We start from the raw sequence: 115,343 nt of genomic DNA, 5'->3' as shown, positions 1-115,343 counted from the left end.
CACTTCACTTCGCCGGTGCTCGGGTCGACGCCGACCTGGCCGGAGGTGTAGAGGCTGTCGAAGTCGTGGGGGTTGCCGTCCTTGGAGGTGCGCGCCCAGGTGTTCCACGGGCCAGGGTTGCCGGCGCCGACGATGATGGTATTGGTCTCGGCATCGAAGCTCGCACTCTGCCAGGGCGCGCCGCCGCCGTGGCTCCAGGCCTCGACCTTGCCGGTTTCGGTGGTCGGGTCATCCGGCCAGGACGGAGCCTTGACGTCGCCGGTCGGGGTGCTGTCCTTGCCGTTCAGGCGGCCCATGTGGCCTTCCACGAACGGGCGCATCCACACCTCTTCGCCGGTGTCCGGGTCGCGCGCATACAGCTGGCCGACCACGCCGAATTCATCGCCGGAGCTGCCGTGGATCAGCAGCACCTTGCCGCTGACCTTGTCTTTGATCAGCACCGGGGCGCCGGTCATGGTGTAGCCAGCGGCGTGGTCGCCGAACTTCTTGTTCCACACCACTTTGCCGGTGTTCTTGTCGAGGGCGATCAGGCGTGCATCGAGGGTGCCGAAGTAGATCTTGTCGCCGAAGATCGCCGCGCCCCGGTTGACCACGTCGCAGCACGGGCGAATGTTGTCGGGCAGGCGGTGGTTGTAGGTCCACAGGCGTTTGCCGGTCTTCGCATCGAGGGCGAACACCCGGGAATAGGAGCCGGTGACGTAGACCACGCCGTCGCTGACGATGGCCTGGGATTCCTGGCCACGCTGCTTCTCGTCGCCGAACGAATAAGACCAGGCCGGTGTGAGCTTGAACACGTTCTTGTCGTTGACCTGGGCCAGCGGACTCCAGCGCTGGGCGTTGGTGCCCATGCCGTATTGCAGCACGTCCTTGGTGGTCAGGTGGTCGTTGGCGATGTCTTCCCAGGTGACGTTGCGGGTCTGTTTGGCAGGCTCGGCGGCGGCGAAGCTGGCCGCACTCAAGGACAGGCTGCCGACCAGCAGGAAGGCCTGCACGGCAAGGCTCAGCGGCGAGAGGGCGGGTAGCGATCTTATTGTCATGGTTGCAGTTCCCAGTGGAGGTTATGGCCTGCACAGGGTGCGACGTGAACGCCGTGGCGAATACGGAAAAAGTCCCGGTGTTGCCGGGACAATTTCCCGAACCGCCTCTGATTTAGCAGTGCCCCACAAGGCCTGCTACCAACGGATGAGAACCCGCCCACCAAAGCAGCATACGGGTCCTGCCGGGTGCTTCCTAAGATGGTTGCCATAGCCTCTGCCAAGAGGTTTTGCGTGCACTCCCGAGGGAAAAAATAATGACAACAAAACGCAACGCCTTGATTACCGCCTGCCTGCTCGCCAGTGCAATCAGTAGTGGATCCGCCTGGGCTCACGGCAACGTGACGCCCACCGCCGTGGAAACCAAAGGCCTCACCCCGATCAAGGACGCCGGCGTGCCGCTGGACGCCGATGGCTGGGCCGCCACCAACCCCTATCGCACCACGCCCGAACATGACAAAGCGGTGGAGGTCGGTGCGTCGGCCTATAACCAGAACTGCGCGGCGTGCCATGGCCTGGAAGCCAAGTCCGGTGGCATCGCCCCCGACCTGCGCATGCTCGATGCCGGCGACGCCGGCGATGAATGGTTCGTGGAACGTGTGCGCCACGGCGCCGTGCGCGATGGCCGGGTGTACATGCCGAAAATGGCCGACTACCTCAGCCAGGAAGCCCTGTGGGCGGTGCGCACCTACCTCGACAGCGTGCACGTCGAGGAGTAAGCCATGGGCCTGCGCGGGTGGTGGCTGTGCTGTGTGCCGATGCTGGCCTGGGGCGCGCCCGTCGACCCGGTGCCCTCGGTGATGTGGGCCTACTATCACCAGCGCTTGCTCGACAATGCAGCGTTTGTGTTCGACGAGCGGGTGAAGCTCCTGGCGCCGCCGTTCGCCGAGGATGCGCGACAGGTGCCGCTGGAGATCGACGCCCGCGCCTTCAAGGGGGACGTGGTGAAGATCCTTGCCTGGGCCGAGCTGAACCCTCTGCCGCAGATCGTCGATTTCCAGCCGTTGGGGCCAGTACTGCCGTGGCTGTCGCTGCGGATTCGTATCGAACAGGCCACGCCGTTGCGTGCAGCGGTGCTCACCCGGGATGGCATGTGGCATGTCGGCTCGGCCCTGATCGATGCCGCCGGTGGCGGCTGCACCGCGCCCAGCGTGGTGCGCACCCAACCCGGCTGGGAAGAGCACCTGGGCGAAGTGCTCGGCGGCCGTTACCCGCGTGCCGAGTTCAGCCGCGTGAAACTGCAAGTTGCCCATCCGATGGATAACGGCATGATCAGCGGTATTCCCGAATTCTTTATCCACCAGGCCGAGCTGCGCGGCGCAGATAACCAACTGCTGGCACGCCTGGAACTGTTCCCCGCCGTCAGCGAAAACCCCAGCCTGGCCTTCGACATCGAAGGCCGCGAGCCCACGCGCCTGACCCTGCGCGACACCAGCGGCAACCAGTTCGAGGCGGCCATCCCATGAGCCTGCGCTGGATTGTGCTGTGGCTGCTGCTGTTCAGCCTGCCGGTGCTGGCGGACCTGGATTACGTCCTCAAACCTCGGTTGATCGCCGATAACACCTGGCTGCTGGAAGGCAGCACCGACAACTTCACCAGGGACAATGGCGGCAATATCGTCAATGTCGGGTTCATCGTCACCGAGCCCGGCGTGGTGGTGATCGACACCGGGCCGTCCAGGCGCTACGGCGAAGCCCTGCGCCAGGCCATCGCCCGTGTCACCGACAAACCGGTGATCCAGGTGCTGCTGACGCACCACCATCCCGACCACGCCCTGGGCAACCAAGCCTTCAGGGATGTACCGATTGGCGCCCTGGCCGGCACCAAGGATTTGCTGCATGAGCAGGGCGACAGCATGGCTGAGAACCTGTACCGCATGGTGGGTGACTGGATGCGCGGCACCGAAGTGGTGTTGCCCACCGAAGCCCTGCAAGCGGGGGTGAAAACCTTCGGCAGCCACGACCTGCAACTGCTGCACCTGCGCGGCCATACCGGCGCCGACCTGGCGATCCTCGACCGCAGGACCGGCGTGCTGTTTGCCGGCGACCTGGTGTTCTACCAGCGCGCACTCACCACGCCCCACTCACCGGGGCTGGCGATCTGGCTGGCGGATATCGCCACCCTGCAAGGCTTGCCCTGGACCCTGATCGTGCCCGGCCACGGCCCCATTGCGACCGACGCCAAACCCTTCGAACAGATGCGTGACTACCTCACCTGGCTCGATCAATTGCTACGCGACGGGGCAGCCCATGGCAGCGACATGCCCGAGCTGATCCGCAGCCCTATCCCCGAGCGATTCGCGGGCATCAACCTGAGCCGCTATGAACTGACCCGCAGCGTGACCCACCTGTACCCCCACTACGAACGCACCCAGATGCAGCCCATCAACACCCAACAATAAGCAGAGGCCTCACCATGATCTACGCCCAACCTGGCACCCCCGGCGCCATCGTCAGCTTCAAGCCGCGCTACGGCAACTACATCGGCGGTGAGTTCGTCGCGCCGCTCAAGGGTGAGTACTTCACCAATACCTCGCCGGTCACCGGTGAAGTCATCGCCGAGTTCCCGCGTTCCAGCGCCGCCGATGTCGATAAGGCCCTTGACGCCGCCCACGCCGCCGCCGATGCCTGGGGCAAGACCTCGGCCCAGGACCGCGCCCTGGTGCTGCTGAAAATCGCCGACCGTATCGAGCAGAACCTGGAAGTGCTGGCTGTGGCCGAGACCTGGGACAACGGCAAGGCCGTGCGCGAAACCCTCAACGCCGACGTGCCCCTGGCCGCTGACCATTTCCGCTACTTCGCCGGGTGCATCCGTGCCCAGGAAGGCGGGGCCGCCGAGATCAACGAGCACACAGCGGCTTATCATTTTCACGAACCATTGGGCGTGGTCGGGCAGATCATCCCGTGGAACTTCCCATTGCTGATGGCGGCGTGGAAACTCGCGCCGGCACTCGCCGCCGGTAACTGCATCGTGCTCAAGCCGGCCGAGCAGACGCCGTTGTCGATCATGGTGTTTGCCGAGCTGATCGGCGACCTGCTGCCGCCCGGCGTGCTGAACATCGTGCAAGGTTTTGGCCGCGAAGCCGGGGAGGCCCTGGCTACCAGCAAGCGCATCGCCAAGATCGCCTTTACCGGCTCCACCCCGGTGGGCGCGCACATCATGCACGCGGCGGCCGAGAACATCATCCCGTCCACCGTGGAGCTGGGCGGCAAGTCGCCGAACATCTTCTTCGAAGACATCATGAGCGCCGAGCCTGCGTTTATCGAAAAGGCGGCCGAAGGTCTGGTGCTGGCGTTCTTCAACCAGGGCGAAGTGTGCACCTGCCCCTCGCGGGCGCTGGTGCAGGAGTCGATCTACGAGCCGTTCATGGCCGAGGTGATGAAGAAGATCGTCAAGATCAAGCGCGGCAACCCGCTGGACACCGAGACTATGGTCGGCGCCCAGGCCTCGGAGCAGCAATACGACAAGATCCTGTCCTACCTCAAGATCGCCCAGGAAGAGGGCGCGGTGCTGCTCACCGGCGGCGCGGCCGAGCGCCTGGAAGGCGACCTGTCCAGCGGCTATTACATCCAACCGACCCTGCTCAAGGGCCACAACAAGATGCGTGTGTTCCAGGAGGAAATCTTCGGCCCGGTGGTGGGCGTGACCACCTTCAAGGACGAGGCCGAAGCCCTGGCGATTGCCAATGACAGCGAGTTCGGCCTGGGCGCCGGCCTGTGGACCCGCGACATCAACCGCGCCTACCGCATGGGCCGGGCGATCAAGGCGGGTCGGGTGTGGACCAACTGTTATCACCTGTACCCGGCGCATGCGGCGTTTGGCGGGTACAAAAAATCGGGCGTCGGGCGTGAAAACCACAAGATGATGTTGGATCACTACCAGCAGACCAAGAACCTGCTGGTGAGCTACGACATCAACCCGCTGGGCTTCTTCTGACCCTCTGATTGCAACGCGGTCCCCTGTGGGAGGGGGCTTGCCCCCGATAGCGGTGTGTCATTGACATAAATGTTGACTGACCCGCTGCCATCGGGGGCAAGCCCCCTCCCACATTTTGGCCTCTGTACATTCGCGACTAATGCAGTGCGCTTGATACTTCGAAAGTAGCATTCGCTGCCCCATCCCCCCATGCATTAATGACCCCACCGGAATTTTCCGGAACAACAAGAGGACTGCCCCCATGTGGACCAAACCTGCGTTTACCGACCTGCGTATCGGCTTCGAAGTGACCATGTACTTCGCCAGCCGTTGATCGCGGGAGCTGTCGGAAGGATGCCTCTTTGGTCTGATTGCATTCGCAGCCGGATCGGTTAGTGTGGAGCGCATTCTTCCAAAATAATAAAAACAGGCTTTCCAATGAGCCCAAATCTGAGCCTCCTGCGTAAATTCGTCTCGCCTGAAATCATCTTTGGAGCCGGTTGCCGGCACAACGTCGGTAACTACGCCAAGACCTTCGGCGCGCGCAAGGTGCTGGTGGTCAGCGACCCTGGCGTGATCGCCGCCGGTTGGGTGGCCGATGTGGAAGCCAGCCTGCAAGCCCTCGGCATCGACTACTGCCTGTACAGCGCCGTCTCGCCCAATCCGCGTGTCGAAGAAGTGATGACCGGCGCCGAGGTGTACCGCGAACACCACTGCGACGTGATCGTAGCCATCGGCGGCGGCAGCCCGATGGACTGCGGCAAGGCCATCGGCATCGTGGTGGCCCACGGGCGCAGCATTCTTGAGTTCGAGGGCGTCGACACCCTTCGCGTGCCCAGCCCGCCGCTGATCCTGATCCCCACCACCGCCGGCACCTCGGCGGATGTCTCGCAGTTCGTGATCATTTCCAACCAGCAGGAACGCATGAAGTTCTCTATCGTCAGCAAGGCGGTAGTGCCGGATGTGTCGCTGATCGACCCGGAAACCACGGCCAGCATGGACCCGTTCCTGTCCGCCTGCACCGGCATCGACGCATTGGTGCATGCTATCGAGGCGTTCGTTTCCACCGGCCACGGCCCACTCACCGACCCCCATGCGCTGGAGGCAATGCGCCTGATCAACGGCAACCTGGTGCAGATGATCGCCAACCCTACGGATATCGCCCTGCGCGAGAAGATCATGCTCGGCAGCATGCAGGCCGGGTTGGCGTTTTCCAACGCGATTCTCGGCGCAGTGCACGCCATGTCCCACAGCCTCGGCGGCTTCCTCGACCTGCCCCATGGGCTGTGCAACTCAGTGCTGGTGGAGCATGTGGTGGCGTTCAACTACAGCTCGGCGCCGGAGCGTTTCAAGGTGATTGCCGAGACGTTTGGCATCGACTGTCGCGGCCTCAATCACCGGCAGATCTGCGGGCGGCTGGTGGAGCATTTGATAGCGCTCAAGCGGGCCATCGGCTTCCACGAAACCCTGGGCCTGCATGGTGTGCGCGTGGCGGATATTCCGTTCCTGTCCCAGCATGCGATGGGGGATCCGTGCATCCTCACCAACCCGAGAGAGTCGAGCCAGCGTGACGTCGAGGTCGTCTATGGCGAAGCTCTCTGACGACCAGCAACGCGCACTCGCCGGGTTGCTGGGGCTGGGCGACCAGTCGGCGCGCAAGAGCCATTACCCGGAACTCACGGCGCGGCTGGATGAGCTGGAGGCTGAGCGCAAGCGCTATATCCGTCTCAATGACGAGTTGGAGCAGCGGGTCGCCGCACGCACCGACGAACTGTTGGAAGCCAACCACAACCTGCAACAGCAGATCGCCCAGCGCGAGCAGATCGAACAGGACCTGCGCGACGCCCGCGACGCCGCCCAGGCCGCCAACCGCAGCAAGGACAAATACCTCGCCGCCGCCAGCCACGACCTGTTGCAACCGCTGAATGCCGCACGCTTGTTGATCGCCACCTTGCGTGAACGGTCGTTGCCCAGCGTCGAGCAGGTGCTGGTGGAGCGCACGCACCAGGCGCTGGAGGGCGCCGAGGACTTGCTCACCGACTTGCTGGACATCTCGCGGCTCGACCAGGCGGCGGTCAAGCCAGATGTGGCGCTGTACCGCCTCGACGAATTGTTCGCGCCGCTGGTCTCGGAGTTCCAGTCGGTGGCCCAGGCGGCCGGGTTGAACCTGCGGGTGCACACCGGCTGCTATGCGATCAGCACCGACTTGCGATTGCTGACGCGGATTTTGCGTAACTTCCTCAGCAATGCCTGCCGCTATACCGACGAAGGTTGCATCCTGTTGGGCGCGCGCAAGCGGGGCGATTGCCTGCGCCTGGAGGTCTGGGACACCGGGCGCGGGATTGCGGAGGACCGGCTGGAGGCGATCTTCCTCGAGTTCAACCAGCTCGACGTCGGCCGCGCTGCGGACCGTAAAGGCGTTGGGCTGGGGCTGGCGATTGTCGAGCGGATCGCCGAGATCCTGGGTTACCCCATCGCCGTACGCTCGTGGCCGGGACGTGGCTCGATGTTCAGTATCGAGGTGCCGTTGAGCAACGAGATCCCTCTGCCGATCAGCCAATTGCCAGCCCAGCCGACCACCGGCAACCCGCTGCCGGGACGGCGTCTGCTGGTGATCGACAACGAGGTGAGCATCCTCGACAGCATGCGCGCGCTACTCGGGCAATGGGGCTGTGATGTGGTCACCGCCACCGACCAGGCCGGAGCGTTGCTGGCGTTGGAGGGCAGGGCGCCGGAACTGATCCTGGCCGATTATCACCTCGACCATGGGGTGGTGGGGTGTGCGGTGGTCAAGCACCTGCGTGAGCATTTCGAACTGAACATCCCGGCCGTGATCATTAGCGCCGACCGCACCGACCAGTGCCGTAGGGCGTTGCGCCGGTTGGAAGCGCCGTTGCTGAACAAGCCGGTCAAGCCCGGCAAGTTGCGGGCCGTGTTGAGCCAGTTGTTGGCCTAGGTCAACACGTCGCAGGTGCTTTTAGCCCATGCTCAAGGCCTGAGCTAGAGCCTTGGAGTGGCCCATGAGTGCGGCATCTTTCAAATTACCCCTGGGCCTGGTCGTCGCCGTGTTGGTGATGGCCGGGGTGCTGCTGTTGCCGGTGCCCGCCGACTTGCCGGTCGCCGGGCACCGCATGCTGGCGATCCTCGCGTTTGCCGTGGTGGTGTGGATCACTGAAGCGGTGTCCTATGAAGCCAGTGCGATCATGATCACGTCGCTGATGGCCTTTCTGCTGGGCACCGCGCCGTCGTTGCAGGACACCGCGCATGTGATCGGCACCAGCCCGGCGATCAGCATGGCGCTCACCGGGTTTTCCAACCCGGCGCTGGCGCTGGTGGCCGGGGCGCTGTTTATCGCAGCAGCCATGACCCACACCGGCCTGGACCGGCGTATCGCCTTGGTGACCCTTAGCCGGGTCGGCACCAGCACCCGGCGCATCCTGCTGGGGGCGATTGCGGTGACGGTGCTGCTCAGCCTCGTGGTACCCAGCGCCACGGCGCGCAGTGCCTGCGTGGTGCCGATCATGATGGGCGTGATCGCCGCGTTCGGCGTGGACAAACGCTCGAATATCGCCGCTGGCATCATGATCGTGGTGGCCCAGGGCACCAGCATCTGGAACGTCGGCATCCAGACCGCCGCCGCGCAGAACCTGCTCACCGTCGGTTTCATGGACAAGATGCTTGGCCAGCGCGTGTCGTGGATCGACTGGCTGATTGCCGGCGCGCCGTGGGCGTTGATCATGTCGGCGGTGTTGCTGTTCCTCGTGCTCAAGTTGCTGCCGCCGGAGACCGACAGCATCCCCGGCGGTAAAGAGGCGGTGGCGCAGTCGCTGGTGGAGATAGGGCCGATGACCGGCGCGCAGAAGCGCCTGTTGAGCGTTTCGGTGTTGCTGCTACTGGCCTGGGCCACGGAAGGGCGACTGCACAGTTTCGACACCACCTCGACCACCTACGCCGGCCTGGTGTTCCTGTTATTGCCGGGTATCGGCGTGATGACCTGGAAGGATGTGCAGTCGCGCATTCCGTGGGGAACGGTGATCGTGTTCGGGGTAGGCATCAGCTTGGGAACGGCGCTGCTGACCACCCAGGCCGGGCAATGGCTGGGCGCGCAAGTGGTGGCGCATACCGGGCTTGACCAGGTGGGGCCGCTGGGTGTGTTTGCGATTCTTGGTGCGTTCCTGATCCTGATCCACCTGGGCTTCGCCAGCGCCACCGCGTTGACCTCGGCGCTGTTGCCGATCCTGATCGCGGTGTTGCAGACCTTGCCGGGGGATTTCAGCCGGTTGGGCATGACCATGCTCCTGGGGTTTGTGATGAGCTACGGGTTTATCCTGCCGATCAATGCACCGCAGAACATGGTGTGCCTGGGGACCGGGACGTTCACGGCGCGGCAGTTCGCCAAGGTGGGGGTTCTGGTGACGCTGGTTGGCTACCTGTTGATGCTGGTATTCGCTGCGACCTACTGGAGTTGGCTCGGCTGGATCTGAATACACAGGACATCCCAGCGGGGCAGGGCGACAAGTCGACTTGCCCTCGTACATTTCAGGTTCTTCGCATCAATTATGCCCTCGACATGGCAAGATGAACTCCGCTCAGGTTTACTGTCTCTGAGTATGGGTTTACCTGAGTCATCGAATGAACAAATACACCCCCCACACCTGGGAGCCCCACGAGCGCCCGAGCCTGCCCGGTTCGCCGTCTACGCCGCTGCACCCGACGCACAAGCGTTGGCTGTTCGCGATGGTGGGCGTGCTGGTGGCGATTACCGGTGGGTTGGGAAACGCACTGGTCATCGCCAACCTGCAATACCTGCAAGGCGCACTCGGCGCGACCACCGCTGAAATGGCCTGGCTGCCCGCCGCCTATGTGATGACCAACGTGTGCATGAACCTGCTGCTGGTGAAGTTCCGCCAGCAGTTCGGGCTGCGTGCATTTACCGAGGTGTTCCTGGTGCTGTACGCCTTGGTGACTTTCGGCCACTTGTTCGTCAACGACCTCAGCTCGGCCATCGCGGTGCGCGCGGCCCATGGCATGGTGGGGGCGGCGCTGAGTTCGCTGGGTTTGTACTACATGATCCAGGCGTTCCCGGCCAAGTGGCGCTTGAAGTCCCTGGTGCTGGGGTTGGGTACGGCGCAGTTGGCGTTGCCACTGGCGCGCCTGTTCTCCGAAGACTTGCTGCAAATTGCTGAATGGCGCGGGTTGTATCTGTTTGAACTGGGCATGGCGCTGATCTGCCTGGGCTGCGTATTCCTGCTTAAACTCCCGCCCGGCGACCGCTTCAAGACCTTCGAGAAACTCGACTTCCTCACCTTCGCCATCCTTGCCACCGGTGTCGCCTTGCTCTGCGCCGTGCTGTCCCTGGGCCGCATCGACTGGTGGCTGGAAGCACCGTGGATCGGCATCGCCTCGGCCTGTTCCCTGGTGCTGATCATGGCCGGGCTGGCCATCGAGCATAACCGCGCCAACCCGATGCTGATGACCCGCTGGCTGGGCAGCGGCGTGATGATCCGCCTGGCGCTGGCAGTGATCCTGATCCGCATGGTGCTGTCCGAGCAGTCCACCGGCGCCGTAGGCTTCATGCAGATGTTGAACATGAGCTACCAGCAGATGCACACCCTGTACGTAGTGATGCTGGCCGGGGCGATTGCCGGGTTGGTGGTCAGTGCGTTGACCATCAACCCGGCCCATTTGCTGATGCCGCTGGTGATTTCCCTGGCACTGATGGCCACCGGGTCGGTGATGGACAGTTTTTCCAGCAACCTGACCCGGCCGCAGAACCTGTATGTCAGCCAGTTCCTGCTAGGCTTCGGCGGTACATTCTTCCTGGGGCCGACCATGGTGCTGGGCACCAGGAACGTGCTGGCCAACCCGCGCAACCTGGTGAGTTTCTCGGTGATGTTCGGTATCTGCCAGAACCTCGGCGGCCTGATTGGCGCGGCGTTGCTGGGCACGTTCCAGATCGTGCGCGAGAAGTACCACTCCAGCATGATCGTCGAGCATCTGACCCTGCTCGATCCGCGTGTGGCCGCGCGGGTATCGAGCGGCGGTTCGGCCTATGGCGGCATTGTCGCCGACCCCGAGTTGCGCAACCTCATGGGCATTCGCAGCCTGGCCACGGCGGCGACCCGCGAGGCGAACGTGATGGCCTACAACGATGTCTTCATGCTGATCGCGATCATCGCGATACTGACCATGATCTGGATCTTTATCCGCAGCCTGTGGCTGATGAGCACGACCAAAACAGCAGCCCCTCCCGTTCAACCCAGCGGCGCTTCTTCATGACCGAACCGACTTCCACCACCACGACCACCAACGCCATCGCCGCCACCCCGGAAGGCACCACGCCGCCCGGCGCCTCGGTCACCGAGCCACGTTCCCTGCGGGTGCGCATCGTCTCATCGCTGGGGTTTGCCGCGATTGCCATTGTCGGGGTGCTGATCGTGTTGTATGCCTGGCAGTTGCCGCCGTTCAGCAGCGCCGTGGAAACCACCGAGAACGCCCTGGTGCGTGGGCAGGTGACGATCATCGGCCCGCAACTGAGCGGCTATGTGTTCGAAGTGCCGGTGCAGGACTTCCAATACGTCAAGGCCGGTGACCTGCTGGTGCGCCTCGACGATCGCATCTACAAACAGCGCCTGGACCAGGCGCTGGCGCAACTGGCGGTGCAGAAGGCCTCGCTGGCGAATGTGGTGCAGCAGCGCAACAGCGCCGAAGCCACCATCAAGCTGCGCCAGGCAGCCTTGGTGGACAGCCAGGCACAAGCCCGCAAAAGCACGGCCGATTTGCGCCGCAATGAAGAACTGATCAGCGACGGCTCAGTGTCCAGGCGCGAGCTGGACGTGACCCGCGCCGCCAATGCACAGACCATCGCCGCCGTGGCCCAGGCCCAGGCCAGCCTGGAAATCGCACGACAGGACCTGCAAACAGTGATCGTCAACCGTGGCTCCCTGGAAGCTGCCGTAGCGAGTGCCGAGGCCGCGGTGGAGCTGGCGCGTATCGACCTGTCCAACACCCGCATCACTGCGCCGCGTGACGGTCAGTTGGGGCAGATTGGCGTGCGCCTGGGGGCCTACGTCAACTCCGGCGCGCAACTGATGGCGCTGGTGCCGCCGCAGCTGTGGGTGATTGCCAACATGAAGGAAACCCAGATGGACAACGTGCAGGTCGGCCAGCCGGTGACCTTCACGGTGGATGCCTTGAACCACCGCAAATTCCACGGCACGGTGCAGCATATTTCCCCGGCCACCGGTTCGGAGTTCAGCCTGTTGCAGGCGGACAACGCCACCGGCAACTTCGTGAAGATCGCCCAGCGCGTGCCGGTGCGGATCACCGTAGATCCGAACCAGGCCGAGAGCGAGCGGTTGCGGCCTGGGTTGTCGGTGGTCGTCAGTATCGACACTGCCGGGCGCCTGAAAAACGCTCCACCCTGACACAACACACATCAAAACTGTGGGAGGGGGCTTGCCCCCGATAGCGGTGTGTCAGCTACCCACTGTGTTACTGATTCACCGCCATCGGGGGCAAGCCCCCTCCCACATGTTGTATGTATTTGAGCTTGAAGTTGAGTTGTATCGACTGATTGTGTTCCAGCAGTTTCAGGCCCGGCCGTCCGGCCAGGTGATGGGCATTCACCGGATGGCTCACCGGTTCGATGCAGAAGAACCCCAGCCCCGGTGGGCAATACAGCAGGAAGTAGTCGGCGCCGGTGGCCTGGCATTCCAGCGTGTAGCCCAACTCTGGCTGCTCGATCAGGCAACGCCCGTCCCACTGGCAAAAGCCGTTGTCCACCAGGCCTTCCGGCAAGGTTTTCAACGTCTGGAAGTCCCAGGCGGCGGGTACCGGTGCCAACCCCGTGGGCAGTTTCGACGCATCACTCATCCACACCTGCGAGGCCTTGGCCTGCAACCGCGTTTGCGCTGTGCGCGGCAGGTAGGGATGCAATCCCAAGCCATGCCACGCGGGGTTATCCGCCAGATGGGTCACCCGCAACGTGATGCTCAGTTCACCGCCGCGCAAGCAGAACCGCTGCTCGGCGCGATAGGCGAACGGTGTGTCGCACAGCAGTTCCAGCACCACTTCGTCCGCCGACTGGCTGACCACCTGCCACGCCTGTTGCCAGGCCGACCCATGAATGGGCAGCGGGTCGGTCATGCTGTTCGGCGTGAGCGCCAGCCAGCCGTCGGGGTTATCGAACCCGCCTTGGGCGATCCGGTTGGACCAGGGTGCCAGCGGGTAACAGCCAAGTTTGCCCGGCAGGCCCGTATCCAGGGCCTGTTGGTCGCTGTGGCGCAACAACGGCTGGCCGCTGGCCCGCACGCGCCAGTTGACGATGCTTGCGCCCACGGCCGGGGCCAGGGTGAGGTGGGTCAGGTTGTCTTCCAGTTCGATCAGCATCACAGCACCACGCTTGGCAGCCACAACGACAGCGCCGGAATGTAGGTTACCGCCATCAGGATCAGGAACAGCACCCCATAGAACGGCAGCAGCGCTTTCACGGTCTTCTCGATGCTCACCTTGCCCACTGCGGCGCCCACGAACAACACCGCGCCCACCGGTGGGGTGATCAGGCCGATGCCGAGGTTGACCAGCATGATCATGCCGAAATGCACCGGGTCGACGCCCAGTCCGAGCACCACCGGCAGCAGGATCGGCGTGAGGATCAGGATCAGCGGCGCCATGTCCATCACCGTGCCGAGCAACAGCAGCATGATGTTGATGCACATCAGGATCACGTAGCGGTTGTCCGATAGGGTCAGGAACGCCGTGGTGATCTTCGCCGGGATCTGCATCAGGGTCATGATGTAGCCGAAGCTGGCGGCGAAGGCGATCAGGATCATCACGATGGAAATGGTGCGCACCGTGCGGTGCATCAGCTTGGGCAGCTCGCGCCATTTGTAGTCGCGGTAGATGAACATGGTCACGAAGAATGCCCACAGCACGGCAATCGCGGCCGATTCGGTGGCGGTGAAGATGCCCGAGAGGATGCCGCCGAGGATGATCACCATGGCCATCAGGCCCCAGAGGGCATCGGCGGCGATCTTCAGCGCCTGCTTCAGGGGAATGACTTCGCCCTTGGGGTAGTTGCGCTTTTTCGCAAAGATCAGGCACAGCACCATCAGGCAGGCGCTCATCAACAGGCCCGGCACCACGCCGGCCATGAACAGCGAGGCGATGGACACGGTGCCGCCGGCGGCCAGGGAGTAGAGCACCGAATTATGGCTGGGTGGCGTCAGCAACGCCTGCACCGAACCGCTGACGGTCACGGCGGTGGCAAATTCCCGTGGGTACCCACGGCGTTCCATTTCCGGGATCAGCACCGAGCCGACCGAGGCGGTATCGGCCACCGAGGAGCCGGAGATGGCGCCGAAAAACGTCGAGGCCATGATATTGACGAGGGACAGGCCGCCGCGCACAAAGCCCACCAGCACCCCGGCAAACGCCACCAGCCGACGTGACATGCCACCCTCGGCCATGATCGCTCCGGCTAGCACAAAGAACGGAATCGCCATCAGCGAAAACTTGTTCACGCCCCCGGCCACCTGAATCATCAGGGCCTGGAACGGGATGTCGATCCACCACGCGCCGATCAGTGCCGACATCCCCAGGGCGTAGGCCACTGGCATGCCCAGCAGGATCAAGGCGATAAAACTGCCCAACAGAATCAATGCATCCATTTCAGGCAGCCCCTTCGTTTTCTTCCACCAGGTCGAACCGCACCACGCGCCGCTGGCTCTGGTCGCCGAGCAGGAGTTTTTCCAGCACGAACACCAGGGTCAGCAGCCCGCCGATGGGGATTGGCATATAGGTGATGCCCACGCGCAGTGTGGGGATGGCGCTCATGAACTGGTTCCAGGTGGACAGGCACAACTTGGTGCCCCACACGGCCATGAACAGGCAGATCGTCGCCATCAACAGTTGCGCGACGATACCGGCGATCTGGCGTTGGCGTGGCGGCAGGCGGTCAGTCACCACCGCCACCGACATATGCGCACCCGCGCGGTAACTGGCGGCGGCGCCGACGAAGGTGAAGATCAGCATCAGCAGGATGGCGGTGGGTTCCGGCCAACTGGCGCCGGTGCCGAGGACGTAGCGGGCGAAGATGCCCCAGGGGATGATCAGCGCAACCCCCAGTACCGAAAGGCCGGCGACCCAGATACAGGTCATGTACAGGCGGTCGTTGATGCGCAGCAGTAAATTCTTCATGGCGTTCACCGTAACCGGGCGCGTCGATGCCGACCGCGCCGGGCCTTGCTAGAGAAGGAGGGCGTTACTGAACGGCGTCGATACGCTTGATGATATCGGCGTAAGCCGCGCCGTATTTGGCGCGCACCGGCGCGGTGGCGTCATAGAAGGGCTTTTTGTCGACGGTGATGAATTCCACGCCGGCGGCCTTGAGCTTGGTTTCACTGCTGGCGGACTTGGCGTCCCACAGCACGCGCTCGTCCGCCTGGGCGGCCTTGGCGGCTTTCTTCACCATGTCCTGCTGGGCGGGAGTGAGCTTGTTCCAGGTGATTTTCGACATCACGATGGGCTCGGGCAAGATCAGGTGTTCGGTGAGGGTGTAGTACTTTGCGTTCTGGAAGTGGTTGTGTTCGAGCAGGGTCGGCGGGTTGTTTTCCGCGCCGTCGATCACCCCGGTCTGCAGGGCGCTGAAGATCTCGCCGGTGTCCATGGCAATGCCGTTGGCCCCCATTTCATTGAAGGCCTCGATGAACAACGGGTTGCCTTGCACGCGGATCTTCATGCCCTTGAGGTCTTCGATCTTGCGCACCGGTTTCTTGGTGTAGAGGTTGCGCGTGCCACCGTCCATCCAGGCCAGGGCCACCAGGCCGAATTCCGAATCGGTGATCTTGGCGAGGATCTCATCGCCGATCTCGCCGTCGATGACCTTGCGCATGTGCGCCTGGTCACGGAACACGAACGGCAGGTTGAACACATTCACGTCCGGCACCACCGGGCCGACGATACCGAGGCTGACACGGGTCATCTGGACCGCGCCGACCTGGGCCTGTTCGACCACTTCTTTCTCGGAGCCCAGCACACCGCCGGGGAAGTACTTGAAGGTCAGTTCGCCATTGCTTTCCTTGGTCAGGGCCTTGCCCATGTTTTCTTCGGCGACGACGGTGGGGTAGCCGGCGGGGTGGATGTCGGCGAACTTGATTTCCAGGGCGTGTGCGGCGCTGGCGAGGGTCAAGCATGCAGCGGCGAGCAAGGTGCGTTTGAAGTCCATGGGGTGTCACTCCTGTCTTGTTATTGTTGTATTCAAGGCACAGCGATGCAGCTAGAGGGTGAACGTGGGCTCCGGCAATCCGACAACGCCGGGGTTGAGGGCGAACACGCCGCCGGACAGCGACTGGGGACTCTGGTCGTCACGGATCGAGGTGACGAACAGGGTGTCCAGGCGACTGCCGCCGAAGGCGCACATGGTGGGTTTCTTCACCGGTACGGTGAGGGAGCGGTCGAGGCGGCCGTCGGGGGTGAACCGGTGGATCAGGCCGGCGTCGTTGGCGCAGATCCAGTAGCAGCCGTCGGCGTCTACCGCCGCGCCGTCGGGGCGACCGAGGTAGTTGTGCATGTCCACGAAGACGCGGCGGTTGGAGGGCGTACCGGTGTCGGTGTCGTAGTCGAAGGCCCAGATCTGTTGCACCAAGGGGTGCGAGTCCGAGGCGTACATCGTACGGCCATCCGGGCTGAAGGCCAGACCGTTTAGGGTGATGAAACCGTCCAGTTGTGCATGGGGCGCGGCGCCGCAAGCGTAGCGGTAGAGGATGCCCTCGGCCGCATTCAAGCCCATGTTCAGCACCATGCTGCCGGCCCAGAAGCGGCCCTGGCGATCACAGCGACCGTCGTTCAGGCGCATGTCGGCGCGGGGGTGTTCGACACCGGCCAACGGCGTGGTGTCGAGGCTGCCATCGTTGTGCGGGGTCAGTTGGAAGAAGCCGGTTTCCATTCCCGCGACCCAGTTGCCGGCATTGGTGCGGGCGATACAGGCGAGCATCTGCGGGGCTTTCCAGGCGGCGAGATGGCCGGTGGCAGCACTCCAGCGTTGCAGGCCACCGTTGGGAATATCCACCCAGTACAGTGCGTTCTCCTCGGGCACCCACACCGGGCATTCGCCCACGGCGTTGCGGGCGTCGACGATCAATTCAGCGGTCATGGTCAGTCCCCGAATGGCCCGGCCGCGCAGAACGCGCCACCCTGGTAGACCTTGGCCGGGTCATCGGCGGCCACCGGTGGCTGGGTCTCGACCTGGGCGCGGAACACTTCCGAGCTGTCCTTGGGCGCAAAGCCCAGGTGCGCGGCGTAGCGGTTGTCCCACCAGGTGTCGAGGTTATCCGACATGCCGTACACCACGGTATGGCCGACGTTGGGCGTGTACAGCGCACGTTCCAGCAACTGTGTGAGGTCATCGAAACTCAGCCAGGTGTGCATCATCCGGCGGTTCTGCGGCTCCGGGAACGACGAGCCGATGCGGATGCTCACGGTCTCGATGCCATAGCGGTCGAAGTAGAAACTGGCCATGTCTTCGCCGTAGGACTTGGACAAGCCGTAGTAGCTGTCCGGGCGGCGCGGCGAGTGGGCGTCGAGCTGTTCACCCTGCTTGTAGAAGCCGATCACATGGTTGGAACTGGCGAAGATCACACGCTTCACGCCGTGGCGGCGGGCGGCTTCGTAGATATGGAAAATCCCGCAGATATTGGCGCCGAGCACTTCTTCGAACGAACGCTCAACCGAGACGCCGCCGAAGTGCAGGATGGCGTCGACGCCTTCCACCAGGTGGTGCACGGCTTGCTTGTCGGAAAGGTCGCAGGTCTGCACTTCTTCGGACGCGTCGACGGCCGGCGCCATGTTGGCGATGTCCGACAGGCGCAGCACGTTGGCATAGGGGCGCAGGCGTTCGCGCAGGACTTTGCCGAGGCCGCCGGCGGCACCGGTGAGCAGCAGGCGGTTGAATGGAACAGGCGTGGTTGTGGAAGTGGTCATGAGGGTTCCATTGTTGTTGTAGGTTGTCGTATGACTATATCGAAGTATCGTTAGGGATTCCCTGGGTTGTCAACGCTAATACAGGCGATGGGGTTTCAAATGCGGGATATGCATTGACTCGACGTCTGCGCCCGGCCGGCCCGAAACCTACAGCAGCGAAATCGGGTAGCTGATAAAGAGCCGGTTCTCGTCGAACTCGTTATTGCTGAAGTCCCGACGCATGGTCGAGTTGCGCCAGCGCACGTTCAAGTCCTTGAGTGCACCGCTCTGTACGGTGTAGGCCAACTCTGATTCGCGGCCCCATTCCTTGCCATCGGTGATCGCCCCGGTGTGCACGTTGCTGCCGCTGATGTAGCGGTTCATCAGGGTCAGCCCCGGAATGCCGAGCACCACGAAGTTGAAGTCATGGCGCACCTGCCAGGATTTCTCCTTGGCGTTGTCGTAGCTGGCGTTGTAGCTGTCGTTGGCCAGGGTGCCGCCACTGGTGCCATTGACCCGCATCCACACGCTGTCGCCGGTGAGTTTTTGCAGGCCTACATAGAAGGTGTTGCCGTTGTACCTGGCCGAGAGCAGGGCGAAAGCGGTCTTGTTGTCGAGGTCGCCGGCCAGCGCGCTGCCATCTTCCTTGCCGGTGAAAAAGCCGAGGTTGGCGCCCAGGGTCCAGTCGCCCACGGGTTGGCTGTGGGTCAGGTTGAAATACTGTTGCTGGTAGATGTCGGTGAGTTCGGCGTACCACACACCGACCTGGGTGCGTTTGTCGTTGAAGCTGTATTCGCCGCCACCGAAGTTGAAACGGTCGGAGGTGAACGCGGCCTTGCCGTTCATGAACATGTCTTCCATGCTCGCGTCGTTGCGCGGGCTGTTGCCGCGAAACTGGCCGCCGTAGAGGGTCAGGCCGGCGATCTCATTGGACGTGACCTGGCCGCCACGGAAGGTCTGGGGCAGGGAACGGCCATCGTCGGAGCGCAGGATCGGCAGCACTGGCATCCACTCGCCGACCTTCAATTCAGTCTTCGATAATTTGCTTTTCAGTGCTACGCCCAGGCGGCCGAAATTGTCGGCCGGGCGGCCATCGCTGTGGATCGGCAGCAACTGCGTACCGCCGGTGCCTTTACCGCCATCGAGCTTTTGCGAATACAGGCCCAGCACATCAATACCGAAGCCCACCGTGCCTGTGGTGTAGCCGGACTTGGCATCGAGGATGAAGTTCTGTGTCCACTCTTCGGCCTTGCCCTGAGGGTTGCTCGGGTTGGTGAAGTTGCGGTTGAAATAGGCGTTACGCAGGTTGAGCGTGGCTTTGGCGTCGTCAACGAAGCCTTCGGCATGGGCGTTGAGGGGAAGGGTGAAGGCCAGGCTGCCGAGACCGATAAAACCCAGGCGGACGGAGGAATTGCGGGCGAGTGAACTCACAGTGAAGCTCCCTTTCTTTTGTTGTTTTTATTATTTGTTATACGTTGTCGTACAACATTGGGTGCGATATTTGCGAGGTTTTCAGGCGCTGTCAAGTAGAAGTTATACGATGACCTGCCCGGTATGGAGGTTCAATGTAGGAGGGGGCTTGCCCCCGATGACGGTGTGTTTCAGTCAACCATGAGCATCGGCGGCAAGGTGCCCAGGAGGGAAACGGCGGCGACGGCGGCAATCCCCAGCACCCACTCCAGCTTCACGCTGGCCTTCAGGCTGCCCAGGCGTTCTTCACAGCGCTCGATACGCAGCCGGTTCAACAGCGCCAGGGCCAACATGCCCAGCACCAGCAGCACCTTGATCAACAGGATCAGGGCGAACCCGTTGAACAACGGTGTAGGCCACAGTTGCCCGGTGAGTACACGCACGTTGATCAAGCCAGTCACCAGCAAGCCGGCGACCAGGCCATAACCCACACCGCTGAACCGTCGCAGGATCGGCTCCAGCGCAACAGGCGGGGATTGGCGCAGGATCAACACCAGCAGCAGCAACCCGCCGAGCCAGGCACCGACACACACCAGGTGCACCACCTGATTGAGGATCAGCAACCTGCCGCTGAGTCCGTCCAGCATGGCGCCATGGCCGACCGGTGCCAGTGTCGCCAGCAGCAGTGCGATCACTGGCAGGCGCATCATCGGCCATGGTTTGACCAACACGATCACCAGCAGCAGGTTCAGCAACAGATGCCACACCCACACCTGGCCAAAGAAGGTCTTGCCCAGCACCAGCTGTACGGTGGCCGGCTGCAATGCCGCGTCCCAGCGGCCGGCCATGCTCGCGGTGATCAGCAACAGCCAGGCGAGACCGGAGCCCAGCCCCAGCCAGGCCAACCCCCGGGTGATCCGCTCAAGTTGCCGGTCCAGCGCCGGTTGCGGTGCAGCGCCGAGCAGCCAGGGCCTGAATGCGCAGGCCCCGAACATCAACAACACGACGCTGAAATGCAGGAAACGGCACAGCACCAGCAGGGTAGCCATGGGTTACTGGCCGACCTTGAAGCTGTATTCGCCGTTGCTCTTGTGGGTGTCGACCGAGACCGCGTTCCACACCACTTTGTAGGTACCGGCGGCCAACGGGGCGGCCGGGGTGACCACCAGCACTTTCTTGTCGGCGTCCGGCGTTTCCAGGCCCTTGATCGCGACTTCGGTGCCGTCCTTGCTCAGGGACACCTTGGTGAAGGTGGCTTCGACGCCTTCGCTGAAGGTCAGGCGCAGGTCCTTGGGCGCAGCGACGCTGCTGTCGGCCGCTGGCTCCGCACCCTTGAGGTGGGCATGGGCAAACGCTGCCGAGGCGCCGAGCAAGGAAGCGAGCAGGGCGAGGGTGGTGAGGCTTTTCTTGATCAACATTGTTCAATACCTTCGGGGTCAGGGAGTCGGTAGAGCCATGTGCAGCAAGGGAAAGGGCTTGCCTTCGCCATCCAGCGGCGAGCGCGCGACCTGGATAAAACCATAGTGCAGGTAGAACCCCACGGCTTGTGGGTTTTGTTCGTTTACATCGACGGTGAGCGTGTCGTGACGGGCACGGGCGTGGTCCAGCAACTGGCGGCCGATGCCCTGGCCACGACGCTCGGGGTCGATAAACAGCATCTCCACATTGTTCCCGCCGGTACCGATAAAACCGGCGATGCCTTGTTGATCTTCATACACCCACACTTCCAGGGCAGGCATCGGCAGGTAGGTGTCGCGTACCAGGGGCAGCAAACGTTGAATGTCATCCTCGGGGAGGAAGTCATGGGTGGCGCGCACCGAGCGTTCCCACAGTGCTCCCAGCACGGTGTCGTCGGTGGCCACACGAGGTCGAATAGTCATTGCAATGATCCTTCATGGGGACCGCGATCCTAACCAATCCGATTTCCGGGGGAAAGGTTCGCGTCAGAAGTTTCGCTATGGCCTGTCGCCCCGATCTAGAGCCGATGGTAGTCTTTAAGCCAAGTTGTTGTCAGGGAGCCCTTATGGGCAATCACAAGATCGGAATTCGTCGGGTCAACGTCGAAAAAATCCTGCTGGCCGCGGAGAAAATCTTCGCCGAAAAAGGCTACGGCAGCACCGCCATGGCCGACATCGCTGAAGAAGTGCAACTGCCGCGCTCCAACCTGCATTACTACTTCACCACCAAGAGCGAGCTCTACAGCGCCGTGCTGTTCGACCTGCTGGAAGTGTGGAAGCAGGACGCCCTGAGCTTCGAGACCTTCGATGACCCCCGGGTGGTGCTCAGCAGCTACATCCGCGCCAAGATGCAGCGCTCGCGCACGCGACCGTATGGTTCGAAAGTCTGGGCCAACGAAATCATCCACGGCGCGCCGACCTTGGGTGAGGCGCTGGATGAAAGCCTGTACGACTGGGCCAAGATGAAGGAAGCGAAAATTCGCCAATGGGTGGAGGACAAACGCATCTTGCCGGTGGAGCCATCGAGCCTGCTGTACATGATCTGGGCCTCGACCCAGCACTATGCGGACTTTGATCACCAGGTGAAAATCTTGAATGATCACCAGCCGTTGTCGGATATGCAGTTCGAGAAGGCGATCCAGACGGTGACCAGTGTGATTTTGCGGGGGATTGGGTTGGAGCCTTGATCTTTGTTGGGGCTGAGGGCCTCATCGGGGGCAAGCCCCCTCCCACACCTGACTGCATTTCACCTGAAAGAATGCGGTCGAATGTGGGAGGGGGCTTGCCCCCGATGCCGGTCTAAAGGCCTACACAGCCTCCCGGTAGGGATTCCTCGGATCCTGCGTCCAATTCAAAAACGGCTTGCCGGTGTCTATCGGTACCATCTCGATGCAATCGGCCACCGGACAGGTGATCTGGCATAGGTTGCAGCCCACGCACTCATCGTCGATCACCTCATATTTATGTGTGCCATCCGCCTGTTTCAGGCTGGCAATGGCCTGGTGCGAGGTGTCTTCGCAGGCGATATGGCAACGCCCGCAGCCAATGCAGGCGGCCTGATCGATCCTGGCGATCACCTGGTAGTTGATATCCAGGTACTTCCAATCCGTGGTGTTGCCCACCGCTCGCCCGGAGAACGCCTGCAGGCTGGTGTAACCCTGGCTGTCCATCCAGCGCGACAGCCCGTCCTTCATTTCCTCCACAATGCGAAACCCATGCAGCATTGCCGCCGTGCACACCTGCACCGCGCCGCAGCCCAGGGCGACGAACTCCGCCGCATCGCGCCAGTTGCCGATGCCGCCAATGCCGCAGATCGGCAGGCCTTGGGTCTGCGGGTCGCGGGCGATTTCGGCGACCATGTTCAGCGCAATCGGCTTCACCGCTGAACCGCAGTAACCGCCGTGGGTGCTTTGGGTGCCGACTACAGGCAGGGCAACCATGCGCTCCAGGTCCACACTGGTGATGGAGTTGATGGTGTTGATCAGTGACACCGCATCCGCACCGCCGCGGTACGCCGCCCGTGCCGCCACGCGGATATCGGTGATGTTCGGGGTGAGCTTGACGATCACTGGCAGCGAGCAGTACGTCTTGCACCAGCGCGTCACCTGTTCCACGTACTCCGGCACCTGGCCCACCGCCGCGCCCATGCCGCGTTCGGGCATGCCGTGGGGGCAGCCGAAGTTCAGCTCGATGCCGTCGCAACCCGTGGCTTCAACCAGCGGCAGGATGTTTTTCCAGGACTCTTCGACGCACGGCACCATCAGCGACACGATGAGTGCACGGTCGGGCCAGTCCTTTTTCACCTGGGTGATTTCCCGCAGGTTGATCTCCAGCGAGCGGTCGGTGATCAGCTCGATATTGTTGATGCCCAGCACTTCCCGGTTGGCGCCGTAGTGCGCCGAGTAGCGTGACGACACGTTGACCGCCGCCGGGTCTTCGCCCAGGGTTTTCCATACCACGCCGCCCCATCCGGCTTCGAAGGCGCGGACCACGTTGTAGGCTTTGTCGGTGGGCGGCGCGGAGGCCAGCCAGAATGGGTTGGGGGCCTTGATACCGGCGAACACTATCGAGAGATCGGCCATTACGCAGCCTCCACAGTCAGCATGAGTTGGGCGTGCATGGCTTCGGCGGCCAGCTTGCCGTGTTGCACCGCCTGCACGGTGAGGTCCTGGCCGAGGCTGACGCAATCGCCGCCGGCGTACACCCCGGGAATGCTGGTGCGCAGCTGTTCGTCGACGAAAATACGCTCGCCGACCCGGTGCAGTTGCTCGGCCAACGGGTCGTGCAGGGCCTCGTTATCGAAACCCTGGCCGATAGCTTTGAAGATTGCGTCGGCGGCCAGTTCGAAGGTTTCACCGGTGGGGTGCAGACGGCCGTTTTCCATACGCGTGCGCAGGAAGCGCATGCCACGCACGTGGCCCTGCTCGTCCAGCAGCACTTCCTCCGGCTGGGCCCACGTCAGCAGGCGTACCTGATTGGCCTTGGCGATATCCTGTTCGTGGTGGGTGGCGCCCATGTCCGCCAGGCCGCGACGGTACACCAGGTTCACATCGCGGGCGCCGAGGCGGGCCATTTGCACGGCCATGTCGACGGCGGTGTTGCCGGCGCCAAGCACGATGCAGCGATCGGCCAGGGGCAGTTGGGTGAGGTCGTCGGCCTGGCGTAGTTCGCGGATGTAGTCGGTGGCGGCGAGCAGGCCGGGCGCGTCCTCATTCGGCAAGCCGAGCTGTTTGCTGGCGGCAAGGCCGAGGCCGAGGAACACCGCATCGAAGTGCTGGTGCAGGTCGCTCAACGTCAGGTTGTCCCCCAGGCGCTGGCCGTGGCGAATCTCGATACCGCCGATCTGCAAGAGGAAATCCAGCTCCTTCTGCGCAAAGTCATCCACCAGTTTGTACTTGGCGATCCCGTATTCATTCAGGCCGCCGGCTTTTTCCCGGGCTTCGAAAATCACCACGTCGTGACCGTGCATGGCACTGCGATGGGCGCAAGACAGACCGGCAGGCCCGGCACCGACCACGGCAATCCGTTTGCCGGTAGGCGCGGCGCGGTGGAAGGGGTGTTCGCTGAAGTGCGCGTTGTCGATGGCGTAGCGTTGCAACAGGCCGATCAGCACCGGAGCGCATTCTTCGGCGTTGTTACGCACGCAGGCTTGCTGGCACAGGATTTCGGTGGGGCACACCCGCGCGCAACTGCCGCCGAGGATATTGGCCGAGAGAATCTTCTGCGCCGCGCCTTGCACGTTTTCGGTGTGGATGTTGCGGATGAACGACGGGATATCGATTTCGCTGGGGCACGCGTTCACGCAGGGCGCGTCGTAGCAATACAGGCAGCGCGAGGCTTCCAGTTGGGCCTGGCGGGAGTTGAGGGGCGGTGCCAGGTCGGTGAAATGGCTGGCGAGTGTCGGTCCATCCTCAACGGGATGGGGGAGATGGGTCAGGGACTGGATCACGGTGTTGGCCTCACGGTTATTGAGGTGCTGCCTCTGATGGGCATTGGTTTTTTTGTTGCTTGCACTGGCCTCATCGGGAGCAAGCCCCCTCCCACACTTGACCGCGTTGATCCTGTTGGAATGGGGTCAATGTGGGAGGGGGCTTGCCCCCGATAGCGGTCTCAGCGCTTCACAGCCACTGGCCTGGAATGCTCAGCCCGCTTGCTCAACTGCTCGAACACCGGCGGATACGCCGGCCGCTCCACATAACGCCCGGCCCCGCGCTCGGCGCGCAGATCGCCATCGGCCCAGACCAGCTTGCCCTGGCTGATGGTATGGCTGGGCACACCGCGCACGGTCTTGCCTTCGAAGATGTTGAAGTCGACCTGCTGGTGATGGGTCTTGGCGGAAATGGTCCGCGTGCCCTGTGGGTCCCACAGCACCAGATCGGCATCCGCACCCACGCGAATTGCACCTTTGCGCGGGTAGAGGTTGAAGATCTTCGCAGTGTTGGTGGAGGTCAGCGCCACGAACTCCTGCATCGACAGGCGCCCGGTGTTCACGCCTTCATCCCACAACAGCGCCATGCGGTCTTCGATACCGGCGGTGCCATTGGGGATCTTGCTGAAGTCGTCGCGCCCGGCGGCTTTTTGCTCGGCGCAGAAGCAGCAGTGGTCGGTGGCGGTGGTGTGCAGGTTGCCCGATTGCAGGCCGTGCCAAAGCGCGTCCTGGTGCCCGCGGGGTCGGAACGGCGGGCTCATCACGTAGCCGGCAGCGGTCTGCCAGTCGGGGTGTTGGTAGACGCTGTCGTCGAGCAACAGGTGCCCGGCGAGGACTTCACCGTAGACCGGCTGGCCTTTGGCACGGGCGTAGGTGATTTCGTCCAGCGCTTCTTTGGTGGACACATGCACCAGGTACAACGGCGTGCCGAGGGTCTCGGCGATGCGGATCGCCCGGCTGGCCGCTTCGCCTTCCACCTGCGACGGACGCGACAGCGGGTGCGCTTCCGGCCCGGTGATGCCCTGGGCCATCAGCTTGCGTTGCAGGTGATACACCAGCTCGCCGTTTTCCGCATGCACGGTGGGCACTGCGCCCAGCTCCAGGCAGCGCTCGAAGCTGGCGACCAGGGTGTCGTCCGCCGCCATGATCGCGTTCTTGTAGGCCATGAAGTGCTTGAAGCTGTTGATGCCGTGGTGGCTGACCAGCTCGGCCATTTCCTCGCGCACCTGCTCGCTCCACCAGGTGATCGCCACATGGAAGCCGTAATCGGAGGCGGACTTTTCCGCCCAGCCGCGCCATTGGTGAAAGGCTTCCAGCAAGGATTGCTGTGGGTTGGGAATGACGAAGTCGATGATCGACGTGGTGCCTCCCGCCAGGCCCGCCGCCGTACCGCTGAAAAAGTCTTCACTGGCCACGGTGCCCATGAAGGGCAATTGCATATGGGTGTGGGGGTCGATGCCGCCGGGCATCAGGTATTGGCCGCTGCCATCGAGTATTTCAGTGCTGGCGGGAATATCCAGGTTCGTACCAATAGCCCGGATCAGACCGCCTGCGCACAATACATCGGTGCGGTAACTTTCATCATGGGTAATAACGGTGGCGCCACGGATCAACAGCGACATGTCGAGTTCCTCACAGGCTTGACCGGCTTGTGCCAGTTCTAAGTGTTGTATTGCTGCTTGCCGATGGTCGGTTAATTCCTGTCATCGGTGACAGGAATAGAAACTAGCCCGAGTTTTTCGATTGGGCAAGAAGATTTTTTATAAGCATATATCGTTTTCAAACTATTGATTTTTAAGGATAAAAATCAATAATCACCAAAATGTAGCGACCTCTCACCATTTTGACGCACTTGACAGGTTCTTGAATTGAGCAACATTTCCTATTGCAAATCAGACGCTTGAGACATGCCTCTTGACGGGTAGGGGAAATAAAAATAATTGTGTTGCACCAGATTGAGTCCTGATGGTTCGGGCAACTTCCGCACTATTTAGCCTGAGTAAGGCGGCAAGTACCGAAGGCGCAATCGGAAAGCTGATAAACATCAGCACGTTATATAAGCGGTGAGGGTGCGGTAACGCTTGTCGGCACGGTTATTGAGTGCAGAGGCGGCTGGCCGGGCCCGTGATGTCATGTTGTTTACGAGGTACTCCGGCCGCCTGCACCCAACTGCAGGCGCGCAACAATAATTCGAAAAAACCGTGGAGCGGCCATGCAACAGAACAGATCGCAAGTCATTGAACGCAACGGCCTGTACGAACTCGACGCCGGCCCCGACGTCCTCGACAGCCCTCGCTACAACCACGACATGGCACCGACCAAGGTGCACGAACGCACCTGGAACAAGTGGCACATCACCGCGCTGTGGGTCGGTATGTCGATCTGCGTGCCCACGTATACGCTGGGTGGCGTGCTCACTGCGTACTTCGGGCTGTCGGTGGGCGAGGCGCTGATGGCGATCCTGCTCGCGAACATCGTGGTGCTGATTCCGCTGACCCTCAACGCCTTTGCGGGCACCAAGTACGGCATACCGTTTCCGGTGTTGTTGCGGTCGTCATTTGGCATCCTTGGTTCGAACGTGCCGTGTCTGATTCGGGCACTGGTGGCGTGCGGATGGTTCGGTATCCAGACGATGTTTGGCGGGTTGGCGATCCACCTGTTCCTGGGCTCGATCTTCGAGGGGTGGAAGTCCCTTGGCGGCACCGGCGAGGTGATCGGTTTCATGATTTTCTGGTGCCTGAACCTGTGGGTGGTGCTGCGTGGCGCCGAATCGATCAAGCGCCTGGAAACCTTGTCGGCACCGTTGCTGGTGGCGGTGGGCATCGGCCTGCTGGTGTGGGCGATGCCCAACGTGTCGATCAGCGAATTGATGGCGATCCCGCCCAAGCGTCCCGAGGGTGCGAGCCTGACCGGTTACTTCATGGCCGGGCTCACCGCGATGGTAGGGTTCTGGGCCACCTTGTCACTGAACATTCCCGATTTCAGCCGCTACGCCAAAAGCCAGAAGGACCAGATTCTCGGGCAGATTTTCGGCCTGCCGCTGACCATGTTCCTGTTCGCCGCCCTCGGCGTGATCATGACCGCCGCTTCGGTGAAACTGGTGGGCGTGAGCGTGTCCGATCCGGTGACACTGATCGGGCATATCCAGAGCCCGGTGTGGGTGGCCGTGGCCATGGCGCTGATCATCGTCGCCACCTTGTCCACCAACACCGCCGCGAACATTGTCTCGCCCACCAATGACTTCCAGAACATCGCGCCCAAGCTGATCAACCGCACCACGGCGGTGATCCTCACCGGGCTGGTCGGGCTGGCGTTGATGGCCCATGAGCTGCTGAAGAAACTCGGCCTGATCGTTTCCGAGGTGAGCCTGGAGACCGTCTACTCCAACTGGTTGCTCGGCTATTCCAGCCTGCTGGGGCCGATCGCCGGGATCATGGTGGTGGACTATTTCATCACCCGCAAACAGCAATTGGACCTGGCCGGCCTGTATCGCGATGACGTGTACCCGGCATGGAACTGGAGCGGTTTCATCGCCTTCGGCGTGCCGGTGGTGCTGACCTTGCTGTCGTTGGGCAGCGATGCGTTCAGCTGGTTCTACAGCTATGGCTGGTTTACCGGTTCGGCGCTGGGTGGGTTGTTGTATTACGGCCTGAATGCCAAGCGCGGGGCCACGCCGGTCACCGTCAATCCATAAGAAGAAATGTAGCCTGAGGAGATCCCCATGAACGCTGCCCTGGACGTTCTGCAATCCACCCATCAGCACATCAACCGCGACCGCCTGTGGCAATCGCTGATGGACCTGGCCAGGCTCGGCGCCACGCCCAAGGGGGGTGTGTGTCGCCTGGCCCTCACCGACCTCGACCGCAAGGCCCGCGATCTGTTCGTGCAGTGGTGCGAAGACGCCGGCTGCACCGTGACCGTCGACGGCATCGGCAATATCTTCGCCCGCCGCCCCGGACGCAACCCTGACCTGCCGCCGGTGATGACCGGCAGCCATATCGACACCCAGCCCACCGGCGGCAAGTTTGACGGTTGCTTTGGCGTGCTGGCAGGGGTGGAAGTGCTGCGGACGCTCAATGACCTCAAGTTGGAGACCGAGGCTCCGTTGGAAGTGGTAGTGTGGACCAACGAAGAAGGTTCGCGCTTCCCGCCCTGCATGATGGGCTCGGGGGTGTTTGCCGAGAAATTCACCCTGGCCGATACCTTGGCCAAGGTCGACGTGGATGGCGTCAGTGTGGGCGATGCGCTGAATGCGATTGGCTATGCGGGCTCGCGGCCGGTCAGCGGGCACAAGGTGGGAGCGTATTTCGAGGCGCATATCGAACAAGGGCCGATCCTTGAGGACGAGAAGAAGACGATTGGCGTGGTGCTCGGCGCCTTGGGGCAGAAGTGGTTCGACCTGAAACTGCGCGGCGTCGAGGCGCATGCGGGGCCGACGCCGATGCACCTGCGCAAGGATGCCCTGGTGGGCGCGGCGGCGGTGGTGGCGGCGGTGAATGCTGCCGCATTGGGGCACCAACCTCATGCATGTGGGACGGTAGGTTGCCTGCAGGCTTATCCGGGATCGCGCAACGTCATTCCCGGTGAAGTGCGCATGACCCTGGATTTTCGTCACCTGGAGCCGGCGCGCCTGGACTCGATGATCAGTGAGGTGCGCAAGGTCATTGAGGACACCTGCACCAAGCATGGGCTCAGTTTCGAGATGGAGCCCACCGCTGACTTCCCACCGCTGTATTTCGATCAGGGCTGCGTAGACGCGGTGCGCAATGCCGCCAATGGCCTGGGCTTGTCGAACATGGATATCGTCAGCGGGGCAGGGCACGACGCAATTTTCGTCGCCGAACTGGGCCCGGCGGGGATGATTTTCGTGCCGTGCGAGGGCGGCATCAGCCACAACGAAATCGAGAATGCCGCACCGGATGACCTGGCGGCGGGATGTGCGGTGTTGTTGCGCGCGATGGTTGCAGCGTCAGCCGCTATCGCCAGCGGCAAGCTGGCCGCCTGAAATGCGGTAAAAATGTGGGAGGGGCAATCCCCCTCCCACAATGAGTGTGTGTTCGGCTTCATATCCAGATTGCATCCCACAACGGGTAGTCGCCAATCTTCTCTACCAACCCTGCCCTCAATGGGTTAGCCACCACATACCTGGCCATTTTCACCAAGTCATCTTCCTTGCGCAGTGCCCGGTCGTGGAAGCTTTCCTGCCAGAGTCTTCCCTTGCGTCCGCTTAGGCCGTTGACGGACCGCGTGCTCTTGGATTTCACCTGCCGCATCAGGTCCGCCAACGAGCCTTTTTTCAACTCAATAAGCCAATGAAAGTGGTCAGGCATGATCACCCACGCCAGCGAGTTTGCGAGCCCTCGGTACTGAGCCAGGCGAAACTGCCAGACCACCAGTCGACCGAGGTGGAAGTCGCTGAATATCGGTAGGCGTTCGTGGGTGTTGGTGGTGATGAGGTAGATGCGGTTGGGTTCGCTGAAGCGTCCGATGCGCAGCCGATGTGAAGCGGGTAAATCTGCCATTCCCTGGCCCTCTCAAGGTGTGTTCAGAGAGGCTAGATCGGTGTGTAAAAGGCTGATTGGCCGGCCTTTGGCAGGATGTGTCTGGAAGAACGCCATCGGGGGCAAGCCCCCTCCCACATTGGTTCTGCGGCGTTCATACATTGTGTGTCTGGCACAGGAGCAGGGTGGAAGGGGGCTTGCCCCCGATTGCGGTAGTCAGTTGACAGTTATGTGACTGACCCACCTTATCAAGCACCCGGCTGCCAGCCACCGCCAAGCGCCGTCACCAACCCCACACTCGCCTGCAACTGCCGCGTCTGCACCGCCTGCAACGTGCGCTGCGCCTGTAACGCTGCCGTCTGCGCCGTCACCACATCCAGATAACTCACGGCCCCCGCCTGGTAGCTGTTCATCGCCAGCGCTTGGGTATGCTGCGCCGCATCCGTCGCTGCTTGCTCGTCCTGCGCCTCCTGTTGCAAATCCCGTAGTTGCGCCAGATTGTCTTCCACCTCGCGCACGGCCTTCAGCACCTGGCTGCGGTAGTGCGCCGATGCCTCTTCGAATTCGGCTTTGGCCTGGCGCTCGTTGGCGCTCAGGCGGCCCCCGTCAAAGATCGGCAGGTTCACCAGCGGCCCCAGCGCCCAGTAGCGATTACCGGCGGACAGCAGGTTGCCGACGCCCTGCGTCTGCCCGCCAATCAACCCGGTCAGGCTGAAATCCGGATACCACGCTGCCTTCGCTACGCCGATGTTGGCGTTGGCGGCAAACACCCGCCGTTCCGCCGCTGCAATATCCGGCCGACGTTGCAGGAGATGGCTTGGCAGCTGCGATGGAATGCCCGGCAGTGCAATCAATTGCGGGCTCGGCGGCACGGTGAACTGGCTGGCCGCCACGCCCACCAGTTCACCGATGGCATGCTCGGTCAGGTTGCGTTGCCCACGGACTTCATCCAACTGCGCCTTGGCTTCGGCCAGTTGATTCTGTGCACGCGTCAGGTCCAGCTCCGAGGCGATCTGACCCTCATACCGGCTGCGGGTCAGTTGCAGGGCCTGGCTGAAATCATCCAGCGAACGCTTGAGAATCCGCGCCTGTGCATCCAGCCCATTGAGCTGCACATACAGGCTCGCCAGTTGATGTTGCAAGCTCAGGCGCGCCACCGCCAGGTCGTCACCCGACGCTTGCGCCTGGGCGTCACCCGCCGCCACCTGGTTGCGGATTTTGCCCCACAGGTCCAGGTCGTAACTCAACGAAAACCCTGCGCTATTGCTGTTGTACACCGACGGCTGCGTGGTCCCGCGTAGCGGCCGTGAATCCGATTGGCGCTGGCGCAACGGCTGTGCGCTGGCGGTGATCTGCGGGAACAGCCCGGCATGCAGTTGGCTGGCGTACGCCTGGGACGCATCGAAGTGCGCCAGTGCCGCCGCCAGGTCCGGGTTGGCCTTGAGCAGTTGCTGTTGCAGGTCGTTCAGGCGCGGATCGTGGTAGAGCTTCCACCATTCGGGTGCCAATTGGTCGGACGGTTGCGCGCTGTGCCAGGGACCGTCGCTGGTCTGTTCGCGGTAGTGCGCAGGCAGGTCAATCGGCGGCACCTTGTAGGTGGGCGCCATCGAGCAACCCTGTAACGCCAGCAGCATCAGTGCAACGAGGGGCTTAAGCCTTGGGCGCATGCGTACCTCCAGCGGCGTCGGCCAGTTGCACCGGGTCGCCTTCGCGCAGGGCGTCGGGCGGGTTGTCGACCACGCGGTCGGCGGGTTTCAGGCCCTGGTCGATGACCAGGCGTTCACCGAGGTCGAGGCCGATATGGATGTCTTGCAAGTGCACATGATTCTGCGCATCCAGTACCGCCACTTGCGTGCCCTGGGCGCGGAAGATCAACGCGCTGGCCGGGATGCTCACGCCATGGGTGTCCGCCGGGATCGGCAGGGTCGCTTCGGCGTAATCGCCGGGCAGCAGCTCGCCGTTGGGGTTGTCGGCCACGAACTGCGCGAGCAGGGTGCCGGAGCGCCGGTCGATGGCAGTGGAGTCGCCGATCAGGCGCGCCTTGAAGTGCTCGCCAGGATGCTCGGGTACCGTCAGCTCGGCTTCAAGGCCGGGGTGGATGACCGCGGCGTAGTTCTGCGGCACCGGTACATACAGGCGCAGTTGGTGTGTGTCGGCGATGTTGAACAGCTCCGGGTCGCTGTCGGTGTCGGCCTTGATCAACTGGCCGATATCGGTATTACGTGCGGTGATGGTGCCGGCGAACGGCGCGCGGATAGTCTTGTAGCTTTCCAGTGCGATCAGCCTGGCGTAGTCGGCAGCGGCGGCCTCGGCGTTGGCTTTGGCGGCGGCGGCATTGGAAGTTTTCTCATCGGCTTCCTGGCGCGACACCGAGTGGCTCGCCAGCAAGTTCTGCCAGCGCGTGGCGGTGGTGGCGGCCAGGCGTGCGTTGGCCTGTTCCTGCACCAGGCGTGCGTGGGTCTGCGCCAGTTGTTGGTCGAGGTCGGGGCTGTCGATCTCGGCAAGGATTTGCCCGGCTTCGACCCGCGTCCCGATGTCGGCTTTCCAGTCCTTGAGGTAGCCGCTGACCCGCGCATGGATCGGTGCCTTGCTCCAGGCTTCCAGGTGCGCGGGCAGGCGCAGGGTATCGCCGGCCGCATTCTGCTGCGGTTGGAACACCATCACCTGCGGGATGGCGGCGGTCTCGGTCCAGGCCGTGACCGACTGTTCGTGCAAGGTACGGGCGTGCAGGCCGTTGGCGACCAACAGGGCGGCCAGGGTCAGGCCGCCGACACCCATGAGCATCAGACGCTTGCGCGAGGGTTTGTGATCAGACGACATGAGACGTTTCTCCAGCTGTAGCACGATTAGGGTGACGACCGTGGACCAGGCTGAAGACCACGGGTACAAACAACAGGGTGGCGGTGGTGGCGAGGATCAGGCCACCGATCACCGCGCGGCCGAGCGGGGCGTTCTGTTCTTCGGACATCGCCAGGGGCAACATGCCGATGATCATCGCCAGGGCGGTCATGCACACCGGACGAAAACGCGTGTAGCCGGCTTCCAGCGCCGCCTTCAATGCATCGCCATGTTCGGCCAGGCGTTCGCGGCAGAAACTCACCACCAGGATCGAGTTGGCGGTGGCGACGCCCATGCACAGGATCGCGCCGGTCAGTGCCGGCACCGACAAGGACGTGCCGCTGAGGAACAGCATCCACACGATCCCCGCCAGCGCCGCCGGCAAGGCGGTGATGATCACGAATGGGTCGACCCATGATTGGAAGTTGACCACGATCAGCAGGTAGATCAGCACCACCGCACCGAGCAGGCCAAAACTCAAGCCGCTGAACGCTTCATGCAGTGCATCGATCTGCCCATGCAGGCTGATCACCGCGCCTTTGGGGCGCATGGCGGCGGTGTCATCCAGCACTTTCTGCACGTCACGGGCCACGCCGCCGAGGTCGCGGCCTTGCACGTTGGCATACAGGTCCAGGGTCGGCTCGATGTTGTAGTGGGTCACCACCGCCGGGCTCTGCACGCGGGAGATGGTGGCTACACCGCCGAGGATCTGCGACTGGCCGTTAGCACCGGTCACCGGCAGGGCTTCCAGCGAGGGCAGGCTGTCGAGGCGGTATTGCGGGGTGGCCGCGACGATGGAATAGGACACACCGTTGGCCGGGTTGAGCCAGAAGGTCGGCGCCACCTGGGAACTGCCGGCGAGGGACGCCACCATGCTGTTGGTCACGTCGCGCTCGGTGATACCCAGGCCATTGGCGCGCAGGCGGTCGACGTTCACCTGCAGCGACGGGTAGCCGGTGGATTGCTGGATACGCAGGTCGGCGATGCCCGGTACGTTTCGCAGGCGTCGCTCAAGCTCCACTGCATAGGCGCGGTTTTCTTCATCACTGCGCCCGGAGATCTTCACGTCCAGCGGAGCCGGGGCGCCGAAGTTGAGAATCTGGCTGCTGATGTCCGCCGGCAGGAACGCAAACTGGCTGCCGGGGAAACTTTGCGGCAGGGCTTCACGCAGTTTTTTCACGTAATCGGCGGTGGGCGCATGGTCCTTTTTCAGGGTGACCTGTATATCGCCATCCTGCGGACCGATGGTGCCGCTGCTGCTGTAGGCCATGTCGATGCCGCTGAGCGGAATGCCGATGTTGTCGACGATGGTGTCCAACTCTTCGGCGGGGATGACTTCGCGGATCCGCGCTTCGATGCGGTCGAAGGCCGCAGCGCTTTCTTCGATACGTGTGCCCAGTGGCAAGCGTACGTGCAGGGCCAGGGCGCCGGCGTCGGTGGCCGGGAAAAAATCCTGGCCCAGGCTCGGCAGCAGCAGGAACGACGCCAGCACACAGACCAGGAAGCCGACGATAAAACGCTTGCGATTGCCCAGCGCCAAGGTCAGCAAGCCGTGGTAGGTGTCGCGGATATTCGAGAAGTGACGCTCGAAGCCCTGCTGGAAATTCAGCACTGATTGCAGCACGCGATTGCGCGGTTTCGGGTGCTGTTCACCCTCGTGGTGGTTGATGAATTCATCTTCCGGGTGATGCCCGGCGCCTGGCTCCGGGGTGTGCGGCTTGAGCAGGAACATCGCCAGGGTCGGCACCAGCGTCCGCGAGAGGATGAACGAACTGGCCATGGCAAAGATCACCGCCAGGGCCATCGGCCGGAACAGGTAACCGGCGATGCCTTGCAGCAGGAACATCGGCACGAACACGATGCAGATGCACAGCAGCGAGACGAACGCCGGGCCGACAATTTGCGCGGCACCGTCGAGGATCGCGGTCTTCACCGCCTTGCCTTGCTCCAGATGCCAGTTGATGTTTTCGATGGTCACCGTGGCGTCGTCCACCAGGATACCCACGGCCAGCGCCAGCCCGCCCAACGTCATCACGTTGAGGGTTTGCCCGCTGGCCGCCAGCAACGCGATGGCCGAGAGCACGGCGAGGGGAATCGACGCGGCAATGATCAGCGTCGAGCGCCAGCTGCCGAGGAACAGCAGGATCATCGCACTGGTCAGCAGCGCGGCAATGATGCCTTCCTGGGCCACGCTGCCCACCGATTGCTTGACGAACACCGATGCGTCGCCGAGCAGCGAGGTCTTCAGCGATGGCGGCAGGGTTTCGTTGATGCGCGGCAACATCTGGCGGATGCCGTCGATGATCGACAGGGTGGAAATGCTGCCGTTTTTCAGCGCCGGCATCAGCACGGCGCGGTGGCCGTCGACGCGCACAATATTGGTCTGCGGTGGCGAGCCGTCACGCACGTGCGCCACCTGGCCAATCGTGATCAGCGCACCGTCGACGGTCTTGATCGGCAGGTCGTTGAGTTCGTCGATGGCCTTGGGGCTGTTGTTGAGCAGGATCGTGTATTCGTCGGGGCCGAGTTTGGCGGTGCCCACCGGGATGATCTGGTTCTGCAGTGCCAGGGCGTTACCCACGTCCTGCGCCGACAGGCCTTTGGCAGCCAGCGCCTGTGGGTCGAGGTCGAGGGTGATCTGGCGTTGCTTGCCACCCATCGGTGTCGGCATGGCCAGGCCGGGCAGGGAACTGAGCGGCAAGCGAATGTTGTTCTGCACCAGGTCGCGGATCTTGGCTTCCGAGAGGCTGGGGCTGGAGAACGCCATTTGCAGGATCGGCACCGTGGAGGCGCTGTAGTTGAGGATCAGCGGCGGCGTGATGCCGGGTGGCATTTGCTTGAGCACGGTTTGTGAAACCGCCGTCACTTGGGCATTGGCGGTGCGGATATCCACGCCGGGCTGGAAGAAAATCTTGACGATGCCCATGCCGGGCAGCGATTGCGATTCGATATGTTCGATGTCGTTGACGGTGGTGCTCAGGGAGCGTTCGTAGGTGTAGATCACCCGGCCGGCCATGGCGTCCGGTGACAGGCCGTTGTACTGCCAGACCACGGCGACCACGGGGATGCCGATATCCGGGAAAACATCAGTAGGGGTACGCAGGGCCGCCATTGGCCCGATGATGCAGATGAAGATGGCCAACACAATAAAGGTGTATGGCTTTTGCAGTGCGGTCTTTACCAGCCCGAGCATGCGTGAAACCTCCGGAAGGAGCAGGATTGCAAACCCCGGCAGTCTCACGCGACCCACCTAACACGCACCTTTCAGCCAGGTGAAGGAACATTTAGGTTAGGGCTGAAGATCGTTTCATATGTATTCATTTGTTCTACAAAGGGCAGCTCCTCAAGCTTGCAACCCATCGGACACATTGTCTTTCTTTGGAGCCCTGCCATGTTACTCAAACCTTTATTGTTGATTCCTGCCCTTGGTGCTGTGCTGTTGTTGTCGGCATGTGCCGGCCCGATCCCCAAGGCTGACCCGAGCGAAGCGTGGATCGGTCTGAAAGAAGAAGCGCCGAATGACCTGATGGCCGAGCGGGTAGACGGCAAGCGCGTGGATGACGGACGCTTTTTTGAAGTGCCACCAGGCGATCATCGCCTGGATGTGACGCTGTTCGAGGAAGAACCCGGCGACGACAATCAGCAAGACTGCCAGGGGCGTGTCGAGTACAAGCATTTCAAGGCGGGTGAGCACTACACCCTGGTCGAATCCAGCCTGGGTACTACCGTGCGTGCGTCCTTGATGGACGGGCACGGCAAGGAAGTTGCGGCCACTCAGGACTTCAATTGCATGCCGGGCTAGGCGTGATGCACCGCGGCCTTGTGAGGCTTGACGGGTGCCGTCGGTTTGACGTGGGGGTGATGGTGCCGGCGGGTAATGCGCAACACCCCCCACAGCATGGCGCCGGCTACCGCCAGCCAACCGCAGATCAACAGGAAAATCGTCGTTGCAAGGCTCATTCGGGCCTCCTTTCGCCCCGCAGGGGGCACACACAGTCTTCTCAATGGACAGTCTAGCTACCCGGCGGTTGCCTGCTATTGACCAATGGTCGAGTGCGACCAACTTCTTTGCTATATCCACGCCCCCTGCACAATCGCGATTGGGCTATGATCAGGGCCCTTACTGGCAGTCGATCAAGAGAGTAGAAAATTGCGGTTACGGTCGAACCTGAAAACATCCTTGTTAATTGCTTGTGCCCTGGGCCTCGCGGCCTGTTCCTCCGCACCGTCGAGGCTGGCGGGCCTGCCGGAGCGAGTCGAACTCAATGGTGTGCCGACCTTTCGCAGCGAGGCTTATCAGAGCGGTCCTACATCGTTAGCCAGCATGCTGTCGCAACAAGGCATTGTCATGACACCGGGGTTGCTGGATAAGCCATTGCATCTGCCGGGCGGTGAAGCGGACCTTGAACGCAACATGCAGGTACTGGCGCGTGAGTACGGGCTGATGGTGTATCCGCTGGATGCGAAGCTGACGGCGGTGCTGGCACAGGTGGCGGCGGGTTATCCGGTGATGGCGCGGATTGGTGGCGGGTTGTGGTCCGACGCGCACTACGTGGTAGTGGTGGGGTTCAATCAGCAGAAAAGCACGGTGCTGCTGCGCTCAGGCATGGATCGGCGCCTGTTGATGAGCTTCGGCGACTTCGAGTCAAAATGGAAAAGTGCCGGGAACTGGGCAATCCTCACCCAGCGCCCGAGCCAACTGCCAGCCAACGTCGACGCGCAGCGCTGGCGGGATGCGGCTGGCGCGACGGCACAGGCCGGGCAGGAGCGGGCGGCGGCTCAGGCACTGAAGGTGTTGGCGGAAAGCAAATAAAAAACGGCGCTATCAAGCGCCGTTTCTTATGGTCGGTTATCGACGCGCTTCTGCAGCATTCGGCCGATTTTTCAGGTTCTTGTCGGCCTTGTAGCGCAACGCCACATCCGGCACCGACCCGCTCTTGCCGGTTTCAACCCAATTGCGGATACGGCTGGCATCGGCAAAGTGGGTGAATTTGCCGAAAGCGTCCAGGATCACCAATGACACCGGGCGGTTGCCCATGCTGGTCACCAGCACCAGGCAGTGGCCGGCCTGGTTGGTGAAGCCGGTCTTGGTCAGCTTGATGTCCCAATTGGCGCGGTTGATCAGGTGGTCGGTGTTGGAGAAGCCCAGGGTGTAGTTGGGCTTGCGGAACGACACGGTCTTTTCCTTGGTGGTGCTCAATTGGCTCAGCAAGGGGTAGTGACGCGCGGCGGCGAGCAGTTTGCTCAGGTCACGGGCGGTGGACACGTTGTGGATCGACAGGCCGGTGGGTTCCACATAGTGAGTGCTGGTCATGCCCAGCGCCTTGGCCTTGGCGTTCATCGCGGCAATAAACGCCGGGTAACCGCCTGGATAGTGGTGCGCCAGGCTGGCGGCGGCGCGGTTCTCCGAGGACATCAGGGCGATCAGCAGCATTTCTTTACGTGGCATCTCGCTGCCGATTTTCACCCGGGAAAACACGCCTTTCATTTCCGGCGTGTCCTTGATGTTGATATCGATGTATTCATCCATGTTCTGCTTGGCTTCCAGCACCACCAGGCCGGTCATCAACTTGCTCACCGAGGCGATCGGCACCACCACGTCGGGGTTGCTGGAATAGATGACCTTGTTGGTCTGCAGGTCCACCAGCATGGCGCTGCCGGAGGCGATTTGCAGTTTGGAGGTATCACGCGGGGCCTGGGTGGTTTCGGCGGCGTGAGCGAAAGTGCCTGTAAACGCAAAAAATAGGCTGACGATAGAGAGACGAATTTTCACGCGGATGAACTCGCTAAAAAAGTAAGGAAATACCGTTCGGGAACGGTTTTTGGATAAATGCCGTTACATTTTAGGAGTATGGATCAGAAACTGTCGAATGTTCTTCTGGAACCAGACGAAAGTGCTTAAAAACTAAGAAAAAACAGGATTTATTACGCGCAATAAAAAGCCCTGCGATAAAGCAGGGCTTTTTCAGTACACCCGGTTATTAAGCGTGCAGGGTCTCTGCGGCGTACAGGGTGTTTTCCAGCAGGCACGCGCGCGTCATCGGGCCGACACCGCCGGGTACCGGGGTGATCCAGCCGGCGCGGGGCAGGGCGGTCTCGTACACCACGTCGCCGACCAGCTTGCCGTCTTCCTGGCGGTTGATGCCCACGTCGATGACGATGGCGCCTTCCTTGATCCACTCACCCTTGACCAGGCCCGGCTTGCCGGCGGCAACCACCACAAGGTCGGCGCGGCCGACGTGGCCGGCGAGGTCCTTGGTGAAGCGGTGGGTAACGGTCACGGTGCAGCCGGCCAGCAGCAGTTCCATGGCCATCGGGCGACCGACGATGTTGGACGCGCCAACGACCACGGCGTCGAGGCCGTACAGGTCGACACCGGTGCTTTCCAGCAGGGTCATGATGCCCTTCGGCGTGCACGGGCGCAGCAGCGGGATACGCTGGGCCAGGCGGCCGACGTTATAAGGGTGGAAACCGTCGACGTCTTTGTCCGGACGAATTCGCTCCAGCAATTTGGAGGCGTCCAGGTGCTCGGGCAATGGCAGTTGAAGCAGGATGCCATCAATCTTCGGGTCGTCGTTGAGGCCGTCGATCAGGTCGGTAAGGGCCTGCTGGGTGGTCTCGGAAGGCAAGTCGTAGGCCTTGGAAATAAAGCCGACCTCTTCACAGTCTTTACGCTTGTGCGAGACATAAACCTGAGAGGCAGGATCGCTGCCGACCAGGATCACCGCGAGGCCAGGCGTGCGCAGGCCTTGCTGGCTGCGCTCGGTGACTCGTTTGGCGATCTGCTGGCGCAGGCTGGCGGCGATTGATTTGCCGTCGATAAGTTGTGCAGTCATTACGCGTGATTAACCATCGAGAGGGGGAAGAAAAGTGCGCGCATTCTCGCATGCCAAGGCGTTAGGGCAAAGGCGCTTGGTCTGCAAATTGCCCTAACCCCTTAAATAAAATGAATTTTTTTCAAAAAAGATTTGACGGGTTTGGAGGGCGTCTATACTATTCGTCGCACTTGTCGGGCACAGCCTAGCACTGGTTAAGAAGGCCGAGCAGAATAGCGTGTTGTTCTGCAAGGCTGGAAGCACTTAGTTTGTAATCCTCCAAGAGTACAGATTAATAAGGCGCCCGTAGCTCAGCTGGATAGAGCATCCGCCTTCTAAGCGGATGGTCGCAGGTTCGAGTCCTGCCGGGTGCGCCATTAGGCAGCTTTGGCACAAGTAGCGTCAGATGGTGGGCGTAGCTCAGTTGGTAGAGCACGGGATTGTGACTCCCGTTGTCGAGGGTTCGATCCCCTTCGTCCACCCCATATTTTGAAAGGCGCCAGATTAATCGTCTGGCGCCTTTGCTTTAAGAGCTTCAAGCGCGGATGTGGTGGAATTGGTAGACACACTGGATTTAGGTTCCAGCGCCGCGAGGCGTAAGAGTTCGAGTCTCTTCATCCGCACCAAATAAAGCCTGGCCTTGTTGAGAAACGGGGTAGGGCTAGACAAAGAAGTGGTTTGGTTTCTTTGTTAACGCAATATGGTGGGCGTAGCTCAGTTGGTAGAGCACGGGATTGTGACTCCCGTTGTCGAGGGTTCGATCCCCTTCGTCCACCCCATATTCGAAAGGCGCCAGATTTAACAGTCTGGCGCCTTTTTTGGTTTCAGTGGTTCGACTATTCGGCGGCAGCACGTAGTGGGCCGCAACGGCAGGGCGTTTCGTCGTATTTATGTATCTCGATGATGCTGCGCTGCCTGTCAGCCCTGTTTGAAGGGTTGGCCGTCAGGGAGATGGATGACGACTTCTTCTATATATAGAAGGGGCGGCGCAGAGCCCTGGCGTGATGGGCTGTATTTGTCACCGGGGCGAGGTGCATCAGTGCCTTCGTACCGATAAATTGCCGGCTGTTTTCGGGCGTATTTGCAGTAGGGTGACTTCTTGAGTTTGACCCACTAGAATGCATGCCCTTGATTGGGGTCGGAAATGGCCGGCTAACGTCTGTGCAACGAGGAATATCCATGCAAGTTTCTGTTGAAAATACTACTGCTATCGAGCGTCGCCTGAGCATCACCGTGCCGGCTGAGCGTCTCGAGACTGCGGTCAACAAGCGTCTGCAGCAGACTGCCCAGAAGGCCAAGATCGCTGGTTTCCGTCCAGGCAAAGTGCCAATGAGCGAAATCAAGCGCCGTTTTGGTGCCGATGCGCGCCAGGAAGCTGTGGGCGACGTGATCCAGGCTTCTTTCTACGAAGCGGTCGTTGAACACAAGCTGAACCCAGCGGGTTCGCCGTCGATCGAGCCTAAGTCCCTGGAAGCAGGCAAGGACCTGGAATACGTTGCCGTATTCGAAGTGTTCCCTGAGTTTGAAGTGGCCGGTTTCGACGGTATCGCCATCGAGCGCCTGAGCGCCGAAGTGGCTGACTCGGACCTGGACAACATGCTGGAAATCCTGCGCAAGCAGAACACCCGTTTCGAAGTGGCCGACCGTGCTGCCCAGAACGAAGACCAGCTGAACATCGATTTCGTTGGCAAGGTTGACGGCGAAGTGTTCGCTGGCGGCTCCGCCAAGGGCACTCAGCTGGTGCTGGGCTCCAACCGCATGATCCCGGGTTTCGAAGACGGCCTGGTTGGCGCTAAAGCCGGCGAAGAACGCGTTCTGAACCTGACCTTCCCTGCTGACTACCAGAACCTGGACCTGGCTGGCAAAGCCGCCGAGTTCACCGTGACCGTCAACAGCGTTTCCGAGCCTAAGCTGCCAGAGCTGAACGAAGAATTCTTCGCGCAATTCGGTATCAAGGAAACCGGTATCGAAGGTTTCCGCGCCGAAGTTCGCAAGAACATGGAGCGCGAGCTGCGCCAGGCCATCAAGTCCAAGGTCAAGAACCAGGTCATGGACGGCCTGCTGGCTGCCAACCCGATCGAAGTGCCCAAGGCCCTGCTGTCCAACGAAGTGGATCGCCTGCGCGTTCAAGCTGTCCAGCAGTTTGGTGGCAATATCAAGCCTGACCAGCTGCCGGCCGAGCTGTTCGAAGAGCAAGCCAAGCGTCGCGTTGTGCTGGGCCTGATCGTGGCTGAAGTGGTCAAGCAGTTCGACCTCAAGCCGGACGAAGACCGCGTTCGCGAAATGATCCAGGAAATGGCTTCGGCCTACCAGGAGCCTGAGCAGGTCGTGGCTTGGTACTACAAGAACGATCAGCAACTGAACGAAGTGCGTTCGGTTGTGCTGGAAGAACAAGTTGTGGATACTGTTCTGCAGAAGGCTAAGGTGACCGATAAAGCGGTCTCTTACGAAGAAGCAGTCAAACCGGCGGAAGCAGCACAAGCCGACTGATTGTCCAACTCGTTGGAAATTCAACCATAAGCCAGCCTCGCGCTGGCTTATGCGTTTTCAAGACATGACTATTTGGGAGTAACTGCAGAGCATGTTCCGTAATTCCTATATTCAGCAGAACTCTGATATCCAGGCCGCTGGCGGCCTGGTCCCGATGGTTGTCGAGCAGTCCGCTCGTGGCGAACGCGCCTACGACATCTACTCGCGCCTGCTCAAGGAGCGAGTGATCTTTCTGGTGGGCCCCGTAGAGGACTACATGGCCAACCTGATCTGTGCGCAGTTGCTGTTCCTTGAAGCGGAAAACCCGGACAAGGACATCCATCTCTACATCAACTCCCCAGGCGGTTCGGTAACGGCGGGCATGTCGATCTACGACACCATGCAGTTCATCAAGCCGAACGTGTCGACCACCTGCATCGGCCAGGCCTGCAGCATGGGCGCGTTCCTGCTGACTGCCGGTGCCGAGGGCAAGCGCTTCTGCCTGCCCAACTCGCGCGTGATGATTCACCAGCCACTGGGCGGTTTCCAGGGCCAGGCGTCGGACATCGAAATCCACGCCAAGGAAATCCTGTTTATCCGCGAGCGCCTCAACACGCTGATGGCCAAGCACAGCGGGCGCACCCTGGAAGAAATCGAGCGCGATACCAACCGCGACAACTTCATGAGTGCCGAAGCGGCGCAGGCATATGGCCTGATCGACGCAGTGATCACCCAGCGTCCCGCTTAATATACGCCGCTCAAAATAGGGCTGGTCGGCATGTCCGACCACTGGCGGGCTTGAAAAAGCCCGCATAAGCCTTCATCTTGTGTTGCAAGCCTATCGGATTTGGATCGAACGAATGACTGACACCCGCAACGGCGAGGACAACGGCAAGCTGCTCTATTGCTCCTTCTGTGGCAAAAGCCAGCATGAAGTACGCAAATTGATTGCCGGCCCCTCGGTGTTTATCTGCGACGAATGCGTCGACCTGTGCAATGACATCATCCGTGAGGAGGTGCAGGAAGCCCAGGCCGAGAGCAGCGCGCATAAATTGCCTTCGCCTAAAGAAATCAGCGGCATCCTTGACCAGTATGTGATTGGTCAAGAGCGTGCAAAGAAGGTTCTGGCCGTAGCGGTATACAACCACTACAAGCGCTTGAACCAGCGTGACAAGAAAGGCGACGAAGTTGAACTCGGCAAGAGCAATATCTTGCTGATCGGTCCTACAGGCTCGGGTAAAACCCTGCTTGCAGAAACCCTCGCTCGCCTGCTGAACGTTCCGTTCACCATCGCCGACGCCACCACCCTTACCGAGGCTGGCTACGTGGGTGAAGATGTCGAGAACATCATTCAGAAACTGCTGCAGAAGTGCGACTACGACGTAGAGAAGGCCCAGATGGGTATTGTCTACATCGACGAAATCGACAAGATCTCGCGCAAGTCGGACAACCCGTCGATCACCCGGGACGTTTCCGGTGAAGGCGTGCAGCAGGCACTGTTGAAACTGATCGAAGGCACGGTCGCTTCCGTACCGCCACAAGGCGGCCGCAAGCACCCGCAGCAGGAATTCCTTCAGGTTGATACGCGCAACATCCTGTTCATCTGTGGCGGTGCGTTCTCCGGCCTGGAAAAAGTCATCCAGCAGCGTTCCACCCGTGGTGGCATTGGTTTCAGTGCAGAAGTGCGCAGCAAGGAAGAAGGCAAGAAGGTGGGCGAGTCCCTGCGTGAAGTCGAACCTGACGATCTGGTCAAGTTCGGTCTGATCCCTGAATTCGTTGGTCGTCTGCCGGTCCTGGCCACGTTGGACGAGTTGGATGAGGCGGCTTTGATTCAGATCCTCACCGAGCCGAAGAACGCCCTGACCAAGCAATACGCCAAGTTGTTCGAGATGGAAGGTGTAGACCTCGAGTTCCGTACCGACGCACTCAAATCAGTGGCCAAGCGGGCACTGGAGCGCAAGACCGGTGCACGTGGCCTGCGTTCGATTCTCGAAGGCGTGTTGCTCGACACCATGTACGAAATCCCCTCGCAGTCCGAGGTGAGTAAAGTGGTGATCGATGAAAGCGTTATAGAAGGCAAGTCCAAGCCACTGTATATCTACGAAAACAGTGAGCCGACTGCCAAGGCTGCGCCAGACGCGTAAGCGTTTCGCACTGTCTGTATAAGCAAGGGGCCTCCAGGGGCCCCTTTGTTTTTACGGCGTTTTTTACGCAGGAGCGTTTACTGCGTTAACTGCTGGCAATAAGCTTGTTTTTTTTGCATGCAGACCCCATCTTGGTTTCAAGCTTACTTTTCAATTGTCATAGAGGCGAAATCATGAAGACAACCATCGAATTGCCTCTCCTGCCGTTGCGTGATGTCGTCGTCTATCCGCACATGGTTATCCCGCTGTTCGTGGGGCGCGAGAAGTCTATCGAAGCCCTCGAGGCCGCGATGACGGGCGACAAGCAAATCCTGCTGTTGGCCCAGAGAAATCCTGCCGATGATGATCCAGGCGAAGATGCCCTGTATCGCGTCGGTACCATTGCCACCGTGCTGCAACTGCTCAAGCTGCCCGATGGCACCGTCAAGGTGCTGGTGGAAGGCGAGCAGCGTGGTGCGGTGGAGCGCTTCATGGAAGTGGACGGCCACCTGCGCGCCGAAGTGGCGCTGATCGACGAAGTCGAGGCCCCCGAGCGCGAGTCCGAAGTGTTTGTACGCAGCCTGCTCTCGCAGTTCGAGCAGTATGTGCAGTTGGGCAAGAAGGTCCCGGCTGAAGTCCTGTCCTCCCTCAACAGCATCGATGAGCCGAGCCGCCTGGTCGACACCATGGCTGCGCACATGGCGCTGAAGATCGAGCAGAAGCAGGACATCCTCGAAATCATCGACTTGCCGGCACGTGTAGAACATGTATTGGCACTGCTGGATGCCGAAATCGACCTGTTGCAGGTTGAGAAGCGCATTCGTGGTCGCGTGAAGAAGCAAATGGAGCGCAGTCAGCGCGAGTACTACTTGAATGAGCAGATGAAGGCCATTCAGAAGGAACTCGGCGACAGCGAGGAAGGCCACAACGAAATCGAAGAGCTGAAAAAGCGCATCGATGCCGCCGGCCTGCCGAAAGACGCCCTGACCAAAGCCACCGCCGAGCTGAACAAGCTCAAGCAGATGTCGCCGATGTCGGCCGAAGCCACCGTGGTGCGGTCCTACATCGACTGGCTGGTGCAGGTGCCGTGGAAGGCTCAGACCAAGGTACGCCTGGACCTCGCTCGTGCCGAAGACATTCTCGACGCCGATCACTATGGCCTGGAAGAAGTCAAGGAACGCATCCTCGAATACCTCGCTGTGCAAAAACGCGTGAAGAAGATTCGTGGCCCGGTGTTGTGCCTGGTTGGTCCGCCGGGTGTGGGTAAAACCTCCCTGGCCGAGTCGATTGCCAACGCTACCAACCGTAAGTTCGTGCGCATGGCCCTTGGTGGTGTACGGGATGAAGCGGAAATCCGTGGTCATCGCCGCACATACATCGGTTCGATGCCAGGAAGATTGATTCAAAAGATGACAAAGGTGGGTGTGCGCAACCCGCTGTTCCTGCTCGATGAAATCGACAAAATGGGCAGTGACATGCGAGGCGATCCGGCATCGGCGTTGCTGGAAGTGCTCGACCCCGAGCAGAACCACAATTTCAACGACCATTACCTGGAAGTCGACTACGACCTCTCCGATGTGATGTTCCTGTGCACCTCCAACTCCATGAACATCCCGCCAGCGCTGCTGGACCGGATGGAGGTGATTCGTCTGCCGGGTTACACCGAAGACGAAAAGATCAACATCGCCGTCAAATACCTCGCGCCCAAGCAGACGTCGGCCAATGGCCTGAAGAAAGGCGAGATCGAATTCGAGGTCGAGGCGATCCGCGACATCGTGCGCTACTACACCCGCGAGGCCGGTGTACGGGGCCTTGAGCGCCAGATTGCGAAGATCTGCCGCAAGGCGGTCAAAGAGCACGCACTGGAAAAACGCTTCTCGGTGAAGGTCACGGCCGACTCCCTGGAGCACTTCCTGGGCGTGCGCAAATTCCGCTACGGCCTGGCCGAACAGCAGGATCAGGTCGGCCAGGTGACTGGCCTGGCGTGGACCCAGGTGGGCGGCGAGTTGCTGACCATCGAAGCCGCAGTGATTCCAGGCAAAGGCCAGTTGATCAAGACCGGATCCCTCGGTGACGTGATGGTCGAGTCCATAACTGCCGCGCAGACCGTGGTGCGCAGCCGCGCCAGGAGCCTGGGGATCCCCCTGGACTTCCACGAGAAGCACGACACGCACATCCACATGCCGGAAGGGGCGACCCCCAAGGACGGCCCTAGCGCTGGTGTAGGCATGTGCACGGCCCTGGTATCGGCGTTGACCGGCATTCCGGTACGCGCCGATGTCGCCATGACCGGTGAAATCACCCTGCGTGGCCAGGTATTGGCTATCGGTGGCCTGAAAGAGAAATTGCTGGCTGCACACCGGGGCGGTATCAAGACCGTGATCATTCCTGAAGAGAATGTTCGCGACTTGAAGGAAATTCCTGACAATATCAAGCAGGATCTTCAGATTAAACCGGTTAAATGGATTGACGAGGTCCTGCAAATTGCGCTGCAATACGCGCCGGAGCCCTTGCCGGATGTGGCTCCGGAGATAGTTGCCAAGGACGAAAAACGCGAGTCTGATTCCAAGGAAAGAATTAGCACGCATTAATGTGTTAAAGCCTGGGGGCTTCCTTGACAGCTTTTTAGAGCCCTTGTTATAAAGCGGCTCTTAAGTGTCTGTAGGCCATTCAGCACTGGTTTTTGCTTTCACCAAAAAACTTAGAATCATACTCAATAGATATATAAGGGGACTTAGAGTGAACAAGTCGGAACTGATTGATGCTATCGCTGCATCCGCTGATATCCCGAAAGCTGCTGCTGGCCGTGCGCTGGATGCAGTAATCGAATCCGTCACTGGCGCTCTGAAGGCCGGCGACTCCGTGGTACTGGTAGGCTTCGGTACTTTCTCTGTGACTGACCGCCCAGCTCGCACTGGCCGTAACCCACAGACTGGCAAAGCACTGCAAATCGCTGCCGCCAAGAAACCAGGTTTCAAAGCCGGTAAAGCCCTGAAAGAAGCCGTTAACTAAGCTTCGACCAAGCCTTTACCTACCCGGGTCGGACGCAGGTTCGACCTGGCAGCGGAGCGGCCAGCAGACCCAGGTATTCATCGGGTCGCCAAGCCGGGGGGAGAACGAAAACCCCCGTCCGCTCCGCCAGTTGCGAGAAGGCGCATCCTTGGATGCGCCTTTCTTATATCCGTACTCTACCCACGCTCCACGGTTGCCTATTCTTGAAGTTCAACCGTTTCTGGGGGACGCATGCTGCAAAATATCAGGGACAATTCACAAGGCTGGATTGCCAAGACCATTATCGGGATCATCGTCGCGTTGATGGCGTTCACCGGTATCGAGGCCATTTTCCAGGCTTCGGGTAACAACAAGCAGGACGTGGCCAAGGTCAACGGTGAAGAAATCACCCAGACCGAACTGAGCCAGGCCGTCGACATGCAACGCCGCCAGCTGATGCAACAGCTGGGCAAGGATTTCGATGCTTCGCTGCTGGACGAAAAACTCCTGCGCGAAGCGGCCCTCAAGGGCCTGATCGATCGCAAGCTGCTGCTGCAAGGCGCCGCCGACTCCAAGTTTGGCTTCTCCGAAGCTGCACTGGACCAGGTGATCCTGCAGACGCCGGAATTCCAGGTGGACGGCAAGTTCAGCCCTGACCGCTTTGACCAGGTCATTCGCCAACTGGGCTACACCCGTATGCAGTTCCGTCAGATGCTGACCCAGGAAATGCTGATCGGCCAGGTTCGCGCAGGCATCGCCGGCAGCGGTTTTGTGACCGACGCGGAAGTCCTGGCATTCGCCCGCCTGGAAAAGCAGACCCGCGATTTCGCCACCGTCAACATCAAGGCCAACCCTGCCGCGGTGAAACTCACCGACGACGAGGTCAAGGCTTACTACGACCAGCATGCCAAAGAGTTCATGACCCCTGATCAAGTGGTCATCGACTATCTGGAACTGAAGAAGTCTTCCTTCTTCGACCAGGTCACCGTGAAGGACGATGAGTTGCAGGCCGCCTATCAGAAAGAAATCGCCAACCTCGCTGAGCAGCGTCGTGCCGCGCACATTCTGATTGAAGTCAACGACAAGACCACCGACGCGCAAGCCAAGGCCAAGATCGAAGAAATCCAGGCACGCCTGGCCAAGGGTGAGAAGTTCGAAGCCCTGGCCAAGGAGTTCTCCCAGGATCCAGGCTCGGCCAGCAACGGCGGTGACCTGGGCTTTGCCGGCCCTGGCGTCTACGACCCGGACTTCGAAACCGCCTTGTACGCGTTGAACAAGGACCAGGTATCGGCACCGGTTCGCAGCAGCTTCGGTTGGCACCTGATCAAGCTGCTCGGCGTTGAAGCACCGCAAGTGCCGACCTTTGCCAGCCTGAAAGACAAGCTGACCAAAGAGCTCAAGACCCAGCAGGTCGAGCAGCGTTATGTCGAAGCGACCAAACAATTGGAAGATGCGGCATTCGAAGCCTCCGACCTGGCCCAGCCGGCGTCCGACCTGAAACTGACTGTACACACCTCCGCGCCGTTTGGCCGTGAAGGAGGCGAAGGTGTTGCGGCCAACCGGGCCGTGGTCACCGCTGCGTTCAGCCCGGAAGTGCTGGATGAGGGTGCCAACAGCAGCGCTATCGAGCTGGACCCGGAAACCATCATCGTGCTGCGTGCCAAAGAGCACCTGAAGCCTTCGCAACTGCCGCTGGAACGCGTCGCAGCGGCGATCCGCACCCAGATGGCCAAGGAACGCGCCAGCGCGGCTGCCAAGACTCACGCTGACGAGTTGATCGCCAGCCTGCGTGATGGCAAGACCCCGCTGAACCAGCCGGTCGACGGCCAGACCTGGAAGGTCACTGAAGCCGCTACCCGTAGCCAGGAAGCGATCGACCCTGCCGTGCTGCAAGCCCTGTTCCGCATGCCCAAGCCTGCGGCCAAGGACAAGCCGACCTTCACCACCGTGACCCTGGCGGATGGTAGCCTGGTCATCGTGCGCCTGAACGGCGTCAACGAAGCCGCTGCGCCAACGGACGAAGAAAAGGCACAATACCGCCGCTTCCTCGCCTCCCGTGTCGGTCAGCAGGACTTCGCGGCCTACCGCAAGCAGTTGGAAACCAAGGCTGACATCAAGAAGTTCTGATGTCGGTTTGACTCAAAAGCCCCCGGCCTGAAAAGACCGGGGGCTTTTTTATGGGCGCTGGAGTGGACTGCCCGATGGGGTATGCGCCGTTCTGCTCCTTTTCAGCGTGCCTGCCGCGACCTTGAGCAAGCGCTGGAAATTCGGGCATTGCCCATGGTCAGGTGCCGGGCAGTCCGCCGCATGCCGCAAGCCCTGACTCATCGCTTTCAGGCGCTTGATGGTCGCGTCGATGCTGTCGGCCTTGTCCAGCAACAGCTGTCTGTCCACCTGCAATACGCCCTCGAAGGGCAGCATGCTGCGGATTTCATCCAGCGACAGGCCGCCGGCTTGTCCGAGGGCGATCAGCGCCAATTGATCGAGCACGGCGGGCCTGAAGTGGCGCCGTTCCCCTGGGGCACTGGTCGCGGTGATCAACCCGGCCTTCTCGTAAAACCGCACGGTGGAGGAGGGCAGCCCCGTACGCCGGGCCACTTCCGAGATATCCATGATGCCTCCCTTGACTTGAAGTTGACTTCAACTTCTATCCTGCCTGTGAACGAGGGGCTCATCAATCGGAGGGCAGGTCATGTTGTCGATGGAAGAAGGTGTAAGGCTGGTATTGATCGGGATCGGGGCAACTGTCGTGATGGATGTGTGGTCGATGATCCTCAAAGGCTTGGGCATTACAACGCTCGATTACTCGATGGTGGGCCGCTGGGCCGGCCACCTGCGTCACGGCACGCTTGCCCATGCCAGTATCGGCAAGGCCTCGCCGGTACGCGGCGAATCGGCGCTGGGCTGGGCGATTCACTATGCCGTGGGTATCGCCTTTGCGGCGCTGTTGGTGAGCATCTACGGCGTGCAATGGCTGCATGATCCCCAATGGTTGCCTGCGTTGATGGTGGGCACGCTGACGGTGGTGATCCCTTACTTTGTGATGCAGCCCGCGATGGGCGCGGGTGTGGCGGCGTCTCGCACACCAACACCTTGGAGAAATCGCCTGCGCAGTGTGCTGTCCCATGGCGTGTTTGGTGCCGGTCTGTATCTTTCGGCCGTGGTGCTCAGCCATGTACGGTCTTATTGATTCTTCAGCTGCGGGCGCCTCTCGACGCCCCGGCCAATGCCCACAGCATCAGCAACACCACCGCCCAGGGAAATGCGGCGACGCCCCAGCCCTGGAGCAGTACCCCGCCCGCGAGGCCGCCGCCAGCGATGCCCAGGTTCCACACGGTCACCAGCATCGATTGCGCGGCGTCCGCCGACTCACCTGCCGATTTGGCCAGTGCGGTTTGCAGCAATGCGGGCAACCCGCCGAACGCCACGCCCCCGGCGCGTCGGAGCCGGTCCTGCGCACTCCGTTGGTCAGTACCACCATCGAGTCCCTCAAGCATGTGGTGCTCGACGGGTTGGGGATCGCCTGCCTGCCGGACTACATGGTCGAACAGGCCGTGCAGGAGGGGCGCCTGCAAAGGGTGCTGGATGATTTTCTGGAACACCGAGGCAGTTTCTGGATGTTATGGCCATCAAGTCGCCATGCTTCGGTCAAATTGCGCGTGTTTATTGATCATATGTGTGCAGGTCTTTTTCCTACGGGCGGCGTAAGGTAAGGCTGTGACGTTTTACCGACAGGAATGCGCGCGCCAAGGCCTCGTTCTGTTGCACAATACCGCCCGGACCGTTTTCCTCAGGATTTTCAATGTCGACATCATTTCACTTGCGTAGCCTCGGGCTGGCGCTGGTGCTGGCGGGCGCCGCGGGCTGCTCGTCACCCAAGACCGCCATTTATGAACATGAGAATTTCGACGACTCCGGTACGTTTTCCCGCGATTACCCGGTCACCGATGTGGCGGCGTGCGAAGCGGCGCGACGTGCCTTGCTGAGCCAGGGCTATATCATCACCAGCAGCGATCCGAAACTGGTGGTGGGTAACAAGAGCTTCCAGCAGACCGGCGAGACCCACTTGCAGATCAGCTTCAACGTGGTGTGTGCCGACGATGGCAAAGGTACCAATCACTCCACCATGTTCGCCAACGCCTTGCAGGACCGTTACGCGCTGAAGAAGGTCAACAACTCCGCGAGCCTGGGCGTGGGCGTGCTGGGTTCGGTGTCGATGCCGATCGGTTCCACCGATGACTCGATGGTGAAGGTGGCGAGCGAGACCGTTTCGGCACCGAAATTCTACGAGCGCTATTTTGCGCTGGTGGACGTGTTCTTGCCTCAGGAAGTAAAAAAGGCCGCGCATATCCCCGAGCAGCCGAAAGCCGAGCTGGGTGTGCCGGAACCTAAAACCGTACCGGCAGCAGAGAAAACCGAACCGCCGAAGGAGGAGCCTGCCGTTTCCCAGCCCGTCACGCCGCCTGCCGAGGCCGCGCCGATTGCGCCGCAGGCGGAACCCGCGCCGGCTACCAGTAACCCGGACCTGCCGGCACCGACAGAAGCGATTCCGCCCCTGCCGACACCGGCGCAGTAATTCAGACCGCCACGGGGTTGACCTTGTCGACGTTGATCCCGTAGCGGCTGATGGCTTCACTGACTTTTTCACGACCGATAACGCCATCATCCGCCAACGCCTTCAAGGCTGCCAGCGCGATGAAATAACGGTCCACTTCGAAGAACGCGCGCAGGGTGTCACGGGTATCCGATTGCCCGAAGCCGTCCGTGCCCAGTGCCACAAAGCGTCGGCCGTGGACAAAGGGGCGGATCTGATCGGCGAACAGCTTCATGTAGTCCGTCGCCACCACCACCGGCCCGTTCTGCCCGGCCAGGCATTGCTCCACATAACTTACCCGTGGCTCGCTCTGCGGGTGCAGCAGGTTCCAGCGTTCGGCTGCATGCCCGTCGCGGCGCAATTCGGTGAGGCTGGTGGCGCTCCACACAGTGCTGTGCACGCCGAAGTCCTGCTCAAGCAGCTCGGCCGCCGCGATCACTTCGCGCAGGATTGAGCCACTGCCCATCAGTTGCACCCGGGCCTGCTCGCTGGTCTTGAGCGGGTACATGCCCTTCAGAATCCCGTCTTCCACCCCTTCGGGCATCGCCGGGTGCGGGTAATTCTCGTTGAGCAGGGTGATGTAGTAGTAGATGTCCTCCTGTTCCACGTACATCCGCCGCATGCCTTCGCGAATGATCACCGCCAGCTCGTAGGCAAATGTCGGGTCGTAGGACACGCAGCACGGAATCACCGACGACAGGATATGGCTGTGTCCATCGTCATGCTGCAAGCCTTCGCCCATCAGCGTGGTGCGGCCGGCCGTGGCCCCCAGCAAAAAACCGCGTGCCCGTGCATCGCCGGCCGCCCAGGCCAGGTCGCCGACCCGCTGGAAGCCGAACATCGAATAGAAGATATAGAGCGGCACCGTCATCAAGCCGTGGTTGCTGTACGACGTACTGGCCGCGATCCACGAGGAAATGGCGCCCGACTCATTCAGGCCTTCCTGCAGGATCTGTCCGTCCTTGCTTTCCTTGTAGTAGCTCAGTTGCCCTGCGTCCTGCGGGGTGTAGAGCTGGCCTACGGTGGAGTGGATGCCAATCTGACGGAACAGGCTTTCCATGCCAAAGGTGCGCGACTCGTCCGGCACGATAGGCACGATCAGTTTGCCCAGGTGCGGGTCCTTGAGCAGGGTGCCGAGGATGCGCACAAAGGCCATGGTGGTGGAGATCGCCCGTTCGCCGGTGTCCTTGAGCTGGGTGGCAAAGGCGGCGAGTTCGGGGATCTGCAAGGGTTCGACCGCACTGTGGCGTGCCGGTACATAGCCGCCCAGGGCCTGGCGGTGCGCCGCGAAGTAACGGGCTTCTTCGCTGTCGGCGGCGGGCTTGAGGTAGGGAATGTCGGCGAGTTGCTCGTCCGCGACTTCCAGGCCAAAACGATCGCGGAAGGCTCTTACCGCGTCTGCGCCCATCTTCTTCAATTGATGGTTGATGTTCTGGCCTTCGCCGGCTTCACCCATGCCGAAACCCTTGACGGTTTTCGCCAGGATCACCGTAGGCTGGCCGCTATGGCGCACAGCGGCGGCGTAGGCGTTGTAGACCTTGTCCGGGTCATGCCCGCCCCGTGAGAGCTTCCAGATTTCGTCGTCGGACATGTCCGCAACCAATGCCAGCAACTCCGGGTATTTGCCGAAGAAATGTTCGCGCACATAAGCGCCGTTCTGCGACTTGTAGTTCTGATAGTCGCCGTCCACGCATTCCATCATGCGTTGGCGCAGCAGGCCGCTGTGGTCTTTGTCCAGCAGGGCGTCCCAACCACCGCCCCAGATCACTTTGATCACGTTCCAACCGGCGGCGCGATACAGGCTTTCGAACTCCTGGATCACCTTGGCATTACCGCGCACCGGGCCGTCCAGGCGTTGCAGGTTGCAATTGACCACAAAGATCAGGTTGTCGAGTTTCTCGCGCCCGGCCAGGGAGATGGCGGCCAGGGATTCCGGCTGGTCCATTTCGCCATCACCGAGGAAGGCCCAGACCTTGCGCCCCTGGTGGGGTTTGAGGTCGCGCAGTTCCAGGTAGCGCATGAAGCGCGCCTGGTAAGCGGCAGTGATCGGGCCAAGGCCCATGGACACGGTGGGGAATTGCCAGAAGTCCGGCATCAGCCGTGGGTGCGGGTAGGACGAAATACCCTCGCCACCGGCCTCACGGCGGAAGTTGTCGAGTTGCGCTTCGCTGATGCGGCCCTCCAGGTAGGCGCGGCCATAAATGCCGGGGGAGGAGTGGCCCTGGATGTACACCAGGTCGCCGTCAAAGTGCTCGGTACGGCCACGAAAGAAGTGGTCGAAGCCTACGTCGTAGAGCACGGCGGCTGACGCATAGGTTGCGATATGCCCACCCACCCCTGAGTGCTTGCCTGCACGCAACACCATTGCCATGGCATTCCAGCGGATAAACGCATTGATACGGCGTTCGATGGCCAGGTTGCCGGGGTAGGGCAACTGACGGTCCACCGGGAGGGTATTGACGTACGGCGTGGTCACCCGCCCGTAGAAGTCGCCATGCCGCGCCACGTCGAAATCCAGCAACTGATCGATCAGGTAGTGCGCGCGGGGCCGGCCTTCAGTGGACAACACCGATTCGATGGACTCCAGCCACTCGCGGGTTTCCTGTGGGTCGTCGTCGCGTCTGACAGCGTTGTTCGGGGTCATGTGAGGCTCCAGGGTAGGCAGGTTTGAAGTGGCGGGCTCCTTGTGGGAGTGCCGGTAAATATAATTGCAATTGCAACTACATGACCGAATCTAGCGCGGGATGAGCTACTATTGCAACCTTCTTGAAATTCCCCGGATGGTGTTGCATGTCGTCGAAAGAGCCGGATGTATGGTTCCGTTTTGTCAGGGCCCACAGGACGGTCATCCGTGAAATCGAGCGTCGCCTGGCTGAGGCGGACCTGCCGCCGTACGCCTGGTACGACGCGCTATGGGGGCTGGAAAGCGGCCCCGACGGCACCCGCCGCATGCACGAATTGGCCGACGTGCTGGCCATCGAACGCTACAACCTCACGCGGCTGGTCGACCGCCTGGAAAAGGACGGTCTGGTGGTACGTTCCCGCTCCGACGGTGATGGCCGCGCGGCGTTTGCCTCGATCACCGAGGCCGGTCGGGTGCTGCGTAAAAAGATGTGGAAGATCTACGAAAGCACGGTGGATGAGTTGTTTCTGTCGCAGATTGAGCCCGAGCAGCGCCAGGGCTTCGCCGACGCGTTGGAGCGCACCGCCGGGCTGGCGATGGAGGCGGGCGTGCAGACCCGCAGTCGCCGCAAAATCTGAAACCCTGCGGCGCTGCCTTGCCGTCACTCGCATTCCACTGCATAGCGCTTCATCGCGTCCTGCACTTGCCGTGTGTCGATCCGCCCTTCATCCGCCAATGCCCTGAGCGCCGATACCACGATCCAATATCGACTCGGCGCCGCCGCCTGTACCGACCCCGCGCCCAGCGCCACAAAGCGTGCATCCACGTGCGCCCCCAACTGATCGACAATCGCCTGCGGATACCCGGTCACCGCAATTACCGGCGCAGCGCTCCCCGCCAGGCAATCACGCAAATGGCAACCGCGCTTGGTCAGTCTTGGGTGCAGGCGATTCCAGCGTTCAGCGGCCGCTGCCTCGCGGGCCAGTCGTGTGTAGCTGGGGCAGCTCCATGGCTGCGCGCTGATGTTCCAGTGCTGTTTGAGCAAGCGCCTGGCGTGCACCACCTCGTCAAGCGCGCGGCCTGCGCCGAGCAATCGCACATCGACGGGGCTGTTGCGCTGGAGTGGGTACATGCCCTTGAGCGCGGCCTCTCGGTCCTGCTCGCCCAACGGCGCTGCACTGTCCTGATCGTGCAACGCGAGGTAATAGAAACCGGGCTCGCCCTCGACATACAGGCTTCGCAACGCCGCGAGCACAATCGCGCGGGCTTCTTCCCCCGAGGCCGGGTCATACGGGGTACAGCGCGGATGAGTGGCCAGCCACAACGGCAAGGACGGCTGCGCACCTTTGGGCCACCGGGAGGGCTGGTTTTCAATGTCGTTGCACAGGATGCCGCGCTGCCGGGTAACGTTCGATAGCGCGCTCAACTGTGCCGCCGAGTGCGCGCTGTGCAGGTACAGCAAGGGTTTTTCCACGGCGTTGCGGGCGAACCAGGCGGGCCAGTTACCCACGCGTCGGGAGTGCGACTGGCCGTGGATCACCCAGGCCTGGCGGCTGGATTCGAGGGTGCTGGCCATGCTGATCACGGTGTGCAACGGTGACCGGCTGGCGGGGGTGGCAGTGCTCAAGGCGTCGATACAGAGCTGCGCGGCGTGTGCGGTAGCGGCGGTCATGGAGAGGGTCACCTGGCGACGAATGCCCATACCCTAATGGAAATTCGCATTTAATTGCAATTGCAATGATTGCAATAGTGCCTCATTCCTCGGGTGCTAAATCCCTGCAGCGCTGCTACGTTTAATCCTTGAGTGCAGGAACGTCATGACGTCGACATTTTTTCGTCATCACGGCACTTTAGGCTGGTGATGCAGGTCATTTATCTGCGACCCCTGTTAACGCAAGAAGGAGTCCGCCATGGACGATTACCAGGAAGAACTGCTTGAGTACCACGCGATTGAGTTGGACCCGCTGGAACCGGCAGACGATGCAACAGAGCTGTAATAAAGACTTCAGGCGGAATGCCGCTGACTGCGGCGAAATTCCCCTGGGGTCTGGTTGTTCCACCGCCTGAAGGCCCGTTGAAATGCCTGGGCCGAGGCAAAGCCGAGCAAGTAGGCGATCTCGCCGAACGCCAGTTCCGTGTCGCGGATGTAGGTCATGGCCAGGTCACGACGGGTGTCGTTGAGAATCGCGCGAAACTGAGTGCCTTCATCGGCCAGTTTGCGGCGCAGCGTCCAGGTCGGCAGCTTCAAGCGTGCCGCCACTTCTTCCAGGTCGGGTTCCCGGCCGCCATTGAGCATCGGCCCGAGCAAACGGGTAATGCGCTCGCGCAGGCTGCGGGTGCGGGTCAGTTGCTCCAACTCTCGCTCACACAGCTGCAACAACAGGTTCCAGGTACTGGGGCAGTGCTGCGGGTTGCGCAGGGCCAGGGTGTGCTGGCTGAGGCGCAGTTGATTGGCGTCGGCACCGAAGTGAACGTCTCCCAGCGCGTCGTAGCGTTCGCTGTACTCCGGCGCCTCGAACTCGATGTCGATACGCTGCGCCTGCACCGGTTGCCGGGCCAGGCTCGACAACTGATGCAGCCAGCCGGCGATGATCGAGTCCACCACGAAGCGGTTGTAGGCGTTGTAGGGGCTGATGGAGTAGAAGCGCAACCAGGCGCCCTCGGCATCCTCGACGAAGCTCGACTGCCCGCGATAGTTGGAGCCGTACAGCGCCTCGAAACGCGTTAATGCGCGCGCCGCCTCGCGCACGTTGGGCGCCTGGTCGGCGGTGACGCCGGCGAGCCCCGCCTGGCTCAAGCGGCTGAGCTGGCCCATGCGCAGGCCCAGGCCCGGGTCGCCGGTGAGCTGGATGGCGGCGTGGCCCAGGCGCATGTAACGCGGGATCGACAAGCGTGCACCGGCTTCGGCGAGGCGCGCCGAGTCGAGTCCGTATTGCAGTAGCAGCGGCTGCGGGTCCAGGCCGTGGCTGCTGATGGCATCGGCCAGGCTGTGCACGAAGCCCACCGACAGGTCCCCCAGCCGTACCGGTTTCACAGCCAGATATTCAACAAGCGCGCGCCACGGGCCTCGCCATCGGCGCTGATTTGCCCGTTGCTGCTGAGAAAACTGTGCCCGGCGGTGCCCAGGTCCCAGAACTGCCCGCGCAGGAACACGCTCATGCCGGCGCTGGCCTGGCTGATCGGTTGCTGGCTGATCAGCGTAAGACGGCGCCAGGCTTCGCCTTCACTGAGTTCTTCGGGCTTGAGGCTGATTTCGGTCGGGGTGGACACGCTTTTGAAGCCGCGCCACGGACGGTCCCAGGTATCGCGACCCAGCACAAAGGCTGGCACCGCGATCAATTGCGCGCCTTGTTCGTTGAGCTTGCGGTAGTTGTCCGGGTACCAGCTGTCGCTGCCGACCAGCACCCCCAGGCGCCCGGCCGGAGTGTCGACCACGCTGACGATGTTTTCATCGCCAGGCTTGATGAAGCCGCGCTCATCGTAGATCGGGTAGAGCTGGCGCTGCGGATCGCCGATCGGCAAGCCGTCGGCGGCAAACACCACGCTGGCGTTATACAAGGCGCCATGGCCGACCTGCAGTTGACCCTGGCTCACGCTCGGGTTCGGCAGGGTGATGGAGCCGGCCACCAACGTAACGCCGAACTCCTTGGCCAGGCCGCCGAACAACAGCTGATAGTCCCGTGCCATGCCCGAGGCTTTCATGCGCAGGTAGGCGTCGTCGGTGCGATTGTCGCCGGTGGCGCTGATCCAGGCGCGGGCGAACAGCAGCGGGTTGCTGACCGACAGCCAGTTCATCGCATCTTTCACATGGAGCGCCTGGTACACCTCGTTTTTTTCGCCGGTGAGCATCAGCCAGGTGCCGATATGTTCGGGCAGCACCACGATGGTCTTGTCATTGATCAGCCCCTGGTCCCGGGCTTTTTGCAAGTACGCCGCGAGCTTCAGGTGCAGGCGTTCCAGGCTCTGGTAGTCGGCGGGGAACAGTTCCGGCTGGATGCCCAGCAGGTTGCCACGGTCGGCAGGCAGGCCTTCGTTGACGGCGAGGGTGATCCGCAGGTCCGACAGGTAATGCGCCACGGGGCGTTCCTGGGTCCAGACCAGATAGGCGGCGATGGCGGCAACCAGCGCCAGGGAGACGGTAAGAGCAAGAAGTTTACGCATGGGGGAACAGACAACAGACCGTGTGCAGGGTTCGCCGACTAGGGTAGGGCCCATGGGCGGGCTTGCCAAGGGGCGCTGTGCATTTGGATCAATAACTTGTCAGTTTCAGTCATTGAGCCGTCATCCACCGCCTCTTAGTCTGTGGGACATAAACCGATGGCGGGTCGCACGAGCCCGTCACACCCCGTGATGATCCGTTGTGGAGCTTGACCATGACCGCTGCTGCCTACCCGCATCTGCTGGCCCCGTTGGACCTGGGTTTTACCACTTTGCGCAACCGTACCCTGATGGGTTCGATGCACACTGGCCTTGAAGAGAAACCCGGCGGGTTCGAACGCATGGCTGCCTATTTTGCCGAGCGCGCCCAGGGCGGCGTGGGCCTGATGGTCACCGGCGGCATTGGCCCGAATGATGAGGGCGGGGTGTACGCCGGCGCAGCCAAGCTGACCACCGAGGAAGAAGCACAAAAACACAAGATCGTGACCCAGGCGGTGCACGCGGCGGGTGGCAAGATCTGCATGCAGATCCTCCACGCCGGCCGATATGCCTACAGCCCCAAACAGGTCGCGCCGAGTGCGATCCAGGCGCCGATCAACCCGTTCAAGCCCAAGGAGCTGGACGAAGAGGGCATCGAGAAGCAGATCCAGGATTTCGTCACCTGCTCGCTGCTGGCCCAGGTCGCCGAGTACGATGGCGTGGAAATCATGGGCTCCGAAGGCTACTTCATTAACCAGTTCCTCGCGGCCCACACCAACCACCGCACCGACCGCTGGGGTGGCAGCTACGAAAACCGCATGCGCCTGGCAGTGGAAATCGTGCGTCGTGTGCGTGAAGCCGTGGGTCCGAATTTCATCATCATCTTCCGCCTGTCGATGCTCGACCTGGTGGAAGGCGGCAGCACCTGGGAAGAAATCGTGCAGTTGGCCAAGGCCATCGAGGGCGCCGGTGCGACGATCATCAACACCGGTATCGGCTGGCACGAAGCGCGCATCCCGACCATCGCCACCAAGGTGCCGCGTGGCGCGTTCAGCAAAGTCACCGCCAAGCTGCGCGGGGCGGTGCAGATTCCGTTGATCACCACCAACCGTATCAACACCCCGGAAATCGCCGAGCAGATCCTGGCCGAAGGCGATGCCGACATGGTCTCCATGGCACGCCCGTTCCTGGCCGACCCGGAGTTCGTCAACAAGGCCGCCGCCGGCCGCGCCGATGAGATCAATACCTGCATCGGCTGCAACCAGGCGTGCCTGGACCACACCTTTGGCGGCAAGCTGACCACTTGCCTGGTCAACCCACGGGCGTGCTACGAAACCGAGCTCAACTATTTGCCCGTCCAGCAGGTCAAGAAGATCGCCGTGGTCGGTGCCGGTCCTGCCGGCCTGGCCGCTGCGACGGTGGCCGCCGAGCGTGGCCACCACGTGACCTTGTTCGATTCCGCCAGCGAGATCGGCGGCCAGTTCAACATCGCCAAGCGGGTGCCGGGCAAAGAGGAGTTCTTCGAAACCCTGCGCTATTTCAAGCGCAAATTGCAGACCACCCATGTGGAGCTGTGCCTCAACACCCGCGTGGACGTGGCGCAACTGGCGGCGGGCGGCTATGACGAGATCATCCTGGCGACCGGTATCGCGCCACGCACCCCGGCGATCCCGGGGATCGACAACGCCAAGGTGCTGAGCTACCTGGATGTGATCCTGGAGCGCAAACCGGTCGGCAAGCGCGTGGCGGTGATCGGCGCGGGCGGTATCGGTTTCGACGTGTCTGAGTTCCTCGTGCATCAGGGCGTATCCACCAGCCTGGATCGCGAAGCGTTCTGGAAGGAATGGGGCATCGACACCCAGTTGCAAGCCCGTGGTGGCGTGGCCGGGATCAAGCCGCAACCCCATGCCCCGGCGCGTGAAGTGTTCCTGCTGCAACGCAAGACCTCCAAGGTCGGCGACGGCCTGGGCAAGACCACCGGCTGGATCCACCGTACTGGTTTGAAGAACAAGCAGGTGCAGATGCTCAACAGTGTCGAGTACCTGAAGATCGACGATGCCGGCCTGCACATCCGCATTGGCGCCGAGGGCGAACCACAGGTGCTGGCGGTGGACAACATCGTCATTTGCGCCGGCCAGGACCCGTTGCGCGAATTGCAGGACGGCCTGGTCGCCGCCGGCCAGAACGTACACCTGGTCGGCGGCGCCGATGTGGCGGCCGAGCTGGACGCCAAGCGCGCCATCAACCAGGGCTCGCGCCTCGCGGCCGAGCTATAAGACCCGGTGCGGGGCGGTGGTAGACTACCGCCCCGTTTTCCATGCAGATCCCGCCCGATGGGTCCCTTCGATTGGCTTCCCCACGCACCGCTTGAACCGCTGTATCTGGATTGGCTCAGAGGTGTCGAGCTGGCCGTGCTGCGCCTGGATCGCATCGACCCGCTGATCAGCGGCAACAAGTGGTTCAAGCTCATCGGGCATCTGGCGCAGGCGCAGGCCGCTCGTGGCCTGATCAGCCTGGGCGGGGCTTACTCCAACCATCTGCATGCCTTGGCTGCCGCCGGCAAGCGCTTCGGTTTCCCTACCGTCGGCCTGCTGCGTGGGCACCCGCAAGACACGGCCACCGTCCTCGACTTGAAAGCTTTTGGCATGCAGTTGCATTGGCTGGGTTATGGCGGTTATCGCGCGCGGCATGAACCGGGTTTCTGGTTGCCGTGGCGTGAGCAATATCCCCACCTGCACCCCGTGCCCGAGGGCGGCGGTGGCCGTGCGGGCGCCCTGGGTTGCGCGGTGCTGGTTGAGCAGGTGCGTGTACAGTTGCACAGCGTGGGCTGGACGGATTACGACGCCTGGTGGCTGGCCGCAGGCACCGGCACCACCCTGGCCGGCCTGGCGCTGGCAGAGGCGGGCGCGCACCCGGTGTACGGCGCCATGGCGGTGCCGGACGATCATGGTGTGGCGCAGAACGTCGAGGCCATCGTGCAGGGCGGCTATGAACTGCTGGACGCCAGCCGAGGTGGCTTCGCCAAAGTCGACGCCGAGCTGCTCGACTTCATCGAGACCACGCAACAAGCCTGCGGCGTGCCCCTGGAACCGCTCTACACCGGCAAGGCGTTACTGGCCTTGAAGGTGCAAATCGAAGCCGGACGCTTCGCACCCGGCACTCGTCTGGTCTTCGTCCACACCGGCGGCCTCCAGGGCCGGCGCGGCTTCAAGGGTTAGCGCGCTTGCCCGGCATCATCCGCAACGCGGTGTTATCCCGCAGGATGTAGTGGTGAGCGATCCCGGCCAATGCATGCAGGCCGATCAACCAGTAACCGATCTTGCCGAACAGCACATGCCAGCCTTCAATCTGCTTGGCCAGCGCCTTGTTTTCCGCGATCAGCGGCGGCAATTCAATGCCATAGAACATCACTGAATGCCCCTCGGCACTGACAATCAGCCAGCCGGCGATCGGCATGCCGATCATCAATGCGTACAGGGCAAAGTGCATCAGGGTTGCCAGCAGGCTCTGCCACGGCGGCGGCGCCGGTACGATCTTTGGCGCTACCCCCAGGCTGCGCGCGAACAGGCGCAGCCACACCAGCACAAACACGGTAAGGCCGAACATGAAGTGCATCTCGACGATCAACGTTCGTGCACCGCTGCCTTTGGGAAACTGTCCGCGTAACTCAATGCAGGCGTAGACCACCGCCAGTAGCACCACCATCAACCAGTGCAACGCAATCGACATGGTGCTGTAGCGTGTATCGGAGTTTTTCCACGGCATCGCTGGGTTCCTCACTCATCAGGGCATACCTCCATTCTTTGGCGATGGAGTCCTTTAACTGTATGCCGGTTTTGAGCGGATTGCCTGGGGTAAGTGCCGTGATGTTGACCTCTATCAGTCGCTCTGCGGCATTTCCCCACGGGCCAGGCGCGCATTGATGGCGGTGATGACAGAAGGCAAGTCGTTGATGGTGTCGATCAAGTAATGCGGACGTGAGCCTTCGAACATCGCTTCGATGCGCTTGCGCTCGCTGGCCAGAGTCGCGGCATCCAGGGCAAGGAACTGTTCGTAGGTCAAACCCAGTGCATTGCCGGAGCAGGTCAGGGCCACGGTCCACATGCCGGCGCGCCGCCCTTCGAGGATGCCCGGCACGGTGTCGTCGACCTTCACGCATGCCGCCACATCGTCAATGCCCAAGGCGATGACGTTGGCCAGCGCCTGGGCCGGCCATGGGCGACCGTTGGGCACTTCGTCGGTGGCGACCACATGGTCGGCGATATAGCCGTTGGTGGCGGCCAGGGCGACCACCTTGTCCATCACTTGCTTGGGGTAGCCGGAGCAGGAACCGATCTTGATGCCTTGCACCCGCAGCCGGGCGAGGGTGTCGAGGGCGCCGGGAATCAGCGCCGAGTGCTCGGCGATCTTCTCGATCTGCAACGGCATGAAGCGTTGGTAGATGGCCGTCACGTCATCGTCGGTGGGCGTGCGACCGAAGGCCTTGCGGTAGCGCTCGGCGACCTGCGGCTGATCGCACAAGGCACGGATGTGATCCCACTTGCCCATGCCCATTGGGCCACGGGCTTCTTCGATGGAGATTTGCACGTCGAATTCGGCGAAGGCTTCGACAAAGATCTGCGTGGGGGCAAAGGAGCCGAAGTCGACCACGGTGCCGGCCCAATCGAGGATCACGGCTTGCAGGGCGTTGGGGTTCTGGTAGTTCATGCGTGTGCTCCAATCGATGAGAGGGTGAGACCCATGGCCTGCAATCCGTCGGCGATGGCGGTGACGGCGGCGTGCATGTCGTTGGCATCGACATGGCCGATGCAGCCCACGCGGAAGGTTTCCACCTGGGTCAGTTTGCCCGGATACAAGATGAACCCCCTGGCCTTGACCCGTTCGTAGAAATCCCTGAACTGGTAGCGCGGGTCCTGGGGCGCGTGGAAGGTGACGATGATCGGCGCCTGGATGGCGGCCGGCAGGAAACTGCGCAGGCCCAGTTCGGCCATGCCGTCCAGCAGTGCCTTGCAGTTATGGGCGTAGCGTTGATGACGTGCGGGCAGGCCGCCTTCCTCGGCGTATTGCAGCAGCGCTTCATGCAGGGCCGCCACCACGTGGGTCGGTGGGGTGAAGCGCCATTGGCCGGTCCTGGCCATGTAGCTGTGCTGGTCGAACAGGTCCAGTGCCAGGGAGTGGCAGTTGCCTTCGGCGGCGGCCAACGCCTGTTTGTCGACGAAGGCAAAACCCATGCCCGGCACGCCTTCCAGGCACTTGCCGGAGGCGGCGATCAGGGCGTCGAATGGCACCGTGCGGGCATCGATGGGCAACGCGCCGAAGGAACTCATGGCATCGACGATCAGGCGCTTGCCGTGGTGTTTCACCACCTGGGCGATCTCGGCCAATGGGTTGAGAATACCGGTGCTGGTTTCGCAGTGGATCAGCGCGACATGGGTAATGGCCTTGTCGGCGTGCAGCAGGCGGCTCACATCGGCGGCGGTGGTGGGTTGGTCCTCGGCGGTTTCGAAGGTGCTGAAATCGCGGCCCAGTATTTCGCAGATTTTCGCCAGGCGCTTGCCGTAGGCGCCGTTGATCAGCACCAGCACCTTTCCGTTGCGCGGGACCAGGGTGCCGATGGCCGCTTCGACGGCGAAGGTGCCGCTGCCTTGCAAAGGCACGCAATGGTGGCTCGCGGCGCCGTCGATGATTGCCAGCAACTGTTCGCAGACGCTGGCGGTGAGCTGGTTGAAGCGCTCGTCCCATGAACCCCAATCCACCAGCATGGCCTGGCGGGTGCGGTTCGAGGTGGTCAGGGGACCTGGGGTCAGCAGGATGGGCGTCGTCATTACAAATCCTCGCGAAGCATCGGTTGAATCTACGGCGCCTAAATTGCAGTTTGGCTTGTCATCAATCAAATTGTTTGTTGTTATGCGAGCTATCAGTGAGGCCGATAGCCATGAACCTGTTCCAACTGCGTGCATTCGATGCCGTGGCCCGCGAGGGCAGTTTTACCCGTGCGGCAGCACGGCTGTTCATCAGCCAGCCAGCGGTTACCGGGCATATCAAGGCCCTGGAGGAGCACTACCAGATCGCGTTGTTGCGCCGCACCGCCAGGCGGGTGGAACTGACCGAGGAAGGTACGCGGCTGGCGGCCATCACCCGGGCGATCTTCGGCCTGGTGGACGAAGCGCAGACCCTGCTGGAGGCCAATCGCCAATTGCTCACCGGACGCCTGGAAGTGGCGGCGGACGGTCCGCACCTGGTGATGCCGATGATCGCCAGCCTGCGTGCACGCTACCCGGGCATCACCGTGAACCTGCGCCTGGGCAATGCTCAGGAAACCCTGGCGGCGCTGTTGTCCGAGCATGCGGACGTGGCGGTGCTGACCGAGGTCGAGCCGCGCAATGGCCTGCACCTGCAGCCTTTGGCCGAATCGCGGATCTGCGCGTTGGTGCCGGTGGCGCATCCGTGGGCGAGGCAATCCGAGGGCGTTCACCTGGAGCAACTGCATGAGGTCATCATGGTGCTGCGCGAACCCGGCTCCATCACCCGGCGCACGTTTGACGGTGCTTGCCTGGCTGCCGGTGTACAACCCAAGGTGTTGCTGGAGCTGGACAGCCGCGAGGCGGTGACCGAAGCCGTGGCTGCCGAATTGGGGGTTGGGGTGGTGTCGTCGATGGAAGTCAGCCCCGACCCGCGCGTGCGCGCCGTGCCGATCCAGGGCGACGGCCTGGTGAACCGGCACCTGCTCGGTTGCATGGAACGGCGTCGCGCATTGCGCCTGATCCAGGCGTTTTTCGAGTTGGCGCCCTGACGGTTTTTTGGTGGAACGATGTGTTTTTGCGCTATAAACTCTGCCCCCAAAGCGCCGGCCAGTAGACGTTTGGGCGCGATGGACATAAAGAGAGTGAGTCATGGGCGCACAGTGGAAAGTCAAACATAAAGAAGCGGCAGCCAATGCCAAGGGCAAGATCTTCGGCAAGCTGGTGAAGGAAATCACCATTGCCGCCCGCAATGGCGCCGACACCGCAACCAACGCGCACCTGCGTCTGGTGGTGGAACAGGCGAAAAAAGCCTCGATGCCCAAGGAAACCCTGGACCGTGCCATCAAGAAAGGCGCCGGTCTGCTCGGCGAAACCGTGCAATACCATCGCGTGACCTACGAAGGGTTCGCCCCGCACCAGGTGCCGCTGATCGTCGAATGCGTAACCGATAACATCAACCGCACCGTGGCGGAAATCCGCGTGGCCTTCCGCAAGGGCCAGCTCGGCGCTTCCGGTTCCGTGGCCTGGGACTTCAACCACGTCGGCCTGATCGAAGCCTCGCCGGACAGCCCGGACGCCGATCCGGAAATGGCCGCCATCGAAGCCGGCGCCCAGGATTTCGAAGCAGGTGAAGAAGAGGGCACCACCCTGTTCATCACCGAGACCACCGACCTCGACGCCGTGCAGAAAGCCTTGCCGGAGCAGGGTTTTACCGTGTTGTCGGCCAAGCTCGGCTACCTCTCGAAGAACCCGGTGAGCGGTTTGAGCGATGAGCAGATGGCGGAAGTCGAAGCCTTCCTCGAAGGCCTGGACAACCACGATGACGTGCAGGATATGTTCGTCGGCCTGGCGGGCTGATCCCTCACAATGCGAGAGGGGACTTGCCCCCTCCCGCATCGGCTCAGCGGAGTTGGATTGATTCCAGGAGCGCTTCGATCTCTTCGAATCCAGGCCGTGCCAGTACCTCGTGCTGACAGCAGTTTTTCTGCAGCTCGACTAACTCGCTGCTCACCTGCTCCTCAACCCGCTCCAACAATTCCCCCAACAAAATTCCGAACGCCCGCACTTCAATACGCTGCAACGCCCTGGTTTCCAAGGTATTCGCCGTGGCATGGAACGACGCCGCGCCAAAGTCCCCGAGCAGGCAGTCACCTGCTTCATTCCACAGAATATTGTGGCCATACAGGTCGCCATGGGTGATGCCGTGCCGGTGCAGATGCGCCGCTACCGAGGCGATACCACGGGCCATACGCAACGCCACCTCAAGGCTGAAACGGGTGTCCACTGCGTAGATATCCCGGGTGCACGACGCCAGGCTCGGCAGGGCCGCGAGGTTGCGGTAGCTCGGGTCGATCAGGTCCATCACCAGGGCGGCCTGGTCATCGGGGTGGCCGACCACGCGGCCTTCGACCTTGATCAGGTTGGGGTGCAGCCCGGCGGCGATACAGGCCTGCATTTCGTGCAGCGGCGAACCGTCGCTGGTGATGCTGCCCTTGTAAAGCTTAACGGCGACGGGCTTTCCTGACGGTGCCCAGAGCGCCTTGCGGATCACCCCGGAAGCGCCTTCGCCCAGCACTTCGGCCAGTTCCAGTTCGGACCAGGGAACCTCCGGTGTGGTGTCTTCATCCGCCAGCGTCACCGCCATTTCCACCGGGTTACCGGCGTAGGCCAGCCAGGTCAGGCTCGGCAGCGTCAACAGCCACTCTGGCAGGTGCGTTAACCGGTTGGCGGCGATGCGCAGCAGTTCGAGGTTGTGGCAGTTGGCCAGGCTTTGCGGCAGGTGCGCCAGCTGGTTGCCGGCCAGCATCAGTTTTTGCAGCAATGGCCGTTCGCCCAATGCCTCGGGCAGCGCGCTGATGCGGTTATCGGTCAGGATCAGCCAGCGCAGCAGCGGCGGCAACGCTACGGCGGGCACGAGGCTGATCTGGTTGGCCTTGAAGCTGATCATGCTCAGGTTGGCGCATTGACCGAGGCAAGCCGGCAGCTCGGTGAACCGGTTGTCCGAGCAGAACAGCACGCGCAGGTGCGGCAGGCGGTGCAGGTCGTCGGGCAGGCTGCTCAGGGCATTGCCGCTGAGGTTGAGGATTTCCAGGGAGTCGGCCAGCTCGAAGATTTCCCGGGGGAATTCGGTCAGCCCGCAGGACAGGTCAAGGCGCGTGATGCCGGCCAATTGGCCGGCCTTGAGTTGGGCGAGGGTATTCATGAACGGCGCGGTCACTCGGCAAAAAGGCGTGGAAGGCGCTCATGATAGCGGGTCGGACGCGGATTGCGGGGCGGCCTGCTGCAATTGTCCGAGACGGCTGGCGGTGCGGGCCAGGTCGATGGCCTGGCCGCTCAGGGCAATCTCGAGCGGCGATTCGCCGATCAATACCAGATGCTTGTCGCGGTCGTAGAGCACATCCACCAGGTTGATAAAGCGCTGTTGCACGGCAATCGGGCAGTTCGCCAGTTGAGGCAGGCCGTCGATGATCCAGTGGTCGTAGTCCTGGCACAGCAGCAGGTAGTCCATCACCGCCGTCAGTTGTTCGCACAGGTCGTTGAAGGTGAAGGCAATGCTGCGCCCTTCATGGCGGCGGCACATCAAGGTCCGATGGCCGACGTCCAGTGGGCGCGGTGGGCTGCCTGCAGCGGGCAGGTCGAGCGCCGCGCGCTGATCCGGGGTGCCCGGCCACACGTATTGACCGCAGGTAAACCGTTGCGCGCTCTGGGCCTGGGGCAGGCTGCGAAAGTCCTGGGGCGAGCTGACTTCCAGCACCTCCATGCGCGCGGCGATCAGGTCGATCACCGGCTTGAAGCGCTCATGGTACAGGGGGTTGGGCAGCAACCCTTGCGGTGCATAGTTGGACGTCACCAGCACCAGTACACCGCGCTCGAAGAGAGCCTTGAACAGCCGCGTGATCAGCATGGCATCGCCGATATCATGGACGTGGAATTCGTCGAAACACAGCACCCGGCAGCCTGCCAACTGTTCATCGAGCGTCACGGCCAGGGCATCGTCCTGCGCATGGTGCGTGAACATGCCGCGATGCAGTTGGGCGAAAAAATCATGGAAGTGCACGCGCTGCTTCTCGGCGATCGGCAACGCCTGGAAGAACCCGTCCAGCAGCCAGCTTTTGCCGCGACCCACGGGGCCGTGGAGGTACAGGCTGCGGGCGGGCTGGCCGGCGAGCAGTTGTTGGGTTTCCCGGGCCAGGGCGGCAATTGCGCGGGTTTGACCGGTGCTCAGGGTGTAACCCTGTTGCTCGGCCTTTTGCTGAAAAAACGCGGGAATAGGCGAAGCGTCAAGGGGCCCGGGCTTTTGGCCGAGCAGGCGACGGATCAGGGAAAGCGCGGCCAATGCAAGTCACTCTGTATTTCGATGGTCGCTCACTTTAGGGCGCTCGCTGCGTTTTGACCAATAGAGAAGGGCGCTGCCAGCTATCTCGAAAAAGCATCTCACGCCGATAATCCTGTCCAGACTGGCAGTTTCTCGCTGAGTGACTAACCTTCTACACAGCAGTCACCCCTGTACAAGGATCTGGGGCAGTGAAGGGACGAGCAGTATTGGCAGTCATGGGCGCAATGCTCTGCAACGCGGCTTACGGTGCACAGCTCCAGGTGGAGGTGCGTATCGATGTGCAGCGGGGCTGCCAGTTGGTGGGCACCACCCGCAGCGCTGGCATCGAGCAACTGGGCATACTGGATTTCGGCAGCGGCCCGCGTCTGGATGACCCGGCCGGGCCCCTGAGTGCGGCACTGATCAGCCAGCGCCAGCCGCGCCTGGAGTGCAACCCCGACACGCCGTACCAGGTCCGCGTCGATGGCGGCCTGCATGGTGGCACCGGCGAAGTGCGCTACCTCAGCGCCACCTCATCGACCAAACCCATTCCCTATCGCATCTATGCCGACGCGGCGCGGCGCGTGCCGTTGCCGGTGGATGTGCCGCTCAGCGGCCGGGTGCCGGACACAGGCTTCGTCGACCTGCCGCTCTATGGTCGCATCGAGCCGCTCAAGGACATCCCCGCCGTCGGCCGCTACACCGACCTGCTCAAGGTCACGGTGACATGGTAAGCCGTTGCCTGGCCCTGGTGGCCATGGGCGGCCTGCTGGTGCTGGCAGACGACGTGCAGGCGGCTGTCGCCAGCGGGTTCATCCAGGCGCGGCTGGTGATCACCGCCAGTTGCGAAGTGAGCAAAGGCGTGGAGAGCGCGCCGGTCAACCCCACGGGCGGCACGGCGATGCTCGACTTCGGCAGTCAGGGCCCGACCTGGAACAACCCATTGGGTGCTGGCGTCACCGCTGGCGACAAGGCGCCCCTGGCGGTGTCGTGCAACCCCTCGGTTTCGAGCTTCACCGTGACCATCGACGGCGGCACCAACGGCGATGGCACCACCCGGCGCCTGAGCAATGGGCGCCAGATGATTCCTTATCGACTGTCCGCCGACCCGCAGGGGCACAGCACCTATAGCATCGGGCAACAACGCAATTTTGTCGCGGCCAAGGGCACCCAGATACCGATCCCGGTGTTTGGCTCCGTGGTGGCAAATACCAGTGCCTTACCGGCAGGGATCTACACCGACACGTTGACGGTGACACTGGACTGGTAACTCAAGAGGATGAAAACCATGCATGTACTTGTTTCGCGATTAGGTGTTTGCGCACTGGGCCTGGCGATGGCCTCCAGCCTCAACGCGGCGACCACGGTGACCGGGCAGATCACCTCCAGCCTGATATTGATCGCCAGTTGCCAGGTCAACGGTTCGGGCGCGGCTACCGGGTTGAACTTCGGTAGCTTGAATTTCGGCACCACCAATAGCCTGTTCACCAACGCCGATGCCCAGTTGCTGGGCGGTACTGGCACCGGTGGCGCGTTGTCGATCCTGTGTTCCAGCGGCACTACGCCAGCGGTCAAGGTACGCGCCGGTGCACATGATGGTGCGTCCCCCGGTGGCAGCCGTGCATTGGCCGACGGTGCGGGCAACTTCGTGCCCTACGATTTCTACACCGACAGTGGCCACTCCGCACTGCTGGCGATTGACGGTGTGATCACCCTCGCCACCAGTACCGGAGTGGCGCAAACCGTCAACCTCTACGGTCGGGCGGTGGGCAAGGCGGGGCTGCCGGCGGGCACCTATACCGACACCGTGGCCGTGGAACTGACGTTCTAGCAATGTGGCTCAGAGTCTTGCTGGCCTGTGGGCTGGCGGTACCGCTGCCGTTGTCGGCGGTGACGAGCCAGAGTTTCCAGGTGAGCGCGACCATCATCCCGGGCTGCCTGATCGTGGGCGGCAGCTCCAATTATGGTGCGCTGACCTATGGCAGTCATTCGGCCCTGGCCACCAGCACGGTCACGGCGGCGCTGACGGGGGGCGTGACTTTGCAATGCACACCGGGTGTGACGCTGAGCATGAGCGTCGACGGCGGGCAGCACAGCAGCACCGGGCGCAATCTGCAGCTCAATAGCGGTAGCGCGCGGGTGGCTTACCAGTTGTTTCGGGATGCGGCGTTCAGTCAGGGCCTGGGGATCGACCAGAGCGTCAACGTGGCCTACAGCGATGCGAACAATATCAGCCTGCCGATCTACGGGCGGGTGCAATTGCCGGGCAATCAGCCTGGGGGGACATACAGCGACACGCTGCAGGTGCAGCTGACGTGGTAAGGCTATCGGTATAAGGAGTGGGGTTATGCGTTCACCATCCCGGCGGTTGTGGGCCGCGGGTATTGCCTTGAGTGCGTTGTGCACGGCGGGGCTTGTGCAGGCGGCCAGCTCGGTGCTGATCTGGCCCATCGACCCGGTGCTGGAGGCCGATCAACAGGCTAGCGCGCTGTGGCTGGAAAACCGTGGGACCGAAACCGCGAGCCTGCAGATTCGTGTGTTTGCCTGGAGCCAGAGTGGTTTCGAAGAGCAATACCAGAACCAGCGTGATGTGATCGGCAGCCCGCCCGTAGCGCGGATCGAGCCGGGGCAGAAACAATTGGTACGCCTGACCCGCACCCGTGAAGTACCACCGGGGCAAGAGTTGGCCTACCGCATCATCATCGATGAAATCCCTTCACCCCTGCAGGTGCCCACGCCGCCGGAAGGCAAGAACACCGCAGCGGCGATCCGCTTTCAGATGCGTTATTCGGTGCCGCTGTTCGCCTACGGCGCGGGTCTGTGGAACAAGGAGGACAGCACGCGCCAGCGTGACCCCAAGGGCGCGGGCAAGCCGGATCTGAGCTGGCACAAGGTCACGGTAGCAGGGCGCGACTACATCGAAGTGCGCAACCAGGGCGCCGTGCATGCGCGCCTTACCGATGCCGCATTCAAGCAGGGCGGGCAGACACGGCCCTTGGTGGATGGCCTGTTGGGCTACGTGCTGCCGGGCGCCAGCATGCGCTGGCCGGTGCCGCCAGCGCTGTCGGCCGACCAGCCGCTGCAGGTCAGGGTCAACGGCGCATCCCAGTTGGAGAGCCTCGCGCCGCAGCGGTAACAAGCCTGTAACGGGGCAGGAACGTCCCGGGATTTAAACGGATGGAGATGTCCATTGAAGGACACAACGCCATGGTGAGTCGTGGTCTGGCTCGCAGTCTATGGCTGTCGGTGGTGGGCGGACTGGGCGGCGCAGTGGTGGCGCTTCCGGGCGTGGCTGGCGACCTGCCACCGCCCCCGAGCAGTATGGAGGCTGTCGCCGATGCACAGTTGTTTCTGGAGCTGGTGGTCAATCAGATGGACACCGGCCGCGTTATCGCGGTCGATCAACGGGCCGGGCAACTCTATGTGCCGGCCAGCGCACTGCAGGACGTGGGCATGAAGTTGCCCGGCGAATTGAGCGGCAGCGTGGCGCTGGACAGGATCCCCGGCCTGCACAGCGATTACGACAGCAACGGCCAGCGCCTGCTGCTGGATGTGCCGCCGTCGTGGCTGAAGGAACAATTTATCGGCAACCGCGACACTTACCCGCGCACCCAGGCAATGAGCAGCTTTGGCGCCTTGCTCAACTATGACCTGTATTTCAACGACACTGACGAAGGCGGCAGCTACCTCGCCGCCTGGAACGAAGTGCGGCTGTTCGACAACTGGGGCACCTTGTCCAATACCGGCCAGTACCGCCAGACCTTGGCTGATGGTGTCAGCAGCGGTACGTTCAACAACGGCTACCGGCGCTATGACACTACCTGGCGCTTCTCCGATGATGAGCGGCTGCTGACCTACGAAGCCGGTGACGTGATCAGCGGCGCCTTGCCCTGGAGCAGTTCGGTGCGCCTCGGCGGTGTGCAGTTCTCGCGGGACTTCGCGGTGCGTCCGGACCTGGTGACTTACCCCCTGCCGCAATTTGCCGGTGAGGCCGCGGTGCCGTCGTCGGTGGACCTGTTTATCAATGGCTACAAATCCGATAGCGCGCAGTTGCAACCGGGGCCCTACACCCTGACCAACGTGCCGTTTATCAACGGAGCGGGCGAAGCGGTGGTGGTGACGACTGACGCCCTGGGTCGCCAGGTGTCGACCACCGTGCCGTTCTATGTGACCAGCACGCTGTTGCAAAAAGGCCTGACGGATTTTTCAGTGGCTGCCGGCACCTTGCGCCGGGAGTACACCCTCAAGGACTTCGCCTACGGCCCCGGCGTGGCGAGCGGTACCTTTCGTTATGGCTATTCCGACAATTTGACCCTGGAGAGCCATGCCGAAGCCTCCACTGACCTGACCCTCGGCGGCCTGGGCGGTAACCTGCGGCTGGGCAATCTCGGCGTACTCAATGCCGCCGTCAGCCAAAGTCGATTCGAAGGGCGTAGCGGCCAGCAACTGAGCCTGGGGTATCAGTACAACAGCACGCGCTATAGCCTGTCCTATCAGCGGGTGGAACGACACGACGAGTACGCCGACCTGACCCTGGTCGACACCGCTTACGCCAGCCTCAGCAAGCGCAGCGAGCAGGTGACGCTGAGCCTCAACCTTGAACGTTTTGGCAGCCTGGGCATGGGGTATTTCGACGTGCAGGCGGCGGACGATTCGCGCACGCGGCTGCTCAACCTGAGCTGGAGCAAGCCGCTGTGGCGCAATACCAGTTTCTACCTGTCGGCCAACCGCGAGATCGGCGACAGCAATTGGGCGATGCAGGCGCAGTGGGTGATTCCGTTCGACCTCAACGGCAGCCTGGCCTTGAGCACCGAGCGCAGCAAGGACGGCGCCAGTCGCCAGCGCCTCAATTACAGCAGCGCAGTGCCCAGCGAGGGTGGGGTGGGCTACAACCTCGGTTATGCCCAGGGCGATGGTGCGGCGTACCGGCAGGCCGACCTGACCTGGCGCTTGCAGTCGGTGCAATTGCAGGCCGGCGTGTACGGCAGCAGCGATGCCCAGACGCGCTGGGCGGATGCCAGTGGCTCGCTGGTGTGGATGGGCGGCGACACCTTTGCCGCCAACCGTATCAATGATGCCTTTGTGGTGGTGAGTACCCAGGGCTTCGCCGGTATCCCGGTGCGCTACGAGAACCAGCTGGTGGGCGAAACCGACCGTAATGGGCATCTCCTGGTGCCGTGGAGCAGCGCGTACTACCGCGCCAAATACGAAATCGATCCGCTGAACCTGCCGCTCAATGTGCAAAGCCCAAATGTGGAACAGCGTGTATCGGTGCGCCGTGGCAGCGGCTACCTGCTGGAGTTTCCGTTGCGCCGGGTACTCGCGGCGAGCGTTACCCTGGTGGACACCCAGCATCAGGAATTACCCTTGGGCAGCCTGGTGGTGCACGAGCAAAGCAACCAGCAGGCAGTGGTCGGCTGGGACGGCCTGGTGTACCTGGAAAACCTCTCGGCACATAACACCTTGCAGGTCACGCTGGGTGAAGGGCGTACGTGCCAGGCGCGATTCGAGGTCAACGAGCAGCAACAAGGCGTGCCGCTGATCGGGCCGTTGGTGTGCCAATGAGACGCGTGGGCTGGCTGTGGCTCCTCGGGATGGTGGGCTCGGGGCAGGCAATGGCGCTGTGTTCGACGGTGGCGACGGCTCCGGTGAGTTTTGGCTCGGTGAGTTCGATCAACGTACGCACCGCGACGCAAAACAGCTCGACCCTCAATGGCGGTTTGAGCTGCACCGCTTCACTGATCGCCCTCGGCACCAGTGACCACTTCTATGCCACGATCACCTCAACCACCAGCGGCATGGTCGGCCCCACGGGGGATGTGATCGGTTATACGATTTATGGCAACAACACCACCACGTTCCCTATTACACGAGGGCTTCAGTTCGATTTCGGTCCCAATGGCATTGCGACAAGCGCGGGTCTTTTGACGGGGCCGGGCAGCAAGAACCTGCCGCTTTACGTGGGCAGTATTACCGGGACCAATGTGGCGGCCGGGGTGTATACCGAAGTCCTCAGCGTTGCATGGACCTGGGATTATTGCATTGGCCTGGGGGTGGGCAACTTGTGCGTATTGCGGGACAAAAACCTGACTCCCCAAGTCAAGCTCCTGACCGTGAGCATGACCGTCACCAATGACTGCCAGATCACCGCGCCCAATATCAGTTTTGGCAGTGCGCCCGTCATCAGCGGGTTCACTGCCGTGACCGGCCAGACCATCAGTATTTCCTGCACCAAGGGCAGCGCCTACAGCGTAGGCCTGAGCGACGGCCAGAACGCCGTCAGTGTGGGTGGGCGGCGGCGCATGATCGCCGGCACCCACTACCTGGCCTACGACATCTTCAAAAGCGCCGGCACCACGCGCTGGGGCAGCGTGGGCGCGGCGCGGCGCGACAGTTCTACCGCCGAGGTCAACCCCGGCAACGGCCTGGGTATCGGCAGCCAGGTGTTCAACTACAACGCCAGGATCTACACCGATCAAGCCACACCGCCCGCCGGCACCTACCTCGACAACGTGGTACTCGACGTGGGCTTCTAGAACTTCAGCATCGCCGGGGCGGGCTGATCCGCCGGGCTGACCACCGCATAGTTGTAGCCGGCACCGGACCAGTACTGGGCCTGCAAGCCATCGGCGCTGCGGCTGCCACGGGGCAGAAAGCCGTTTTCCGGGCCTGGCGGGCGGATGTAGAAGCTGATGCGCCGCCCTTGCGGGTCTTCGTACAGCACCATGGCGGCGGCGCCTTGCTCGGTGGTGAGCAGGCGCCCGCTGACCGGCGTGAAGCCCGACGCGCTCAGGTCAGGCAAGCGGTGGGCCTGGTTGAAGTAGCGGTCGAGCCAGGCCTGCATCGTGCTGCCGCCCTGGCCCTTGTAGTCCGCCGGCATGATGCCGTCCTGGGCAAACAAGCGGAACGCCTGCATCGCGTCGGCCATGGGCAGTTGGGCCGGCTGGCTGACTTCACGGGCGTGCCAGCCACCGACACCGCCGAGGCCGACAGCGATCAGCAGCACGGCTGCCGTAGCCAAGTGGCGGCGTGATTGACGCTTGATGCGCTGGCGGATCAACGTCGGGTCCAGGTCCGGGTTGGCCGGTTGCTGCAGGGCACCGCCCAACGCGGCACGCAGCAACTGCGCGTCGTGCTGCCAGGCATGGACCTGGGCTGCGACATCCGGGTGGGCTGCCAGATAGGTTTCAAGTACACGGCGATCACTCTCCAGCAGTTGGTGATCGACGTAGGCATGCAAATCGCGTTCGCTGGGGGGCAGTCTGATCATTTGAGTATCCGCAGGGAAGGGCTGGCAATTTCGCCATCACTGAGTTGACGCAGGGCCTGGCGCGCACGGGAAAGGCGTGACATCACCGTGCCGAGGGGCACATCGAGGATCTCGGCGACTTCCTTGTAGCTCAAGCCTTCGACCGACACCCACAGCAACAGGGCACGCTGCTCGGTGTTGAGCTGATCGAAGGCTTGCAGGGTCGACTGGGCGATCACCGTGCGTTCGACCGATGGCTGCGTATCGTCACGCCCGGTAAAGAATTCCAGCATGCGCGCATACCGCCGGGTGCGACGGTGGGCATCGAGGAACTGGCGGTAGAGGATCGAGAACAACCAGGCACGCAAGTCGCCTTCGACACGTTTATCGGCCCAACTGATGATCGCCCGCTCCAGGGTCGACTGCACCAGGTCGTCGGCGCTGCTGGCGTTACGGGTCAGGGACACGGCAAAGCGCCGCAGCCTGGGGATGAGTTCACGTAACTGTTCGTCGAGTTCATGCATGGGAATCTGGCTGGCCACTACGCTGGGATTAGAGAGACGTGCGCCGTTGAGGGTTATTCCCCGTGCTTGAAAATAAATCCAGGGCCAGGGAATAGAGCCGATCGGCGTTCGTCTTCATGCTCCGACCTTATGTTCACCCCTAAGGCCTTTGGCCCCGGAGTTCCTTCATGGTAGATCACTCATCACCGCCTCGTCCCCCGTTGAGCACCGCGAGCCTGATCGCGCGCCTGGCGGGTATCGGTGCCGTGGTTGCGGTTGTGGCGGGGGCCTTTGCCTACGTCAACGGCACCCTCGACCCACAGCGCCTGCGTCCTAAAACCCTGGTCAACGCGCTGGAAACCAACAATGGCGTGCACCCGGGCTTTCGGCGTAACCATGCCAAAGGCATCTGCGTCGCCGGGTATTTCGAGAGCACGCCCGAAGCTCGCACCTATTCCAGTGCCCAAGTGTTCAGCGAGGCCAAGACCCCCGTGATCGGCCGCTTTGCCTTGCCCAGCGGCAACCCTTACGCGCCCGATAGCAGTGTGCCGATCCGCAGTTTTGCGGTGCAGTTCTCCCAGGCCAACGGCCAGCAATGGCGCACCGGCATGAACAGCATGCCAGTGTTCCCGGTGGGCACGCCCGAGGCGTTCTATCAGTTGCTCCAGGCCGGCGCACCGGAGCCCACCACTGGCAAGCCGAACCCGGCGAGCATGCCGGCGTTTTTCGCCGCCCACCCCGAGACCGCGCCGTTCCTGGCGTGGGTCAAGACTGCCAAGCCCTCGGCGAGCTATGCGACCGAAACCTACAACGGTATCAACGCGTTTTACCTGGTGGGCGCCGATGGCAAGCGCCAGGCCGTACGTTGGGGCGTGATGCCGCAGCGTCAGGATGCGCCGGGCGATACCGCGCCAGCCGGAAGTGATTACCTGGAACAAGACCTGGTGCAACGCTTGGCCGCCGGGCCGCTGCGCTGGCAGTTGAACATGACCCTGGCCAACCCGGGTGACCCGGTGGACGATGCGAGCAAGGCCTGGACTGGCGAGCATAAAGTCATCAATGCCGGCACCCTGGTGTTGCAAAGCAGCCAGCCACAGGCGGACGGTGATTGCCGCGACATCAACTTCGACCCACTGATTCTGCCCAGTGGTATCGAAGCGTCCAATGACCCGTTGCTGGCGGCACGCTCGGCGGCGTATGCCAGTTCCTACCTGCGCCGCGCCGGTGAAGTCGGCCCGTTGCACAGCGCCCCTCAGGAGTCGAAGCCATGAATGCCCAACCACGGTTTTTTGCCCCGCTCGCGCGCCTGCTGCACTGGCTGATGGCGCTGATGATCATCGCCATGCTGTTTATCGGCGCGGGCCTGGCGGCTTCAGTGTCGGAACGGCATGAGTGGTTGATCCACCTGCACAAGCCGCTGGGTATCGCGATTCTGGCGCTGGTGATCGTGCGCCTGGCGGTTCGGTTCTCCACGCGCCAACCGCCGCTGCCCGTCGACCTGCCGTTGTGGCAAGTGTTGGCGGCCAAGGCGTCCCATGTGGTGCTGTATGCCTTGATGCTGGTATTGCCACTGCTGGGCTGGGCGATGATTTCGGCGGCAGGCGATCCGGTGATGCTCAGCAGTTCTGTGCGGTTGCCGGCGCTGGTGGGCGCGAACGCGCCATTGTTCGCGGTGCTGCGCAAGGCCCATGGTTATCTGGCCTACCTGCTGTTCCTGACGGTGCTGTTGCACCTGGCGGCGGCGTTGTTCCATGGGCTGATCCGCCGCGATGGCGTGTTGCAGAGCATGACCGGCACCAAGGAGTGATGCCGGTGGGAGAGGGCGTCAGCGCAGCACGGTGACGATATCGGCCACCGTGCTCAGCACGTCCTTGCCCAACTGCCTGGAGCGCTCGCCTGACCAGCCGGTCTTCGGGTTGGGCGCGTCGTCGTTGTCCTTGAAGGGCATTTCCAGGGTCAGCGACAGGCAGTCGTATTTCTGGCCGACCGCGTTGCACGCCAGGGTCATGTTGGCTTCGCCCGGCAGGTCGCGGGTGTAGCCGTGGGTGGTCTGGAAGTCGCGGGTCAGGGCGCTCAAGTGGCTGCGAAAGTGTTTTTCCAATGCCTCGATGCGTGGGGTGTAGCCGGGGTTGCCTTCGCAGCCGGCGGTGAAGACGTAGGGGATTTCCTCGTCGCCATGGATATCGAGAAACAGGTCGACGCCGTACTTTTCCATTTGTTGCTGGACGAACAACACTTCCGGGCTGCTCTCCTGGCTGGCGCTCTGCCAGGCACGATTGAGGTCCTGGCCCATGGCGTTGGTGCGCAGGTGACCGTGGAAGGCTCCGTCCGGGTTCATGTTTGGCACCAGGTACAGGTCGGCGACCTTCAGCAGTTTTTTCAGCTCGGCGTCACCGTCCTGTTGCAGGCGTTCGATGATGCCCTCCATGAACCATTCGGCCATGTGCTCGCCGGGATGCTGTTGGGCGATGATCCAGATCTTGCGCCGACCTTCGCCGCCCTTGCCGCGACGCAGTAGCTGGATGTCACGGCCTTCGGCACTTTTGCCGGTGGCCAGCAAGCAGGTACTGGCGCGACTCAAGGCCTGCTCGATCAGCCAGTCGTGGCGCTCGCGGCTATAGGGTTCGAAATAGGCGAACCAGGCGTGCTTCTCGCGGGTTTCCAAACTGATATGCAGGATTTCCCCGTCGAAGCGCGAAGGCACCCGGAACCAATTGACGTGGTCATAGGAGGCCACGGCGTTGTAGCCACTCCACGCGTGTGGGTAGGACGATTTACCCGCATTGCTCAGGCGAAAGGTGTGGGTATGGCCCACGTGCATGCCTTCGGCCTTGAAGTGGAACCATTGGTAATGTTGGCTGCGCGTGTCGGGTTTGATTGCCAGCAGTAACTGATAGGCGTCGTGGGCATCCAGTACCTGGATATTGCCACTGTCGAAGTCGGTGCTGATCCTGATGGAGGTCAAGGCCACGGTCATAGTCTGGTTGCCTGAATATGAGTGTTGTGGCGGCTATCTTACACAGGAGTCTGGTAAAGACTGGACGCAAAATTGTTGCGAAGGGGGAGGGGGCGTCTTCCTTGACGCCGCAGCAGCTTAGGATCTATGAGATTGATTCTCAAGCGCTATTTCGAAAAGATGGGGGCCAGAGCGGTAGACTGGCTTTCTTTTGGCGATAGTCTTTTGCTACCATGCGCGCCATCAAGCAACACACAGTCTTCATTAGCCTGAAGCCATGCCAGGGAAACTGGCAAAAAAAAGACCCGGCCAAAGAGCCGGGTCAAAAACCGTGATTAGCCTGATGAGGAGATATTCCAAGAGTCCGACCTAAGGTCCCTTGGCCTATCGACTGATCTCGCGATCAGCTGGGTCCAATAATAATCATTATCATTTGCAAGTCAAATGTTTTTATCCGTGAGATAGAAATATTTTTCTTCGCGCCTGTCATCCGTTCGCTTGAGCCTCCGGCGCCTGCAACGACCGCTCCACCATCGCCTTCGCCATATCGATCAAATACACCACCGAAAACGCCAGGTCACGATGAGTGCCGCGATGGCTGCTCGCGGACTCATAGGCCGTGGCCGCTGCACTGCGCAACAGGTCCGAGGCGTGCACCAGGGCTTCCTCAGGGCTGATGCCTGGCTTGATGGCAAACAGGGCATCGTCAGGGGCTGGTGCCGACATATCTTCTTTCAAGTAAAAGTCCAATGCGCGCTTGGCGGCGCCGCTGCTGCGCAGGTCTTGCAGCTCGGTGTCTTCGGGGATTTCAGGCAGCAGATACGGGCTTGTCGTCATAAGGGGCGGTACTCTGGGGTGGGTGTCGAAAACCTTATGCTCGATGATAGTACGTATCGTATTTATGTCGTTTTATGGATTACTACAAACTGTTTATTGCCCTGGAAACTGCGTGACGTATTGTCAGCGCCCATGGATAACTGGATCGCGTTGGTCAAGGCCAACATGGAAGACCGCAAGGTCACGCAAGGTGAACTGGCTGAGCGCCTGGGCATGTCCCAGGGCGGCGTCGGCCATTGGCTTAACAAGCGCCGTGCGCCGAGCCTGGTGGACATGAATCGGGTGCTGGCGGCGCTGGGGCTGGGCTATCTGGAGGTCGCGCTGGATATTCGCGAGCGGGTCGATGAGCCGCCTGCGGAGAAAAACTACAACCCGTATTTCCGTTATCCGGTCAGCGATTGGAATGGGTTGTGCGAAGTGCGTGAGCCGCGTACACCTTACGGCGCTGCCCGCTTCGAGCTGACGGATTACCACGCCCGGGGCGAAGCCTTCTGGCTGCCGGTCACCGGCGACGCCATGACCGCACCCAGTGGCCTGAGCATCAGTGCGGGCATGATGATCCTGGTGGACCCGGCCATTGCCGCCGAGCCCGGTAAATTAGTGGTGGCCCAGTGGGTCGGGAGCCCCCGGGCGACCTTTCGCCAGTTGCTGGAGGAGAGCGGCCAGCGTTACCTGGTGCCGCTCAATCCCACCTACCCGAAGCAGTTGCTGACCGACGATTGCCGCCTCCTGGGCGTCGTCGTACAGGCCACGGCAAAATTTTAACCAGCCGTTTCAAGCTCCACCAAAGTGCAACCTTCGGCAACCATTTCGCCTTCCTGGCAGAACAGTGCCTTGACCACCCCGGCCTGGGGCGCACGGATGCTGTGTTCCATTTTCATGGCTTCCAGCACCACCAGTTGCGTGCCGGCTTCCACCGGTTGGCCCACCTCTACCAGCACCCGTACGATGCTCCCATTCATCGGGGCTGTCAGCCCACCCTGATGGGATTGGTTGGCCTCGACTGCAGCAATCGGATCGAACAACGATACGCCGCGCATCTCGCCGTCCCAACGCAGATACACCGTGTGGTCATGGCGTACCGCCAGATGGCTGCGACGCACGCCCTGTTGTTCGATCAGCAACTGTTCGCCACGCAACTGTGGCGCCTGGGCGGCCTGCGTGACCAGTCGGTCCTGGCCATTGCAACTCAAATGCAGTGACACCTCGGCAGGCAGCCCGGCGCGAAAGCCGCGTTTAGCTGCCCAGGGTCCATCCGATGGTGGCAGGCTCTGCATGTATGCCGCGGCGGCCGCCTGCCAGAATTCATCACCCAGTTCACCGGCCTCGGGCAACAAGTCATCCTGATAGCGCGGAATGAATCCGGTATCCAGTTCCGCATCCGCAAACGCCGGATGCCCGATAATGCGCCGCAGAAAACCCAGGTTGGTCTTGAGCCCGCCGATGGCAAACTCATCCAGCATGCCCAACAACCGCAACCGCGCCTGTTCACGGTCCTCGCCCCAGGCAATCAGCTTGCCGAGCATGGGGTCATAGAACGGCGAGACGTTGTCGCCTTGCTCGACACCGCTGTCCACACGGCGCCCTGGTCCGGGTGCGGATTCGCGATACAGCGCCAGGTGCCCGGTGGCAGGCAGGAAGTCATTGGCCGGATCCTCGGCATACAGCCGCACTTCGATCGCATGGCCGACCAGCGGCACCTGTTCCTGGGTGATCGGCAGCGCCTCGCCCTGGGCGACACGAATCTGCCAGGCCACCAGATCCAGGCCGGTAATCGCTTCGGTGACGGGGTGCTCCACCTGCAGTCGCGTGTTCATCTCCATGAAGAAGAAATCGCCACGCGCGTCGAGCAAAAACTCCACAGTGCCAGCACCGACATAACCGATGGCCTGGGCCGCACGCACAGCCGCCTCGCCCATGGCCTTGCGTTGTTCAACACTCAACCCCGGTGCCGGCGCTTCCTCGACGACTTTTTGATGGCGACGCTGAATCGAGCAGTCCCGTTCGTTGAGGTACAGGCAATGCCCGTGTTGATCGGCGAACACCTGGATCTCCACATGACGTGGCTTGAGCAGGTATTTCTCCACCAGCATCTGCCCATTGCCGAAAGACGACAGCGCTTCTCGCTGGGCCGAAGCGAGCGCCTCGGCCAACTGGCTGACGTCCTCGACCACCTTCATGCCCTTGCCGCCGCCACCGGCCGTGGCCTTGAGCAGTACCGGGTAGCCAATGCGCTCGCAGGCGGCGCGGAAGGTGTCCAGGTCCTGGGCGTCGCCGTGATAGCCCGGCACCAGGGGCACGCCTGCGGTTTCCATCAGCGCCTTGGCGGCCGACTTGCTGCCCATGGCATCGATGGCGGAGGCGGGCGGCCCGAGGAAGATCAACCCGGCGGCTTCAATCGCACGGGCAAACCCGGCGTTCTCCGACAGAAAACCGTACCCCGGATGGATCGCCTGGGCGCCGCTGGACTGGGCGGCGGCGATCAGCTTGTCGATTTGCAGGTAGCTGTCGGTAGCCTTGCTGCCGCCCAGGTCGACGCGAATATCCGCCTCACGGCTGTGCCGTGCATCGCGGTCGATGGCGCTGTGCACCGCCACGGTGGTCAGGCCCATGGCCTTGGCGGTGCGCATCACGCGGCAGGCAATCTCGCCACGGTTGGCCACCAGCAGGGTTGTCAATTTACTCATGAACGCGGCTCCTGGGGCTGCCAGCTCGGTGGACGTTTTTGCAGGAACGCGCGCAAGCCTTCCTGGCCCTCGGTGCTGACCCGGATGCGCGCAATGGCGTTTTCGCAATAGCGGCGCAGCGCTGGGGTGAGGGCACCGTTGCCCACTTCGCGCAACAGGTCTTTGCTGGCGCGCATGGCAGCCGGGCTGTTGTGCAGCAGGTTGGCGATCCACTGTTCGACCTGATGGTCCAGCTCGCCGATGGGATAGCTTTCCGCCAGCAAGCCGATGTCGCGTGCGCGCTGGCCGCCAAAGCGTTCGGCGGTCAGGGCATAGCGCCGTGCTGCGCGTTCGCCGATGGCTTGCACCACGAACGGGCTGATCACCGCCGGCGCCAGGCCGATGCGCACTTCCGACAAGCAGAACTGCGCATCATCGGCACCAATCGCCATGTCGCAGCAACTGATCAAGCCGAGTGCGCCCCCGTAGGCCGCGCCTTGCACCACCGCCAGGGTCGGGATTTTCATTTTGGCCAGGTTGTACATCAGCTCCGCGAGTTCGCGGGCATCGTCCAGGTTGGTGTGGTAATCCAACTCGGCCGACTGCTGCATCCAGGCCAGGTCGGCGCCGGCGCTGAAGTGCTTGCCGCGCCCGCGCAGGACCAGGAAGCGCAGGGACGGATCGCCTTGTACCCGATCGAGGGCGATGATCAGCTCGCGGATCATCTCGGCGTTGAACGCGTTGTTCTTGGCTTCACGACTGAGCCACAGCGTGGCAAAGCCACGGGGGTCGATGATCAGTTCGAGGGTGTTGAAATCGCTCATGGGGTACAGCTCCATTTACATGCGGAACACGCCGAAGCGGCTCGGCTCGATGGGGGCATTCAGCGACGCGGACAAGGCCAGCGCCAGCACGTCACGGGTCTGCAACGGGTCGATCACACCGTCGTCCCACAGGCGTGCGCTGGAGTAGTAGGGATGACCCTGGGTTTCGTACTGGTCGAGGATCGGCTGCTTGATCGCGGCTTCTTCTTCCGTGCTGAACGCTGTACCGGCGCGTTCGGCCTGCTCGCGCTTGACCTGCACGAGCACACCCGCCGCCTGTTCGGCGCCCATCACGCCAATGCGTGCGTTGGGCCACATCCACAAAAAGCGCGGGTCATAGGCGCGGCCACACATGCCGTAGTTACCCGCGCCAAAGCTGCCGCCGATGATCACCGTGAACTTCGGCACCTTGGCGCAGGCCACGGCGGTGACCAGCTTGGCGCCATGCTTGGCGATGCCGCCGGCTTCGTACTTCTGGCCGACCATGAAGCCGGTGATGTTCTGCAGGAACAACAAGGGAATGCCGCGCTGACACGCCAGCTCGATAAAATGCGCGCCTTTTTGCGCCGCTTCGGCAAACAGAATCCCGTTGTTGGCCAGGATCGCAATCGGGTAGCCGTGCAGGTGGGCAAAGCCGCACACCAGGGTGGTGCCAAACAGCGCCTTGAATTCATCGAACACCGAACCGTCCACCAGCCGTGCAATGACTTCGCGCACATCAAACGGCTGCTTGGCGTCGGCCGGGATCACGCCGTACAACTCTTCACTGCTGTACAGCGGAGCTACCGGCGAACGTTGCAGCAACTGGCCTTGTTTGCGCCAGTTGAGGTTCGCCACGCTGCGCCGGGCCAGCGCCAGTGCATGCTCATCGCTGTCGGCATAGTGATCGGCCACCCCGGAAATCCTGCAGTGCACATCGGCCCCACCGAGGTCTTCGGCACTCACCACTTCACCGGTCGCCGCCTTCACCAACGGTGGACCGGCGAGGAAGATGGTGGCCTGGTCGCGCACCATGATTGCTTCGTCGGCCATGGCTGGCACATAGGCGCCACCGGCGGTGCACGAACCCATCACCACCGCAATCTGTGGGATGCCCTGGGCGCTCATGTTGGCCTGGTTGAAGAAGATCCGCCCGAAGTGCTCGCGGTCGGGAAACACTTCGTCCTGGCGCGGCAGGTTGGCGCCGCCAGAGTCCACCAGGTAGATGCACGGCAGGCGGTTCTGTTCGGCGATGGTCTGGGCGCGCAGGTGTTTTTTGACGGTGAGCGGGTAGTAGGAGCCGCCTTTGACCGTGGCGTCGTTGGCGACGATCATGCATTCGACGCCTTCCACGCGGCCGATCCCGGCAATCACCCCGGCGGCCGGCACGTCTTCGCCGTACACCTGATGGGCGGCCAGTTGGCTGAGTTCAAGGAACGGCGAGCCCGGGTCGAGCAAACGATTGATACGCTCGCGGGGCAGCAACTTGCCGCGTGAGGTGTGTCGCTCCTGTGCCTTGGCGCCGCCGCCTTGCTGCACGTGGGCGAGCAGGGTGTGCAGGGCGTCGACCTGTTGGCGCATCGCCGCGCTGTTGGCGGCAAACTCCGCCGAACGCGGGTTGAGCTGGGTGTGCAAGGTGGCCATGGTGCGCTCCTTCAGCGGGTTTCGTTGAAGAGTTCGCGACCGATCAGCATCCGCCGGATTTCACTGGTGCCGGCGCCGATCTCATACAGCTTGGCGTCGCGCAGCAGGCGCCCGGCCGGGAATTCGTTGATGTAGCCGTTGCCACCCAGGATCTGGATCGCGTCCAGGGCCATTTGCGTGGCGCGTTCGGCACTGTAGAGGATCACCCCGGCGGCATCCTTGCGCGTGGTCTCGCCACGCTCGCAAGCCTGGGCTACCGCGTAGAGGTAGGCGCGGCTGGCGTTGAGCTGGGTGTACATGTCGGCAACCTTGCCCTGGATCAGCTGGAATTCGCCGATGCTCTGGCCGAACTGCTTGCGGTCGTGAATGTAGGGCACGATCAGGTCCATGCACGCTTGCATGATTCCGGTAGGGCCGCCGGAGAGCACCACGCGCTCGTAGTCGAGTCCGCTCATCAGCACTTTCACGCCGCCGTTGAGCGCGCCGAGGATGTTTTCTTCGGGCACTTCCACATCATCGAAAAACAGCTCGCAGGTGTTGGAGCCGCGCATGCCCAGCTTGTCGAACTTGTTGCTGCGGCTGAAGCCCTTCCAGTCGCGCTCGACGATAAACGCGGTGATGCCGTGCGGGCCTTTTTCCAGGTCGGTCTTGGCGTAGATCACATAGGTGCTGGCATCGGGGCCGTTGGTGATCCAGGTCTTGCTGCCGTTGAGTACGTAATAGTCGCCGCGCTTATCGGCGCGCAGCTTCATCGAGACCACATCGGAGCCGGCGTTTGGCTCGCTCATGGCCAGGGCGCCGACGTGTTCGCCACTGATGAGCTTGGGCAGGTATTTGAGTTTCTGCGCGTGATTGCCGTTGCGGTTGATCTGGTTCACACACAGGTTGGAGTGTGCGCCATAGGACAGCGCCACCGAGGCCGAGCCGCGGCTGATCTCTTCCATGGCCACCACGTGGGCCAGGTAGCCCAGGCCGGCGCCGCCGTATTCTTCAGGCACGGTGATGCCCAGCAGGCCCATGTCACCGAACTTGCGCCACAGGTCGGCGGGGAACAGGTTGTCGATGTCGATCTGCGCCGCACGGGGCGCGATTTCCTTGCCCACAAAGGACTGCACCTGGTCGCGCAGCATGTCGATGGTTTCACCGAGGGCGAAGTTCAGGGACGGGTAACTCATGGACAGGCACCTTAATGTGAGCATTGTTGTTGTGTGGATGGGGCGCCAGGGGAGGGCGCTCACCTTTACGTTAACGTAAGCTTGCGTTGCGGCGCTGTCAATCGTAGTTTACGTTTACGTCAACCTACAAAAAAGACAACAGGGGTCGTTATGGAACAACCGAACCAGAGCTACAGCCGCGGCTCACAGGACAAGACCTTGCTGGCCATGACGATTGGCCAAGCCTTTGACCGAACCGTTGCGCAGTTCCCCGATGGCGAGGCCCTGGTGGTGCGTCATCAACAACGTCGCTACACCTGGCGACAACTGGCGGAGACTGTCGATTTGCACGCGCGGGCGTTCATGGCCCTGGGCATGCAAACGGGCGACCGCCTGGGCATCTGGGCACCCAATTGTGCCGAGTGGTGCATCAGCCAGATTGCCAGTGCCAAGCTCGGGGTGATCCTGGTCAACATCAACCCGGCCTATCGCAGCAGCGAGTTGGACTACGTGCTCAAGCAGTCCGGCTGCCAGTGGCTGGTGTGCGCCGGCTCATTCAAAAGCTCCGATTACCACGCCATGCTGCAGGAGCTGAAACCGGACGTGCGCGGCCTCATCAGCCTCGATCCCAAACCGCCCGCAGGGTTCATGCCGTGGTCGCAACTGGCCGCGCTCGGCGCTGGCATTGCGCCCGAACAGTTGCACAGTCGCCAGGCCAGCCTGCACTTCGATCAGCCCGTGAATATCCAGTACACCTCCGGCACCACCGGCTTCCCCAAGGGCGCCACCCTCAGTCATCACAACATCCTCAATAACGGCTACATGGTCGGCGAAAGCCTGGGCCTGACCGCGCAAGATCGCCTGGTGATCCCGGTGCCGCTGTATCACTGCTTCGGCATGGTCATGGGCAACCTGGGCTGCATCACCCATGGCACCACCATGATCTATCCGAACGACGGCTTCGACCCGCTGCTGACCCTCACCACCGTCGCCGAAGAACGCGCCACCGGTCTTTACGGCGTACCCACCATGTTCATCGCCCTGCTCGATCACCCACAGCTGGGCGACTTTGACCTGTCTACGCTGCGCACCGGCATCATGGCTGGCGCCACGTGTCCCATCGAGGTGATGCGCCGGGTCATCAGCGAACTGCACATGCGCGAGGTCCAGATTGCCTACGGCATGACCGAGACCAGCCCGGTGTCGCTGCAAACCGGAGCGGACGATGACCTGGAGCGCCGTGTGACCACGGTCGGGCGCACCCAGCCACAATTGGAAAGCAAGATCATCGATGCAGACGGCAACACGGTGGCGCGTGGAGAAATCGGCGAATTGTGCACCCGCGGCTACAGCGTGATGCTCGGCTACTGGAACAACCCCGACGCCACGCGCGAGGCCATCGACGACGCCGGCTGGATGCACACCGGCGACCTGGCAAGCATGGATGCCCACGGCTACGTATGCATCGCCGGGCGCAACAAGGACATGATCATTCGCGGCGGCGAGAACGTGTACCCGCGTGAGCTGGAGGAGTTTTTCTTTACCCATCCGGCGGTGGCGGATGTGCAGGTCATCGGCATTCCGGATGCGCGCTACGGTGAAGCCATCGTTGCCTGGATCAAGTTCCACCCCGGCCATGTCGCCAATGAACTGGAGCTGCAAACCTGGTGCAAGGGCCGCATCGCGCACTTCAAGACGCCCAAGCACTTCAAGTTCGTAGAGGAGTTTCCGATGACGGTAACGGGCAAGATCCAGAAATTCCGCATGCGCGAGATTTCCATGGAGGAGTTGGGGGCAGGGCAGGAGTAAATCCCTGAATGCACAAAGGGGACCCGAGGGTCCCCTTTAATTTGTCGTTGCGTGCTCTTTTTTTATTATTGAGGGGCGGTCTATTGTTGTTTTTGGCAACCGTTACCCTTTACCGCTGTTTTTGGCGACCCCCATCCGGGATCAAGAGCAAACGTATTTTTTTGAGCGCTGATCTGCTTCTTCGTGATGATCCAACCAGTGGGCAGCTACCTGAGGTAGTTTTATTTTTCTCTGACCGGTTGCGGGTTTCGGCATGCCGTACCCTGCAAAGCACATCTTCTCCAAAAAAATCTGTTAGCTGCGTCTCTGCCGTGTTGTTTTTGTTATGTCAGAGTCGTTTCGTCTTATTTTTATTAGGTTTGGCGCTTTTTATTCTTGTTATGCGATAGAGATAGCAGAACCCGTGCCAACTTTTTAAAACCCTTTAAAATCAATGATTTGATTTTTGCGTAGGGATTGGCCTACGGCAAATACGACAAAATATGTTCCCGTGTTACTCGATGTGTAGGCGTGCGGTAACACATTGTCACGGCTAAGCTACTCAAACGGCGTCACGCGCCTTGGCCACACGCGATCCTGTTGGCCGGCCCAGTACGCTGCTGATCTGCTGCCCCGCGCCAATCAATGCCTCAAGGTCGATACCGGTCTCGATGCCCAGGCCGTCGAGCAGGTACAACACGTCTTCGGTGGCGACGTTACCGCTGGCGCCCTTGGCATAGGGGCAGCCGCCGAGGCCCGCGATAGAGCTGTCGAACACCGTGATGCCTTCCAGCAGGCTGGCGTAGATATTCGCGATGGCCTGGCCATAGGTGTCATGGAAGTGCCCCGCCAGCTTGTCCCGTGGCACCTGCGCCGCGACCACCTCGAACAGCCGTCGCGTGGCGCCTGCCGTGCCGGTGCCGATGGTGTCGCCCAGAGACACCTCGTAGCAGCCCATGGCATACAGCTCCCGCGCCACCGCCGCGACCTGTCCCGGCGCGATCTCGCCTTCATACGGGCACCCCAGCACGCAGGACACATAGCCCCGCACGCTGACCCCATGCTGCCTGGCCGCCGCCATGATCGGCGCGAAGCGCTCCAGGCTTTCACTGATGGAGCAATTGATATTGCGCTGGGAAAACGCCTCGGACGCAGCGGCAAACACCGCCACTTCCTTAACGCCAGCCGCCAGCGCGTCGTCAAACCCGCGCAGGTTCGGCGCCAGCGCACCATAAGTCACACCGGGCTTGCGCTGGATCTGCGCAAATACCTCGGCGGAACCGGCCATTTGCGGCACCCACTTGGGCGAGACAAAACTGCCGACCTCGATATAGCGCAAGCCGGCAGCGCTGAGGGCGTCCACCAAACGGACCTTGTCCGCCACGCTGATGGGTTGGGCTTCGTTCTGCAAACCATCGCGCGGGCCGACTTCCACCAGGCGCACGTGTGAGGGGAGGGACATGGCAATTACCTTCTGATCAGTGGTCGGCCTGGCGCAGGGTGTGGGCCAGGGCCTGGGTGCAGCGCTCTTCGGCGGTGTCCAGTTCCAGCTTCATCTGTTCGATGTCCAGCAGTTGCTGTTCCAGCTGCTCGCGGCGCTCGGCGATTTTTGCCAGCATGCTGTTGAGTTGCACGTGGTTGCCACTGGTGGGGTCGTAGAGTTCGATCAGCTCGCGGCACTCGGCCAGGGAAAAACCGATGCGCTTGCCCCGCAGGATCAGTTTGAGGCTGACCTTGTCGCGCGCCGAGTAGATGCGCTCCTGGCCCCGGCGTTCCGGGGCCAGCAGGCCTTGTTCTTCGTAGAAGCGAATGGCGCGGGTGGTGATGTCGAGCTCGCGGGCGAGGTCGGAGATGCTGTAAGTCGTGCTCATGGGGGCGCTCAAGGAGGTCTTGGCGTTAAGCTACTGGCAGGTTGACGTAAACGTCAAGGGTCGCTGCGCGACCCATCGAGGGCAAGTCCCCTCCCACAGGACGCTCGCCAACCTCACGCCTGTTGTTTATCCAGCTTCTTCTCATGGGCCGTGACCTGCTGGCACAACTCGATCATCTGCTCGCGCATCCAGCGGTTGGCCGGGTCCTGGTCGGTGCTTTCGTGCCAGTACAGATGGGTTTCCACCGGCGGTACGTCGTTGACCGGCAGGTTGAACCAGTGCAGTTCATGGCGGCGGGCGAAGCGCTCGGGCACGGTCATGACCATGTCGGTCTGCTGCAGCACCTGCGAGGCCATCAGGTAATGCTGGGAGCGCAGGGCGATCTTGCGCTGGATGCCCATCTTGCCCAGGGCCAGGTCCACATGACCCAGACCGTTGCGCCGGCTGGAAATATGGATGTGGGTCAGCGACAGGTAGTCATCCAGCGTGAGCTTGTCCTTGCCGGCCAGCGGATGCCCCTTGCGCATGGCACACACGTAGCGGTCTTCCATCAGCTTGACGTGGCGAACCTGCGGGTCCGTGTTGAGCGGCGCATCCACGGCAAAATCCAGGCGCCCGGCGGCCAGTTCCTTGGTGGTTTCGCGGCGCTTGGACAGGAAACTCTCGATCACCACCGTGGGCGCCAGGCGACGCAGGCGCTGGAACAGCAGCGGCAGGATCACCGCCTCGGTGAGGTCGGTCATGCTGATGCGGTAGGTCTTGGCCGCCTGTTGCGGGTTGAAGATGCGGCTTTCCTGCACTGATACCCGCAGCAACGACAGCGCATTGCGCACCGGGCCGATGATGTTCTGTGCCATCGGCGTCGGCACCATGCCCTGGGCGGTGCGCACGAACAGCGGGTCGTTGAAGGTCTCACGCAGGCGCGCCAGCGCGTTGGACACCGCCGGCTGGGTGATGCCGACAATCTGCCCGGCGCGGGTCAGGTTGGCTTCGGTGTAGATCGCGTCAAAGACGATAAACAGGTTGAGGTCGACCTTGCTCAGATTCATTTCGCAGCGCTCTTATTGTTAGGTGGCCATACGTCGATCATATATCGGTGATGAATGTTAATACACGCCGAGAATAGGCTAGGTAAATTATCAACGCTGTTCTAGCATCGATTGCATGACCTAAACAACCTCTCAGAGAAGGGAGCTGCTCATGGATTTCGCCTATTCGCCCAAGGTTCAGGAACTGCGTGAACGCGTCACTGCGTTCATGGACGCTTACGTTTACCCGGCCGAGCCGGTGTTCGAACGCCAGGTCAGCGAAGGCGACCGCTGGCAGCCCACCGCAATCATGGAGGGGTTGAAAGCCAAGGCGAAGGCCGAAGGCCTGTGGAACCTGTTCCTGCCCGAATCCGAACTGGGCGCCGGCCTCACCAACCTCGAATACGCGCCACTGGCCGAAATCATGGGGCGCTCCCTGCTGGGCCCGGAGCCGTTCAACTGTTCCGCCCCCGACACCGGCAATATGGAAGTGCTGGTGCGCTACGCCAACGAAGAACAGAAGCAACGTTGGTTGGAGCCCTTGCTGCGCGGTGAGATCCGCTCAGCCTTCGCCATGACCGAGCCGGACGTCGCTTCCTCGGACGCCACCAACATGGCCGCCCGCGCCGAGCGCCAGGGCGACGAATGGGTGATCAACGGCAAGAAATGGTGGACCTCCGGGGCCTGCGATCCGCGCTGCAAGATCTTGATCTTCATGGGCCTGAGCAACCCGGATGCGCCACGCCACCAGCAGCACTCGATGATCCTGGTGCCAGTGGACACCCCGGGTGTGAAAATCGTGCGCCCGCTGCCGGTGTTCGGCTACGACGACGCGCCCCATGGTCACGCCGAGGTACTCTTCGACAACGTCCGTGTGCCCTATGAAAATGTCCTGCTCGGCGAAGGCCGGGGTTTCGAAATCGCCCAGGGCCGCCTCGGTCCAGGCCGTATCCACCACTGCATGCGCTCCATCGGCATGGCTGAGCGTGCGTTGGAGTTGATGTGCAAACGCTCCGTCAGCCGGACCGCGTTCGGCAAGCCGCTGGCCCGGTTGGGTGGCAATATCGACAAGATTGCCGACTCACGCATGGAGATCGACATGGCGCGCCTGCTGACCCTGAAAGCGGCGTACATGATGGACACCGTGGGCAACAAAGTGGCGAAGAGTGAAATCGCCCAGATCAAGGTAGTGGCGCCGAACGTGGCCTTGCAGGTGATCGACCGCGCAATCCAGATTCACGGCGGCGCCGGCGTTTCCAACGACTTCCCGCTGGCCTACATGTACGCCATGCAACGTACCTTGCGCCTGGCCGATGGCCCGGATGAAGTGCACCGGGCGGCCATCGGCAAGTTCGAGATTGGCAAGTACGTGCCTAAAGAGCTGATGCGCAGCGGGCAGTAACACCGCGTCGCCTGCATCGGGGGCAAGCCCCCTCCCACATTTTGATCTGTGAACACATCCAAGTGTGGGAGGGGGCTTGCCCCCGATGAGGCCGGATCAGGCAATGAAGCTCCATCAGCCCTCAGTAAACCCAAACCTCCACCCGCCGATTCTTGATCCGGCCTTCATCCGCCGTATTCGCCGCCACCGGCATCTGCGCACCCAACCCACGGATATCGCGCAGCACCACGGCGTTCTTCACCAACTCCCGACGCACCGCCATCGCCCGCAACTTTGACAGTAGCGCGGCGCGCTGCGGGTCATCCTTGGCATCGCCAAAGCCCACCAGCGTCACCTGCTTATCCAGCTTGTCGTGGCTCTTCAGATACGCCACCACCCTTTGCAGATCCTGGCGCGCCTTGTTGTCCAGGCTGGCGCTGCCTTCTTCAAAGCGAAAATTCACCGTCAGGCGCTGGGCGTCGCGGGCGATACCCTGATAATCATCGGGCATCGACGGGCGCGGTTGCACGGCGATCGCCTGCACCTGCTGCGCAATAAACCCGTTTGCGGCCACAATCGCCTGGCCCTTGGCGCTCTGGGTAAAGTCCACCAGCGCCTTGGCCCACGGGTTATGCCCGGACGGCGGCAGGTAGAAAAACAACCGGCGTGACAGCGGGTAATCCTCGGTAGCAATCAGGCTGTTGAGCGCCAGCATGGGCTGTGAATCGCCATCCACAATCGCCACGGCTTTGGCCTGGCGTACGTAGGGCAGGCCGATAAAGCCGATACCCTGCGGGTCTTGGCTGACCGCGTCGGACAGCTGCTCGCTGGACTCGAAACGCTTGGCACCCGAGGCAAGCGGCTTGCCACGCAGACGCAATACCAGTTCCTTGAACGTGTCGTAGGTGCCGGATTGATCATCCCGTGCGTACACATGAATGGGGCCGCCCACTCCACCCAGCGCCTCCCAGGTACTGACCTCACCATTGAAAATCTGCGCCAGTTGCTCGGTATTCAGTGTGTTCAACGGGCTCTGCGGGTGGAGGATGATCGCCAGGCCGTCGATGGCAATCACTTGTTCGGCTTCAGGGCTTTTCAGGTCGCCCAGGGGTTCAAGGTCGACCAGTTCACTGTCCTTGATCGGGCGAGACGAGGCGGCGAGATCGGCGCTGGCTTTTTTCAGCGCCGTGAACCCGGTGCTCGATCCGTGGGCCGCGACCTCGATGGTCACGGTCTTGCCTTGGCGCGTCTTGCCGATCACACGCTGTTCATTGACGCCTTCGCCCGGTTCGCTGTGCACCGCCTGCAAGCCCTGATGCTCCATCAGCCCCTTGGCCAGTGCCGGACCCAACGCCGCGCCAATGGTATTGGAGCCCTGGATACGCAGTGCCGGGCCTTGATCGGGAAGGGGCAGGGGAGCGGATACGGCGAAGAGGGGAAAAACGGTCAGCAGTAACAGAACGCGCAGCCTCATGCCGGCACCTTCTCAAGCCAAAGGGAGTGCCGCGAGAATAAGACAGGCAGGTTGCATAAATGTGACGGGTGCGCCGCAAGGCTGAATGTGGGAGGGGCAAGCCCACTCCCACTTTTTGCGATCAGCTCAGTTCCAGCCAGATCGGTGCATGGTCCGAAGGCTTCTCCAGCCCACGCAGCTCGTAATCCACCCCGGCATCCTTGACCCGCGAAAGCAGGCCATTGGAGGCCAGGATCACGTCAATGCGCAGCCCACGCTTGGGCTCGTCTTCAAAGCCCCGGCTGCGGTAGTCGAACCAGCTGAAGCGGTCGGCCACGTCCGGGTTGAGGTGGCGGAAGCTGTCCACCAGGCCCCAGTTTTTCAGGCGAGCCATCCATTCGCGCTCTTCCGGCAGGAAGCTGCATTTGCCGGTCTTGAGCCAACGCTTGGCGTTGTCGGCACCGATGCCGATGTCGCAGTCTTCCGGGGAAATGTTTACGTCGCCCATCACCACCAGCGCCTGGTCGTTGCTGAACTGGCTTTCCAGCAGCTGCTGCAGGTCTTCATAGAAGCGCTGCTTGGCCGGGAACTTGGTCGGGTGGTCGCGGCTTTCGCCCTGGGGGAAGTAGCCGTTCATGATGGTGACCGGGTGGCCGTTCGCGTCGGCGAAGGTGCCCCAGATAAAGCGACGCTGGGCGTCCTCTTCGTCACTGGCAAAGCCTTTGTGCACGCTCAGGGCTTCCTTGCGCGAGAGCAGCGCCACCCCGTAGTGGCCTTTTTGCCCATGGTAGTACACGTGATAGCCAAGGGCCTGCACTTCGGCCAGCGGGAATTGGTCATCGTGGACTTTGGTTTCCTGCAAGCCGATCACGTCGGGCTGGTGCTTTTCAATCAGCGCCGCCAACTGATGAGGGCGGGCGCGCAGCCCGTTGATATTGAAGGAGACGATTTTCATGGTCGGCAGTCCAGTCTGGCAAAAGGGCGATGCTAGCGGACAAGTCGGACGGGGGCCAGCGTGGCGGTAGGGCACATGCACTGCTAATGTCTGGGAACGACTCGTGCTGTGTAGGTTCGTACCCATAAGAACGCTGCCTTTTGAGCCGCGCCCAGGGAGATTGACGGTATGCCGGACACTACAACTGCAATTGCTGAAATTCGCCTGCTCAACAGCGGTTACTCCCGCGAGGCCCGGTCCCTGTTGTACCAGGCCTATCGGCATGAGCCGACCTTCGCCTACATCTTCGAAGCCGAGCGCCCCGGTTATGAACAACGGGTGCGCGCCACCGTGCGCGAGTTGGTCAAGCAGCACTTCTTTCAGAAACTGCCGGCCATCGGCCTGTTCGTCAACGACCGGCTGATCGGCATCGCCCTGATCGCGCCACCGCAGCGGCGCCTGGGCATCACCGAAAGCTGGGCCTGGCAACTGCGCATGTGGCTGAGCACCGGCGTGCGCGGTACACGGCGTTACCTCGACTACCATCACGCGGTGCTGGCGTGCCTGCCCAGTGAGTCGGTACATGTACTGCCGTTGCTGGGCATTCACCCGCAGTTCCAGGGTAAGCATTACGGCGAGCAGTTGCTGGAAGCCGTGCACAATTGGTGTGCCGAAGACCCACATTCATCCGGTGTGGTGCTGGACACTGGGAATTCACGTTACCTGGAGTTCTATAAGCGTCAGGGCTACGAGGAAATCGGTGAAGTAGCGGTAGGCCCGATCCTGGAACATGTGTTTTTCCATCCCAATCCGCAGTCGTTACATGCTGCAACGGCTTAATACAGAATTATTCAGATAAATCCGAGTTCAAAGAGTCTCCCTTGCTCGTGTAGCATCCGCGCCTATGAAGTTTCCAGGAAGATTTACCAGCGGCTTGATTCTGCTGTTCACAAGCTGCGGCGCGTTGGCGCAAAGCGAACTGGACGTGCGGATCAAGCCCTCGAACGACGCGTTGAAAGCCAACATCGAAGGCTATATCGGCGGGGTGGGCGATCGTGATGAAGAGGCCCTGCTGCGGTTCAGCCGTGGCGCCGAGGAGCAGGCGCGCAAAGCTGCCCAGGCCCTTGGCTTCTATCAGCCACAGATCGACAGTGAAGTGAAGGGCGGCAAGAACCCGCGCCTGATCCTCACCATCGACCCCGGCGAACCGGTGCATTTGCGCAACGTGACCATTCGGGTCGACGGCCCCGCCGCAGACCTCAAGACCTTTCGCGTGCCCGTCAGCAACGACCTCAAGGCCGGCGCTGTGCTCAACCACGGCCATTACGAAGACGCCAAGCGCCTGATCCAGAACCAGGCTTCGCGCTACGGCTTTTTCAGCGGGCGCTTCACAAGCCAGAAACTTGCGGTAGACCCGAAGGCCGGTGTCGCCGATATCGAACTCATCTACGACAGCGGCCCGCGCTACACATTGGGCAAAGTCAGCTTCGCCGGCGACACGCCGTTTGACGAAGAGCTGCTGCAACGCATGGTGCCGTTCAAAAGCGGCACGCCCTACGATTCCGAACTGATCGCCGAACTCAACCAGAACCTGCAAGCCAGTGGCTTTTTTGAAGGCGTGCGCGTGGACGCCGCCCCTGCCGCGTCGACCAATGACATCATCCCGGTGGCCGTGCGCCTGGAGACCCGCAAGCCGCGCACCATGGGGCTGGGCCTGGGGTTTTCCACTGACGTCGGCCCGCGTGGCAAAGCCAACTGGACCCGCCACTGGGTCAACCCCCAGGGCCACAGCTATGGTTGGGAAGCCGAGCTGTCGGCGCCGCGGCAGAACGTCGGCCTGTGGTACGACATACCGCTGGACCCACCGCTCACCGATAAACTGCGCTTTGCCGGTGGCTATCAGAACGAAGAAATCGCCAATACCGACACCCTGAGTAAATTGCTCACCGTGGGCCCCGAGTGGCACAGCAAGTTGCCCAGCGGCTGGACCCGGGTGATTTCGCTCAAGTATCAGCGTGAAGAATATCGCCTGGGCAATGACTCCGGCCTGAGCAACCTGGTGATGCCGGGCGTCAGCTATTCCTATCTGCGCAGCGACAACCGCATCGACCCGCACAACGGCTACCGTCTGCAATTCGACACCAAAGTCGCCAAGGAAGGCCTGGGCTCCGATACCAACCTGCTTTACGGCACCGCCATGGTCAAAGGCCTGACCACGCTGTGGGACAACCATCGCTTCCTGGCCCGTGCGCAGGTGGGCGGCAGTGCCACCAACGGCTACAAATCGGTGCCGCCATCGCTGCGTTTCTTTGCCGGTGGCGACCAGAGCGTACGGGGCTATGAGTACCAGACACTGTCGCCGGAGAACGACCGGGGCGATCGCATCGGTGGCCGCTACATGGTGGCCCTGAGCGCCGAGTATCAATATTCCATCGCCGAGAAATGGCGGATCGCGACCTTCGTCGACCAGGGCAACTCGTTCAATACCCTGGAAATGCCCAGCCTTAAAACCGGCGTTGGCGTCGGTATCCGCTGGGTGTCGCCGGTCGGCCCGATCCGCCTGGACCTGGCCCATGCCCTGGAAGACCCGGGCGGCATTCGATTGCACTTTTCCATGGGGCCTGAGCTGTGATGCGTGGTGTGAAAATAGCGGGGTTGGCCGTGGTGGCGAGCCTTGCCGTGTTGTTGCTGGCAGTGTGGGCGCTGCTGGGCACCCAGGCGGGCAGCCGCTGGGTATTGGCCCGCGTGCCGGGCTTGAGTGTCGACAATTTCCAGGGGCATCTGGGCGGCCAATGGAGCGCCGACCATTTGCTGTTGCAGCAGGACAGCAGCCGCATCGAACTCCAGGCGCCCAAGCTGGATTGGTCGCCGGCCTGCCTGTTGCGCCTGACCTTGTGCATCAATCAACTGGACGTCGAGCAAGTCAGCCTGCAATTGCCACCCAGTACCGAGCAGAGCAGCGGCCCGATCGAGCTACCCGACCTGAAACTGCCGCTGGCCATCCAGTTGGGCGACGTTCGCGTCGGCAGCCTGCTGTTCAACGGCAGCGAAGAGCTCAAGGGCCTGCAACTGGCGGCGCATTGGACCGCCGCGGGCATGCAGATTGATTCGGTGCATTTGCAACGCGATGGCCTGGTGCTGGACCTTTCCGGCTTGCTGCAACCCACCGGTGACTGGCCGTTGAGCGCCAGCGGTAACCTTAGCCTGCCCTATGCGCCAGATGATGCACCCTGGACGGTGGCGCTCAAGGTTGAGGGCGACCTGCTCAAGACCCTCAAGCTTGACGCCGACAGCACGGGCTATTTGCCGGCCAAGCTCACGGGAGAACTTCAACCCCTGGTGGAACACCTCCCAGCGCAATTACACATCACCGCCGACGGCTTCAAGCCTAGCGCCGAGCTGCCCGACACCCTGCAACTCAATCAACTCGACCTCACCGCCCAAGGTGATTTGAGCGGTGGCTACCAACTGCAGGGCAAAGCCGTGCTGCCGGCGGAAAAAGGCCCGGTGAACTTGCTGCTGCAAGGCAAGGTCGACGCCAAGGGTGCGCAGATCGCCGGCCTGGACCTGAATGCCGGTGACAAGCAAAGCCTCAAGCTCAGCGCCAATCTGGACTGGCAACAAGGCTTCAGCGCCGATGCCAAGGTCGACTGGCTGGACTTCCCCTGGCATCGCCTCTATCCGGTGATCGACGAGCCGCAAGTCACCCTGCGTACGTTCAATGGCGAGATTTCCTATAAAGACGGCAACTACCTGGGCAATCTCAAGGCCGACCTTGATGGCCCGGCGGGCAAGTTCAATGTGGTCACGCCGTTCAGTGGCGACCTCACGCAAATCTTCCTGCCCGAGCTGAAACTCACAGCCGGCCAGGGCAAGGCCGAGGGTCACCTGAACCTGCAATTTGCCGATGGCATTGCCTGGGACACTGCCCTCGACCTGTCGGCGCTGAACCCGGCGTACTGGGTCGCGGAACTGCCCGGCACCCTGGCCGGGCCGCTGCGCAGCAAGGGCGAGTTCAAGAACGAGCAACTCAAGCTCAATGCCGACCTCGACCTCAAGGGCCGCCTGCGCGGGCAAACCGCGGTGCTGGCGGCCAAGGCCGAAGGCGCGGGCGAGCAGTGGACCCTGGCCAACCTGGACATTCGCCTGGGCGACAACCGCATCAACGGCAGCGGCAGCCTGCAACAACGCCTGGCCGGGCAGATCGATATCAAGCTGGCGCGCCTGGCCCAGTTGTGGCCGCAGTTGCGCGGGCAGGTCAATGGCCGGCTCGACGTGGCCGGCAGCCTCAACGCGCCTCAGGGCAAACTCGCCCTCAAGGGCCAGCAACTGGCGTTTGCCGAGAACCGCCTGCAAAGCCTTACCCTCGATGCCAACCTGGATAACGCCCAGCGCGCCAAAATCGACCTCAAGGGCAGCGGTATCCAGGCCGGCGACACCCAGGTCGGCACCCTGACGGCCAGCGCCCAGGGCGATATCAAGCACCAGAAAGTCCAACTGGACCTGGCCGGCCCTTTGGTCAAGCTGGCCCTGGCATTGGACGGCAATCTCGACAAAGGCAATTGGCGCGGGCGCCTGGCCAGTGGCGACGTCCAAGCCGGCGGCCAGGACTGGAAGCTGCAAACGCCGGCCAAGATCGAACGCATGGCTGATGGCAGGCTGACATTTGCCGCGCACTGCTGGGTGTCCGGCCCCGCCAGCCTGTGCGGCGAAGACCAGCGCCTGATGCCCGAGCCGAAGCTGCGCTACCACCTCAAGCAATTCCCCATCGACAGCCTGGCGGCGTTCCTGCCCAAGGATTTTGCCTGGCAGGGCAAGCTCAATGCCGACCTGCAACTGGACCTCCCGGACAGCGGCCCCAAAGGCATGGTCTCGGTGGACGCCAGTGGCGGCACCCTGCGCGTCAAGGACAAGGACCAGTGGCTGGATTTCCCCTATGACACGCTGAAACTGGAAACCACCCTCAACCCCAAGCGCATCGACACGCAGCTCAACTTCCGTGGCGGCAAGTTGGGTGAATTGATGGTGCAGGCGCAACTCAACCCGTTGCCGAAAAACAAACCGATCACCGGCAATTTCAACCTGGCCGGCCTCGACCTTTCCGTGGCGCGGCCGTTTGTGCCGATGGTGGAAACCCTTAGCGGCAAGCTCAATGGTAATGGCCGTATTTCCGGTGGCTTGCTGGCGCCCCAGGTCAACGGCAACGTCAACCTGGTGGGCGGCGAGATCTCCGGGCCGGAACTGCCCATCAGCCTGGAAGGCCTGAATGTGCAGGCGCTGATTGCCGGCGAAAGCGTGCAGCTCAACGGCGCCTGGCACAGTGGCAAGGCCGGGCAGGGCAGCCTCAAGGGTCAGATCGACTGGGGCAAGGCGCTGGTGGTGGACCTCAGTTTGCAAGGCTCGCAGTTGCCGGTCACGGTCGAACCTTACGCCGTACTGGAAGTGGCGCCCGACCTGAAAATCAGCCTGAAGAACGACAAGCTGGCCATCGCCGGCAACGTGCACATCCCACGTGGCGACATCACTGTGCGCGAGCTGCCGCCGTCGACGGTCAAGGTTTCCGATGACACGGTGATCATCGGCAGCCAGACCGAGGAGGGCAAACCACCGATGGCCATGGCGATGGATATCAACGTGGTGGTGGGCGAAGACAAGCTCAACTTCTCGGGCTTCGGCCTCACCGCCAAGGTCCAGGGCCAGGTGCACATCGGCGACAACCTCGACACCCGGGGCGAGCTATGGCTCAACGATGGCCGCTACCGCGCCTATGGCCAGAAGCTCGATGTGCGGCGTGCGCGGCTGTTGTTTGCCGGGCCGCTGGACCAGCCGTTCCTGGATATCGAAGCGATTCGCAAGACGGGCGATGTGGTCGCCGGTATCCGCCTCAGTGGCAGCGCGGAACAGCCCACCACGCAAATCTTCTCCGAACCGGCCATGAGCCAGGAACAGGCGCTGTCCTACCTGGTGCTGGGGCGTCCGCTGAGCACCAGCGGTGAAGACAACAACATGCTGGCCCAGGCTGCGCTGGGCCTGGGTTTGATGGGCAGTGCCGGGGTCACCTCGGACCTGGCGAAGAACCTGGGCATCCAGGACTTTGAACTCGACACCCAGGGCAGCGGCAATAACACCGCCGTGGTGGCCAGCGGCAAGATCACCGAGAAACTCAGCCTGCGGTATGGGGTAGGCGTGTTCGAACCGGCCAGCACCATTGCCTTGCGCTACCTGTTGAGCAAGAAGGTGTACCTGGAAGTGGCGAGCGGCGTGGCCAGCTCCCTGGATATTTTCTACAAACGTGACTTCTAAGCCACACAGGGACAAAAATGTGGAAAGGGGCAAGCCCCCTCCCACATTTGATCAGTGGCGTTGATGGATTTATGGCAAGCAGGTCAGGGTCGCCTGCTCATAGTTCAGCGCCTTATTGCGCTCGCCCAGCGTATACGGCGCCTGGCATTGCTGGTCACCCCACTTGATCACCAACGTACCGGCATCCTCTTCGATCAATGCCAATGCCTTGCCGCTAGGGTCGGACATCGCGATCTGCTTGCCCGCAACATTCTCCAGCGACGCACCAAACGGGATGGGCTGGTGATGCGTGTCGAACAGCGCAAACTGCACGCGCCGCCCGCTCTTGCTGGTATAGCGGGCCACCACCACGGCCCCACGACGAGGCACGACCTGCTGGGTGGCGTTATCGATTTCAATGTCAGCGCCCAGGTCACGGGTGTCCAGGCTGATCCAGTTCACCCGGTAAGGCTGCGCATTGGGGATCACTGCATAGCCGTTACGGGCGGTCTTAGCCCCGGAAAAGCTGCCGATCTTCACGCCCTGCACGCCGTCGACGTGCGCCAGCGCAAAGGTCTCGCCCACGGTCTGGCCCAGGTTGATACCGCCTGGGTGGGCCACCACCGACCCCGCCACGTTGAGGTTCTGCGCGCTGTACCCACGGCCCTGGCTGTAGCCGCCGCTGATGTCCATCAACGAGGTGCGGGTACTGAGGTTGGCCGAGCCGGTGCTGCCGCCTGTGCTGCTGTTACCGCCTTGCAATGAGTAATAGGTGTCGCTGTTTTCGGTCAGGTAGCCGTTGACGCCCAGTTGCGTGGTGTCGCTGCCTTTCTGCGTGCTGGCCGACATAAAGGCCCTCGGCGCGCGGGGCTTTGAGCCCAGCGGAAAGGATACGGACAGGTTGATCAGCGTGTCGTTGTTCGACGCCCCGTAGTTGCCCACGTCCTTGGTATGCGTGGCGCTGAGGTTGTAGCTCACGTCGCCCCAGTAGTTGCTGTAGCCCGTCGACAGGCTTCGCGAACCGCCGCGTCCCCAGTAGCGCTGGTCGCTGGCATTTACGTACACACTGCCGAACTGCTGGTTGCGGCCCAGGCTCTGGTTGATGGTCAGGTCGGTGCGGGTCTTGGAGTTGCCGTTGCGTTTTTGGCCCTCATTGCTGAGTTCCTCGACGTGGTCGGCGAGGGTGCGATAGCCCTCGGTCGAATACCGATAGGCCGCCAGGGTGAAGTTGGTGTCGGTGCCGGTAAAGGTCTTGGCGTATAACGCGCGCACGCTGTTGCCCGTGACCTGCTGGCCGAACGTGCGGCTGACGGAGTGGGTCATGTCCAGCGATACCGCGCCGATCGACGTGTTGCGTCCAGCCCCCACGGACAACGCCTGGAAGTCCTGCGTGGCTTGTACGCCGACAATCCCCGACAGGTTGCTGCTGATGCCATAGGCCAGGGTGCTGCTGACAAATTGCGGTTTTTCTTGCCCGTCGTCATTGCTGTTGTACTGGCCGGCGGAGAGGCTGTATTTCAACTGGCCTTCACGCACCATGATCGGCAGGCTGGAAAATGCCTGCACCGTGACCCGGCGACGGCCGTCAGCCTCGATGACCGTCACTTCCAGGTCGCCGTTGGAGCCGCTGGGGTAAATGTCGCTGATCTCGAACGGGCCCGGCGGCACGTTGGCGGTGTAGAGGATGTAATTGTTCTGGCGGATTTCCACCGTGGCGCTCGATTGCGCAATGCCACGGATGATCGGCGCGTAGCCACGCTCGCTGTCGGCGCGCATGCCGTCGTCGGAGGCCAGCTTGAGACCGCGATAGCGCACGCTGTCGAACAGGTCGGTGTCCGAGAAAATATCCCCGGCACTGAACTGGCCCTTCAAGGCAGTCACGTCATGTTGCAGGTAGGTGCGGTTGCTCTTGAACGTACTGGGGCGGTCGGTGCTGCTGTTGAAGTTCGATTCGTTGCGCAGGCGCCACGCGCCCAGGTTGATGCCGTTGCGCAAGCCCAGGTTATTCGAGAGCGTGGTATCGGCGTCAGTACTGTTGCGGTTGCTGCTCAATTGGTAATTGATGAACGCCGCAGGCACGCCTTCGTCCCACAGCGCAGGGTCGACGTAGCCGCGCCGCCCACGCTCCATGGCGCGTTGAGGCACGCTGACCAGCAGGCGCAGGCGAGGTACGTCGTAGCGCACGCTGGCATGCTCGATCAAGGCAGGCAGGTCCAGGCAGGCATGCGGGTCGGTATCGACGAGCTTGCCGCTGGCCTGTAATGCGCCGATATCGACGCCCACTTGCTGCAGCATCTCCAGGGTCAGGCAGGCCTCGACCTTGCCGTTTTGCGGGTTGCGCTGAAAGTCGATATCGCGCCGACCAACCAGGGTTTCATTGCCGTACAGGTCAACCCGGTAAGTACCGGGCAGTACGCTGCTGCTGGCGAGCAGCGTGTGCAAATCGACGTCAGCCGCCGCACCTTGCAAAAACGAAGTATTGAATTGTTCGTCGCCATCGGCCTGGCACAATGAGGTGAAGCCCAGGGCAATCAATAACGGCGCCAATCCATCGCGCTTGAATAAAAACATGCAGGAACCCTATATCACCTCCGATACGAACTAACGGAGCGAAGAGAAATACAGTGAAAGTGCGGCTGCGCGAACGTCAGGCGCTTTATGGTGATTCTGTGTTCAAACTTGCTGATGTAGGCGCGCCGTTAACCAGTTGCGCGGAATAACGATCTTGCGCGCCATAGTCGTTAATGCTGCCGAATATCAAGCGTGACGGCTGGCTTGAATTAAGTTGTTTAAGATTGAACTCTTTTAGTTCGCCCGGCCCAATCATTAGCGAATCGAACGGGTGTTCACTGACAGTACCGGCTTGCAGGGTAATGTCGGCAATCGACACGTGATAAATCCCCGGGTTGGTGACCCGCAGCACGTGCTTGCCGTCGTGCTCGGCCAACTGCCAGAGCAGTTCGGTCGGTGCCAGGTAGGCGTTGTTTTTCAAGCCGGCGGGGCGAAAGAACACCTTGATGCGCTGGCGCACGGCAAGCTGCAAGGTGTTCTGGGTTTTCGAGGCCTGGGGGATTTCCTGCACGTTGAGCCACACCACCGATTCCCGGTCGGTGGGCAAGCCGGCGCCAGCATAAATTACCCGCAACAGCTGTTGCTCATTGGCCGTGACCCGCGCCAGCGGTGGGGTAACGGCAAACGGCACGGTGCCGGCAGCAGCGCTGTCGGTGTCGACCCAGGATTGGATCAGCACGTCTTCACCGTTGTTACGCACTGTGATACCGGCTTCTTTGTGTTGGCCATCGAACACCAGCCGTGTGCTGCTCAACGAAATGCCGGCCGTGGCCTGGCTGACCGCAAGCAGGCCCAGCAGGCCCGCGCAGAGGGACAGAGAATGACGAAATAACATGATGGCTACCACTACGTTCGAGAGGTGTGCGGGGCCCGAAGGCCCCGCGACGCTGGGGGTTATTCGTATTGCAGGGTGAATGGCAGGGTGGCGTCGCCGCGACCCGCTACGACGGATGCAATGTCGGCCGTGGTGACATAGGCGGCCGAGAATTTCAGCGTGGTGTTGCTGTCCTGCAGGGTGTTTTCGATCTTCGCGGTGGTCGGCGAGCTCAGGTCGATCAGCGCGCCGTTTGCGTCAAGCAGCGCGATACCGACGTTCTTGGCTGAGCCCAGGCCGTCGATCAGCTTCAACACTTTGGTGCCGGCAACGATGCCCGAACCTGCGCCTTTGGTCGGTTCGAAGATCATCGCCACCTTGGTGCCGGCGTTGCAGCTGATCTTCATGTCGAAGTTCTCGGCGCTCAGAGTGCCGCTACCTTTTGGCGCGGTCGCGGTGCCCATGTCCTTGATGGACACTTCACCCATGTTGATCGAGATGGTTTTGTTCAGACCAGCGCCTTCAACGGAACAGGCATCATTGTTGATGCTGCCGGTGAAACTGATGGTGCCGCTGCCGGCTTTGGTTGGCGCGGTGGGTTCGCCGGCGGCGAATGCATTAACTGCGGCAAATACCGACAGAGCCAAGAGTGCGCGAGAGAACTGCTTCATGTTGTTTTTCCATGGTTGGGGTTAAAACAACACAATAAGGCGCAGGCCCTGAGTGGGACATCAGACGATCCCTAGAAGTGAACGTTAGTTAAACAAGTTGCGCTCTATGCAATAAGCCAATAAGTCCTGGTCGCTGCTGACCTCCAACTTGCGCATGGCCGCGACTTTTTGCGTGCTGATGGTTTTGGCGCTGCGGTTCAATCCACGGGCAATCTCATTGACGCTTTGCCCGGAGACAAACAGCCGCAGAATCTCATGCTCCTTGGGTGACAACCGGGTGAAGCGCTGGTCGAGGTCGAACGACTCCAGCACCGAGGTCGGCCGCGGCCCATTGCTGCGAATCGGGTTGCCGCGCGCGATGGCCTTGAGCGCAGCCTGGATCTCCACGTGCAGCTGGTTTTTCTGGATCACGGCGAGGACACCCAGTTCCTGCAACCGTGTGAGGATCAGTGGGTTGGAGATCATGGTCAGCACCAGCACGCGCACCCTGGGAAAGTGTCGTACCAGGTATTCCAACAGCTTCAGGCCATCGCCGTAGGGCGAGTCTGCCGGCATGTTGAAGTCGGTGATCACCAGATCCACCTCGGTGTTTTCCAGCAACGTCACCAGTTCGTTGGAGCACACGGCTTCGCCCACCACGCGAAAGCGCTCATCACGCTCGACCAGTTCCCGCACCCCGACCAGCACGATGGGGTGATCGTCTGCGATGACTACGTTGAGGGTTTCCATGGGTTTTTTATCCAGAGTGAAGTTATTCAAGGGTGTCGAGCAATGCCGTGAGGCGCGCGAGGTGCTGCCGTACTTCCAAGGCCAGGGCCGGTGTGACCGCCATGCCGGTCAGGCGTAGCTCCAAACTGACAAAGGCGCTGGCCATATCGTCCAACTGCACCGCGCCCAGAGCGCCGGCCATGCTGTGCAGTTGCTGCGCCGCGCCATTGGCGTCCCGATTGTCCAGCGCGGTCAAGGTAGTCTGTACGTCCTGGCGCAGCGTGGTGACAAACAGCTCACGCATCCTGGGCGACAACGGCGGCATGTCGACCACCGCCGGTATTTCGATCTTGCAGTGTTGTTCCAGCTGCGTACGCAAAGCGGCGAGGCTCAGGGGCTTGACCATCCACGCGTTCATGCCGACAGCGGCGCAATGCTCGCCTTCTTCGCGCAGGGCATTGGCGGTCACCCCGATGATCGGCAGTACGGCATCCTGTCGGCGCAAGGCTTCGGTCAGTTGGTAGCCGTTCATCACCGGCATATTCACGTCGGTCAGCACCAGGTCGAAGCGTCCCGGCAGCCACTGCATCAGCGCCTGTTCGCCGTTGGCCGCCACGACCACCTGGCAACCCAGGGCTTCCAATTGTTCTTTGATAATGGCCGCGTTGATTACATTGTCTTCGGCCACCAGCACCTGCAGGTTCAGTGGTTGCGCGTTGGCGGACGGTACGCGGCGTGGGCCTGCTTCGGCGCCATGCTGCGCCCGGTAGATCGCCCAGGCAATGGCGCGCACATTGTCGGCGTCGACGCTCCAGTCGGCACCGCACGGTTGCGCCGGGTCGGGCCCGCCCGCCGAGGCGATGATGCGCATGCCGGGCCATGCCAGGTCCTGGGCGAAATCCACCAGCAGCGCGTTAGCCGGCATCTCGGCTGACAGCGCACGGCTGGGAAGCCCCAGGCGATTGAGCCAGTTGATCAGGTGCTGCGCCCGTTCGGATTCCTGTGCGCGTACGTAGACAGGCGGCAGGCCGGGGCTGAACGGCGGGCAATCGGCCAGGCTGCCGGGAACGACCTGTAATGCGACCTGCAAGGTAAAGCTGCTGCCCAGCCCGGGCTCACTCACCACATTCAACTGGCCGTGCATCAGCTCGCACAGCCATTTGCAGATTGCCAGGCCCAGCCCGGCACCGGCCTGGCTGGCGGCATCTTCGGCCTGGTAGAAGGGGTCGAAAAGCTGGTGTTGCTGCGCCTGGGAAATGCCCACGCCGGAATCGCTGACCTGCCATTGCAGGCTCACCTGGTCGTCGCTGGTTTGCAGGACACGCAGGCGCAGCACCACGCGCCCGTTATCGGTGAACTTGATCGCGTTGCTCAGCAGGTTGTTGAGGATCTGGCGGATACGCTGCGGGTCACCGCGCAGTCGGTCCGGCAGGTTCGCGTCGATGCAGGCATACAGCTGCAAGCCCTTGGCGCGGGCGAAGGCGCTGTAGGTGCGCACGCTGTCCTCGCTCAGTTCCAGGGGGCAGAAGTCCTGAAGTTCGAGGGTCATTTGCCCGGCTTCGATCTTTGACACATCCAGCACGTCGCTGATCAGTTGGAACAGGGAGGTGGAGGAGCGCTGGATGGTCTGCAGGTAATCCTGCTGGCGTGGTGCGAGCGAGGTCAGGCCGAGCAGCTCCAGAGTGCCTAGCACGCCGTACAGTGGTGTGCGGATTTCATGGCTCATGGTCGCGAGGAAGCGACTCTTGGCCAGGTTCGCCGAATCGGCCGCCTGACGCGCTTCCTCCAGAGCGGCAGCATCTTCGATATGCCGGGTAACATCGTGCACCGCGCACAACCACGCGTCCTGGCCTTGGTAACGGGTGGGCACGAAGGCCACGTGCAGGTGGCGGCCGTCACTTTCAAGGTCGGCCTGGCCCGGCGTGGTGCGCGGCTGCTGCTTGAGCAAGTCGAATAATGCGCGGGCGTCCTGCCATTGCTGGGCACGGCGGTTTTGCAGGAGCACGTGATGATCGCTGCGGCGGATCACGCACAGGCCGGTCGGCGCGGTGTCGATGACCGCGCGGCTGAACGCCTCGCTTTCGGCGATGCTCGCGTGGGCTTGATGGGCGGGCAACACCACTCGCGCCGTGTACCAACGGTTGAAGGCGCGGCCACAGCCCAGCATCGCCAGCACCACGACCAGCAGGCACAGCAGTGGCCACATCGCGTAATCGAGGAAACGTTGCAGGCTGATCACGTAGATCGCTGTCCAGGGCTGCCCGCCCTGGCTGGTCAGTTTGAACACCAGGCCGTCACGGGTGACGTTCACACCTTCGTTCAGCACCTGGCCGGGCGTTACTGCACCGGTCAGGACAACTCCGTCGGGGGTGATCAAGGTGAAGTTGTCGTAGATCGACCACTGCATCAAGCGCTCGATGTTATTGACCTTGGCCAGGTCCAGCAGAGAGGCCACCACCACCCAGGTGTTGGCGCCGTCGATGGTCAGCGCGGTCGAGGCCAGGTTGATGTCGACATAGCCCAGCAGCACGGGCGCACCGTTGTGATCGGGTGCGGCGGCGTAGGGTTCCCAGTGCACTTGATGATCCGTCCGCGACGAATTCTTTGCGTGCAGGCGTTCGTTCAACTGGGTCAGCACGTCCAGCAGCGCACCGACGGGCACCTGGCCGCCATCGCGCAGCCGGCCGGTGGCGGGCACGCTGATGTCGAAGTTGTCCGGTCCGTTGACCACCATTACCTGGGGCGACTGATAGTGAGAGGCGGACCAGAATGCGCTGTAGTAAGCCGACAAGTAGGTGCCGAGGGCGAACACCTTGGGGTGCTCGGCGGCGGCGATCTTGTCCGGGTTGATTTTCAGGCTGTAGGGCAGGGAAAACGGCAGCCCGCGACCCTCATAGATATTCGGTCCTTCTTCGGGCAGCGGCTTTTGCGCAACGGGTGGGAGCAGGGCCGAAGGGTTGAGTTCGCCCTTGATACTGCCCCGCGAGACATCGCGCAGGAAGGCTTCCTGCTCGTGGATATTCTCCATCAGCCGGGCGAAATGGAATTGCAGGGTTTCATGCTGCTCCTGGACCATGCGTTGCACCCCCAGGCAGCTGATACCCAGCAGCAACAGCACCAAGGCTCCCAATACCAGCAAGCCTTTGTTCAGGCGCAGTGAACTGCTGGTGAGTTTCTCCAGGAAGGCATTGGGGTGATGCATGACGCGGTGACCTCGCAAGCTAACGGCGTTGTTCCACACCCGGCAGCCGGTCAATAGGCGCTCGCAGGCCCGTCGTGGGTCAGCAATTGCTGGAACTGATCCGCAGAGACGGCGTGAGAGATCAGGAAACCCTGGACCTGAGTGCAGTCGATCTTACGCAACAGCGCAAGTTCTTGCGCGGTTTCTACGCCTTCGGCGACCACGATCAAGCCCAATTGACGCCCCAGGCTGACGATGCTGGTGAGTGCCTGGGCCAATTCTTCGTTGGCGTTGCAGCCCTGCACCAGGGCACGGTCGATCTTTACCTCGGTGAACGGTGCCGACACCAGGTTCATGTACGAGCTGTAGCCCTTGCCGAAATCGTCCTGAGACAGGCCGAAACCCTTGATGCGCAAGCGGCAGGCGCCGGCGTAGAAATTGCTGATGTCGTCGGGCACCGAGCATTCCATCAGCTCGAAACAGATACGTGCCGGCAGCCCCTGGTGTTCCAGCACGAACGCCAGGATGCGGTCGGGCAGATCGTGGCTGTTGAGCAGGTGCGTGGGCAGGTTGATGGACACCGGGATGTCATAGCCTTGTTGGCGCCATACGGCTTGGGCGGCCATCGCTTGCTTGAGCACGCACCACAACAGGCGTTCTTCCAGGTGGCAGGCGATCAATGCCGGCAGGAACACGCCGGGCAGCAACAGGCCATGCTCGGGGTGTACCCAGCGCACCAGGGCTTCGGCCGCGACGATGCGGCCATTGTTCAGGGCTTTCTTGGGTTGGAACCAGGCTTGCAGTTCACCATTATCGAGGGCGTTCATCAGGCTTTGGCAATCGATGCCGGGCTGGGTCTGGGCCGGGGCAACCTGGCGCAGAGCCTGCAGCTGGTCGATCAGGCAACGCAGGGCCGCGGCATTCACCGGCTTGGAAATCAACCCGATCACCTTCACTTGCAGGTTACTCGCCACCAGGCTTGCACCCATCAGCATGCGCCGTGACGCGGCGCTCATGATCGCCAGCGCGGGGCATGAGGGTTGTGCGGCCAGGCCCTGGATAAATTGCACACCGTCCATACCGGGCATCAGCAAGTCGGTGAGCACCAGGTCGAAATCGCGTTGTTTCAGGCAGGCCAGCGCTGCTTCACCGTCCCTGGCGCACACCACATCAAAATCCCCCAGCTCGCTGAACAGGTTCTGCAAATACAGGTGCTGAAAGGGATGGTCTTCAACGATCAGAATGCTACAGGGTTTCATGGGTAGCTCGTGCGTAGGGAGCCAGGGCAGTGAACAAGGCTCGCAGTGTGAAGGGTTTGACCAGGCAGTGATTCATGCCGGCCGCCAGGCACAAGGCATCTTCACCGCGCAGGGCGTTGGCGGTTGCGCCGATGATCGGGGTGTTGCAGCCAAGGCACCGCAGGGCTTCGGCCAGTTCGTAGCCATTGAGCTTGGGCATGTTGACGTCAGTGAGCACGATGTCGAAGGCGCCTTCGTGCCAGCGCGACAAGGCCTCTTCGCCATCGCCGGCCAGCTCTACGGTACAACCGAGTTCTTCAAGCTGGTCACGCAGGATCAACTGGTTGATGGCGTTGTCTTCGGCCACCAGGATATGCAGGTGCAAGGGGTGCAGGTCGCGCCGCTCGCAACGCGCCTGGGACGGTGCGGCCTGGCCGTTCTGGGCGTGGCGAACCGCCTGGTGGATCGCGTTCAGGTCGTTGAGGTTGACCTGCCAGCCATCGCCGGTGAACTGCGGTTCGTGGGCACCATCGCTGCTGGCGAATACCCGTGGGCCGTGCCAGGAGGTGTCCAGGCTGCGCTCTACCAGTTCGAGCAGTACCGCGGGTGCGGCCAGCTCGGCGCTGGACGGCGGGCCGACCTGCGCACGGGCACCCCAGCGGCGCAGCCAGCCGCAGAGGCTGTCGGCCAGTTCGCGCACAGGCGAGAGCACATACACCACCTCCTGCGCCAACGGCGGCCGCAGCGACGGCACGATGCTAGCGGGTTGCTCCAGCGGCACGGCCAGGGAAAAGCTGCTGCCCAGCCCCGGCTCGCTGACCATGCGCAGGGTGCCGTTCATCAAGTGGGTCAGGCGCAGGCAAATGGGCAGGCCGAGGCCGGTGCCGGCGATCACATGGGGGTTGCCTTCGGTCTGGTAGAACGGCTCGAAGATCAGTGCCTGGTCTTCCTGGGCGATGCCTTTGCCAGTGTCCGAGACTTGCCATTGCAGGCACGCCCGTTCGCCTTCACGGCTGAGCTTTTTGACCCGCAGTACTACGCGCCCGGAGTCGGTGAACTTGACCGCATTGCTCAGCAGGTTGTTGAGGATCTGGCGCAAGCGGCTGGCATCGCCGATCAGGCGCAGCGGCAGTTGCGGGTCGAGGCACGCATACAGCTGCAAACCCTTGCTCTGTGCGGCGGCGGCGTAACCCTGCACCACTTCCTGCACCAGGCTGGGCACACAAAACTCACTCAACTCCAGGGCCAATTGGCCGGCTTCGATCTTTGACACGTCGAGCACATCGCAGATCAGTTGCAGCAGCGTCGCCGAGGAACCTTCGATGGCATGCAGGTAGCTTTTCTGCTGGGCATCCAGGCGAGTACGGGCGAGAAGCTCCAGGGTACCGAGCACGCCATACAGCGGCGTGCGGATTTCGTGGCTCATGGTCGCCAGGAACAGTGTCTTGGCTTCGTTGGCGGCATCGGCGGATTGGCGTGCCTGTTCCAGCGCCGCTTCGATCTGGGTGCGCGCACTGATATCGCTGAAGGCGCAGAGCAACACGTCTTCCCCCTTGTAGCGGGTGGGCGCGCAGCTCAGGTACAGGTGGCGGCCATCGGCGGCTTTGAAGTAGTCGGTGAGGCAGGGGGCGTCCGTATCGAAGGCATTACGGATCCAGCCCGGCCCCAGCTGCGCGCCGGCCTGGCCGAGCCATTGTTGGGCGAGGGTATTTTCCAGCACCACTTCGCCGTCCGTGCGCCGCAGCACGCACAGGGCCACGGGCGCAGTCTGGATCACATCGCGGCTGAACAGCTCGCTTTCCACCAGCGCCTGGATGCGGTGGATGGCGGGGATGATGAAGCGGTGTTCCAGGCGGCGGGTCAACAGGGCCACCAGGCTGATGGTCAGCAGGCAGAACAACAGGGCGCCGAGCATCTGCGGCCATAGTGCCCAGAGCACTGCGTGCAGGTCGATGGAGTAGGTGAGCTGCCAGTCCGACGACTTCAGCTGTTTGCGCAACACCAATTGCTCGGGCAGCCAACCGTCGCCGACAAAGCCGAAGAAGTCCTGCTGGCGCAGGTGCGGCAGGTTTTGCCCGGGCGGCGGGTTACGGCTGTTGCTGAATAGAGGCATACCTTGGGCGTTGAACATGGTGAACTCGCCAGCACTGTGGTCGCTCAAGGCGTTGGAGACTTCACGGTCATCCATCTCCAGGCCGAGCCAGCCGGAGTCCAGGTCGCGTTCATCCAGGCGGATAAAGATATATAGCTGCGAGTTGCCGCCGTCGGTGTGGGTCAGCCAGAGTTCCTGCAGGGTTTTCTGCTGCTTGAGGGCATTGAGTTGCACCAGCATGGGCGCGGGAAAGTCCGCAGCCACGGGACCCGCATCGTAAAGTCGCAGCACCTGGGCATCGGTGCCGACGTACAGCAGGTTGAGCTGCTTGGCCTTCAGGAAGTCGCGCATGCGCTGGGTCAGCCAGATGCTCCATTGCTTACCCGGGATTTTGCCGAGCAACAGGCGGATTTCCTCATCGTTCACCGGCAGGTTCAATTTGGCCTTGCGTGTAGCCGACAGGCTGAGGCTTTCCAGCAGGGCTTCACGGGTGGTGAAAAAGGTATGGGCCTCGGCGATGGCGCTGCTCATGTAGCTGCGCCGCTGGGAGATCTCGTTGTTGAACGTAAATAGCAGGAAGCTGTACACGCCGCCCAGCATGCCCACCAGCAGCACCAGCGCAAAAATGCGCAACAGGCGGCGGGCGGCGTGGGGCGTGGACAGGACGGGGCTGATCTGGTGGAGATAGTTCTTTAATCGCATCCCGTCACTCTAGGGATGGCCGTATGTAGGAAAAATCAGACGATCCTTAGTTTGCTACAGGTAGTTCACGATAAAGGTGACTTCGGTGTTGGCGCTGCCGGCTTCGACGTTGCCGGTGGGCAAGCGGTAATACGAGGCCGACAAGGGAATCTTGAAATTGGTGCCTGTGGTGGTGAAACCGCTGAAGGAGTAGGTGGTATCAAACGCGATGGGTTGCCCGGCATCATCCATCAATTGCAGGCCGATGCCTTTGGCGGTGGAGCCGCCGTTGAGCGCGACGACACCTTTTGCCGCGTCGACGATGGGCGTGGTGGCCTTGAGCGAATAGGTGACTTTATTGATACCGGTCTGGCACTGGTTCAAGCCGATGTCGAAGCGAATGGTGCGAGGGGTTGCGCCTGCGTCGCGAAACTCCCACAGCTGATAGTCGTCGCCCATGGCGACGGGCACGGAAGGGGTCTGGCAGGAGGCAGCGTTCAGCACCAGCGGGTTGGTCAGGTTGTACTTGCTGATGATCAGATCGTCAGCTTGCAAGTTGCCCAGGTTGCCGGCAGTGACCTTGACCTGTGGAGACAGCGGGCCTGACTTGACGATTTCCAGGCGTACCGAGCCTGGGGGGATGCCGTAACCACTCGGCTTAAGGGAAGCAGGTGCAGCCATATAGTAATCCAGGCTGTCGATCCAGACGCGGAACGAAAGGCCTGTCTTGCCGATAGGGTAGGTCCAGCCGCTGGTGACCGAGCCTAACGCAGGGTTTATCACGATGCCGTATTGGGAGGAACCTGTGCATTTCCAGCTGTTCTGACCCGATTGCACCGTGTCTTGGTAAATCACGGTGCCGTCGGGAGTGTCAGCGGGAACTGTCAGGCTGCCGCTGGACAGACTTGCGCCGAAGTTAAGGGTTTCATTGGTGTTGACGGTGGCTGTGCAATTAGCCGCAGAGGCGGCTGATGCGCCCGCCAGGGTGACGACCGCGAGGCAAGCAAACTGTTTTAAGGAAGTCATGGGAAGGAGGGTGTCGACTGGTCAAAAGGCTACTCAGATTACTCAGCGAAGGCGTCACACCCCATCAGGCAATCCTTAGAATCTCACCATTCATCCGCCCATTACCAAGCAAGCTAATAATTCCATTTGACATTCGCTGCCTAAGCAGTAACATCTTGTCATACATTCACTGCCTAGGCAGTAATAAGGTGACTTCCGATGCCCCACTTCACCCCTGACAGCTTTCGCAACTGCCACCTCGGCCTGCTCCTGGGCCGGGCGGCGCTGCTCAAGGACCGCATTATCGACACCCATATGGAGCCGTACGGCGTGACCGCCGCGCAGTTCAAGGTGTTGATCATCATCGCTCAGTTCGACGTGGATACCCCGGCGGAGCTGTGCCGCAACCTGTCCCTGGACAGCGGTTCCATGACCCGCATGCTCGACCGCCTGGAGCAGAAAGGCCTACTGGCACGCCAGCGTTCCGAGCAGGACCGGCGCCAGGTGCGGCTGGTGCTGACCGAAGACGGCCAGCGCCTGGCGGACATGCTGCCGCACATCGGTGCCCAGTCGATGAACGAATTGGCCGGCGCACTGGAGCCCGGCGAGCTGCAGACCCTGGAGCGGATCCTCAAGAAAATTCTGGTAGCTGCCGGTGACGCCATCGTCATCCAGCGGGTAGGTAAAGAATGAACACACGTGCACTCAGCCTGGTGCTGGTGGCCATGAGCATGGCCGGTTGCGCCAACTACAGCGGCCTCGACACCCAAGGCAAACGCCTCGACGCCAGCACATTGCAAACCGGTAAAACCTTGAGCGGTGTGACCTTGTCGAGCGCTGCCTGGCCGACCGCTGACTGGTGGAAAAGCCTCGGCGACCCGCAACTCGACGGTCTGATCCAGGAAGCCCTGCAAAACAGCCCCGACATGCAAGTCGCCAGCGCCCGGGCCCACCAGGCCGAGGCTGCTGCCTATGCCGC

General features: G+C 61.9%; 97 protein-coding genes, 4 tRNA genes and 2 pseudogenes (2 of these 103 running past the window's edge). 50 read left to right on the top strand and 53 right to left on the bottom strand.

What is annotated here, in order from left to right:
- Window positions 1–1,037 carry the 5' portion of a quinoprotein ethanol dehydrogenase gene (exaA, locus tag BM026_RS08405; RefSeq protein WP_083351482.1) on the bottom strand. 856 nt of this gene lie to the left of the window's left edge, so only the first 1,037 of its 1,893 coding nucleotides appear in the window; it begins with the start codon at window positions 1,035–1,037; the stop codon falls past the left edge of the window.
- Between the two features lie 254 nt (window positions 1,038–1,291).
- Here exaA and pedF point away from each other — a divergent pair, with 254 nt between their 5' ends.
- The 10 genes from pedF to BM026_RS08355 all read left to right on the top strand — a co-directional run bounded on the left by pedF (window position 1,292) and on the right by BM026_RS08355 (window position 12,376).
- Window positions 1,292–1,753 (top strand): cytochrome c-550 PedF, encoded by a 462-nt coding sequence (pedF, locus tag BM026_RS08400; RefSeq protein WP_071492075.1) that lies wholly within the window; start codon window positions 1,292–1,294, stop codon window positions 1,751–1,753.
- A 3-nt stretch (window positions 1,754–1,756) separates the two neighbouring features.
- Window positions 1,757–2,500: a quinoprotein dehydrogenase-associated SoxYZ-like carrier gene (locus BM026_RS08395; RefSeq protein WP_071492074.1), complete on the top strand. Its 744-nt coding sequence runs from the start codon at window positions 1,757–1,759 to the stop codon at window positions 2,498–2,500.
- Complete coding sequence (locus BM026_RS08390; RefSeq protein WP_371914404.1) at window positions 2,497–3,435, top strand: quinoprotein relay system zinc metallohydrolase 1; 939 nt, start codon at window positions 2,497–2,499, stop codon at window positions 3,433–3,435. The genes BM026_RS08395 and BM026_RS08390 overlap by 4 nt, the downstream gene beginning before the upstream one ends.
- A gap of 14 nt (window positions 3,436–3,449) precedes the next feature.
- Window positions 3,450–4,970, top strand: coding sequence for an acetaldehyde dehydrogenase ExaC (locus BM026_RS08385; protein ID WP_093124282.1), 1,521 nt, complete (start codon window positions 3,450–3,452; stop codon window positions 4,968–4,970).
- Between the two features lie 241 nt (window positions 4,971–5,211).
- The gene (pqqA, locus tag BM026_RS08380; protein WP_010209364.1) at window positions 5,212–5,283 is read left to right on the top strand and encodes a pyrroloquinoline quinone precursor peptide PqqA; all 72 of its coding nucleotides are present in this window, start codon (window positions 5,212–5,214) and stop codon (window positions 5,281–5,283) included.
- Window positions 5,284–5,387: 104 nt separating this feature from the next.
- Window positions 5,388–6,551, top strand: a complete 1,164-nt coding sequence (gene ercA / locus BM026_RS08375) for an alcohol dehydrogenase-like regulatory protein ErcA (protein ID WP_093528033.1) — start codon at window positions 5,388–5,390, stop codon at window positions 6,549–6,551.
- Window positions 6,535–7,905: an ATP-binding response regulator gene (locus BM026_RS08370; RefSeq protein ID WP_092244702.1), complete on the top strand. Its 1,371-nt coding sequence runs from the start codon at window positions 6,535–6,537 to the stop codon at window positions 7,903–7,905. The genes ercA and BM026_RS08370 overlap by 17 nt, the downstream gene beginning before the upstream one ends.
- A gap of 64 nt (window positions 7,906–7,969) precedes the next feature.
- Window positions 7,970–9,433 (top strand): DASS family sodium-coupled anion symporter, encoded by a 1,464-nt coding sequence (locus BM026_RS08365; protein ID WP_092244705.1) that lies wholly within the window; start codon window positions 7,970–7,972, stop codon window positions 9,431–9,433.
- A 148-nt stretch (window positions 9,434–9,581) separates the two neighbouring features.
- Window positions 9,582–11,228, top strand: a complete 1,647-nt coding sequence (locus BM026_RS08360; RefSeq protein WP_093528029.1) for an MFS transporter — start codon at window positions 9,582–9,584, stop codon at window positions 11,226–11,228.
- A complete protein-coding gene (locus BM026_RS08355) occupies window positions 11,225–12,376 on the top strand; it encodes an HlyD family secretion protein (protein ID WP_093528026.1) in 1,152 nt (383 codons plus the stop codon). Before BM026_RS08360 ends, BM026_RS08355 begins: the two co-directional genes overlap by 4 nt.
- A gap of 67 nt (window positions 12,377–12,443) precedes the next feature.
- Here the strand turns inward: BM026_RS08355 and BM026_RS08350 are convergent, their stop codons facing one another.
- The 10 genes from BM026_RS08350 to BM026_RS08305 form a co-directional block, all read right to left on the bottom strand.
- Window positions 12,444–13,340, bottom strand: coding sequence for an aldose 1-epimerase (locus BM026_RS08350; RefSeq protein WP_093124263.1), 897 nt, complete (start codon window positions 13,338–13,340; stop codon window positions 12,444–12,446).
- Window positions 13,340–14,620 (bottom strand): TRAP transporter large permease, encoded by a 1,281-nt coding sequence (locus BM026_RS08345; protein WP_092244716.1) that lies wholly within the window; start codon window positions 14,618–14,620, stop codon window positions 13,340–13,342. Before BM026_RS08345 ends, BM026_RS08350 begins: the two co-directional genes overlap by 1 nt.
- Before the next feature lies 1 nt (window position 14,621).
- Window positions 14,622–15,149 (bottom strand): TRAP transporter small permease, encoded by a 528-nt coding sequence (locus BM026_RS08340; RefSeq protein ID WP_071492065.1) that lies wholly within the window; start codon window positions 15,147–15,149, stop codon window positions 14,622–14,624.
- Between the two features lie 64 nt (window positions 15,150–15,213).
- Window positions 15,214–16,176: a TRAP transporter substrate-binding protein gene (locus BM026_RS08335; protein ID WP_071492064.1), complete on the bottom strand. Its 963-nt coding sequence runs from the start codon at window positions 16,174–16,176 to the stop codon at window positions 15,214–15,216.
- Window positions 16,177–16,227: 51 nt separating this feature from the next.
- Window positions 16,228–17,103: an SMP-30/gluconolactonase/LRE family protein gene (locus BM026_RS08330; RefSeq protein ID WP_093512933.1), complete on the bottom strand. Its 876-nt coding sequence runs from the start codon at window positions 17,101–17,103 to the stop codon at window positions 16,228–16,230.
- Window positions 17,104–17,105: 2 nt separating this feature from the next.
- A complete protein-coding gene (locus tag BM026_RS08325) occupies window positions 17,106–17,930 on the bottom strand; it encodes an NAD-dependent epimerase/dehydratase family protein (RefSeq protein ID WP_093528023.1) in 825 nt (274 codons plus the stop codon).
- Window positions 17,931–18,077: 147 nt separating this feature from the next.
- Window positions 18,078–19,340, bottom strand: a complete 1,263-nt coding sequence (locus tag BM026_RS08320; RefSeq protein WP_093528020.1) for an OprD family porin — start codon at window positions 19,338–19,340, stop codon at window positions 18,078–18,080.
- A gap of 170 nt (window positions 19,341–19,510) precedes the next feature.
- A complete protein-coding gene (gene copD, locus BM026_RS08315; protein WP_071492060.1) occupies window positions 19,511–20,368 on the bottom strand; it encodes a copper homeostasis membrane protein CopD in 858 nt (285 codons plus the stop codon).
- A 3-nt stretch (window positions 20,369–20,371) separates the two neighbouring features.
- Window positions 20,372–20,737: a copper homeostasis periplasmic binding protein CopC gene (copC, locus tag BM026_RS08310; RefSeq protein WP_093124246.1), complete on the bottom strand. Its 366-nt coding sequence runs from the start codon at window positions 20,735–20,737 to the stop codon at window positions 20,372–20,374.
- Between the two features lie 18 nt (window positions 20,738–20,755).
- Window positions 20,756–21,199: a GNAT family N-acetyltransferase gene (locus tag BM026_RS08305; RefSeq protein ID WP_092244734.1), complete on the bottom strand. Its 444-nt coding sequence runs from the start codon at window positions 21,197–21,199 to the stop codon at window positions 20,756–20,758.
- 143 nt (window positions 21,200–21,342) lie between these two features.
- Between BM026_RS08305 and BM026_RS08300 the strand changes: the two genes are divergently transcribed.
- Window positions 21,343–21,963: a TetR/AcrR family transcriptional regulator gene (locus tag BM026_RS08300; RefSeq protein WP_025854871.1), complete on the top strand. Its 621-nt coding sequence runs from the start codon at window positions 21,343–21,345 to the stop codon at window positions 21,961–21,963.
- Window positions 21,964–22,083: 120 nt separating this feature from the next.
- Here BM026_RS08300 and preA read toward each other — a convergent pair whose 3' ends face one another.
- From preA to hydA, 3 genes are all read right to left on the bottom strand, one after another.
- Window positions 22,084–23,358: an NAD-dependent dihydropyrimidine dehydrogenase subunit PreA gene (preA, locus tag BM026_RS08295; RefSeq protein WP_093124242.1), complete on the bottom strand. Its 1,275-nt coding sequence runs from the start codon at window positions 23,356–23,358 to the stop codon at window positions 22,084–22,086.
- Complete coding sequence (locus BM026_RS08290; RefSeq protein WP_093528017.1) at window positions 23,358–24,725, bottom strand: NAD(P)-dependent oxidoreductase; 1,368 nt, start codon at window positions 24,723–24,725, stop codon at window positions 23,358–23,360. The genes preA and BM026_RS08290 overlap by 1 nt, the downstream gene beginning before the upstream one ends.
- A gap of 161 nt (window positions 24,726–24,886) precedes the next feature.
- A complete protein-coding gene (hydA, locus tag BM026_RS08285) occupies window positions 24,887–26,326 on the bottom strand; it encodes a dihydropyrimidinase (protein WP_093528014.1) in 1,440 nt (479 codons plus the stop codon).
- A 590-nt stretch (window positions 26,327–26,916) separates the two neighbouring features.
- Between hydA and BM026_RS08280 the strand changes: the two genes are divergently transcribed.
- Entirely contained in the window at window positions 26,917–28,398 is a 1,482-nt protein-coding gene (locus tag BM026_RS08280) for an NCS1 family nucleobase:cation symporter-1 (protein ID WP_093512921.1), read from the top strand.
- Window positions 28,399–28,425: 27 nt separating this feature from the next.
- Entirely contained in the window at window positions 28,426–29,709 is a 1,284-nt protein-coding gene (locus tag BM026_RS08275) for a Zn-dependent hydrolase (protein ID WP_093512919.1), read from the top strand.
- A gap of 58 nt (window positions 29,710–29,767) precedes the next feature.
- On the opposite strand, the gene BM026_RS08270 is transcribed toward BM026_RS08275, so the two are convergent.
- From BM026_RS08270 to BM026_RS08255, 4 genes are all read right to left on the bottom strand, one after another.
- A complete protein-coding gene (locus tag BM026_RS08270; protein WP_093124221.1) occupies window positions 29,768–30,226 on the bottom strand; it encodes an REP-associated tyrosine transposase in 459 nt (152 codons plus the stop codon).
- Window positions 30,227–30,453: 227 nt separating this feature from the next.
- Window positions 30,454–31,872 carry an efflux transporter outer membrane subunit gene (locus tag BM026_RS08265; protein ID WP_093528011.1) on the bottom strand — a complete coding sequence of 473 codons (1,419 nt, stop codon included), beginning with the start codon at window positions 31,870–31,872 and terminating at the stop codon, window positions 30,454–30,456.
- Window positions 31,856–33,025: an efflux RND transporter periplasmic adaptor subunit gene (locus BM026_RS08260; protein WP_093528008.1), complete on the bottom strand. Its 1,170-nt coding sequence runs from the start codon at window positions 33,023–33,025 to the stop codon at window positions 31,856–31,858. The genes BM026_RS08265 and BM026_RS08260 overlap by 17 nt, the downstream gene beginning before the upstream one ends.
- On the bottom strand, window positions 33,015–36,236 hold the full coding sequence (locus tag BM026_RS08255; protein ID WP_093528005.1) for an efflux RND transporter permease subunit: 3,222 nt from the start codon (window positions 36,234–36,236) through the stop codon (window positions 33,015–33,017). Before BM026_RS08255 ends, BM026_RS08260 begins: the two co-directional genes overlap by 11 nt.
- A gap of 198 nt (window positions 36,237–36,434) precedes the next feature.
- Here BM026_RS08255 and BM026_RS08250 point away from each other — a divergent pair, with 198 nt between their 5' ends.
- Window positions 36,435–36,845, top strand: a complete 411-nt coding sequence (locus BM026_RS08250; protein ID WP_093528002.1) for a PA0061/PA0062 family lipoprotein — start codon at window positions 36,435–36,437, stop codon at window positions 36,843–36,845.
- Here the strand turns inward: BM026_RS08250 and BM026_RS29180 are convergent.
- Window positions 36,842–37,003 (bottom strand): hypothetical protein, encoded by a 162-nt coding sequence (locus BM026_RS29180; RefSeq protein WP_175507938.1) that lies wholly within the window; start codon window positions 37,001–37,003, stop codon window positions 36,842–36,844. The genes BM026_RS08250 and BM026_RS29180 overlap by 4 nt on opposite strands.
- Window positions 37,004–37,193: 190 nt before the next feature.
- On the opposite strand from BM026_RS29180, the gene BM026_RS08245 reads away from it, so the two are divergent.
- The gene (locus BM026_RS08245; protein WP_093124208.1) at window positions 37,194–37,856 is read left to right on the top strand and encodes a C39 family peptidase; all 663 of its coding nucleotides are present in this window, start codon (window positions 37,194–37,196) and stop codon (window positions 37,854–37,856) included.
- 36 nt (window positions 37,857–37,892) lie between these two features.
- Here BM026_RS08245 and pbpG read toward each other — a convergent pair whose 3' ends face one another.
- Complete coding sequence (gene pbpG / locus BM026_RS08240) at window positions 37,893–38,816, bottom strand: D-alanyl-D-alanine endopeptidase (RefSeq protein ID WP_071492048.1); 924 nt, start codon at window positions 38,814–38,816, stop codon at window positions 37,893–37,895.
- Window positions 38,817–39,024: 208 nt separating this feature from the next.
- On the bottom strand, window positions 39,025–39,879 hold the full coding sequence (gene folD / locus BM026_RS08235; protein WP_071492047.1) for a bifunctional methylenetetrahydrofolate dehydrogenase/methenyltetrahydrofolate cyclohydrolase FolD: 855 nt from the start codon (window positions 39,877–39,879) through the stop codon (window positions 39,025–39,027).
- Between the two features lie 279 nt (window positions 39,880–40,158).
- Here folD and BM026_RS08230 point away from each other — a divergent pair.
- From BM026_RS08230 to BM026_RS08185, 10 genes are all read left to right on the top strand, one after another.
- Window positions 40,159–40,235, top strand: a tRNA-Arg gene (locus tag BM026_RS08230).
- Window positions 40,236–40,267: 32 nt separating this feature from the next.
- Window positions 40,268–40,343: transfer RNA gene (locus BM026_RS08225), tRNA-His, on the top strand.
- 56 nt (window positions 40,344–40,399) lie between these two features.
- Window positions 40,400–40,484: transfer RNA gene (locus tag BM026_RS08220), tRNA-Leu, on the top strand.
- A gap of 77 nt (window positions 40,485–40,561) precedes the next feature.
- Window positions 40,562–40,637, top strand: a tRNA-His gene (locus BM026_RS08215).
- 400 nt (window positions 40,638–41,037) lie between these two features.
- Entirely contained in the window at window positions 41,038–42,348 is a 1,311-nt protein-coding gene (gene tig / locus BM026_RS08210) for a trigger factor (protein ID WP_093124173.1), read from the top strand.
- Window positions 42,349–42,439: 91 nt separating this feature from the next.
- Window positions 42,440–43,075 (top strand): ATP-dependent Clp endopeptidase proteolytic subunit ClpP, encoded by a 636-nt coding sequence (gene clpP, locus BM026_RS08205; RefSeq protein ID WP_092244767.1) that lies wholly within the window; start codon window positions 42,440–42,442, stop codon window positions 43,073–43,075.
- A gap of 112 nt (window positions 43,076–43,187) precedes the next feature.
- Window positions 43,188–44,471: an ATP-dependent Clp protease ATP-binding subunit ClpX gene (gene clpX / locus BM026_RS08200; protein WP_003238279.1), complete on the top strand. Its 1,284-nt coding sequence runs from the start codon at window positions 43,188–43,190 to the stop codon at window positions 44,469–44,471.
- A 173-nt stretch (window positions 44,472–44,644) separates the two neighbouring features.
- On the top strand, window positions 44,645–47,041 hold the full coding sequence (gene lon, locus BM026_RS08195; RefSeq protein ID WP_071492029.1) for an endopeptidase La: 2,397 nt from the start codon (window positions 44,645–44,647) through the stop codon (window positions 47,039–47,041).
- Window positions 47,042–47,189: 148 nt separating this feature from the next.
- Window positions 47,190–47,462, top strand: coding sequence for an HU family DNA-binding protein (locus tag BM026_RS08190; protein ID WP_003174819.1), 273 nt, complete (start codon window positions 47,190–47,192; stop codon window positions 47,460–47,462).
- Between the two features lie 231 nt (window positions 47,463–47,693).
- Entirely contained in the window at window positions 47,694–49,568 is a 1,875-nt protein-coding gene (locus BM026_RS08185) for a SurA N-terminal domain-containing protein (protein WP_093527999.1), read from the top strand.
- Between the two features lie 48 nt (window positions 49,569–49,616).
- Here BM026_RS08185 and BM026_RS08180 read toward each other — a convergent pair whose 3' ends face one another.
- Window positions 49,617–50,054 (bottom strand): helix-turn-helix domain-containing protein, encoded by a 438-nt coding sequence (locus tag BM026_RS08180; RefSeq protein ID WP_093527996.1) that lies wholly within the window; start codon window positions 50,052–50,054, stop codon window positions 49,617–49,619.
- A 79-nt stretch (window positions 50,055–50,133) separates the two neighbouring features.
- Between BM026_RS08180 and BM026_RS08175 the strand changes: the two genes are divergently transcribed.
- The gene (locus BM026_RS08175; RefSeq protein ID WP_092244779.1) at window positions 50,134–50,631 is read left to right on the top strand and encodes a DUF2938 domain-containing protein; all 498 of its coding nucleotides are present in this window, start codon (window positions 50,134–50,136) and stop codon (window positions 50,629–50,631) included.
- 4 nt (window positions 50,632–50,635) lie between these two features.
- Here BM026_RS08175 and BM026_RS08170 read toward each other — a convergent pair.
- Window positions 50,636–50,872, bottom strand: a pseudogene (locus BM026_RS08170) (MFS transporter); the annotation flags it as partial.
- On the opposite strand from BM026_RS08170, the pseudogene BM026_RS08165 reads away from it, so the two are divergent.
- A pseudogene (locus tag BM026_RS08165) lies at window positions 50,864–51,154 on the top strand (LysR substrate-binding domain-containing protein); the annotation flags it as partial. The pseudogenes BM026_RS08170 and BM026_RS08165 sit on opposite strands and share 9 nt — an antisense overlap.
- A gap of 89 nt (window positions 51,155–51,243) precedes the next feature.
- On the top strand, window positions 51,244–52,017 hold the full coding sequence (locus tag BM026_RS08160; RefSeq protein WP_093124153.1) for a DUF2242 domain-containing protein: 774 nt from the start codon (window positions 51,244–51,246) through the stop codon (window positions 52,015–52,017).
- Between the two features lies 1 nt (window position 52,018).
- Here the strand turns inward: BM026_RS08160 and aceE are convergent, their stop codons facing one another.
- A complete protein-coding gene (gene aceE, locus BM026_RS08155) occupies window positions 52,019–54,679 on the bottom strand; it encodes a pyruvate dehydrogenase (acetyl-transferring), homodimeric type (protein ID WP_093527993.1) in 2,661 nt (886 codons plus the stop codon).
- 146 nt (window positions 54,680–54,825) lie between these two features.
- Between aceE and BM026_RS08150 the strand changes: the two genes are divergently transcribed.
- Window positions 54,826–55,296, top strand: coding sequence for a MarR family winged helix-turn-helix transcriptional regulator (locus tag BM026_RS08150; protein ID WP_071492022.1), 471 nt, complete (start codon window positions 54,826–54,828; stop codon window positions 55,294–55,296).
- 23 nt (window positions 55,297–55,319) lie between these two features.
- On the opposite strand, the gene BM026_RS08145 is transcribed toward BM026_RS08150, so the two are convergent.
- From BM026_RS08145 to BM026_RS08135, 3 genes are all read right to left on the bottom strand, one after another.
- The gene (locus BM026_RS08145) at window positions 55,320–56,330 is read right to left on the bottom strand and encodes a transketolase-like TK C-terminal-containing protein (protein ID WP_092245518.1); all 1,011 of its coding nucleotides are present in this window, start codon (window positions 56,328–56,330) and stop codon (window positions 55,320–55,322) included.
- A gap of 333 nt (window positions 56,331–56,663) precedes the next feature.
- Window positions 56,664–57,692: an AraC family transcriptional regulator gene (locus BM026_RS08140; protein WP_092244794.1), complete on the bottom strand. Its 1,029-nt coding sequence runs from the start codon at window positions 57,690–57,692 to the stop codon at window positions 56,664–56,666.
- A complete protein-coding gene (locus BM026_RS08135) occupies window positions 57,689–58,819 on the bottom strand; it encodes a carbon-nitrogen hydrolase family protein (RefSeq protein WP_093124140.1) in 1,131 nt (376 codons plus the stop codon). Before BM026_RS08135 ends, BM026_RS08140 begins: the two co-directional genes overlap by 4 nt.
- A 212-nt stretch (window positions 58,820–59,031) precedes the next feature.
- Between BM026_RS08135 and BM026_RS08130 the strand changes: the two genes are divergently transcribed.
- Window positions 59,032–61,071, top strand: coding sequence for an NADPH-dependent 2,4-dienoyl-CoA reductase (locus tag BM026_RS08130; RefSeq protein WP_093527990.1), 2,040 nt, complete (start codon window positions 59,032–59,034; stop codon window positions 61,069–61,071).
- A gap of 57 nt (window positions 61,072–61,128) precedes the next feature.
- Entirely contained in the window at window positions 61,129–62,013 is an 885-nt protein-coding gene (locus tag BM026_RS08125) for a 1-aminocyclopropane-1-carboxylate deaminase/D-cysteine desulfhydrase (protein ID WP_093527987.1), read from the top strand.
- Here the strand turns inward: BM026_RS08125 and BM026_RS08120 are convergent.
- From BM026_RS08120 to BM026_RS08110, 3 genes are all read right to left on the bottom strand, one after another.
- A complete protein-coding gene (locus BM026_RS08120) occupies window positions 62,003–62,560 on the bottom strand; it encodes a cytochrome b (RefSeq protein WP_071492016.1) in 558 nt (185 codons plus the stop codon). The two genes, BM026_RS08125 and BM026_RS08120, sit on opposite strands and share 11 nt — an antisense overlap.
- A 114-nt stretch (window positions 62,561–62,674) precedes the next feature.
- Window positions 62,675–63,502: a phosphonoacetaldehyde hydrolase gene (gene phnX, locus BM026_RS08115; protein ID WP_093527984.1), complete on the bottom strand. Its 828-nt coding sequence runs from the start codon at window positions 63,500–63,502 to the stop codon at window positions 62,675–62,677.
- Window positions 63,499–64,620, bottom strand: a complete 1,122-nt coding sequence (locus BM026_RS08110; RefSeq protein WP_093527981.1) for a 2-aminoethylphosphonate--pyruvate transaminase — start codon at window positions 64,618–64,620, stop codon at window positions 63,499–63,501. The genes phnX and BM026_RS08110 overlap by 4 nt, the downstream gene beginning before the upstream one ends.
- Window positions 64,621–64,730: 110 nt before the next feature.
- On the opposite strand from BM026_RS08110, the gene BM026_RS08105 reads away from it, so the two are divergent.
- Window positions 64,731–65,588: a LysR substrate-binding domain-containing protein gene (locus BM026_RS08105; protein WP_093527978.1), complete on the top strand. Its 858-nt coding sequence runs from the start codon at window positions 64,731–64,733 to the stop codon at window positions 65,586–65,588.
- Between the two features lie 100 nt (window positions 65,589–65,688).
- On the top strand, window positions 65,689–66,396 hold the full coding sequence (locus tag BM026_RS08100; protein WP_058423896.1) for a YebC/PmpR family DNA-binding transcriptional regulator: 708 nt from the start codon (window positions 65,689–65,691) through the stop codon (window positions 66,394–66,396).
- A 43-nt stretch (window positions 66,397–66,439) separates the two neighbouring features.
- Here BM026_RS08100 and BM026_RS08095 read toward each other — a convergent pair whose 3' ends face one another.
- Together BM026_RS08095 and zapE are read right to left on the bottom strand one after the other, a co-directional pair.
- Window positions 66,440–67,741 carry a protein kinase gene (locus BM026_RS08095; protein ID WP_093528281.1) on the bottom strand — a complete coding sequence of 434 codons (1,302 nt, stop codon included), beginning with the start codon at window positions 67,739–67,741 and terminating at the stop codon, window positions 66,440–66,442.
- A gap of 39 nt (window positions 67,742–67,780) precedes the next feature.
- Complete coding sequence (gene zapE / locus BM026_RS08090) at window positions 67,781–68,875, bottom strand: cell division protein ZapE (protein WP_093527975.1); 1,095 nt, start codon at window positions 68,873–68,875, stop codon at window positions 67,781–67,783.
- A 224-nt stretch (window positions 68,876–69,099) separates the two neighbouring features.
- Here zapE and BM026_RS08085 point away from each other — a divergent pair, with 224 nt between their 5' ends.
- The 7 genes from BM026_RS08085 to BM026_RS08055 all read left to right on the top strand — a co-directional run bounded on the left by BM026_RS08085 (window position 69,100) and on the right by BM026_RS08055 (window position 75,390).
- Entirely contained in the window at window positions 69,100–69,588 is a 489-nt protein-coding gene (locus BM026_RS08085) for a Csu type fimbrial protein (protein WP_170856079.1), read from the top strand.
- Window positions 69,582–70,124 (top strand): Csu type fimbrial protein, encoded by a 543-nt coding sequence (locus BM026_RS08080; RefSeq protein WP_092244821.1) that lies wholly within the window; start codon window positions 69,582–69,584, stop codon window positions 70,122–70,124. The genes BM026_RS08085 and BM026_RS08080 overlap by 7 nt, the downstream gene beginning before the upstream one ends.
- A gap of 18 nt (window positions 70,125–70,142) precedes the next feature.
- Window positions 70,143–70,685 (top strand): Csu type fimbrial protein, encoded by a 543-nt coding sequence (locus BM026_RS08075; RefSeq protein ID WP_034107216.1) that lies wholly within the window; start codon window positions 70,143–70,145, stop codon window positions 70,683–70,685.
- A gap of 2 nt (window positions 70,686–70,687) precedes the next feature.
- A complete protein-coding gene (locus BM026_RS08070) occupies window positions 70,688–71,176 on the top strand; it encodes a Csu type fimbrial protein (RefSeq protein WP_092244824.1) in 489 nt (162 codons plus the stop codon).
- Window positions 71,177–71,201: 25 nt separating this feature from the next.
- The gene (locus BM026_RS08065; protein WP_093512893.1) at window positions 71,202–71,990 is read left to right on the top strand and encodes a fimbrial biogenesis chaperone; all 789 of its coding nucleotides are present in this window, start codon (window positions 71,202–71,204) and stop codon (window positions 71,988–71,990) included.
- 71 nt (window positions 71,991–72,061) lie between these two features.
- Window positions 72,062–74,419 (top strand): fimbria/pilus outer membrane usher protein, encoded by a 2,358-nt coding sequence (locus BM026_RS08060; RefSeq protein ID WP_093528278.1) that lies wholly within the window; start codon window positions 72,062–72,064, stop codon window positions 74,417–74,419.
- On the top strand, window positions 74,416–75,390 hold the full coding sequence (locus tag BM026_RS08055) for a Csu type fimbrial protein (RefSeq protein WP_092244827.1): 975 nt from the start codon (window positions 74,416–74,418) through the stop codon (window positions 75,388–75,390). Before BM026_RS08060 ends, BM026_RS08055 begins: the two co-directional genes overlap by 4 nt.
- Here BM026_RS08055 and BM026_RS08050 read toward each other — a convergent pair.
- Entirely contained in the window at window positions 75,387–76,124 is a 738-nt protein-coding gene (locus tag BM026_RS08050; protein WP_093527972.1) for an anti-sigma factor family protein, read from the bottom strand. The genes BM026_RS08055 and BM026_RS08050 overlap by 4 nt on opposite strands.
- Window positions 76,121–76,627 (bottom strand): RNA polymerase sigma factor, encoded by a 507-nt coding sequence (locus BM026_RS08045; protein ID WP_092244834.1) that lies wholly within the window; start codon window positions 76,625–76,627, stop codon window positions 76,121–76,123. The genes BM026_RS08050 and BM026_RS08045 overlap by 4 nt, the downstream gene beginning before the upstream one ends.
- 167 nt (window positions 76,628–76,794) lie before the next feature.
- Between BM026_RS08045 and BM026_RS08040 the strand changes: the two genes are divergently transcribed.
- Window positions 76,795–77,877, top strand: a complete 1,083-nt coding sequence (locus BM026_RS08040) for a catalase family peroxidase (RefSeq protein WP_093527969.1) — start codon at window positions 76,795–76,797, stop codon at window positions 77,875–77,877.
- A complete protein-coding gene (locus BM026_RS08035; RefSeq protein ID WP_092244841.1) occupies window positions 77,874–78,413 on the top strand; it encodes a cytochrome b in 540 nt (179 codons plus the stop codon). The genes BM026_RS08040 and BM026_RS08035 overlap by 4 nt, the downstream gene beginning before the upstream one ends.
- An 18-nt stretch (window positions 78,414–78,431) precedes the next feature.
- On the opposite strand, the gene BM026_RS08030 is transcribed toward BM026_RS08035, so the two are convergent.
- Entirely contained in the window at window positions 78,432–79,583 is a 1,152-nt protein-coding gene (locus tag BM026_RS08030; protein ID WP_093512887.1) for a M14 family metallopeptidase, read from the bottom strand.
- A gap of 465 nt (window positions 79,584–80,048) precedes the next feature.
- Window positions 80,049–80,399 (bottom strand): DUF6124 family protein, encoded by a 351-nt coding sequence (locus tag BM026_RS08020; protein WP_093527966.1) that lies wholly within the window; start codon window positions 80,397–80,399, stop codon window positions 80,049–80,051.
- Between the two features lie 132 nt (window positions 80,400–80,531).
- On the opposite strand from BM026_RS08020, the gene BM026_RS08015 reads away from it, so the two are divergent.
- Complete coding sequence (locus BM026_RS08015; RefSeq protein WP_071492000.1) at window positions 80,532–81,164, top strand: LexA family protein; 633 nt, start codon at window positions 80,532–80,534, stop codon at window positions 81,162–81,164.
- Here BM026_RS08015 and BM026_RS08010 read toward each other — a convergent pair.
- Genes BM026_RS08010 through BM026_RS07995 form a run of 4 tightly spaced genes read right to left on the bottom strand, consistent with a single transcriptional unit; the run spans window position 81,161 to window position 86,687 of the window.
- Window positions 81,161–83,086, bottom strand: a complete 1,926-nt coding sequence (locus tag BM026_RS08010) for an acetyl/propionyl/methylcrotonyl-CoA carboxylase subunit alpha (protein ID WP_093527963.1) — start codon at window positions 83,084–83,086, stop codon at window positions 81,161–81,163. The two genes, BM026_RS08015 and BM026_RS08010, sit on opposite strands and share 4 nt — an antisense overlap.
- Window positions 83,083–83,889 carry a gamma-carboxygeranoyl-CoA hydratase gene (locus BM026_RS08005; RefSeq protein ID WP_092244853.1) on the bottom strand — a complete coding sequence of 269 codons (807 nt, stop codon included), beginning with the start codon at window positions 83,887–83,889 and terminating at the stop codon, window positions 83,083–83,085. Before BM026_RS08005 ends, BM026_RS08010 begins: the two co-directional genes overlap by 4 nt.
- Window positions 83,890–83,904: 15 nt before the next feature.
- Entirely contained in the window at window positions 83,905–85,512 is a 1,608-nt protein-coding gene (locus BM026_RS08000) for a carboxyl transferase domain-containing protein (RefSeq protein ID WP_092244856.1), read from the bottom strand.
- Between the two features lie 11 nt (window positions 85,513–85,523).
- Complete coding sequence (locus BM026_RS07995; protein ID WP_093527960.1) at window positions 85,524–86,687, bottom strand: isovaleryl-CoA dehydrogenase; 1,164 nt, start codon at window positions 86,685–86,687, stop codon at window positions 85,524–85,526.
- A gap of 150 nt (window positions 86,688–86,837) precedes the next feature.
- On the opposite strand from BM026_RS07995, the gene BM026_RS07990 reads away from it, so the two are divergent.
- A complete protein-coding gene (locus tag BM026_RS07990; RefSeq protein WP_093527957.1) occupies window positions 86,838–88,475 on the top strand; it encodes an AMP-binding protein in 1,638 nt (545 codons plus the stop codon).
- A gap of 541 nt (window positions 88,476–89,016) precedes the next feature.
- Here the strand turns inward: BM026_RS07990 and BM026_RS07985 are convergent.
- From BM026_RS07985 to BM026_RS07975, 3 genes are all read right to left on the bottom strand, one after another.
- Entirely contained in the window at window positions 89,017–89,916 is a 900-nt protein-coding gene (locus tag BM026_RS07985) for a hydroxymethylglutaryl-CoA lyase (RefSeq protein ID WP_093527954.1), read from the bottom strand.
- A gap of 16 nt (window positions 89,917–89,932) precedes the next feature.
- On the bottom strand, window positions 89,933–90,325 hold the full coding sequence (locus BM026_RS07980) for a MerR family transcriptional regulator (protein WP_071491993.1): 393 nt from the start codon (window positions 90,323–90,325) through the stop codon (window positions 89,933–89,935).
- A 113-nt stretch (window positions 90,326–90,438) separates the two neighbouring features.
- On the bottom strand, window positions 90,439–91,374 hold the full coding sequence (locus tag BM026_RS07975; RefSeq protein ID WP_071491992.1) for a LysR family transcriptional regulator: 936 nt from the start codon (window positions 91,372–91,374) through the stop codon (window positions 90,439–90,441).
- Window positions 91,375–91,525: 151 nt separating this feature from the next.
- On the opposite strand from BM026_RS07975, the gene BM026_RS07970 reads away from it, so the two are divergent.
- Window positions 91,526–92,755: an acyl-CoA dehydrogenase gene (locus tag BM026_RS07970; protein WP_093527951.1), complete on the top strand. Its 1,230-nt coding sequence runs from the start codon at window positions 91,526–91,528 to the stop codon at window positions 92,753–92,755.
- Window positions 92,756–92,876: 121 nt separating this feature from the next.
- On the opposite strand, the gene BM026_RS07965 is transcribed toward BM026_RS07970, so the two are convergent.
- Both BM026_RS07965 and xthA read right to left on the bottom strand, forming a co-directional pair.
- Window positions 92,877–94,208, bottom strand: a complete 1,332-nt coding sequence (locus tag BM026_RS07965; protein WP_093527948.1) for a substrate-binding domain-containing protein — start codon at window positions 94,206–94,208, stop codon at window positions 92,877–92,879.
- A 121-nt stretch (window positions 94,209–94,329) separates the two neighbouring features.
- Entirely contained in the window at window positions 94,330–95,142 is an 813-nt protein-coding gene (gene xthA / locus BM026_RS07960) for an exodeoxyribonuclease III (RefSeq protein WP_093124042.1), read from the bottom strand.
- A 168-nt stretch (window positions 95,143–95,310) separates the two neighbouring features.
- Here xthA and BM026_RS07955 point away from each other — a divergent pair, with 168 nt between their 5' ends.
- The 3 genes from BM026_RS07955 to BM026_RS07945 all read left to right on the top strand — a co-directional run bounded on the left by BM026_RS07955 (window position 95,311) and on the right by BM026_RS07945 (window position 101,424).
- Window positions 95,311–95,961, top strand: coding sequence for a GNAT family N-acetyltransferase (locus BM026_RS07955; protein ID WP_071491988.1), 651 nt, complete (start codon window positions 95,311–95,313; stop codon window positions 95,959–95,961).
- Window positions 95,962–96,025: 64 nt separating this feature from the next.
- Window positions 96,026–97,753: an autotransporter assembly complex protein TamA gene (locus BM026_RS07950; RefSeq protein WP_092244878.1), complete on the top strand. Its 1,728-nt coding sequence runs from the start codon at window positions 96,026–96,028 to the stop codon at window positions 97,751–97,753.
- Window positions 97,753–101,424, top strand: coding sequence for a translocation/assembly module TamB domain-containing protein (locus BM026_RS07945; protein ID WP_093527945.1), 3,672 nt, complete (start codon window positions 97,753–97,755; stop codon window positions 101,422–101,424). Before BM026_RS07950 ends, BM026_RS07945 begins: the two co-directional genes overlap by 1 nt.
- A gap of 69 nt (window positions 101,425–101,493) precedes the next feature.
- Here the strand turns inward: BM026_RS07945 and BM026_RS07940 are convergent, their stop codons facing one another.
- The 8 genes from BM026_RS07940 to BM026_RS07905 all read right to left on the bottom strand — a co-directional run bounded on the left by BM026_RS07940 (window position 101,494) and on the right by BM026_RS07905 (window position 114,385).
- The gene (locus BM026_RS07940) at window positions 101,494–103,974 is read right to left on the bottom strand and encodes a fimbria/pilus outer membrane usher protein (RefSeq protein ID WP_093527942.1); all 2,481 of its coding nucleotides are present in this window, start codon (window positions 103,972–103,974) and stop codon (window positions 101,494–101,496) included.
- An 85-nt stretch (window positions 103,975–104,059) separates the two neighbouring features.
- Complete coding sequence (locus BM026_RS07935) at window positions 104,060–104,809, bottom strand: fimbrial biogenesis chaperone (RefSeq protein ID WP_093512869.1); 750 nt, start codon at window positions 104,807–104,809, stop codon at window positions 104,060–104,062.
- 59 nt (window positions 104,810–104,868) lie between these two features.
- A complete protein-coding gene (locus BM026_RS07930; protein WP_093124020.1) occupies window positions 104,869–105,459 on the bottom strand; it encodes a fimbrial protein in 591 nt (196 codons plus the stop codon).
- 84 nt (window positions 105,460–105,543) lie between these two features.
- A complete protein-coding gene (locus tag BM026_RS07925; protein WP_093124016.1) occupies window positions 105,544–106,188 on the bottom strand; it encodes a response regulator in 645 nt (214 codons plus the stop codon).
- A gap of 22 nt (window positions 106,189–106,210) precedes the next feature.
- Window positions 106,211–109,369, bottom strand: coding sequence for a hybrid sensor histidine kinase/response regulator (locus BM026_RS07920; protein ID WP_093527939.1), 3,159 nt, complete (start codon window positions 109,367–109,369; stop codon window positions 106,211–106,213).
- A gap of 50 nt (window positions 109,370–109,419) precedes the next feature.
- Window positions 109,420–110,607: a response regulator cyclic di-GMP phosphodiesterase PvrR gene (locus BM026_RS07915; protein WP_093527936.1), complete on the bottom strand. Its 1,188-nt coding sequence runs from the start codon at window positions 110,605–110,607 to the stop codon at window positions 109,420–109,422.
- Window positions 110,594–113,380 (bottom strand): ATP-binding protein, encoded by a 2,787-nt coding sequence (locus BM026_RS07910; protein WP_093527933.1) that lies wholly within the window; start codon window positions 113,378–113,380, stop codon window positions 110,594–110,596. Before BM026_RS07910 ends, BM026_RS07915 begins: the two co-directional genes overlap by 14 nt.
- A gap of 54 nt (window positions 113,381–113,434) precedes the next feature.
- Complete coding sequence (locus BM026_RS07905) at window positions 113,435–114,385, bottom strand: fimbrial protein (RefSeq protein WP_093527930.1); 951 nt, start codon at window positions 114,383–114,385, stop codon at window positions 113,435–113,437.
- Window positions 114,386–114,583: 198 nt separating this feature from the next.
- On the opposite strand from BM026_RS07905, the gene BM026_RS07900 reads away from it, so the two are divergent.
- Complete coding sequence (locus tag BM026_RS07900; RefSeq protein WP_092244885.1) at window positions 114,584–115,057, top strand: MarR family winged helix-turn-helix transcriptional regulator; 474 nt, start codon at window positions 114,584–114,586, stop codon at window positions 115,055–115,057.
- Window positions 115,054–115,343 carry the 5' end (the start) of an efflux transporter outer membrane subunit gene (locus BM026_RS07895; protein ID WP_093527927.1) on the top strand. Its footprint extends 1,162 nt past the window's final position, so the window shows 290 of its 1,452 coding nt (coding positions 1–290); the start codon lies at window positions 115,054–115,056; the stop codon falls past the right edge of the window. Before BM026_RS07900 ends, BM026_RS07895 begins: the two co-directional genes overlap by 4 nt.

Source organism: Pseudomonas sp. NFPP24, from assembly GCF_900112095.1.
GTDB lineage: Bacteria > Pseudomonadota > Gammaproteobacteria > Pseudomonadales > Pseudomonadaceae > Aquipseudomonas > Aquipseudomonas extremorientalis.
This window is presented reverse-complemented; position numbering and strand designations above follow the sequence as displayed.

Coding starts and splice junctions, on each gene's coding strand:
- BM026_RS08260 (WP_093528008.1), bottom strand. CDS start 33,025: ATGTCGTCTGATCACAAACCCTCGCGCAAGCGTCTGATGCTCATGGGT.
- BM026_RS07925 (WP_093124016.1), bottom strand. CDS start 106,188: ATGGAAACCCTCAACGTAGTCATCGCAGACGATCACCCCATCGTGCTG.
- BM026_RS07940 (WP_093527942.1), bottom strand. CDS start 103,974: ATGTTTTTATTCAAGCGCGATGGATTGGCGCCGTTATTGATTGCCCTG.
- BM026_RS08050 (WP_093527972.1), bottom strand. CDS start 76,124: ATGATCAGACTGCCCCCCAGCGAACGCGATTTGCATGCCTACGTCGAT.
- BM026_RS08045 (WP_092244834.1), bottom strand. CDS start 76,627: ATGCATGAACTCGACGAACAGTTACGTGAACTCATCCCCAGGCTGCGG.
- BM026_RS08125 (WP_093527987.1), top strand. CDS start 61,129: ATGGGTCCCTTCGATTGGCTTCCCCACGCACCGCTTGAACCGCTGTAT.
- BM026_RS07950 (WP_092244878.1), top strand. CDS start 96,026: ATGAAGTTTCCAGGAAGATTTACCAGCGGCTTGATTCTGCTGTTCACA.
- BM026_RS08325 (WP_093528023.1), bottom strand. CDS start 17,930: ATGACCACTTCCACAACCACGCCTGTTCCATTCAACCGCCTGCTGCTC.
- BM026_RS07980 (WP_071491993.1), bottom strand. CDS start 90,325: ATGAGCACGACTTACAGCATCTCCGACCTCGCCCGCGAGCTCGACATC.
- BM026_RS08020 (WP_093527966.1), bottom strand. CDS start 80,399: ATGACGACAAGCCCGTATCTGCTGCCTGAAATCCCCGAAGACACCGAG.
- BM026_RS08150 (WP_071492022.1), top strand. CDS start 54,826: ATGTCGTCGAAAGAGCCGGATGTATGGTTCCGTTTTGTCAGGGCCCAC.
- BM026_RS08035 (WP_092244841.1), top strand. CDS start 77,874: ATGAATGCCCAACCACGGTTTTTTGCCCCGCTCGCGCGCCTGCTGCAC.
- BM026_RS07905 (WP_093527930.1), bottom strand. CDS start 114,385: ATGACTTCCTTAAAACAGTTTGCTTGCCTCGCGGTCGTCACCCTGGCG.
- clpX (WP_003238279.1), top strand. CDS start 43,188: ATGACTGACACCCGCAACGGCGAGGACAACGGCAAGCTGCTCTATTGC.
- BM026_RS08355 (WP_093528026.1), top strand. CDS start 11,225: ATGACCGAACCGACTTCCACCACCACGACCACCAACGCCATCGCCGCC.
- BM026_RS29180 (WP_175507938.1), bottom strand. CDS start 37,003: ATGAGCCTTGCAACGACGATTTTCCTGTTGATCTGCGGTTGGCTGGCG.
- BM026_RS08120 (WP_071492016.1), bottom strand. CDS start 62,560: ATGCCGTGGAAAAACTCCGATACACGCTACAGCACCATGTCGATTGCG.
- BM026_RS08105 (WP_093527978.1), top strand. CDS start 64,731: ATGAACCTGTTCCAACTGCGTGCATTCGATGCCGTGGCCCGCGAGGGC.
- BM026_RS08385 (WP_093124282.1), top strand. CDS start 3,450: ATGATCTACGCCCAACCTGGCACCCCCGGCGCCATCGTCAGCTTCAAG.
- BM026_RS07990 (WP_093527957.1), top strand. CDS start 86,838: ATGGAACAACCGAACCAGAGCTACAGCCGCGGCTCACAGGACAAGACC.
- BM026_RS08175 (WP_092244779.1), top strand. CDS start 50,134: ATGTTGTCGATGGAAGAAGGTGTAAGGCTGGTATTGATCGGGATCGGG.
- tig (WP_093124173.1), top strand. CDS start 41,038: ATGCAAGTTTCTGTTGAAAATACTACTGCTATCGAGCGTCGCCTGAGC.
- BM026_RS07970 (WP_093527951.1), top strand. CDS start 91,526: ATGGATTTCGCCTATTCGCCCAAGGTTCAGGAACTGCGTGAACGCGTC.
- BM026_RS08370 (WP_092244702.1), top strand. CDS start 6,535: ATGGCGAAGCTCTCTGACGACCAGCAACGCGCACTCGCCGGGTTGCTG.
- BM026_RS08015 (WP_071492000.1), top strand. CDS start 80,532: ATGGATAACTGGATCGCGTTGGTCAAGGCCAACATGGAAGACCGCAAG.
- BM026_RS07985 (WP_093527954.1), bottom strand. CDS start 89,916: ATGTCCCTCCCCTCACACGTGCGCCTGGTGGAAGTCGGCCCGCGCGAT.
- BM026_RS08055 (WP_092244827.1), top strand. CDS start 74,416: ATGAGACGCGTGGGCTGGCTGTGGCTCCTCGGGATGGTGGGCTCGGGG.
- BM026_RS08010 (WP_093527963.1), bottom strand. CDS start 83,086: ATGAGTAAATTGACAACCCTGCTGGTGGCCAACCGTGGCGAGATTGCC.
- BM026_RS08275 (WP_093512919.1), top strand. CDS start 28,426: ATGAACGCTGCCCTGGACGTTCTGCAATCCACCCATCAGCACATCAAC.
- copC (WP_093124246.1), bottom strand. CDS start 20,737: ATGTTGATCAAGAAAAGCCTCACCACCCTCGCCCTGCTCGCTTCCTTG.
- BM026_RS08130 (WP_093527990.1), top strand. CDS start 59,032: ATGACCGCTGCTGCCTACCCGCATCTGCTGGCCCCGTTGGACCTGGGT.
- BM026_RS08075 (WP_034107216.1), top strand. CDS start 70,143: ATGCATGTACTTGTTTCGCGATTAGGTGTTTGCGCACTGGGCCTGGCG.
- BM026_RS07995 (WP_093527960.1), bottom strand. CDS start 86,687: ATGAGTTACCCGTCCCTGAACTTCGCCCTCGGTGAAACCATCGACATG.
- BM026_RS08080 (WP_092244821.1), top strand. CDS start 69,582: ATGGTAAGCCGTTGCCTGGCCCTGGTGGCCATGGGCGGCCTGCTGGTG.
- BM026_RS07955 (WP_071491988.1), top strand. CDS start 95,311: ATGCCGGACACTACAACTGCAATTGCTGAAATTCGCCTGCTCAACAGC.
- BM026_RS08280 (WP_093512921.1), top strand. CDS start 26,917: ATGCAACAGAACAGATCGCAAGTCATTGAACGCAACGGCCTGTACGAA.
- BM026_RS08365 (WP_092244705.1), top strand. CDS start 7,970: ATGAGTGCGGCATCTTTCAAATTACCCCTGGGCCTGGTCGTCGCCGTG.
- BM026_RS08335 (WP_071492064.1), bottom strand. CDS start 16,176: ATGGACTTCAAACGCACCTTGCTCGCCGCTGCATGCTTGACCCTCGCC.
- BM026_RS08030 (WP_093512887.1), bottom strand. CDS start 79,583: ATGACCGTGGCCTTGACCTCCATCAGGATCAGCACCGACTTCGACAGT.
- lon (WP_071492029.1), top strand. CDS start 44,645: ATGAAGACAACCATCGAATTGCCTCTCCTGCCGTTGCGTGATGTCGTC.
- BM026_RS07945 (WP_093527945.1), top strand. CDS start 97,753: ATGCGTGGTGTGAAAATAGCGGGGTTGGCCGTGGTGGCGAGCCTTGCC.
- BM026_RS07900 (WP_092244885.1), top strand. CDS start 114,584: ATGCCCCACTTCACCCCTGACAGCTTTCGCAACTGCCACCTCGGCCTG.
- BM026_RS08300 (WP_025854871.1), top strand. CDS start 21,343: ATGGGCAATCACAAGATCGGAATTCGTCGGGTCAACGTCGAAAAAATC.
- BM026_RS08040 (WP_093527969.1), top strand. CDS start 76,795: ATGGTAGATCACTCATCACCGCCTCGTCCCCCGTTGAGCACCGCGAGC.
- BM026_RS08110 (WP_093527981.1), bottom strand. CDS start 64,620: ATGACGACGCCCATCCTGCTGACCCCAGGTCCCCTGACCACCTCGAAC.
- BM026_RS08100 (WP_058423896.1), top strand. CDS start 65,689: ATGGGCGCACAGTGGAAAGTCAAACATAAAGAAGCGGCAGCCAATGCC.
- BM026_RS08135 (WP_093124140.1), bottom strand. CDS start 58,819: ATGCGTAAACTTCTTGCTCTTACCGTCTCCCTGGCGCTGGTTGCCGCC.
- BM026_RS08390 (WP_371914404.1), top strand. CDS start 2,497: ATGAGCCTGCGCTGGATTGTGCTGTGGCTGCTGCTGTTCAGCCTGCCG.
- pedF (WP_071492075.1), top strand. CDS start 1,292: ATGACAACAAAACGCAACGCCTTGATTACCGCCTGCCTGCTCGCCAGT.
- hydA (WP_093528014.1), bottom strand. CDS start 26,326: ATGTCGCTGTTGATCCGTGGCGCCACCGTTATTACCCATGATGAAAGT.
- BM026_RS08340 (WP_071492065.1), bottom strand. CDS start 15,149: ATGAAGAATTTACTGCTGCGCATCAACGACCGCCTGTACATGACCTGT.
- BM026_RS08255 (WP_093528005.1), bottom strand. CDS start 36,236: ATGCTCGGGCTGGTAAAGACCGCACTGCAAAAGCCATACACCTTTATT.
- phnX (WP_093527984.1), bottom strand. CDS start 63,502: ATGAACTACCAGAACCCCAACGCCCTGCAAGCCGTGATCCTCGATTGG.
- BM026_RS07975 (WP_071491992.1), bottom strand. CDS start 91,374: ATGAATCTGAGCAAGGTCGACCTCAACCTGTTTATCGTCTTTGACGCG.
- BM026_RS07965 (WP_093527948.1), bottom strand. CDS start 94,208: ATGAGGCTGCGCGTTCTGTTACTGCTGACCGTTTTTCCCCTCTTCGCC.
- BM026_RS08000 (WP_092244856.1), bottom strand. CDS start 85,512: ATGGCCACCTTGCACACCCAGCTCAACCCGCGTTCGGCGGAGTTTGCC.
- preA (WP_093124242.1), bottom strand. CDS start 23,358: ATGGCCGATCTCTCGATAGTGTTCGCCGGTATCAAGGCCCCCAACCCA.
- BM026_RS08345 (WP_092244716.1), bottom strand. CDS start 14,620: ATGGATGCATTGATTCTGTTGGGCAGTTTTATCGCCTTGATCCTGCTG.
- BM026_RS08185 (WP_093527999.1), top strand. CDS start 47,694: ATGCTGCAAAATATCAGGGACAATTCACAAGGCTGGATTGCCAAGACC.
- BM026_RS08085 (WP_170856079.1), top strand. CDS start 69,100: ATGCTCTGCAACGCGGCTTACGGTGCACAGCTCCAGGTGGAGGTGCGT.
- BM026_RS08360 (WP_093528029.1), top strand. CDS start 9,582: ATGAACAAATACACCCCCCACACCTGGGAGCCCCACGAGCGCCCGAGC.
- BM026_RS07920 (WP_093527939.1), bottom strand. CDS start 109,369: ATGCATCACCCCAATGCCTTCCTGGAGAAACTCACCAGCAGTTCACTG.
- clpP (WP_092244767.1), top strand. CDS start 42,440: ATGTTCCGTAATTCCTATATTCAGCAGAACTCTGATATCCAGGCCGCT.
- BM026_RS08330 (WP_093512933.1), bottom strand. CDS start 17,103: ATGACCGCTGAATTGATCGTCGACGCCCGCAACGCCGTGGGCGAATGC.
- BM026_RS08160 (WP_093124153.1), top strand. CDS start 51,244: ATGTCGACATCATTTCACTTGCGTAGCCTCGGGCTGGCGCTGGTGCTG.
- BM026_RS08350 (WP_093124263.1), bottom strand. CDS start 13,340: ATGCTGATCGAACTGGAAGACAACCTGACCCACCTCACCCTGGCCCCG.
- BM026_RS08270 (WP_093124221.1), bottom strand. CDS start 30,226: ATGGCAGATTTACCCGCTTCACATCGGCTGCGCATCGGACGCTTCAGC.
- BM026_RS08060 (WP_093528278.1), top strand. CDS start 72,062: ATGGTGAGTCGTGGTCTGGCTCGCAGTCTATGGCTGTCGGTGGTGGGC.
- ercA (WP_093528033.1), top strand. CDS start 5,388: ATGAGCCCAAATCTGAGCCTCCTGCGTAAATTCGTCTCGCCTGAAATC.
- BM026_RS07930 (WP_093124020.1), bottom strand. CDS start 105,459: ATGAAGCAGTTCTCTCGCGCACTCTTGGCTCTGTCGGTATTTGCCGCA.
- BM026_RS08070 (WP_092244824.1), top strand. CDS start 70,688: ATGTGGCTCAGAGTCTTGCTGGCCTGTGGGCTGGCGGTACCGCTGCCG.
- BM026_RS08265 (WP_093528011.1), bottom strand. CDS start 31,872: ATGCGCCCAAGGCTTAAGCCCCTCGTTGCACTGATGCTGCTGGCGTTA.
- xthA (WP_093124042.1), bottom strand. CDS start 95,142: ATGAAAATCGTCTCCTTCAATATCAACGGGCTGCGCGCCCGCCCTCAT.
- folD (WP_071492047.1), bottom strand. CDS start 39,879: ATGACTGCACAACTTATCGACGGCAAATCAATCGCCGCCAGCCTGCGC.
- BM026_RS08005 (WP_092244853.1), bottom strand. CDS start 83,889: ATGAGCGATTTCAACACCCTCGAACTGATCATCGACCCCCGTGGCTTT.
- BM026_RS07910 (WP_093527933.1), bottom strand. CDS start 113,380: ATGCGATTAAAGAACTATCTCCACCAGATCAGCCCCGTCCTGTCCACG.
- aceE (WP_093527993.1), bottom strand. CDS start 54,679: ATGACCCCGAACAACGCTGTCAGACGCGACGACGACCCACAGGAAACC.
- BM026_RS08180 (WP_093527996.1), bottom strand. CDS start 50,054: ATGGATATCTCGGAAGTGGCCCGGCGTACGGGGCTGCCCTCCTCCACC.
- BM026_RS07915 (WP_093527936.1), bottom strand. CDS start 110,607: ATGAAACCCTGTAGCATTCTGATCGTTGAAGACCATCCCTTTCAGCAC.
- BM026_RS08305 (WP_092244734.1), bottom strand. CDS start 21,199: ATGACTATTCGACCTCGTGTGGCCACCGACGACACCGTGCTGGGAGCA.
- BM026_RS07935 (WP_093512869.1), bottom strand. CDS start 104,809: ATGTTATTTCGTCATTCTCTGTCCCTCTGCGCGGGCCTGCTGGGCCTG.
- BM026_RS08250 (WP_093528002.1), top strand. CDS start 36,435: ATGTTACTCAAACCTTTATTGTTGATTCCTGCCCTTGGTGCTGTGCTG.
- BM026_RS08395 (WP_071492074.1), top strand. CDS start 1,757: ATGGGCCTGCGCGGGTGGTGGCTGTGCTGTGTGCCGATGCTGGCCTGG.
- BM026_RS08065 (WP_093512893.1), top strand. CDS start 71,202: ATGCGTTCACCATCCCGGCGGTTGTGGGCCGCGGGTATTGCCTTGAGT.
- BM026_RS08095 (WP_093528281.1), bottom strand. CDS start 67,741: ATGAATACCCTCGCCCAACTCAAGGCCGGCCAATTGGCCGGCATCACG.
- BM026_RS08145 (WP_092245518.1), bottom strand. CDS start 56,330: ATGACCGCCGCTACCGCACACGCCGCGCAGCTCTGTATCGACGCCTTG.
- copD (WP_071492060.1), bottom strand. CDS start 20,368: ATGGCTACCCTGCTGGTGCTGTGCCGTTTCCTGCATTTCAGCGTCGTG.